Source organism: Sphingobium sp. CFD-2 (assembly GCF_024611135.1).
Classification (GTDB): Bacteria; Pseudomonadota; Alphaproteobacteria; order Sphingomonadales; family Sphingomonadaceae; genus Sphingobium; species Sphingobium fuliginis.
Genome location: NZ_CP084406.1, coordinates 1,010,001 through 1,125,343, shown reverse-complemented (window position 1 = coordinate 1,125,343; position 115,343 = coordinate 1,010,001). Strand labels below are relative to the sequence as shown.

At 65.6% G+C, this 115,343-nt stretch carries 85 protein-coding genes (2 of these 85 cut by a window edge); 43 read left to right on the top strand and 42 right to left on the bottom strand.

Annotated features, from left to right (window positions below; translation table 11 throughout):
• The 8 genes in view from LDB29_RS25230 to LDB29_RS25195 are tightly spaced (at most 30 nt apart) and all read right to left on the bottom strand, a layout consistent with a single transcriptional unit that may run on beyond the window.
• Positions 1–566 carry the 5' portion of a glycosyltransferase family A protein gene (locus tag LDB29_RS25230; RefSeq protein WP_025547680.1) on the bottom strand. The gene continues 490 nt to the left of window position 1, outside the view, so only the first 566 of its 1,056 coding nucleotides appear in the window; its start codon is at positions 564–566; the stop codon falls past the left edge of the window.
• On the bottom strand, positions 556–2,442 hold the full coding sequence (locus LDB29_RS25225) for a WecB/TagA/CpsF family glycosyltransferase (RefSeq protein ID WP_025547678.1): 1,887 nt from the start codon (positions 2,440–2,442) through the stop codon (positions 556–558). Before LDB29_RS25225 ends, LDB29_RS25230 begins: the two co-directional genes overlap by 11 nt.
• A gap of 22 nt (positions 2,443–2,464) precedes the next feature.
• On the bottom strand, positions 2,465–3,133 hold the full coding sequence (locus tag LDB29_RS25220; protein ID WP_037481691.1) for a tyrosine-protein kinase family protein: 669 nt from the start codon (positions 3,131–3,133) through the stop codon (positions 2,465–2,467).
• Positions 3,130–4,500 carry an exopolysaccharide biosynthesis protein gene (locus LDB29_RS25215; RefSeq protein ID WP_025547675.1) on the bottom strand — a complete coding sequence of 457 codons (1,371 nt, stop codon included), beginning with the start codon at positions 4,498–4,500 and terminating at the stop codon, positions 3,130–3,132. The genes LDB29_RS25220 and LDB29_RS25215 overlap by 4 nt, the downstream gene beginning before the upstream one ends.
• A gap of 30 nt (positions 4,501–4,530) precedes the next feature.
• Complete coding sequence (locus LDB29_RS25210; protein ID WP_065847244.1) at positions 4,531–5,811, bottom strand: ATP-binding protein; 1,281 nt, start codon at positions 5,809–5,811, stop codon at positions 4,531–4,533.
• A gap of 22 nt (positions 5,812–5,833) precedes the next feature.
• Positions 5,834–6,631, bottom strand: a complete 798-nt coding sequence (locus tag LDB29_RS25205; protein WP_065847242.1) for an SLBB domain-containing protein — start codon at positions 6,629–6,631, stop codon at positions 5,834–5,836.
• A gap of 10 nt (positions 6,632–6,641) precedes the next feature.
• A complete protein-coding gene (locus tag LDB29_RS25200) occupies positions 6,642–7,823 on the bottom strand; it encodes an outer membrane beta-barrel protein (protein ID WP_257557458.1) in 1,182 nt (393 codons plus the stop codon).
• A gap of 17 nt (positions 7,824–7,840) precedes the next feature.
• A complete protein-coding gene (locus LDB29_RS25195) occupies positions 7,841–8,866 on the bottom strand; it encodes a glycoside hydrolase family 5 protein (RefSeq protein ID WP_065847263.1) in 1,026 nt (341 codons plus the stop codon).
• Between the two features lie 71 nt (positions 8,867–8,937).
• On the opposite strand from LDB29_RS25195, the gene LDB29_RS25190 reads away from it, so the two are divergent.
• Positions 8,938–9,507: a hypothetical protein gene (locus LDB29_RS25190; RefSeq protein ID WP_237764072.1), complete on the top strand. Its 570-nt coding sequence runs from the start codon at positions 8,938–8,940 to the stop codon at positions 9,505–9,507.
• A gap of 5 nt (positions 9,508–9,512) precedes the next feature.
• Here LDB29_RS25190 and LDB29_RS25185 read toward each other — a convergent pair whose 3' ends face one another.
• From LDB29_RS25185 to LDB29_RS25175, 3 genes are read right to left on the bottom strand one after another with little or no spacing between them, the layout of a single operon-like run.
• A complete protein-coding gene (locus LDB29_RS25185) occupies positions 9,513–10,508 on the bottom strand; it encodes an NAD(P)-dependent oxidoreductase (RefSeq protein ID WP_025547668.1) in 996 nt (331 codons plus the stop codon).
• Positions 10,505–11,233, bottom strand: coding sequence for a methyltransferase domain-containing protein (locus LDB29_RS25180; protein WP_065847398.1), 729 nt, complete (start codon positions 11,231–11,233; stop codon positions 10,505–10,507). The genes LDB29_RS25185 and LDB29_RS25180 overlap by 4 nt, the downstream gene beginning before the upstream one ends.
• Complete coding sequence (locus tag LDB29_RS25175; protein ID WP_065847401.1) at positions 11,230–12,954, bottom strand: glycosyltransferase family 39 protein; 1,725 nt, start codon at positions 12,952–12,954, stop codon at positions 11,230–11,232. Before LDB29_RS25175 ends, LDB29_RS25180 begins: the two co-directional genes overlap by 4 nt.
• 243 nt (positions 12,955–13,197) lie before the next feature.
• Between LDB29_RS25175 and LDB29_RS25170 the strand changes: the two genes are divergently transcribed.
• The 13 genes from LDB29_RS25170 to LDB29_RS25110 all read left to right on the top strand — a co-directional run bounded on the left by LDB29_RS25170 (position 13,198) and on the right by LDB29_RS25110 (position 26,797).
• Positions 13,198–14,133: a glycosyltransferase family 2 protein gene (locus LDB29_RS25170; protein WP_025547665.1), complete on the top strand. Its 936-nt coding sequence runs from the start codon at positions 13,198–13,200 to the stop codon at positions 14,131–14,133.
• Positions 14,134–14,136: 3 nt separating this feature from the next.
• The gene (locus LDB29_RS25165) at positions 14,137–15,114 is read left to right on the top strand and encodes a glycosyltransferase (RefSeq protein WP_025547663.1); all 978 of its coding nucleotides are present in this window, start codon (positions 14,137–14,139) and stop codon (positions 15,112–15,114) included.
• Complete coding sequence (locus tag LDB29_RS25160; protein ID WP_065847412.1) at positions 15,107–16,270, top strand: FAD-dependent oxidoreductase; 1,164 nt, start codon at positions 15,107–15,109, stop codon at positions 16,268–16,270. The genes LDB29_RS25165 and LDB29_RS25160 overlap by 8 nt, the downstream gene beginning before the upstream one ends.
• Entirely contained in the window at positions 16,263–16,994 is a 732-nt protein-coding gene (locus tag LDB29_RS25155; RefSeq protein WP_025547660.1) for a hypothetical protein, read from the top strand. The genes LDB29_RS25160 and LDB29_RS25155 overlap by 8 nt, the downstream gene beginning before the upstream one ends.
• Positions 16,991–18,181, top strand: a complete 1,191-nt coding sequence (locus tag LDB29_RS25150; protein WP_065847405.1) for a glycosyltransferase family 4 protein — start codon at positions 16,991–16,993, stop codon at positions 18,179–18,181. Before LDB29_RS25155 ends, LDB29_RS25150 begins: the two co-directional genes overlap by 4 nt.
• Complete coding sequence (locus LDB29_RS25145) at positions 18,178–19,395, top strand: polysaccharide biosynthesis protein (protein WP_025547659.1); 1,218 nt, start codon at positions 18,178–18,180, stop codon at positions 19,393–19,395. The genes LDB29_RS25150 and LDB29_RS25145 overlap by 4 nt, the downstream gene beginning before the upstream one ends.
• Positions 19,396–19,398: 3 nt before the next feature.
• Positions 19,399–21,195, top strand: coding sequence for an HAD family hydrolase (locus LDB29_RS25140; protein WP_025547657.1), 1,797 nt, complete (start codon positions 19,399–19,401; stop codon positions 21,193–21,195).
• On the top strand, positions 21,195–21,425 hold the full coding sequence (locus LDB29_RS25135) for an acyl carrier protein (protein WP_025547655.1): 231 nt from the start codon (positions 21,195–21,197) through the stop codon (positions 21,423–21,425). The genes LDB29_RS25140 and LDB29_RS25135 overlap by 1 nt, the downstream gene beginning before the upstream one ends.
• A gap of 4 nt (positions 21,426–21,429) precedes the next feature.
• On the top strand, positions 21,430–21,960 hold the full coding sequence (locus LDB29_RS25130; protein ID WP_025547653.1) for a DapH/DapD/GlmU-related protein: 531 nt from the start codon (positions 21,430–21,432) through the stop codon (positions 21,958–21,960).
• Positions 21,957–22,514, top strand: coding sequence for a DapH/DapD/GlmU-related protein (locus LDB29_RS25125; RefSeq protein WP_048575521.1), 558 nt, complete (start codon positions 21,957–21,959; stop codon positions 22,512–22,514). Before LDB29_RS25130 ends, LDB29_RS25125 begins: the two co-directional genes overlap by 4 nt.
• Positions 22,515–22,524: 10 nt before the next feature.
• Positions 22,525–23,985 (top strand): lipopolysaccharide biosynthesis protein, encoded by a 1,461-nt coding sequence (locus tag LDB29_RS25120; RefSeq protein WP_025547649.1) that lies wholly within the window; start codon positions 22,525–22,527, stop codon positions 23,983–23,985.
• Positions 23,986–24,294: 309 nt separating this feature from the next.
• Positions 24,295–26,184 carry a PAS domain S-box protein gene (locus LDB29_RS25115; protein ID WP_235600857.1) on the top strand — a complete coding sequence of 630 codons (1,890 nt, stop codon included), beginning with the start codon at positions 24,295–24,297 and terminating at the stop codon, positions 26,182–26,184.
• Entirely contained in the window at positions 26,171–26,797 is a 627-nt protein-coding gene (locus tag LDB29_RS25110) for a response regulator transcription factor (protein ID WP_226869583.1), read from the top strand. The genes LDB29_RS25115 and LDB29_RS25110 overlap by 14 nt, the downstream gene beginning before the upstream one ends.
• A gap of 216 nt (positions 26,798–27,013) precedes the next feature.
• On the opposite strand, the gene LDB29_RS25105 is transcribed toward LDB29_RS25110, so the two are convergent.
• Positions 27,014–27,430, bottom strand: coding sequence for a hypothetical protein (locus LDB29_RS25105; protein ID WP_137708883.1), 417 nt, complete (start codon positions 27,428–27,430; stop codon positions 27,014–27,016).
• Between the two features lie 291 nt (positions 27,431–27,721).
• On the opposite strand from LDB29_RS25105, the gene LDB29_RS25100 reads away from it, so the two are divergent.
• Positions 27,722–29,113, top strand: coding sequence for a sugar transferase (locus LDB29_RS25100; RefSeq protein ID WP_044661119.1), 1,392 nt, complete (start codon positions 27,722–27,724; stop codon positions 29,111–29,113).
• Positions 29,114–29,252: 139 nt separating this feature from the next.
• The gene (locus LDB29_RS25095) at positions 29,253–31,040 is read left to right on the top strand and encodes an FAD-dependent oxidoreductase (RefSeq protein ID WP_253719171.1); all 1,788 of its coding nucleotides are present in this window, start codon (positions 29,253–29,255) and stop codon (positions 31,038–31,040) included.
• 52 nt (positions 31,041–31,092) lie between these two features.
• Here LDB29_RS25095 and LDB29_RS25090 read toward each other — a convergent pair whose 3' ends face one another.
• The 6 genes from LDB29_RS25090 to LDB29_RS25065 all read right to left on the bottom strand — a co-directional run bounded on the left by LDB29_RS25090 (position 31,093) and on the right by LDB29_RS25065 (position 42,147).
• Positions 31,093–32,064: an alpha/beta hydrolase gene (locus LDB29_RS25090; protein ID WP_103001549.1), complete on the bottom strand. Its 972-nt coding sequence runs from the start codon at positions 32,062–32,064 to the stop codon at positions 31,093–31,095.
• 21 nt (positions 32,065–32,085) lie between these two features.
• Positions 32,086–33,654, bottom strand: a complete 1,569-nt coding sequence (locus LDB29_RS25085) for an alpha-N-arabinofuranosidase (RefSeq protein WP_137708884.1) — start codon at positions 33,652–33,654, stop codon at positions 32,086–32,088.
• A 40-nt stretch (positions 33,655–33,694) separates the two neighbouring features.
• Positions 33,695–36,319: a glycoside hydrolase family 3 C-terminal domain-containing protein gene (locus LDB29_RS25080; protein WP_137708885.1), complete on the bottom strand. Its 2,625-nt coding sequence runs from the start codon at positions 36,317–36,319 to the stop codon at positions 33,695–33,697.
• A 100-nt stretch (positions 36,320–36,419) separates the two neighbouring features.
• Positions 36,420–37,550 carry a glycoside hydrolase family 43 protein gene (locus LDB29_RS25075; RefSeq protein WP_025772339.1) on the bottom strand — a complete coding sequence of 377 codons (1,131 nt, stop codon included), beginning with the start codon at positions 37,548–37,550 and terminating at the stop codon, positions 36,420–36,422.
• Positions 37,551–37,630: 80 nt separating this feature from the next.
• Positions 37,631–39,175 carry a tryptophan halogenase family protein gene (locus LDB29_RS25070; protein ID WP_099186496.1) on the bottom strand — a complete coding sequence of 515 codons (1,545 nt, stop codon included), beginning with the start codon at positions 39,173–39,175 and terminating at the stop codon, positions 37,631–37,633.
• A gap of 83 nt (positions 39,176–39,258) precedes the next feature.
• Positions 39,259–42,147 (bottom strand): TonB-dependent receptor, encoded by a 2,889-nt coding sequence (locus LDB29_RS25065; RefSeq protein WP_137709106.1) that lies wholly within the window; start codon positions 42,145–42,147, stop codon positions 39,259–39,261.
• Positions 42,148–42,381: 234 nt separating this feature from the next.
• Here LDB29_RS25065 and LDB29_RS25060 point away from each other — a divergent pair, with 234 nt between their 5' ends.
• From LDB29_RS25060 to LDB29_RS25045, 4 genes are all read left to right on the top strand, one after another.
• The gene (locus tag LDB29_RS25060) at positions 42,382–43,125 is read left to right on the top strand and encodes a SapC family protein (protein ID WP_229742661.1); all 744 of its coding nucleotides are present in this window, start codon (positions 42,382–42,384) and stop codon (positions 43,123–43,125) included.
• 2 nt (positions 43,126–43,127) lie between these two features.
• Positions 43,128–44,147, top strand: coding sequence for a cupin-like domain-containing protein (locus LDB29_RS25055; protein WP_137708886.1), 1,020 nt, complete (start codon positions 43,128–43,130; stop codon positions 44,145–44,147).
• A gap of 62 nt (positions 44,148–44,209) precedes the next feature.
• On the top strand, positions 44,210–45,271 hold the full coding sequence (locus LDB29_RS25050; RefSeq protein WP_253719225.1) for an alpha/beta hydrolase family protein: 1,062 nt from the start codon (positions 44,210–44,212) through the stop codon (positions 45,269–45,271).
• A 113-nt stretch (positions 45,272–45,384) separates the two neighbouring features.
• Positions 45,385–47,346: a sialate O-acetylesterase gene (locus tag LDB29_RS25045; protein WP_137708887.1), complete on the top strand. Its 1,962-nt coding sequence runs from the start codon at positions 45,385–45,387 to the stop codon at positions 47,344–47,346.
• A gap of 15 nt (positions 47,347–47,361) precedes the next feature.
• Here the strand turns inward: LDB29_RS25045 and LDB29_RS25040 are convergent, their stop codons facing one another.
• From LDB29_RS25040 to LDB29_RS25015, 6 genes are all read right to left on the bottom strand, one after another.
• Positions 47,362–49,269, bottom strand: coding sequence for an NPCBM/NEW2 domain-containing protein (locus LDB29_RS25040; RefSeq protein ID WP_257557434.1), 1,908 nt, complete (start codon positions 49,267–49,269; stop codon positions 47,362–47,364).
• Positions 49,266–51,599, bottom strand: coding sequence for a glycoside hydrolase N-terminal domain-containing protein (locus LDB29_RS25035; RefSeq protein WP_137708889.1), 2,334 nt, complete (start codon positions 51,597–51,599; stop codon positions 49,266–49,268). Before LDB29_RS25035 ends, LDB29_RS25040 begins: the two co-directional genes overlap by 4 nt.
• Positions 51,596–53,155 carry a glycoside hydrolase 43 family protein gene (locus LDB29_RS25030; protein WP_137709108.1) on the bottom strand — a complete coding sequence of 520 codons (1,560 nt, stop codon included), beginning with the start codon at positions 53,153–53,155 and terminating at the stop codon, positions 51,596–51,598. The genes LDB29_RS25035 and LDB29_RS25030 overlap by 4 nt, the downstream gene beginning before the upstream one ends.
• Before the next feature lie 11 nt (positions 53,156–53,166).
• Positions 53,167–54,786, bottom strand: a complete 1,620-nt coding sequence (locus LDB29_RS25025; RefSeq protein WP_065846436.1) for a glycoside hydrolase family 43 protein — start codon at positions 54,784–54,786, stop codon at positions 53,167–53,169.
• 147 nt (positions 54,787–54,933) lie between these two features.
• Entirely contained in the window at positions 54,934–55,926 is a 993-nt protein-coding gene (locus LDB29_RS25020) for a glycoside hydrolase family 43 protein (RefSeq protein WP_065846427.1), read from the bottom strand.
• A 22-nt stretch (positions 55,927–55,948) separates the two neighbouring features.
• Positions 55,949–57,613, bottom strand: coding sequence for a carboxylesterase/lipase family protein (locus LDB29_RS25015; RefSeq protein ID WP_099186489.1), 1,665 nt, complete (start codon positions 57,611–57,613; stop codon positions 55,949–55,951).
• A 250-nt stretch (positions 57,614–57,863) separates the two neighbouring features.
• Here LDB29_RS25015 and LDB29_RS25010 point away from each other — a divergent pair, with 250 nt between their 5' ends.
• Positions 57,864–58,907: a LacI family DNA-binding transcriptional regulator gene (locus tag LDB29_RS25010; protein WP_061935914.1), complete on the top strand. Its 1,044-nt coding sequence runs from the start codon at positions 57,864–57,866 to the stop codon at positions 58,905–58,907.
• Here the strand turns inward: LDB29_RS25010 and LDB29_RS25005 are convergent.
• Both LDB29_RS25005 and LDB29_RS25000 read right to left on the bottom strand, forming a co-directional pair.
• A complete protein-coding gene (locus LDB29_RS25005) occupies positions 58,871–60,502 on the bottom strand; it encodes a glycoside hydrolase family 43 protein (RefSeq protein WP_257557428.1) in 1,632 nt (543 codons plus the stop codon). The genes LDB29_RS25010 and LDB29_RS25005 overlap by 37 nt on opposite strands.
• A complete protein-coding gene (locus LDB29_RS25000) occupies positions 60,499–61,743 on the bottom strand; it encodes an MFS transporter (RefSeq protein ID WP_257557426.1) in 1,245 nt (414 codons plus the stop codon). Before LDB29_RS25000 ends, LDB29_RS25005 begins: the two co-directional genes overlap by 4 nt.
• Before the next feature lie 339 nt (positions 61,744–62,082).
• Here LDB29_RS25000 and LDB29_RS24995 point away from each other — a divergent pair, with 339 nt between their 5' ends.
• The gene (locus tag LDB29_RS24995) at positions 62,083–64,980 is read left to right on the top strand and encodes a TonB-dependent siderophore receptor (protein WP_257557425.1); all 2,898 of its coding nucleotides are present in this window, start codon (positions 62,083–62,085) and stop codon (positions 64,978–64,980) included.
• Positions 64,981–65,279: 299 nt separating this feature from the next.
• A complete protein-coding gene (locus LDB29_RS24990; protein ID WP_257557424.1) occupies positions 65,280–66,629 on the top strand; it encodes a cation:proton antiporter in 1,350 nt (449 codons plus the stop codon).
• 185 nt (positions 66,630–66,814) lie between these two features.
• Here LDB29_RS24990 and LDB29_RS24985 read toward each other — a convergent pair whose 3' ends face one another.
• The 3 genes from LDB29_RS24985 to LDB29_RS24975 all read right to left on the bottom strand — a co-directional run bounded on the left by LDB29_RS24985 (position 66,815) and on the right by LDB29_RS24975 (position 69,252).
• The gene (locus LDB29_RS24985; RefSeq protein WP_257557423.1) at positions 66,815–67,819 is read right to left on the bottom strand and encodes an SMP-30/gluconolactonase/LRE family protein; all 1,005 of its coding nucleotides are present in this window, start codon (positions 67,817–67,819) and stop codon (positions 66,815–66,817) included.
• Positions 67,816–68,871, bottom strand: coding sequence for a Gfo/Idh/MocA family protein (locus LDB29_RS24980; RefSeq protein WP_048575501.1), 1,056 nt, complete (start codon positions 68,869–68,871; stop codon positions 67,816–67,818). Before LDB29_RS24980 ends, LDB29_RS24985 begins: the two co-directional genes overlap by 4 nt.
• An 84-nt stretch (positions 68,872–68,955) precedes the next feature.
• Entirely contained in the window at positions 68,956–69,252 is a 297-nt protein-coding gene (locus tag LDB29_RS24975; protein ID WP_257557422.1) for a response regulator transcription factor, read from the bottom strand.
• Between the two features lie 356 nt (positions 69,253–69,608).
• On the opposite strand from LDB29_RS24975, the gene LDB29_RS24970 reads away from it, so the two are divergent.
• Together LDB29_RS24970 and LDB29_RS24965 are read left to right on the top strand one after the other, a co-directional pair.
• Complete coding sequence (locus LDB29_RS24970; RefSeq protein WP_061935903.1) at positions 69,609–70,955, top strand: gluconate:H+ symporter; 1,347 nt, start codon at positions 69,609–69,611, stop codon at positions 70,953–70,955.
• A 43-nt stretch (positions 70,956–70,998) separates the two neighbouring features.
• Entirely contained in the window at positions 70,999–71,676 is a 678-nt protein-coding gene (locus LDB29_RS24965; protein WP_044661134.1) for a FadR/GntR family transcriptional regulator, read from the top strand.
• Between the two features lie 6 nt (positions 71,677–71,682).
• On the opposite strand, the gene LDB29_RS24960 is transcribed toward LDB29_RS24965, so the two are convergent.
• The gene (locus LDB29_RS24960; RefSeq protein ID WP_140043450.1) at positions 71,683–72,213 is read right to left on the bottom strand and encodes a gluconokinase; all 531 of its coding nucleotides are present in this window, start codon (positions 72,211–72,213) and stop codon (positions 71,683–71,685) included.
• 172 nt (positions 72,214–72,385) lie between these two features.
• Here LDB29_RS24960 and LDB29_RS24955 point away from each other — a divergent pair, with 172 nt between their 5' ends.
• From LDB29_RS24955 to LDB29_RS24945, 3 genes are all read left to right on the top strand, one after another.
• Positions 72,386–75,430, top strand: a complete 3,045-nt coding sequence (locus LDB29_RS24955) for a glycosyl hydrolase family 28-related protein (protein WP_257557413.1) — start codon at positions 72,386–72,388, stop codon at positions 75,428–75,430.
• A 137-nt stretch (positions 75,431–75,567) separates the two neighbouring features.
• Positions 75,568–78,537, top strand: coding sequence for a TonB-dependent siderophore receptor (locus LDB29_RS24950; RefSeq protein ID WP_257557412.1), 2,970 nt, complete (start codon positions 75,568–75,570; stop codon positions 78,535–78,537).
• Positions 78,538–78,606: 69 nt separating this feature from the next.
• On the top strand, positions 78,607–81,657 hold the full coding sequence (locus tag LDB29_RS24945; RefSeq protein WP_257557411.1) for a glycosyl hydrolase family 28-related protein: 3,051 nt from the start codon (positions 78,607–78,609) through the stop codon (positions 81,655–81,657).
• On the opposite strand, the gene LDB29_RS24940 is transcribed toward LDB29_RS24945, so the two are convergent.
• Positions 81,605–82,570, bottom strand: coding sequence for an AraC family transcriptional regulator (locus LDB29_RS24940; RefSeq protein ID WP_257557410.1), 966 nt, complete (start codon positions 82,568–82,570; stop codon positions 81,605–81,607). The two genes, LDB29_RS24945 and LDB29_RS24940, sit on opposite strands and share 53 nt — an antisense overlap.
• Positions 82,571–82,667: 97 nt before the next feature.
• On the opposite strand from LDB29_RS24940, the gene LDB29_RS24935 reads away from it, so the two are divergent.
• Positions 82,668–83,417, top strand: a complete 750-nt coding sequence (locus LDB29_RS24935) for an SDR family oxidoreductase (protein ID WP_257557409.1) — start codon at positions 82,668–82,670, stop codon at positions 83,415–83,417.
• On the opposite strand, the gene LDB29_RS24930 is transcribed toward LDB29_RS24935, so the two are convergent.
• Positions 83,363–84,310 (bottom strand): DMT family transporter, encoded by a 948-nt coding sequence (locus LDB29_RS24930; RefSeq protein WP_257557408.1) that lies wholly within the window; start codon positions 84,308–84,310, stop codon positions 83,363–83,365. The two genes, LDB29_RS24935 and LDB29_RS24930, sit on opposite strands and share 55 nt — an antisense overlap.
• A 252-nt stretch (positions 84,311–84,562) precedes the next feature.
• Positions 84,563–85,162 carry a helix-turn-helix transcriptional regulator gene (locus tag LDB29_RS24925; RefSeq protein ID WP_257557407.1) on the bottom strand — a complete coding sequence of 200 codons (600 nt, stop codon included), beginning with the start codon at positions 85,160–85,162 and terminating at the stop codon, positions 84,563–84,565.
• A 419-nt stretch (positions 85,163–85,581) separates the two neighbouring features.
• Between LDB29_RS24925 and LDB29_RS24920 the strand changes: the two genes are divergently transcribed.
• The 5 genes from LDB29_RS24920 to LDB29_RS24900 all read left to right on the top strand — a co-directional run bounded on the left by LDB29_RS24920 (position 85,582) and on the right by LDB29_RS24900 (position 91,060).
• Positions 85,582–86,127: a spore coat protein U domain-containing protein gene (locus tag LDB29_RS24920; RefSeq protein ID WP_044661138.1), complete on the top strand. Its 546-nt coding sequence runs from the start codon at positions 85,582–85,584 to the stop codon at positions 86,125–86,127.
• An 87-nt stretch (positions 86,128–86,214) separates the two neighbouring features.
• Complete coding sequence (locus LDB29_RS24915; RefSeq protein ID WP_025549217.1) at positions 86,215–86,787, top strand: spore coat protein U domain-containing protein; 573 nt, start codon at positions 86,215–86,217, stop codon at positions 86,785–86,787.
• An 82-nt stretch (positions 86,788–86,869) separates the two neighbouring features.
• Positions 86,870–87,661 (top strand): molecular chaperone, encoded by a 792-nt coding sequence (locus tag LDB29_RS24910; protein ID WP_257557404.1) that lies wholly within the window; start codon positions 86,870–86,872, stop codon positions 87,659–87,661.
• A 28-nt stretch (positions 87,662–87,689) separates the two neighbouring features.
• Positions 87,690–90,179, top strand: coding sequence for a hypothetical protein (locus tag LDB29_RS24905; protein ID WP_257557403.1), 2,490 nt, complete (start codon positions 87,690–87,692; stop codon positions 90,177–90,179).
• A gap of 2 nt (positions 90,180–90,181) precedes the next feature.
• The gene (locus tag LDB29_RS24900) at positions 90,182–91,060 is read left to right on the top strand and encodes a hypothetical protein (protein WP_037482525.1); all 879 of its coding nucleotides are present in this window, start codon (positions 90,182–90,184) and stop codon (positions 91,058–91,060) included.
• 27 nt (positions 91,061–91,087) lie between these two features.
• On the opposite strand, the gene LDB29_RS24895 is transcribed toward LDB29_RS24900, so the two are convergent.
• From LDB29_RS24895 to LDB29_RS24885, 3 genes are all read right to left on the bottom strand, one after another.
• Entirely contained in the window at positions 91,088–91,510 is a 423-nt protein-coding gene (locus tag LDB29_RS24895) for a hypothetical protein (RefSeq protein WP_257557402.1), read from the bottom strand.
• A gap of 290 nt (positions 91,511–91,800) precedes the next feature.
• Positions 91,801–93,060 (bottom strand): MFS transporter, encoded by a 1,260-nt coding sequence (locus LDB29_RS24890; protein WP_257557401.1) that lies wholly within the window; start codon positions 93,058–93,060, stop codon positions 91,801–91,803.
• A gap of 22 nt (positions 93,061–93,082) precedes the next feature.
• A complete protein-coding gene (locus tag LDB29_RS24885; RefSeq protein WP_257557400.1) occupies positions 93,083–95,416 on the bottom strand; it encodes a TonB-dependent receptor in 2,334 nt (777 codons plus the stop codon).
• 159 nt (positions 95,417–95,575) lie between these two features.
• On the opposite strand from LDB29_RS24885, the gene LDB29_RS24880 reads away from it, so the two are divergent.
• The 3 genes from LDB29_RS24880 to LDB29_RS24870 all read left to right on the top strand — a co-directional run bounded on the left by LDB29_RS24880 (position 95,576) and on the right by LDB29_RS24870 (position 100,258).
• A complete protein-coding gene (locus tag LDB29_RS24880) occupies positions 95,576–96,211 on the top strand; it encodes a TetR/AcrR family transcriptional regulator (protein ID WP_257557399.1) in 636 nt (211 codons plus the stop codon).
• A 236-nt stretch (positions 96,212–96,447) separates the two neighbouring features.
• On the top strand, positions 96,448–99,546 hold the full coding sequence (locus tag LDB29_RS24875; RefSeq protein WP_257557398.1) for a TonB-dependent siderophore receptor: 3,099 nt from the start codon (positions 96,448–96,450) through the stop codon (positions 99,544–99,546).
• A gap of 148 nt (positions 99,547–99,694) precedes the next feature.
• Positions 99,695–100,258, top strand: a complete 564-nt coding sequence (locus tag LDB29_RS24870; RefSeq protein ID WP_161942146.1) for a hypothetical protein — start codon at positions 99,695–99,697, stop codon at positions 100,256–100,258.
• Positions 100,259–100,321: 63 nt separating this feature from the next.
• Here LDB29_RS24870 and LDB29_RS24865 read toward each other — a convergent pair whose 3' ends face one another.
• The 3 genes from LDB29_RS24865 to LDB29_RS24855 all read right to left on the bottom strand — a co-directional run bounded on the left by LDB29_RS24865 (position 100,322) and on the right by LDB29_RS24855 (position 103,026).
• The gene (locus LDB29_RS24865) at positions 100,322–100,672 is read right to left on the bottom strand and encodes a glycine zipper 2TM domain-containing protein (RefSeq protein ID WP_025551033.1); all 351 of its coding nucleotides are present in this window, start codon (positions 100,670–100,672) and stop codon (positions 100,322–100,324) included.
• 102 nt (positions 100,673–100,774) lie between these two features.
• Positions 100,775–101,791 carry a LacI family DNA-binding transcriptional regulator gene (locus tag LDB29_RS24860; protein WP_222887444.1) on the bottom strand — a complete coding sequence of 339 codons (1,017 nt, stop codon included), beginning with the start codon at positions 101,789–101,791 and terminating at the stop codon, positions 100,775–100,777.
• The gene (locus LDB29_RS24855) at positions 101,788–103,026 is read right to left on the bottom strand and encodes an MFS transporter (protein ID WP_257557396.1); all 1,239 of its coding nucleotides are present in this window, start codon (positions 103,024–103,026) and stop codon (positions 101,788–101,790) included. Before LDB29_RS24855 ends, LDB29_RS24860 begins: the two co-directional genes overlap by 4 nt.
• A 160-nt stretch (positions 103,027–103,186) precedes the next feature.
• Between LDB29_RS24855 and LDB29_RS24850 the strand changes: the two genes are divergently transcribed.
• From LDB29_RS24850 to LDB29_RS24830, 5 genes are all read left to right on the top strand, one after another.
• Positions 103,187–105,631: a TonB-dependent receptor gene (locus LDB29_RS24850; RefSeq protein WP_044661140.1), complete on the top strand. Its 2,445-nt coding sequence runs from the start codon at positions 103,187–103,189 to the stop codon at positions 105,629–105,631.
• A 23-nt stretch (positions 105,632–105,654) separates the two neighbouring features.
• Positions 105,655–107,208: a tryptophan halogenase family protein gene (locus tag LDB29_RS24845; protein ID WP_257557395.1), complete on the top strand. Its 1,554-nt coding sequence runs from the start codon at positions 105,655–105,657 to the stop codon at positions 107,206–107,208.
• Positions 107,208–109,475 carry a beta-glucosidase gene (locus tag LDB29_RS24840; protein WP_257557394.1) on the top strand — a complete coding sequence of 756 codons (2,268 nt, stop codon included), beginning with the start codon at positions 107,208–107,210 and terminating at the stop codon, positions 109,473–109,475. Before LDB29_RS24845 ends, LDB29_RS24840 begins: the two co-directional genes overlap by 1 nt.
• A 120-nt stretch (positions 109,476–109,595) precedes the next feature.
• Positions 109,596–112,067, top strand: a complete 2,472-nt coding sequence (locus tag LDB29_RS24835; protein ID WP_257557393.1) for a glycoside hydrolase family 3 N-terminal domain-containing protein — start codon at positions 109,596–109,598, stop codon at positions 112,065–112,067.
• A gap of 104 nt (positions 112,068–112,171) precedes the next feature.
• A complete protein-coding gene (locus LDB29_RS24830; RefSeq protein WP_257557392.1) occupies positions 112,172–112,369 on the top strand; it encodes a hypothetical protein in 198 nt (65 codons plus the stop codon).
• Between the two features lie 240 nt (positions 112,370–112,609).
• On the opposite strand, the gene LDB29_RS24825 is transcribed toward LDB29_RS24830, so the two are convergent.
• Positions 112,610–112,837, bottom strand: coding sequence for a hypothetical protein (locus LDB29_RS24825; protein ID WP_025551049.1), 228 nt, complete (start codon positions 112,835–112,837; stop codon positions 112,610–112,612).
• The gene (locus tag LDB29_RS24820) at positions 112,827–113,030 is read right to left on the bottom strand and encodes a hypothetical protein (protein ID WP_048575535.1); all 204 of its coding nucleotides are present in this window, start codon (positions 113,028–113,030) and stop codon (positions 112,827–112,829) included. The genes LDB29_RS24825 and LDB29_RS24820 overlap by 11 nt, the downstream gene beginning before the upstream one ends.
• Positions 113,031–113,230: 200 nt before the next feature.
• Between LDB29_RS24820 and LDB29_RS24815 the strand changes: the two genes are divergently transcribed.
• The gene (locus tag LDB29_RS24815) at positions 113,231–113,884 is read left to right on the top strand and encodes an alpha/beta hydrolase (RefSeq protein WP_257557390.1); all 654 of its coding nucleotides are present in this window, start codon (positions 113,231–113,233) and stop codon (positions 113,882–113,884) included.
• A 180-nt stretch (positions 113,885–114,064) separates the two neighbouring features.
• Here the strand turns inward: LDB29_RS24815 and LDB29_RS24810 are convergent, their stop codons facing one another.
• Positions 114,065–115,343 carry the 3' portion of a TonB-dependent receptor gene (locus LDB29_RS24810; protein WP_257557388.1) on the bottom strand. Its footprint extends 707 nt past the window's final position, so the window shows 1,279 of its 1,986 coding nt (coding positions 708–1,986); its start codon lies off the right edge, out of view; it ends in the stop codon at positions 114,065–114,067.

Here is a 115,343-nt window from a genome sequence, read left to right as displayed (position 1 = left end):
TGGCACAGATAGTCGCGCACCATCGACGATCCGCCGCTCGTCCCGACGAAGCGATAGGTGCCGCGCGTCCCGTCGAGCAGTTCGACCCCCTGCTGCGCGGGCAGCGCCTGGAAAAACGCCATGGCCGCGAACATGGTCGTCGGCGGCATGGCGCTGTCGCAGAAGTAGAAATCATGCGCCGTGCCCAAAGTGTCGATCCCCCAGGCCAGATGGTGCGTCGACCATTGATCGTCGGAATCCAGAAAGGCGATATAGCCGGAATCCGGCGATAGGGCGTCCAGGCCATGGTTGCGCGCCGCCGCCGGGCCGGCATTGGCCTGGCGAAGGATGCGCAGCCTGATCCAGTCGGGCAAGGCGAGATTATCGACATCCAGGTCGGCCGCGACCGGCGAACCGTCGTCGACGACGATCAGTTCGACTTCGGCGGGCCAGGGAAGATATTGGCAGGCGACCGACCGCACAGCTTCGCGCAGCAGCCCGCGCTTGCGCTGGAAGAACGGGATGACGACCGAAATGCGCTTCGGCATGGTCGTCCGGCGCCGGGCCATGCTGGGGTCAGGCCGCATCGGCCCCCCGCAGGGCTGTGGTCGGGGCTGGCGGGGGCGTATCCTCCCAATCCTGCCCGCGCCAGGCATCCTTCAGCGCATGGACGATGAAGCTCAGATTGCCGCGCAGATAGCGGTCCGCGAGCCGGGTCGGCTCCTGAAACAGCCGCCATGCCCATTCGAACCGCGCCCGCTGCACCCAGGCCGGGGCGCGCCGCACCCGTCCGGCGAGGAAGTCGAGCAAAGCGCCGCCGCACAGCACGGGCCGTCCGAACTCCGGCGCCCAGCGCGCCGCCCAGATCTCCTGCCGGGGATTGCCCATGCAGGCGAGCACCAGATCGGCCTTGCTCGCCCCTATGCGGTCGCTCAGGCCCGCTTCCTCCTGCGGGTCGAAGAAACCATGCTGCATTCCCACGATCGAGAGCCGCGGGCACAGGCGGCGCAGCGTCACCGCCGCGCGCTCCGCCACGCCCGGCGCCGCGCCGACCAGGAACAGCCGGAGCCCTTCGGGATGGTCCTTCAGCAGCGCGGGGATGAAGTCCGTGCCGTTGAGGTTGACGGGAAAGGAGCGGCCATAGCGCAACCGGCTCGCCAGATCGACGCCGATGCCGTCGTTCAGCACGAGCGCATTGCTCAGCGCCCCGGCCAGTCGGTCGTCCTTCCGCGCCAGATTGGCCATATGGGCGTTGCAGAAGGCGATGACCTTCGGCCTTTGCGCGCGGACATGGGACCGGATTTCCGCCAGCGCCTCCGTCTGGGAGAGAACGGCGACCTTCACCGGACCGATGGCCCGCTGGCGATGGCCCAATATCTGGTCGTAGATATGCACGATGCGCGCCGAGACCTCCGGCCAGCTATAGCCGCGCAGCGGTTCGGCCGCGTCCTTCAGGGCTCCCCTGACCCTGGCGGTGCGGAAATCCTTGAGCAGCCGCGCGGCCGACAGGAGATCGTCGAAATGCAGGAGCGTGCCGACGCCCAGCTTCTCGCAGGACCGGCGATGCGCCGGAATGTCGCTGGCGGCGGGATAGAGGCCGGCGGAAACCGCCTCGATCAACGATATGCCGAACCCTTCATAGGCGCTGGCGGACGCGAAGATGCTGCTGCGCCCGATCAGCGCGCGAAGCGCCTCGTCGCTGGGGCTGTCGTGGAATTCCACCTTTTGGGATATACCCTGTTCGACGGCGATCCGGCGCAGGTCGGACAGGGCGACGCCCATGGGCTTGCCCGCGACGATCAGCGACCAGGCCGGGTCCAGCGCATTCAACGCGGCGAACCAGCGGATCAGCCGATCGATCCGCTTGTTGGGGGCGATGCGGCCGAAATAGAGGATCGCCCGCGCATCCGGGTCGGCGGCGGCCGCGAACTTGTCGATGTCGACGCCATTTTCCACCAGCGTCAGCCTCTGGCGGCAGATGCGCGCGAAACTGTCCTGATCCGCCTCGCTACAGGCGATCGTCGCGTGGAAGCGGCTCAGCGACAGGCGGGATATGCTGTGGAAATAGACCTGCTTCAGCCGCTGCGCATAATCTGTGTGGAAGAAGCCGCCATGGGTGCTGAGCACCATCGGCTTCTGGTGCAGAAAGCGCGTGAGGGCCAGGAAATCGACGAAGAAATCCATGGCATGGACGTGGATCAGGTCGCAATCGCGCACATGGCGCAGCACCGCCGGCGCAATGGGATAGCGCCGTCCGCCGCGGAAGGGCAGGCGGACGACCTCCACCCCGCCGATCGTTTCTCGCGCGGGCAGTTCCGCGCCATCGCCGTCGAAGATGCGGTTCAGCGTGACCATGCGCACGTCATGGCCCGCCCGCGCCTGCTCCTCGCAGAGGTTGCGGGTGAAATTCTCCAGCCCCCCGATGCCCGGATGATATTGGCGGGAGATATGGACGATCTTCATGCCTGTTCCACGCTTCATGCCGTCACACGATCATGACCGTGCCGATCAACGGCATGCCCAGCATCGACAGCTTGTTGATCGTGGACTTGAGGTCCGCCGTGGTGGTGGCGTCGCGGCTGACGGCCAGTATCGCCACCTCCGCGCCGGCCGCTGCCAGGGCGAGGTCCTCGACATGGCTGGCGTCGACCAGGCACAGGTCGAAATCGGCCATCATATCGGCCAGGTCCCGGCTGTCGGATGCGGCCGCCAGCAGGGACAGTCTGGGGATCGAGGCAGGCCGGACGAAGGCGTGGAGGTCATCTTCCGGATCGGTGGGCGTGACCGGCGTCTGGCCGAGCAGCCGGTGCTGGACGAAGTCCGACTGCTTCATGTCGACGAGCAGCGTCCGCAAGCCGCTCAGCGCCGCCGACACCGCGACATTGGCGGTCAGGATCGCCGCCTCGTCGACCGCGCCGACCGTGAGGACGGCGATGGAGGAGGGCGCCCGCCCGTCCGCCAGGCGGAGCGCGGCCAGCGTCGACTGTATGTCGCGCGCCTGCACCGCCAGCCGGTCTTCCGGGTCGCTGATCGCCACGACCAGCGGATCGACCTGGATCGGCCCCACGGCATTCATCTCGGGCTTTTCGCCCGGGCCGGCGGCGATGAAGATCGCGCCGGGCTGCTCGCTTCTCTCTGTGGATCGGAGTCTCATGACCATTTGGCTCCTTCAAGGCGGAGTTGCTGTCCGATGTGACGGAGGTCGGCCTGTCCCAGCACGGGCACGCCGGTCAGATATGTCATCGCATCGCGGCTGCGGACGCGGGGTTGTAGCCATTCCAGCAGGACCGCCGTGCCGATGGCGAGCATCAGGCCCAATATCGTCATCATCAGCAGCCGCACGGGAATGTTCGGCGCGTTCGGCAGCAAGGGCGCCTCTGCGGCGTTCAGATGCAGCACGTTCAGCGAAGGGATGCTGCTCTTCGCGCGCAGTTCGGCCATTTGCTGCGTCTCGGTCTCATATTGCTTCTTGGCCGATTCCACATTGCTTTCCAGCACGTTGAGCTTGCCCCGGTCGCCCGCGAGCGACAGCATGCGGGCGCGGTGCTGGTTCAGCAGCGACTGCATGGCGCCCCGGTTGGCCGCGGCGGCGGAACTGGCCGCGGACAGGCTGCCCGAAGTCTTGGCCGTTTCCTGCGCCAGTGCCGCCCGCAACTGGGCAAGCTGGGAATTGGCCGCCCGCATCAACTCATGGCTCGGCCCCAGTTCGGCCGACATCTGGCGGATTTCGGCCGACTTGGTCGCGATCTGCGCACGCAATCCCTGGACCACCCCGCTCGACTGCACTTCGGGCATGCTCGCCCCCGCGGCGGCGCGGGCGCCTGCATCGGCGGCGGACGCTTCGGCGGTGGACAATTTGGACGACAATTCGCTCAGCCGCGTGCTTTCCGCATCGATCGCCCCGGTGGAGACAATGCCGTGCTCGCGCTGGAACTTCGCCAGTTCGCTCTGCGCGCTTTCCATCCGCGCCTCGGATTCGCTGAGGCGGGTCTTGAACCAGTCGGCGTAGCGCTTGGCGAAATCATTGCTCATCGACAGGCGGGTCTTGTTGAACGCATCGGCAAAGGCATTCGCCATCTCCGCCGATCTGGCCGCATCGGTGCTGCGATAGGCGATGTCGATGGTGCTGCCCGCCGGGCTGGGCGTGACCTCCAGCCCGCTCTGGACCCGCCGGTTCAACCAGCCCTGGAAGGTCTGGGTTCCGTTGGTCTGGTCGAACCACTGCCTGCGCAGTTCGGGTTCCTTGTCGAGGCCCAGCGCGCGGGTGACATGGCCGGTGATCGCCTCCCCGCGCAATATCTGCGCCTCGGTCGCCAGCATGGCGGCGGGTTCGCCGGCCGCGCGGGTCTCGCCCGGCAGCGGGTCGGGCGCGCGCGTGTCGAACAGCAGCGTGGCCGACGCCACATATTCGCGCGGCGTCATCAATATCCAGATCGCGGTCAGCAGCATGACGCTGCAGAATATCCCCGCCACCAGCCGCCAGCGCTGCAATATCGCGCGGAATATGTCCAATATCAGCATAGTCACTATCCTATTCGATGGCGATCCGGCCTATTCGGCGGCGATCGGGCGATGAAGATCGTTCATGCTGATGATGTTCTCATCGATCTTCTCGCTGTTCTGCGCGGCGAACAGCATGGCCAGCATGAATTGCGGCGCCAGACTGTCCTGGAAGGCGATGCGATCCTCTGCCGCATCGATGATCAGCGCGTCCCGCAACTGGGACAGGATGCGCTCGCCCCGTTCATCCGCCAGCGCGTGCCGGGTGATGAAGCCGTGGGCGGCGGCGGTGCGGGCGATGGTTTCGATCATGCTCCAGTGCGGGCTGTTCGTCGCGATCACCTTGCGGAACAGCGCGGCGTCCTCCGCATTGGTGAGCGCCCAGTCATTGACGGCCCGCGCCACCCCGGCCAGCGTCGCGGGCAGGTCGACCTTCCGCTCCTTCCGCTTGATCACCTCGAAACAGGCGAGGGCGCAGAACAGCCGGACATGATAGGGCGATCCGCAGGCGAGATGGGCGATGGTCTCCCGGCTGGCATCGGTAAAGCCCATGCCGATCGACCCCGCGCCCTTGGCGATGATGTCGAACACCGCCTGGGATTCGATCCGCGAAATCGGGATCACCGACATGTGCCGCCGCAGGGACGCATGGCCCGCGATCAGGGCATCGACCCCCGCCGCGATGCCCACCGCGACGATATGAACCGGCATGGCCGCGTCGGACAGCATCTTCATCAGCCTTGCGACGTCATGTTGCACGGCGCTGTCGGTGATGCGGTCGAATTCGTCCAGGATCAGGATGAAGCGGCGACGGGCGCGCGGCGCGATCTGCTCGACCACGTCCCGCGGATTGACCGGACGGTCCGCGGGCCAGTCGACCGGCGCCCCGGCCAGGGCATCGACATAGGGCCTGATGAGCGCCCCGAAATCCTGATCGGGTTCGCACGCCGAATAGAGCACGACGAAGCCCCGGTCGTCGGCCATATTGGCGAAGACCCGCGCCAGCGACGTCTTGCCGGACCCCCGCGCGCCGTAGATCAGGGCGTGATTTCCCCGATCCAGAACGCCCTCGACCAGCAGTTCCAACTGTTCCTGCCGGCCGTGAAGATGGCTGGAACTGGTGACGGGCTGGGTCGAGTTGAACCCCTTGCGGATGGCCGACCGCAACATGTCGGCCGTCGGGGGCGCCGGGGTGGCGGGCTCGGCGGCGGCGGCGGCGCGGATGGCCGCCATGCGGCGCGCCAGCTCCTTGCTCTGGGGCTTGGGCTTGGGCTTGGGCTGGGGCTGGGGCTTGGGCCTCAGCCACCGCGCTATCCAGGAAAACAGGGGCATTTCGGGTTCCTTCCCAGCCTGATCAGAAGATGCGTTCCTGGACGGTGAAGACGTCGCCCGGCTTCACCAGCATGTCCAGGTCGGCGCGCTTGATCCTCTGGTTGCCGCGGTTGAGGCTGATCTTCTTTTCGGACCCGCCCAATGTCGGCCCGCCCGCCTGCGCCAGCATCTGGCGCAGCGTCATGCCGCTTTCATAGGTGATCTTGCCCGGCTTGTTGACCTGGCCGTAGATGAAGACGTCCTCCGCCTTGGGCACGAACAGCGAATCCCCGGGGCGCAGCATCTGCCCGGTTCCCGTCGCGCTGTTCAGGTCTTCCAGCGGGATGCGGCGGTCTTCCTCGCCCTGGCGCTGCAATATGGCGTAATCCGCGGCATCGGTCCGCGCGCCGCCGGTGCGGGCCAGCATCATCGCGATCGTCTGCGGCCGGTCCAGCGGATAGACACCGGGATTCTGGAGATTGCCGAAGACGGTCACCGCCCGGCTGACATAGCTCACCACCTCCACATTGACGATCGGATTGACGAAATATCCGCCCGCCTTCAACTGATCGCGCACCTTGGTCGCCAGCGCATTGGCGGTCACGCCCTGCGCCACGACTTCCCCGACGCTGGGCAGGGTGACGCTGCCGTCCTCCTTGATCCGGGTTTTGACGTCGAACGGATAGGCGCCGAAGACGGAAACCCTTATCTCGTCATTGGCGCCCAATATGTAGCTGGACGCCAGCGCCGCGCCCGGCGCGGCATTGGCCGCCACCGCCGGAACGGCTGCGGAAAGGGACGCAAGGATCAGGACGGAAAGGGCAGGGAAGATCGGTTTCATGGCCAGTACCTCATAGATCCAGTCCGACGAACAGCAGTCCCGACGTACTTTTGTACCGGAACTGGTCGACGGCCGTTGTTCGCCACTCATGGCGTATCTCCGCCCCGGCATTGAGGCGGCTGCGCAACTGGTAACGATAGCCGGCAAAGACCGCGCGGGTGCGGTCCGACCGGCGCAGCAGCGGTGTGTCGAGCTGCAATTCGCCCTTGAACGATCGGCGGCTGTAGCTTCCGCCGGCCGACAGGCCGGACCGCGCCCCCAGCTTCAGATTGCCGCGCAGGGTGAAGTCGGTCTGCACGATATAGGTCGCGCCCGTATTGCTCTGATTGCGGGAGCTGCGGTCGACATCCAACAGGACCGACAGCCGGTTGGAAGGGGTATAGACCGCCTGCGCCTCCACCCCCAGGCCGGAGAAGTCCGCAATGCCGGGCGCGCGCGGCTTGGTCTTGAAATAATTGGCGCCCAATTGCCAGCTCAGGCGCGGCGCCACGGCCCGGCGGAAGAGGATGCCCGCGCGGTAATTTTCCGCGCCGTCGCGCAGGCCGGGTATCGCCCCGTCGGCATTGGGGCGGCGGAAACGCTCATATTGGAACGTCGCGCGGATTTCGCCCAGGCTTGCCTTGGAATAGCCGATGCCCGCCATCGCCGTGGACGTGTCGATGTCGAATATCCGCCGCGAAGATGCGCTGTTGCTGGTATTCAGATAGCCCACGGCGGCCACGGGGAAGAAACCATAGGGCTTCTCGCAGTCGACCGCGACCCTGTAATCCTGCGTCCGCTGCGTATTGCCGACGACCACGCCCTGATCGGAAAGGTTCGATTGTGCGAAATTCAGCCGCGCCCTGGGCTGCACATGGCAGTAACCTGATACGGACAGATCGGCATCGGCCTGAAGACTGATCCTCTCCCGATCGAGAAATTCGAAACGCTGGTGGAAATCATAGCCCGCCGACCCGATCACCGTCAGCCGGTGAAGACCGAATTGCCGGCGGTAGGTCACGTCGACGCTGGGCGTGATGCGCAGGTCGTCCTGCTCTCCGGCGACCAGGTCGTCATTCTGCCGCAGGATGTTGCTGTCGTAGAGCAGGCGCACGGTCGGCCGGACCCGCAATCCGTCGGGCGGAACCTCCACCTCGGTCTGGGACAGGGCCGCCTGCGGGATCATGAGGGCCGCCGTGGCGGCTGCGCTCATGACGGAAAACTGCTTCATCATGGCTCCCTTGCAACGATATATTTGCTGAGCACCGCGGCCTGCGGACGGGGGCCGCCGGTCGGCTGAACGCTCATCGGATAGCGGGTGCCCCACCAGGCGCCGCCCGCCCAATAGGTCCATCCCATCCAGACGTCGCCATTGGCGCGCAAATGGGCGAGCAGAACCTCCAGCCCGCGCAGGCAATTGTCGTCCGGCGGCGCACCGAATTCGCCCAGGAAGCCGCGATGGCCATTGGTCCGCAGCCATGTCGTCGCACCCGCCAGCCGCGCGTCGATCAGGTCCGGACTGACGCAGCTCGTCGCCGTGCCGGAACTGTCGGCATCCAGATATTGGTGCATCTCGAACGCATAATTGCCGCCGGGATCGCGAAAATCGGCGAAGGCGAGCGCGTTGGAGTTCGATCCGCCCGTGGTCCAGCTATGCGCGCCGCTATATTTGGAACCCGGCACGAGGATGAGATTGGCCGCCCCCGTCCGCCGGATCGCCGCGACGCTGCCGTCCGCCAGCGACCGCCAGGCGGCGGGCGTCATGCCATAGGGCTCGTTCATCAGGCCGAAGGCGACGGCGCCATTGCCCTTGTAATGCTCCGCCAGCCGCTGCCACAGATCGGCCAGCATCGCCGACCCATTGGAAATCTGGTCCAGCCGCTGGCCGCCGTACCGGCCGTAATTATGCACGTCCAGCACGATGGTCCGGAACGGCGCCAGACTGGCGAACGACTTGTCGATCAGGGCCATCTCTGTCGTGGAAAGCGGCTTCAGCGGCTCCGGCTGCACCCGTTCCCAGAGGATCGGCACGCGGACGATCTGCATCCCCATGTCGATGAAGGGCTGGGCCGTCCTTGCGTCGGGATAGACATAATCTTTGCCGAAGACGCCGGGCTTGCGCGCGGAATTGAATTCCCCGCCTGCTATGTTGACGCCCGACAGGGGCGGTTGCCCGGCGGCGGGCTGCTCGGCGGTCAGCGGCAGGGCCAGCAGCATCAGCAGCGGCGCCATGGCGAGGCGAGTCGCCACACTCATCGGATGAAGCCCCTTTGTCGCCATGGCGATGCGCCTGCTTCCCCGCTAGGTGCTGAAGGGAAGGAGACATGATGAGCGCGAAAGGCGACCTGCTCGCAAAGGCCCCAGCCGGCGACGCCCCCGACAGGACGGCGGCGGACGCCCTGCCCTGGTTTCAGGGCGCCGACAGCGTGCCGACCCATTTCGGCATGGTGGGACTGCTCCAGGAAAAGGGGATGGTCGTGGATCTCGGCGCGCCCCAGCCGGGCGGCACGCGGCCGATCCATTACCGGCGGTCTTCCGGCGCGCTGCTGTCGATTTCCGTCCCGCTTTCCATGGCGATCGCGGCGGGCGATTTCCTGCTCGTGAAGTCGCTGACCTGCCCCGACGGCGCGGTGCGGCCGGTCGCGGTGCGCCCGCCGGCCAGCCCGGACTGGATCGCCATAGCCGATCTGGAGGGCATATTGCGACACTATGGCGCGGGCGCATCCCGCTTCGTCCGATGGAGCGCCGGGGCGGGCGCGGCCTGCGGCATTGCCGCGCTGTGCGGGGTCGCGGCGCCCGTCACGGCGCTGGCGGGCATGGTCGCGGGCGTCGCGGCGCTTGGCCTCCATCGCCGGGACCGGCGCGACCGGGGCCGCGTCAGGCGCCTGATCGGCTGAAGCGCTCATACCAGCAGCCCTTCATTGCGATACCAGGCGACGGTGCGGCGGAAGCCCTCCTCCAGCCCCACGGCGGGCCGGAAGCCCAGCGCCTGTTCCGCCCGCGCGATGGAAAAGGCGCGGTTATGCTTGAAGAAGGTCAGGCGGCGGCGGTGCAATGGCGGCTGCACCCCCAGCGGCGCGCAGAGCAGTTCGCAGCCATGGGCGGCCAGGTTGACCAGCCCATAGGGCACGGTGCGCCGGGGCGCGGGCACGTTCAGCACATTGGCGGCGGTCGCGACATAGTCGCGCAACGGCAGATAAGTCTTGCCGCCGATGATGAAGGTGCCGCCCGGCGCCGCGTCGCTCGTCATCGCCAGCAGGAATCCGTCGACCAGATCGTCGATATAGACCGGGTGGAAATTCGGCCGCCGCGATCCGATGAACAGGAAACGGCCCTGCTGCACCATGCGGAACATCTTCAGCATGCGCGTGTCGCCCGGCCCGTAAATGGCGCAGGGGCGGATGATGACGACGTCCATGCCCGGCTGCATCATCGCGTCGCGGCACAGGTCCTCCGCCAGCAGCTTGCTTTCCTGATAGGGGTCGCGCGGGTCGAAGGGCGCGTTTTCGTCCGCCGGCGTCTCCGCCACATCGCCATGCACGCCGATGGACGAGCAATAGACGAAGCGCGCCACCCCTGCCCTGCGCGATTCCGCCAGCAGCGCTGCCGTGCTGTCGCGATTGGCGCTCAGGAACTCCTCCCGCGCGCCTTCCGACCGGTACATGGCGGCGATGTGGAAACAGGCCGTCGCACCCTCCACCAACCGGGCGAAGGCATCGGTGTCGGTCAGCGATCCGCCGATCCATTCGATGCCGCTCTCCCTTTCGGCGGCGCTGGGCGGACGGCGGGTCATGGACCGGACATGATAGCCCATGCCGATCAGCCGCCGCGCCAGCGCGCCGCCGGTGAAGCCGGTCGCGCCGGTGACGGCGACGATGGGGCGTCCGTCCGCGCTCATGCCTTCCTCTCCCGGTCGAAGCGCTGGAGCACCGGATTGCCGATCAGGCTGGTGACGCCGATGCGGCGCAATCCTTCCTCCACCATGCGCACCGGCTTCCCCGCCAGGCGGTGGAGGCCCATGGGCGCGCTGAACTGCTTGAAGCGGCGTCGGGGCGCGAAGCCGTTGCGGCGGAAGGCCTGCTCGATCCGGGCCGGCCAGAAGCTGCGATAGGTGCGCGTGTCCTTCTCGATCAGCCGCTTGATCGGGAAGGTCGCCGCCGACAGCGCATTGGCGCCCATCAATGTCGGATAATCGACGATGACGCTGTAGCGGGCGACGCGACAAAGTTCGTCGATCAGCCTGTCCGGATCGTCGATATGCGCCAGCAGCCTGATGCTGGTGACAAGGTCGAAACGGCCGTCCGGGAAGGGCAGGGCCAGCAGGTCGCCGGTCACATAATCCACCCGGCCGGCATCGGCGCCCTGCAACAATTGTTCGGCGCAATCGGCCGTCGAGCCCAGCACCGTCGTCTGAATTCCCATGTCCAGCAGTCCGCCGACAAGCTGCCCATGGCCGCCGCCGACATCCAGCGCGCTCTGGTGGAGGGGCGGCCCATCGTCGACCAGATCGCGCAGGCCGCGTTCCTGGATGTCGAGCAGATAGGCGCCGGAAGGCCCCGCAAACCGGCGGGCATATTGGACCGACCCCGTTTCCAGATCGGGGGGAGGAAGCAAACCAGTCATGCCGCACCCGCGGTTGCTGCAATGCCAAAGAACGCAGGCGGACATGACTGGCCTGACGGCACGCACCGCCCGCGGGGCGGCAGGGGCCTGACCACGGACGCACCTTTCGTGCCGGGAAGGGCCTGCTTCCCGACATGGGGGCAGGCACGCCGCACGGTTGGGTGCCGCCAGCTGTAGACGTGGAAGCTGCTGTGCGTGGGGACGGGGGTCAGGCGCCGCTCGATCTCACGGGCGATTTCGGGGCGCACGCCCATGGGATTGCGCCACTGATAATCGGACACGATGACGACGCCGTTATCGGTGCAGTCGATGACTTCGGACAGGGCCGCCGGGCTGTCGATCAGCGGACGGCCGGTGCGGAAATCGCTGTTGAAGTCGGTCGGCGGCTTGAGCTCGCCCAGCCGGCTGTGGCTGATGAACAGGTTGAACGGCCCGATATGCGCCAGGGTGCGCAGGTCGTCGCCGGTGACGAGCAGGCTGCTGCCTTGCGCGATCCGCCGCAATTCGGGCGCCGCCCTGTCCCATTCGCCGTCGGGCACCGGCGCGGCAAGGGCGGCGGGCCCTTGCGCAAGGGTCGACGCCATCAGCCGGGCGGAATGGCGGTAGGCGACGTCGCCGCCCATCAGCAGCAGCATCGCCGCGCCCGCCAGCAGGGCTGGACGCAGCGTTCCCCCGCCGCCGAACCGTTCGACCAGCGCGCCGATGGCCAGGCCATAGGCCATGCAGATGAAGGGAAAGACGTAATAGCTGTAGCGCCACGCCTTCATCCCCGCGAAACTGTGGAGCGTCAGGCACAGCATCGCCATGATCGCGCACAGGCTGGCCAGCGAGGGATTGCGCCGCCACGCCGCCGCCAGCGCAACGGGCCAGAGCAGCAGCATGGCGGGCATCTGCGCCCGGAATTCGCGCAGATAATAGAAGGCGTCGTCCTGCGATCCGGTCGCCCAGCGCTCGGCATGGCGATAGCTTTCCAGCGCTGGCCCGGCCTGCGACAGGGCGATGGTTGCGCAGGCCAGCGCGATTGCGCCCAGCACGATCAGGTGCAGCGGGCGCATCGCCGCTATCGTCGCGCGCTGGTCGAACAGCAGCCAGCAGCCCATGGCCAGCGCGGCAATCGCCGTCACCGGTTGCAGATGGGCCGCTATGGCCAGGCAGAGCGCCGTGGCGGCCAGCCAGCCGGGCCTGAACCGGCCCGCAGGCCGCGTGGCGAGGAAAAGGCTTCCCGCCGCGGCCAGTATCATCAGCGCGTGCAGGGCGTAGAAGCGGGCGAAATGCGCGATGTCGAGCGTGTAGCCGGCAAGGCCGAACAGCGCGGCGCCGGCCACTGCGCTCCATATGCCGCCGCTCTGCCGCAGCCACTGGAAGACCAGTCCGACGCTGATGCCCGAAAAGAGCAGCGAGGGAATGCGCGCCACCCAGAGGTCGGATCGCCCGAACAGATCGAAACTGCCGCCGACGATGGCGGTGAACAGCCGCGCCCGTTCGTAACGGCCGTCCAGGATCGCGAAGCTGCCGTCCGCGGCCCAGCTGCGCCCCGCCAGCAGATGGTAGAATTCGTCGATATGGGCGGGGCGCGTCTGAATGGTCAGCCCATAGACCAGGCAGGCCAGCAACCCCGCGGCCAGGGCAGGGGCCGCTCCCGGCAGGGCCATGGACGCGCGCCGGCCATCCTGCGACGGCAGGGCGGCGTGCGATCCCAGATGCTCCGATGTGGTGGCCATGAATATGATCTCATATCCGGCAAAAGCCGACAGGATGTTCGATGGCGCAAGAATTCGATCTAACCGAATTTAAGTCAATATAGGGGAGAACGCCTAGCCGTAGGTATGACTACATAATGGTATGTTTCTGAAATTTATGTGAATGTGTTTCCAAGGTCGCTGAATCGATTGGCGTTGAACCCGATTGTGGAAATCATAAGGGGCATCGCCGGCAATATTATATAATATTGTAGGAATGGACGCATGGTCGATGTTTCGATTGTCGTTCCTCTTTATAATGAAGAGGACAATGTACGGCTTTTGCATGAAGCGATCAGCAATGCATTGACCGACTTCCGGCCCAGCTATGAAGTCGTGCTGGTCGATGACGGCAGCAGGGACGCGACCTTTATCCGCGCGGCGGAAGTCGCTGAGCGGGACGGGCGCGTGCGCATCGTCAAGTTCCGCGGCAATTACGGCCAGACCGCCGCGATGGCGGCCGGCATCCAGAATGCCCGCGGCGACATCATCGTCACCATGGACGGCGATCTGCAGAACGATCCGCTGGACATACCCCGCATGGTCGAACTGATCGACGCCGGGCACGACATCGTCGTCGGCTGGCGCAGGAAGCGGCAGGATGGCGGGCTGCGCGTCTTCGTGTCGAAATGCGCCAACCGCATCATGGCCCGGCTGATGGGCGTGGCGGTGCGGGACAGCGGCTGTTCGCTGAAGGCCTTCCGCAGCATCCTCATCAAGCAATTGCCCATGTATGGAGAAATGCACCGCTTCATTCCGGCCCTCTCCCGCCTGGCCGGGGCGCGTCTGGCGCAGATCGAGGTGCGGCACCATCCGCGCCAGTTCGGCGTCTCCAAATATGGCTTCTCGCGCATCTACAAGGTGATGCTGGACATCGTGTCGATCCGCATCCTGCTCAGCTTCGTGCGGCGGCCCATGGCTTGGCCGCGCCATATGATCGTCGGCATCACCCTGCTTGGCCTGCTGTCCGTCGCGGCGGCGGTCTGGGGCGGGGGGCTGGCGCTGCCGATGCTGGCCATCGGCGTGCTCTGGCTGTCGCTGGCGCTGTTCCTGCTGGGATGGGCGGTGATTGGGCAGATGCTCGCCAGCCTGACCGGCAATGTTTCGGGTTTCGCGTCGCTGGGCGCGAAACTGTCGGCCCAAATCAAATTGGGGGATTGAACAATGGTTGCCACGGCAAAGCTGGACCTGGTCGAAGTCATGGACATTTCCGTCATCGTCCCGGTCCTCAAGCGTTTCGACGATGTCGCCCGCGTCTATGCCGAATATCGGGACAGGGTTGCATCCTCGGGGAAAAGTTACGAGTTCATCTTCGTCATCGACGGACAGCCGGACTATCCGGTCGCCACGCTGGAACAACTGCAACGCGACGGCGAACCCATAGAGATCATCCGCTTCGGCCGGGAGTTCGGGGAATCCGCCTGCCTGCGCGAAGGCATCCGCCAGTCGAGCGGGCGGCACCTGCTGTTCCTGCCCGCTTATTTCCAGATCGGCGGCGCGGCGATCTCCGAACTTCTGGATCATCTGGACGAAGCCGACGTCGTCGCCGCCCGCCGCGACAGGCGGGCGGACGCCATGTTCAACCGGCTGCGCGGCTGGGGCTTCCAGAAGATGGCGCGCTTCGCCGGAGCCAAATATGACGATCCCGGATGCCTCGTCCGCGCCGTCCACCGCAGCGTCTTCGACGAAATCCCGATCCAGGATGAGAAGCAGCGCTTCCTGCCCCTGCTGGCGGAGGTGCATGGCTTCAAGGTCGTCCAGCTCACCCTGCCGCAGGCCGAAAGCGACGCTGGCCGGCCGCAGCACAAGCCGGGCGTCTATTTCGACGTGATGATGGACCTGATGGCGGTCGGCTTCCTCGTCCGCTTCATGCAGCGCCCCTTCCGCTTCTTCGGCACGGTGGGCGCGGCGTCGATCCTGAGCAGCCTGGTCCTGATGGCTTTCCTGCTGTTCCAGCGGGAGGTCAGCAATATCCCGCTGGGCGACCGCCCGCTGCTGGTGCTGGTCGTGCTGCTGCTGGTGCTGGGCATCCAGATCGCGGCGATCGGCCTGATCGCGGAGATCGTCATCTTCACCCGCGGCGACGGCAAGCAGCATTATCGGATCGAGAAGATCGTGGAGCATGTGTCCGCCGATGCCTGAAACCGTCATCATAGGGGCGGGCATCCAGGGCGCCACGCTGGCGCTCGCCGCGCTCGAACGGGGCGTGTGCCCGATCCTCGTCGATCGGGACGACCAGCCCTCCGGCGCGTCCGTCAACAGCTATGGCATCGTCCATGGCGGGCTGCGCTACCTCCAGTCGATGAACATCCCCCGCTGGGTGCGCAGCCGCCGCGCGCAGAACTGGTATATCGACCGCTACCCCCATCAGGTGCGGCCGCTGCGCTGCGTGATGCCGCTTTATGCCGGCGCCCCCCGCTCGCCCCGGCTGTTCGCCCTTGCGCGAGGCTTCGACCGGCTGCTGCGAACGGCGCTTGGCCAGCATGTGCCGCTTCCCGAAGATGGCGCCTGTTCGCGGCAGGAGGTCTTGCAGGCCTATGACGTCGCATCCCATGGCCTGCTGGGCGGCGCGGTCTGGTACGATGCGCAGTTGCTGAACCCGCCCGCGCTGTTGAGGGAAATGCTGGCCGAAGTGGAGCAGCGCGGCGGCGTCGTGTTGCGCTCCACCGAAGTCACCGGCCTGATCGAGCAGGGCGGCCGCCTCCAGGCCGTCCTGTTGCGCAACGCAAGCGACGGGCGCGAACAGAGGATCGCCGCCGACCGGCTGTTCGATTGCGGCGGCGCGCAGGCGGGACGCTGCATGGGGCCGGCGCGCCGGGTGCCGAGCGCGGCGGTCCTCGCCTTCAACCTGCTGATGGACATTCCCGCGCCCCCCGCCAGCGACGCCTACGCCCTGTCGCCCACGCCGGGGCGCGGACGCAGCTTCTTCTTTCGCCGTTATGGCGCCGCGACGCTCGTCGGCACTTTCTACCGTCCCGCGCCCGGCATCCTTTCGCCCGAACCCACGGCGGAGGATGTCCGGTCCGCCCTCTCATCCATCCGCCAGTGCCTGCCCAATGTCGAACTGGACGAAGGATCGGTGCTGGCCACCTATGCCGGCCTGCTGCCGGACCGCGACGGCAGCGGCCGGGCGCTTCATCCGGGCGACCGGCATCTGCGTCCGGGGCCGGAGGGCTATCATATGCTGGTCAGCGGCAAGCTGACCACCGCGCCGCTGCTGAGCGAACAGGTGGCGCGCCGCCTGTGGCCTGCCGCGCCCTTGCCGCGAACCGGCGGATGGCGGCCGCGCCATGCCTGAGCTGATGATCGACGCGCACGTCCATCTGCATCCCGGCGACGATCCGCGGGACCGGCTGATGCAGGCGCATGGGCGCATGATGGCGGCCGCCGGGAAGGACTGCCTGCCCGTCTTCATGCTGGCGGAGCAGCAGGGCTGCAACGCGTTCGGAATGCTGAAGGCATCGGGCCGGTCGACCGCGGAACCGGAAAGCCTGTGGCTGGAAACCGGTTCCGCCGACATATTGGTGCTGGCCGGCCGGCAGGTCGTCAGCGCCGAACGGCTGGAGATACTGGCGCTGGCCACCGCCGCCGGTTTCGCCGACGGCGCGCCGGCCGAACAATTGGTCGCTGCGATGGGCGCGGCGGACGCGCTGACCATCCTTCCCTGGGGCGTCGGCAAATGGGCCGGCGCGCGAGGACGGCTGGTCGACAGGCTGCTGGCCGGCGATCCGGAAGGCCGGTTGCTGTTGGGCGACAATGGCGGGCGCCCCGCCTTCTGGCCGGAACGCCGCTTCCGCCACCGGACGGTGCTGCGCGGATCGGACCCCCTGCCATTGCGCGGCGATGCGCGGCGGATCGGGACTTTCGGAACCATCCTGCATGGCGGGCTTTCGGCCGACCGGCCCGGACGCGACCTGCGCGCGCTCATCCGTTCGGCCGGGCGGCAGGCGCGGCATTATGGCGCTCTTGCAAGCCCGCTGCATTTCCTCGGCAACCAGCTTCGCCTGAGGATGGCCTCATGAAGATATTGATGCTGGCGCCCCAGCCCTTTTACGAGGAACGCGGCACGCCCATTGCCGTGCGCATGGCGGCCGAAGCTCTGGCGGCGCAGGGGCATGAGGTCGCGCTGCTGAGCTTCCATGAAGGGCGCGACGTGCCGATGCCCGGCGTGCGGCATCACCGCATCGCCGCCCCGCCGGGCGTCCGCAATGTCCCCATCGGTTTTTCGCTCGGGAAGCTGGTCTGCGACCTCTGGATGCTCTTTGCCGCGGTCGGCCTGCTTCGGCGTTATCGCCCTGACGTCATCCATGCCGTCGAGGAAGCGGCCTTCTTCGCGCTGCCCTTGTCCCGGCTGTTCGGAACGCGCCTCGTCTATGACGCGGACTCGATCCTGAGCGAGCAGATCGTCGAAAAATGGCCGCGGGCCCGCGCCATCGCCTGGATCGTCGAACGGTGCGAGCAATTCGCCTTCCGCCGCAGCGACCTGGTGATCGCCGTCTGCCCCGCCATCCAGCAGAGCGCCAGCCGCTCCGCAGCCGCCGATCGCATCCACCTGCTGCCCGACGTGGCGATGGAAGGGCCCGCCACCGCGGCGCCGGTCGAAGACCTGCGCCCGAACGCAAAGGATCGCCCGCTCGCGCTTTATGTCGGCAACCTCGAATCCTATCAGGGCGTCCACCTGCTGATCCAGGCGATGGCGGCGCTTGCGCCTGCCGAGCGTCCCGCGCTGGTCGTGATCGGCGGCAAGGCGGATCATGTCGCGCAGCATCGGCAACTCGCCCTGCAATGCGGGCTGGAAGGCGATGTGCGCCTGCTTGGCCCGCGCCCGCTCGATGGCCTCGGCCGCTATCTGGCGCAGGCCGACATCCTCTGTTCGCCGCGGCTGAAGGGCCGGAACACGCCGATGAAGATCTTCTCCTACATGGCGTCGGGCAAGGCGCTGCTGGCGACCAACATCGAAAGCCATTCCCAGGTTCTGGACGCGCGTTGCGCCATGTTGACGCCCGCGACGGCGCAGGACCTGGCGCAAGGGTTGCGGCGGCTCTGCGCCGACGACGCGCTGAGGGCGAGGCTGGGGGAGGCCGCCGCCGCAAGGGCGCGGCTCGACTATGGCCATGCCGCCTTCGTCGACCGGCTGCGGCGCGCCTATGCCGTGCTTTCGCCGGATGCGGGCACGCCCCCTCCGCCCACCGCGCTGGAGGCCGCATGACGGCGGTCGGCGCCAACGCGCGGGCGACCAACAAGGCCGCCTCCAGCCTGTTCGCCGCGCTGGGCTTCGGCCTGTCGGGCGCGGCCTTCACCCTGGGCATGCTGCTGCTGGCGCGGGAACTGCCGGTGGAGGCTTATGGCCGCTTCACCCTGGCCGTCGCCCTGTTCAATATCTTCGGCCTGCTGACGCCGCTGGGCGTCGACCAGCTGTTCCTGCGCGGACCGATGCGCGCGGGCAAAGGATTGCTGGCTTTCCTGATCTTCTCCGGCCTTGTGGTGGGCGGACTGGTGGGCATGGCGGCAGGCCTGCTGGGCGGACTGCATCCGGCGGAGGCATGGCTGACCGCGCTGGCGATTGCCGGCGGCGGGCTGGTCGCGGCGACCAGCACCGGCCTTCGCGCGCGGGCCGTGCCCGGCGCCTCCATGCTGCTTGCGATTTCGGCCAGTTTCGTCCTGTTGCTGGCCGGGACCGCGGCCGTCGTCTTCGGCCTGAAGGACGGGACGGCGCCTCTTGCCATATTCGCCGCCGGAAACATCGTCTTCGGCGCGATCGGCTGGGGCCTTCTGCGCCGCAGGGCGAAGGACGGCGATGCCGTCCACCCCGCCCGCCGCTGGCGCGAGGCGGGATCGATGCTGGGCCTCGTCGCCCTCGGCACGGTGTCGCTTCAGGTCGAACGGATCATCATCCCGATCCCGCTGGACCTGAAGGAACTGGCGCTGTTCGGCGTGCTGGCGTCGGTCGCGATCTTTCCCTTCCGCCTGCTCGCGTCCGGCGTCGGCTTCACCCTCGCCCCGCGCCTGATCGGTGCGCAGCGGGCGCGCCGGCAGGCCGTCGTGCTGGCGGAGGCCAGGCCGCTGCTGGCGGTGATCGTCGTGGCGACGGCGGGCCTTGTCGCCTGCGGCCCGTGGATCGCCGCCATAGTGACAGGCGGCCTCTATGCCATCGGCCCGGCCCTGATCCTCGCCGCCTGTGCGAACGGCGTGGGGAAGGTCGCCATGGCCTTCCCCCGGGCGATGCTCACGGCGGCGGGATCGCCCGCCGATCTGGTGCTGCTCAACGGATGGGGGGTGGTGGGTCTGGCGCTGACGGTCTGCGGCGCGCTGGCCGGGGCCGCCTGCGGAATCACCGGGCTGCTATGGGGGGCGACGCTGGGCGGCGCGATCCCGACGCTGTTCACGCTGCACCTCGCCTGGCGTCGGCTTGGAAAGGATTGAGAAATGACCACCCAGATGGGCTTTGCTGAGATGATGCAGTCGCTGCACGCCGGATCGGCGGCGCTCGACTACCGCAAGACCGGCCGGCTGCTGCGCGAGATGGAGGCGCAGGCGGGCGTGCACGTGGCGTTGATGGGCAATGTCACGCTGGACCTTCTCACCCCCTTCCTGCGCGTGGAGGCGGCGAAGGTCGGCCAGATGTCCGCATTCCATGTCAGCCCCTTCGGCCAATATATGCAGGACCTGCATGGCGAGGCGCTCCAGCGCTTCGACCCCCATGTCATCGTCCTGCTGCTGTCGGCGCAGGCGATGCGGCCCGACGCCTTCGAACGGTTCCACCAGCTCTCCGTCGAGGACCGTCATCGCCTGCGCGACGACATGATGGCGGAGGTGGAGGGCTGGATCGACAGCGCGGTCATGCGCACCGCGGCGACGCTGATCGTCGCCAATTTCCCCTGTCCTTCCAGTGCGCTGGGCGTCGCGGACCTCAGCAGCGATTATGGCGAGCGCGAATTCTTCCTGGACCTGAACCTGGCGCTGCTCCGCGCCGTGCGGGCGCGCCCCAGGGCGATGATGCTCGACGTGGTCGAGGCGATGGGCCGGGTCGGCACGCGCCAGGCGGTGGACCGGCGGATGCACTATATCGCCGGATTGGGCTGGACGGACGCGATGATGCGGGAATTCGGCGCGGTCTTCGCCCATGCGCTGGTCGGCGCGCTCGGCGCCGCGCGCAAATGCCTGGTGCTGGACCTCGACAACAGCCTGTGGGGCGGGGTGGTGGGCGAGGACGGCCCCCATGGCATCCGCGTCGGCCGCGGCGACATGGTGGGGGAGGCGTTCCGCGCCTTCCAGCTCAGGATCAAGGCGCTGAAGGAACGCGGCATCCTGCTCGCATTGTGCAGCAAGAACAATCCGGAAGATGTCGAGGAAGTGTTTCGCCTGCGTGACGACATGCCGCTGCAATTGTCGGATATGGCGGCGACGGCGATAGGCTGGGACAGCAAATATACGGGGATCGGGAAGATTGCGAGGCAGCTCAACATCGGTCTGGACGCGCTGGTGTTCCTCGACGACAACGCGGCGGAGATTGCGGCCGTGCGGCAATATTGCCCGGATGTCCATGCCGTGCTGCTGCCGCCCGATCCATCCGACTATGTCGACATATTGGACGCGCTGCCCTGGTTCGAGAAAAGCCGCCTGACGGCGGAGGACAGGGCCAGGACCGAACATTATGCGCTGGCCGCCGGGCGGGATGCGCTGTGCGCGTCCTGCGACCCGATGGACTATCTGCGCGGGCTCGACATGCGCGCGGCGATCCGCGACGCCGGGCCGGCCGACCTGTTGAGGGTGCATCAGCTCTTCAACAAGACCAACCAGTTTAACCTGACCACGGGCCGCCCCACCATGGGGGAGGTGGAGGCGATGATGACCGACCCGGCATGGCAGCTCATCGTGGCGGATCTGCGCGACCGCTTCGGGCAATTGGGCACAGTGGCGATCTGCGCCCTGAGGCGGGAGGGCGCGGCGCTCCATATCCGGCATTTCCTGATGAGCTGCCGCGCCATGGGCCGGGGCCTGGAACATGCCGTGATGAACGATGTCAAGCGCCGCTTTCTGGAAAGCGACGCCGCATCCCTGCACGGCAGCCATGTTCCGACGGCCAAGAACGGCCCGGTGCGCGGCTTTTTCGACGATCAGGGCTTTGCCGCCGCCGATGGCGGCGACCGCACCGACTATGCGCTTTGCCGGGCGGATGTCGCGTTCAGGGATTGCGACTGGATCATGCTGGAGACGAAATAATGGCTGTGAACATGGACGACCTGCTGAACCTTGTCGGCGACATCATCGAAGTCGATCCGTCCCGGATCGACCTGCGTCTCGACCGGGACGATGTGCCCGGCTGGGATTCGCTGGCCCATCTGCGGATCATCACCGCGTTCGAGGCGCAATATGGCGTGCGCCTCAGCATGGACCAGATCGCCGAGATCCGCACGGTGGAACAATTGTCGCGGACATTGGGCGAGGCGTGACGCCATGCGCATGGGTGTCGCCATACGCCGCTTCGCCATTCCGGGCTTCGTGCACAGCCTCTACCATCTGTTCGCCGGGCGCGCGATCGTCAGCCCGCGCGCGGAACTGGAATGGAGCAGGCTGCTGAAGATCGGCCGCAGGTCCCAGATCAGCTCCTTCGTGAAGATCAAGGCGAGCGAAGGGCCCGTGCGGATCGGGGAGCGGACCGACATAGGCTGCGGCGTGTTCATCGCCGGGCACAGCCATGGCATCGTCATCGGCGACGACTGCCTGATCAGCCCGAACGTCTCCATCATCGGCGTCAATTACCGCTATGACCGCGCCGACCGGCTGATCCGCGAACAGGGGTTGCAGTCGGGCGGCCCGACCAGCATCGGCAACAATGTCTGGATCGGCGCGGGCGCGGTGATCCTGGACAACAGCCAGATAGAGGATGGCGCGATCATCGCGCCCAATGCAGTGGTGTCGGGCCGGGTGCCGGCCATGTCGGTCATGTCGGGCAATCCCGCCAAACTGGTGTTCACGCGCCGATGAGACTGTTCGTCACCGCCCGGCTCGACGACCTCTATGCGCGATGGACCCGCTGGCGCCTGCGGGCGGCGGGCGGCAAGGCGGGCCGGGCCTTGCGGGTGCGCGGCGGCGTCCCCTATCTCGCCGGGCAGCTTATCCTGGGGGAGGCTGTGCGCCTGCGCAACGAGCCTGCCCGCATCAGGCTGAAGACCGCCGGAAACGGCCGGATCGTCCTGGGCGATCAGGTATCGCTCAACAGCGGCGTCACCATCTTCAGCGCCGCCAGTGTGGAGATCGGCGCCTTCAGCCGGATCGGGGATCATGCCAGCCTGTTCGACACCAGCTTCCATGCCGTGCATGAAGGGCATGCCGCCCGGCCCCGGCCGATCCGCATAGGCCGCAATGTCTGGATCGGGCGCAACGCCACGATCCTGCCGGGCGTGTCGATCGGGGATCACAGCGTCATCGCCGCGGGCGCCGTGGTGTTCCAGGATGTTCCCCCCCGCCAGCTCTGGCGCGGCAATCCGGCCAGTTTCGTCAAGCATGTCCGCGCGGGCGACGACTTCATAAGACAATAAGGGAAGCATCATGTCCGCAACCACGGGCGGCATAGCCGGGAAAATCCGATCGGGCATGGCCTGGTCGCTGGTCGAAAGCTGGAGCGTGCAGGCGCTTCAGTTCCTCGCCTTCATGATCGTCGCCCGCTATGTCGACGCCGCGGCGCTGGGCGTGGTCGCCATGGCGCTGCTGGCGGGGCAGTTCTTCCAGATGACGGTGCTGTCGGGCATCAGCGCCCCGATGGTCAGCGCCGGGCGCGACGATCCCGACCTGGACGATACCGCCTTCTGGATCGCCTTCGCCCTGGGCGCGCTGATGCTGCTGCTCACCCTGGCCTGCGCCGGCGTCGCGGAACGGGCGTTGGACCAGCCGGGCCTGGCATGGGTGCTGCGCTGGCTCAGCATCGCCAATTTCCTTTCCGCGCTGAACGTCGTGCCGCAGGCCTGGCTGACGCGGGCGCTGATGATGCGGCCGCTGGCGGTGCGATCCACCCTGTCGACCATGGCGGGCGCGCTGGTCGGCATTCCCATGGCGATGGCTGGCTATGGGCTGACGGCGCTGGTGATGCAGAATCTGGCGACCGCCCTGATCGGCGCCGCGATCCTCTGGGCGGCGTGCCCCCGGCGGCCGCGCTTCCGCTTCGCGCGGCAGAAGGGACGGGAAATCTTCTTCTACAGCCGTCATGTGACGCTGACGGGCATCGCCAATTTCTTCAATTCCAACTCCGACGTGCTGATCGTGGGCGTCGTGCTGGGCGCGGCGGCGGCGGGCGTCTATACGGTCGGCAAGCGCGCGCTGCTGGCCGCCAACTTGCTGCTGGCGCGGGCCCTCTCCCGCGTGGCCTTCCCGGCCTTCTCCCAGCTCAAGCACGATCCGCCGCGACTGACGGCGGCCTTCCTCAAGCTCGTATCCGCGACATCGCTGATCACCACCCCGGCCTTTGTCGGCATGGCGCTGGTGGCCGATCCCTTCATCCATCTCGTCTTCGGACCGCGCTGGGCGGGGGCGGTGCCTGTGATGCAATATCTCAGCCTCTTCGGCGCGCTCCAGGCGGTCGGCATCTATAACCAGTCGCTCATGCTCGCCCTTGGCAAGCCGCAATGGCAGACATGGCTCGCCGCCCTCTATGCCGTGGTGAACTGCACCCTCTTCTTCGCGACGGCGGATCAGGGGCCGGGCGCGATCGCCGCCGCCTTCACCCTGCGCGCCTGGCTGCTCTACCCGCTCTCCGTCCTGGGCGTGGTCCTGCTGCTGCCGATCGGCTGGGCAGATTACTGGCGCGCCGTTCGGCTGGGGCTGTTCGCTTCCGCGGCCATGGCGGGATGCGTTCTGGGCGCGCGGCCCTTTCTGGTCCAGATGGCCCCGGCCGAAGCGCTGACCGTCACCATCCTCACCGGAGCGCTGGCCTATGGCGTTGCGCTCCTGTTGCTCGGGCGAAACGCGCTGGTTCAGCTCCTGATGTTCGCCAGGGGCCGCTACGGCACGGCATAACCTATGTTAATATATTGCTCTTGCGCGATTTTATTGCCGTAAAGATGTAAAATTCCGTAGCAATACCTACTAGGCAATCCGTGACCATGCTGTTACCACTATTGCAACGCAGCAATTCCCCTTAAGCTATTTCCCTTAGGAAGGGCTGGCTTATGGGGATGACGCATGAGCGGAGTCGGGCCGATCCCGGCCTGCTCCAATAAAAACCAAGGTCGCAAGAAATAGTTCTGGGCTATAAGCGCGGAGTCAAAGACTATGCTTGCAACCGGTGCCGGGGAGCGCCTTCAGCGGCGTTTCTCGCTGGCATTCATGCGTAATGCGTCGCGACGGTTCGTCCCCGCCGCGTGGGCCGCGTGGATTGCCGAAGTGCGCTGGAGCGGCCTCGGCAAATATATCGCGTCGCTGGTCATCGTCTTCCTCGCGTCCTCGTGGATTTTCCGCAACGGCGTCGCGTCGCTGACCGCCGGGGACTATGCCGTCCTCACCCTGATCGTGATTTCCGTCGCCACCCTGATGGGGATCGGCCCGGGCGCGGTCACCACCGCCGGCCTGCTGACGGTCATCTACGCCATTGTCGACGTGAAGATCAGGGGCGGAACCGGCGAGGACGGCCTGGCCTTCCTGCTGGTCATGGTGGCGGCCAATGGGGTGGCGCTGAAATCCACCTTCTGGCGTGCGCGGGCGGAACGGCAGGGCGCCTATGTCAACCGCCTGACAGAGCAATTGAAGCTGCTGACCGACGGATCGGTCAACTACGCCCTCTACATGACCGATGTGGAGGGGCGGGTCGTCCACTGGAACCGGGGCGCCGAACGCTTCACCGGCTGGGACAGCCGCGACATCGTGAACCGCCCGGTATCGCTGCTCTATTCCCATCATCCCGGCATGGAAGACAATATGGCCGAAGCCTTCGCCCTGGCCAAGGAGCATGGCAGTTGCGAATTCGACTGCCATTTCATCAGGAACGACCGCAGCAGCTTCATGCAGAACTGCGTGGTGACGGCGCTGCGCGACAACAAGGGACGGCTTCAGGGCTTCGCCAAGCTGGTGCGCGACGTGACGGCGGAACGGGCGCAGGAAGTCGCCCTTCAGGAACGCGAAGCGGAATTGCGGTCCATCCTGGAAACCGCGCCCGACGCAGTGTTCGTCGTCGATATTTCAGGGCGGATCGACTATATGAACAGCACCGCCTGCCGCATGTTCGGCTATAATCTGTGCGAGCTGGAAGGCGCGGAATTCGATCATCTGCTGACCGGAGCGCAGCCGCCGCGAGAGGTCCGCGACGAGCCTCTCCATGTGGAGAGCGACGGGCCGCTATCCTATCCGCGCAGGCTGATCGGGCGCCGCCGCAACGGCTCCAACTTTCCCATCGAGATGAGCTTCGTGAAGATGGAGGGCGCGCATGAGACGCACTATACCGCCTTCATCCGCGACCTCACCGAACAGGATGCGACCAAGGCGCGGCTGGAACTGCTCCAGACGGAGATGCTGCACGGCACCCGCTACAGCGCGATGGGCGCGATGGCCTCCATGCTGGCGCATGAACTGAACCAGCCGCTGACCGCGCTCGCCGCCTATATGGAGGGCAGTTCGATCCTGCTGATGCGCGGGCAGGAGGCGGACCGGCCGAAGCTGAACCGCATCTTCCGCTCCGCCGCGCAGGAAGCGGTGCGCGCCGGCGCGATCATGCGCCGCCTGCGCGATTTCGCCAGCGACGGAGAGGCGCTGCTGGAAATCCACGACGCGCAGGATGTGGCGCGCAGCAGCCTGGCGCTGATCGCCGCCATGGCGGAGGCGGCGGACGTCACCGTCGAAATGGACGTCGCGCCGGGCACCGGATCGATCTTTGCCGATCCGATCCAGATCCAGCAGGTGATCGGCAATCTCTGCCGCAATGCCATCGACGCCATGCGCGAGGAGCCGGAACGGCGGCTGACCGTGCGGGTCGCGGCGGCGGACGAACTCACCACGCATTTTCTGGTTTCCGATACCGGCTCGGGCATTCCGCCCGCGATCAAGGACCGGATTTTCGATGCCTTTGTCAGCAGCAAGGAAGAGGGGACCGGCGTCGGCCTGTCCATCTGCCGCACCATTGTCGAAGCCCATGGCGGACGGATCTGGCTGGAGCCGAGCGTCACGGGAAGCTGCTTCGGTTTCAGTCTCAGACGCAAGAAGGGAAACGCCATTGGAACCCACTAAGCTGATCCACATCGTGGATGACGAGGATTCGGTCCGCGCCGCGACCGCCTTCCTGCTGGAGCTGGAGGGCTATACGGTCCGCACCTGGCAGCGCGGCACGCATTTTCTGGCGGCCGCCGCGAACGAGCCGCTGGGGTGCGTGATCATGGACCTGCGCATGCCGGAAATGGACGGGATAGAGGTGCAGCGGCGACTGAACGAGGCGGAACTCTATTTCCCCATCATCATGCTGACCGGCCATGGCGACATCGCCTCCACCGTGACGGCGATGAAGATGGGCGCGGTCGATTTCCTGGTGAAGCCCTTCGAGCGGGAGACGCTGCTGCGCGCGGTCGAAAATTGCTGGACGCTGTTCCAGGATACCGGCGCGCGCCGTCAGCGGGCGGTGCGCGCAGGGGCCATGGTGGAGAAGCTCACCCCCAGGGAGCGCGACGTGCTGTCGGGGCTGACCATGGGCCTGCCGAACAAGCATATCGCGCTGCAATTGGGCATCAGCCCGCGCACCGTGGAAATCCACCGCGCCAATCTGATGTCCAAGCTGGAGACGCGCAGCCTGTCCGATGCCTTGCGCGTGGCGTTCGCCGCCGGGATCGGCAGGCAACTGGATTGCTGAGGAACACGGGCCGGCGATCGGCGGGCCGTTGTTTCCGGCCCGGATCGGGCCATCTCCCGAAATGGACCGCCCTCCGCCGCATTTCGCGGCCGGATGAGCGATAGGAGCGGTTCGACCGGCCATAATCCGATCGAACCGCTCCACCGCGCCCGGATGCGGAGCCTTCGTCCTCCGATCCCCGGCGCGTCGCTGCCTTCTCCTCTCTCTCCTGAAACTTCAGCGCCGCCGTCCTGCCGGCGATCTGATCGTGAACAGGGCATCGTCGGGCGCCGCCCTGCTCTTGACGACCTGCAATGGCGATCCGCCATAGGGGGGGTGCGGCAGGCTCGATTGCCTGTCCTGGCCCTCCACCCGGGCGGATGATTTCACCAGCCGCAGCGATGCCCGTTTCGCGCCCTGCGCCGACCGGCGCCATGTGCGTCCTCTCCGCTTCCGCCTGATAAGGTCCCAGGTGAGATAGGGCAGTGAAATGACCAGAAGATAAAGCGATGCCGGCAACCACAGCAGCGCGAAGAGCCGATCCCGCCACCCAATCCTTACAATGTTCCGCGACTTGTTCTGCAATCGCCAGAGATTACAGGACCCAAGCATCCATATCCCGGAGACGACCGCCATCGCGATAATCATTGCCATCCTGTTCCATCATCCAATCGCAGCTCTTTCGGCTGCTTCGCGAAGCTGTCCTGTATGAACTATAGATGAAAGGCGTCATCTGTCATCTACGCAGGAATACGCACCGGCTGATATTTCGGACCGTCGATCAACCCTCTGTATTCTCCCGGATTGCACCTGAAGCGACATTATGTCTGATTTAGCGCTGATAAGGATCAGGTCGCCGGAACAGATATTCTGCATCAACTGCGTTTCGATCGAATGCGTGCCACGGGCACGGAGAATCCTCCAGGCGCGCAAAATGAGGTGTGCATGTCGAGAATTGACCTGGCGATGGCGACTCGTCCTGCCGGCGGACGGGGCCCTGCCGCGGCGCATCGCGCCTTGCGAATCTGGCTTTGCCTTGCCCTGGCGCTGTGGGACATGGTGGCGTTGACATGCGGGCTGAGCGTCGGACTGGCGCTCGCGCCCGTGGCCGGGGGGCTTCGCGACAGCGGCGCCTCCGTCGCGGCGCTGCTCATGGCCTATCTCATCATCGCCTTTCACAATCAGGCCTATGATCCCCGCGGCCTGACCAATGCGACGACCAGTTGCCGCAATGCCGCGCGGGCCTTTGCCGGCACGGTGCTGATCTTCTTCCTCGTGCTGTTCGCGGTGAAATCGACCTCGACCTTCTCCCGCGCCGCCGTGCTGGCGGGGCTGGGCTGCGCCGGCGGGCTGCTGCTGGCGCAACGGCTGCTGTTGAGCCGCCTTCTCGAACGCCATTTCGGGGACCGGCTGTTTGCCGAACTGCTGATCGTGGACGACTGCCCGATTCCGGAAAATCCGGGCCAGATGGCCCTGGTGGACGCGCAGGCCATCGGCCTTCGCGCCGATCTGGACGACCCCTATATGCTGCACCGGCTGGGCATGTTGCTGCGCGATCACGACAGGGTGGTCGTCGCATGCCCCGCCGACCGCCGCGTGACCTGGGCGCAGATGCTGAAGGGCGGCAATATATTGGGCGAGATCGTCTCTCCCGAAGTCGAATCCATGGCGCCGCTGACGGTCGGGCGCTGGCAGGACATGGCCACGCTGGTGGTGGCGCGAGGGCCGCTGAACCTGGCGAACCGGGCGACGAAGCGGCTTCTGGACCTGTTCGTCACCGTGCCCCTGCTGATCGGGCTGATGCCGCTGATGATCGCCGTCGCCGTTGCGATCAAGCTGGATTCGCCCGGCCCCGTCTTCTTCCGTCAGCAACGGATCGGGCGGGGCAACACCCTGTTCAGCATCCTCAAATTCCGCAGCATGAAGGTGGAGCGATGCGATATGGACGGCGTCCGCTCGGCCAGCCGGACGGACGACAGGATCACGCGCGTCGGCCGCTTCATCCGCCGGACCAGCATCGATGAATTGCCGCAGCTCATCAATGTCCTTCTGGGGGAGATGAGCCTTGTCGGACCAAGACCTCATGCCATCGGGTCGACGGCGGAGGACATATTGTTCTGGCGCGTCGACCGCCAATATTGGAAAAGGCATGCGCTGAAACCCGGAATAACCGGTCTTGCGCAGATTCGCGGGTTCAGGGGCGCCACCGAAACCAGGGCGGATATTTTGCAGCGGGTGGAAGCCGATCTTGAATATATGAATGGCTGGAGCCTGATGCGCGACATCGTGATCCTGTTCGGCACCGTTCAGATTCTGGTGCACAGAAACGCCTTCTGATCCCTGGCAAGACTGCATTTCCGATCGATACCCTCCCCGGAACGACCGAATGCGCATTTCCCCGCAATGGGTAAGTGATCACACCGAATGGATCATCGCCGCCGCGCATGAAATAAATCTTCCATTATTGGGGAGCATCATGGATCGACGGACTTTCCTCGCCGGCGGGCTGGCCGGCACGGCATTGGCGGCCTGTCAGCGCGACAATGAACCGCGCATCGTCCAATCCTCGCGCAGGCCGATGGTCGGGCGCCGGACCTTGCGCGCCGATGTCGTCGTCTATGGCGCGACGCCGGCGGGCATCGTCGCCGCCGTCAGCGCCGCGCAGATGGGCGCGTCCGCGATCATCGTCGGCGGATGGCGGGAACGGCAGCCGGGCGGCATGCTGTCCGGCGGGTTGAGCTGGACCGATTATCGCGACATTGACGCCTTTGGCGGCCTGGCCCGTGCCGTGATCGAACGGCTCGCGGCGGCGGGCGGCATGCCGCGTAACCGCTATGCCTTCGATCCCGCCCTTGCCGTGCCCCTGTTCGAGCGCATGACGACCAGTGCGGGCGTGCCGATGGTCTGGTCCGACGGTGTGGAGGACGTCAAGCTCGTCGATCGCCGCATAAGCGAATTCTTCCTGCAATCGGGCAGGATCGTGCGCGGCCGCATGTTCATCGACGCCAGCTATGAAGGCGATCTCATGGCGCGTGCCGGCGTCGCGTTCAAGGTGGGGCGGGAGGCGGCCGACGCCGCCAATCCGCTCAACGGCTATCGCGGCGCGAAAAACGGCCATCTGGTGCGCGGCGGCCGTCCCGATGAGGATAGCATCGCGCCGATCAGCCCTTTCTGGAATGGCGAGGGCGGCGCGCTGCTGCCGCATGTCGCGGCGGCGCCCGATCTTCCCCTGGGCGCGGCGGACAAGGCGGTGCAGGCCTATTGTTTCCGCCTGACCATGACCAACCGTCCCGACCTGCGGCAGGACCTGCCCGCCCGCGCGCCGGATGGCTATGACGAATCCCGCTACGAACTGCTGTTCCGCGACCTGGACGCCCGCCGGCGCAAGGGGCAGATATATGGACGCGACTGGACCTTTGCCCGCGATCTGGTGAAGGCGGATGAGGTCGCGCCGGGCATTTACGACGTCAACAACCGCGCGCTGATGTCCATCGATGCCGTGGGCCTCAGCCACGACTATCCCCAGGCCGACTATGCGACGCGGGAGAAGATCTGGAAGGCGCATGAAGCCTATCTGCGGGGCTGGTTCCACGCCATGGCCTATGGCCGCGACCCGCGCATTCCGCCGGGCCTGCAACGCGAGGTGCGCGAATGGGGCCTGGTTCGGGGCCGGCACATCCATCCGCATCCCAACGACCTGCCGGGCTGGTCGCCGCAACTCTATGTCCGCGAAGCGCGTCGGCTCGACAATGGGCTGAACTGGTCGGGCAGGGACCTGTCGGACGTGGACGGCGCGGAGCCGCGCCGCAAGGGCATCGTCGCCATGGGCTCTTATTGGCAGGACAGCCATTCCACCCGGCGCATCGCGGTGCAGGACGGGGCGGGGCGATGGGGCATCTGCAATGAAGGCTCGATCATGTTGCGGACCGGCGGGAAATATGAACGCTCGCCGCTGCCGATGGACCTGATGCTGCCGCACCGGGACCAGTGCACCAACCTCATCGTTCCCTTCTGCGTGGCGGCGACGCATCAGGCCTTTGCCACGATCCGCATGGAACTGACGTCCATGGCGCTGGGCGAAGCGGCGGGCAGGGCGGCCGCCATGGCGCTGGGCGAAGATAATGTGCGCGATGTGCAGGACGTGCCGATGCCGGAACTCCAGGCCGCGCTGGTCGCCAATAAGGGCGTCATCCACGGCGTTTCCGCCTTCGAGGATTATCGGCGGCGGCTGAAGTTCCGGCTGAACCGGATGCTGGGAGGCTAAGGACAGAGGGGCCGATCCGACGGCATGGGATCAACCCCTCCCTTCCACCATGTTACCGCGCCCGCTTGAGCATGCCGTGCATGTCGATCCACCGCACGAAGGCGTCGAACCAGCCGGTGCTGGTGGTCGCCTTCGGATACATGCCGAAGCCGTGGCCGCCCTGCTCGTAAAGGTGGAATTCCACCGGGCGATGCGCCGCGCGCCAGTCGTCGATCAGCTTGAAGTCGCGATTGCCGAACAGCGGATCGTCGGCGGCGATGGCGGCGAACATCGGCGGCGCGTCCTGCGGCACGGTCATGCTGCCCAGCGGACCGTAGATATTGCCGATGAAGGCCGGCTTCGCTTCCGTGGCCGACAGCGTCGTCGCCATGGTCAGCATCGCCCCGGCGGAAAAGCCGATCATGCCGATCCGGTCCGGGTCGACATGCCATTGCGCCGCCCGTGCGCGGATCAGGCGGAAGGCGGCGGTTGAATCCGCCAGTTGCGGAGCAAGGTCGGTCGCTGCCGAGGCGGGAGCGGGCAGCGGCGTCCTGGCCACGCCGGAGAACATCTCCTGCATCGACCGTTCGAAACCCGCCATGTCGGCTGGCGTCTGGCGCAGCCGATATTTCAGCACGAAGGCGGCAACCCCCTTCGCCGCCAGCGCCCGCGCGACGTCATAGCCCTCATTGTCCATGGAAAGCGTGCGGAAACCGCCGCCCGGCGCGACGACGACCGCCGCGCCGGAAGCCTTGGCCGGATCGGGCAGGAAGGGCGTCAGCGTCGCAACGGTGACGTTGCGGGCAAAGCGGCTGCCATATTGGCGGTGCCAGCTTTCCTTCGCCGTGGCGCCGGGAAGTGCGCCGGTGCCCAGTTCGATCGCGTCGGGCTGGGCCGGGGCGGCAATGGGCGTCATCCTGTCGTCCTGCGCCTGACCCAGCGCCGGAGCAGCCAAGGCGCAGGCGGCGATGCCGATGGCGAAAGCGCGGGCGGCCGGGAAGCGGAAGGGGCGCCGCAATGCCTTCCGGGCAGATAGATGCTTCATCTCATCCTCCTGTGATTATCGTTATTGCAGGTCGAGCACGACCACGGACCGGGGCGGCAGCGCCACCGTCAGCGTGCCGCCGCTCACCTGCGCGCCGGTGAAGGCGGCGGGCTTCACCACCTCCGGCGCGTCGAAGCTGTTGTGCGAATTGATCGCCGGGGCGGTCAGGATGCGGCCCGACACATTGGCGGCGTTCAGCCCGTCCAGCTTCACCGTCACCATATTGGTCTGGTTGGGATCGAGGTTCGACAGCCCGACATGGACCTTGCCGTCCCTGGCCCGCACCGCCGATCCGCTGACCGCCGGCATGACGAACCTATCCTTGTTGTACCAGGGCGTGTCGATGTCGATCGGCAGCACCGTCGCGTCCTGCCAGGGCTTGTACATTTCGAAGACATGATAGGTGGGGGTGAGCACCATCTTCCTGCCTTCGGTCAGGATCATCGCCTGCAACACATTCACCATCTGCGCGATGGCGCTCATGCGCACCCGGTCGGCATGTTTGGCGAAGATGTCGAGGTTGACGGAGGCGACCAGCGCGTCGCGCAGCGTATTTTGCTGCCGCAGGAAGCCGGGATTGGTGCCGGGGTCGGGCGCATACCATGTGCCCCATTCGTCTACCGCCAGGAATATCCGCTTCTGCGGATCATATTTGTCCATCACCTTGCTATGGCCGGTGATAAGCTCGTCCATCTTCCATGTGGCGGCCAGCGTGTCGGCCCAGGCGGTCTCGTCGAAATTGACCGGATCGGCCTTGGGCGGCCAGCCGCCCTGGGGCAGGGTGTAATAATGGAGCGACAGCGCATCCAGTTGCTTGGCCGCGTCGCGCATCATCACTTCGGTCCAGTTATAGTCGCCGCCGTTCGCGCCCGACGCGATCCGCACCAGCGTCTTGCCGGCGGGAACCTTCAGGAAGGTCGAATAGCGCTTCGTCACGTCGGCGGCATATTCGGCGCGCATATTGCCGCCGCAGCCCCACAGCTCATTGCCGATGCCGAAGGCGGGCAGCGCCCAGGGTTCCTTGTGCCCGTTCTTCGCGCGCTCATCGGCCAGGCTGCCGGCGGGCGCGGTGATATATTCGACCCATTCCGCCATTTCCTGCGGCGTGCCGTTGCCGACATTGCCGGAAATATAGGCTTCTGCGCCGACCTGCCGCAGCAGTTCGAAATATTCATGCGTGCCGACGCTGTTGGGTTCGGTCACGCCGCCCCAATTGGTGTTGACCTTGATCGGGCGCTTGCCCTTCGGGCCGACGCCCTCCCGCCAGTGATATTCGTCCGCGAAGCAGCCGCCCGGCCAGCGGATCACCGGGACGGAGAGGTTGCGCAGCGCCGCCACCACATCGTTGCGGAAACCATTGGTGTTGGGGATCGACCGATCATTGCCGACCCACAGGCCGCCATAGATGCCATGGCCCAGATGTTCGGCGAATTGCGTGAAGATGCGGCGGTCATAGACCGGGCCGGGCCGGTCGGCATGGATGGTGGCGGTGGTCGGCTTGCCGGCGGTGTCGGCGCTGGCGGTCGTCGCCGCCAATGCGCTGGCGCAGAGAAGCAAGGCGGCGGTCGTGCGGCGCAGGGTCTTGATCATGGTCGTCCTCTTCGGAAAATGGCGGCGGAATGGGCGAAACCTATTTGGGCAGCGGGATCATCCGGGCGATGCTGTAGCGGGCCTGCTGGACCTGCACGCCGTCGCCCGGCTGGCCGCTGCCGACGCTCAGGCCATAATCGCCCGGTATCAGCCCGCGCTCCCCCGCCATGGTGACGAAGCTGAGGTCGCGGGGGCTCAAGGTGAATTCCACATTCCGGGTCTCGCCGGGCTTCAGCGTCACCCGCTGGAAGCCGCGCAGGGCAAGGCGGGGCGCGCCCTCGAACCGTGGCGGCGTGATGTAGAGCTGCGCGACATCGTCGCCCGCCCTTGCACCCGTGTTCGTGATGGCGGTGCGCACCTTCAGGCCATTCTCGACCGAACCGTTCACCGGCTCGACCGTCAGCGGGGCGTAGCGGAAGCTGGTGTAGCTGAGGCCGTGGCCGAAGGGATAGACGGGCTTGCCCCTGAAATAGCGATAGGTGCGCCCCTCCATCCCATAGTCGGTAAAGGGCGGCAGGTCAGTGACGCTCCTGTAGAAGGTGACGGGCAGTCGGCCGCCCGGATCGGCCTTGCCCGAAAGGACATTGCCGACCGCCAGCCCGCCGGATTGGCCCGGATACCAGGCTTCGACGATGGCGGCGGCATTCTCCTTCGCCCAGGACAGGTCGATGGCGCTGCCATTCATGGCGACGACGACCAGCGGCTTGCCCAGCGCCCTGGCCTTTTCCAGGAAGGCGCGCTGGTCGGCGGGCAGGTCCAGCGTCGTCTTGTCGCCGCCGTCGAAACCCTCCACCTTGACGGGCATCTCCTCGCCCTCCAGGTCGGAGGTCAGGCCGACCACGGCGACGACGACATCGGCATCCTTCGCGCCCGCTGTCAGATCACGGTCGAGATCGTCGGTAACGCGCTTCCAGAAGATCGCCGGGCTGGCGGCGACGCCGCTCTCGCCCTGCAGGCGGATGGCGTAGCGCTCGCCCCTGGTCATGCGCACCTCGACCAGCTTCAGCGGTTCCGCCCAGCGCGAATATTCGCTGGCGGAGACGACGGGCTTGCCGTTCAGCGAGACCTCGCCCTTCACTCCGGTCAGCGCCAGCCGATAGAGGCCGGTTTCCGGTGCGACCAGATAGCCGCTCCAGCACACCCGATGCTGGTCCGACACCTGTTTGAACTCGGCCGCCCGCGATACGATGCTGGTTTCGGTCCGCGTCAGCACCGGCCGGGTTGCAAACTGGTCCTTGCCCGTGGCGTTGAAATATTCGGCCTTGATTCCCGGCTTGCCGTCCGGCGTCAGCAGCGCGGTGCCGGGGACGAGGTCGCCGTCCGTGATCGACGGACTGAAGGGGATCACCGTCACGCTGTCCGCGCCCATGACCTGTTTCAGGCCCTCCGCGACCGAAATGGGCGGAGCGCTCTTGGCCGAGGAATAATTGCCGCGCAGTACGCGGGTCGCATCCGCCAAAGGCCCAGCCAGCGCGATTCTCGTCCCGGGCTTCAGCGGCAGGACGCCGTCATTCTTGAGCAGCACGAGGCTCTTTTCCGCGGTGCTCAGCGCCAGCGCCTGATGATCCGGCGTACCGATCGCGCTCGGGGGGATCGCGTTGGGCTTGCGGGAGGACAGGCCCGGCAGGTCGCCATTGCGGTATCGCGCGGAAAAGAGCCGGACGAGCGCGGTGTCGATGTCGCCCATGCCGATAAGGCCCCGCGCCAGCGATTCCTTGTATCGATCGCCAAGGTCGGTGCGTCCGCCCAGCGTCGCATTGTTGCATTCGCTGTCGACCCCGTAGCGCAGCGCGACGGCAACGCCGGTGGCGGCGTCGGGCGCATATTTGTGATGCTCGTAAATGTCGACCACGGCGTCGCAGTCGGACACGACATAGCCCTTGAAGCCCCATGCGCCGCGTAGATAGTCCTGCAACAGCATATGACTGCCGCAGGCCGGTTGCCCGTCGACGCGGTTATAGGCGCACATGATCGACCCGGCCTTGCCCTCGACAATGGCGGCGCGGAAGGCGGGGAGGTAGGTGTCCTCCAGATCGTGCGGCGTGGCGAAGATATTGTCGGTGTGACGGCTGGGTTCGGGGCCGCTATGGACCGCGAAATGCTTGGGCGTGGCGACGACCAGAGGCAGGTCCGGATCGTCCCCCTGCATGCCCTGGACGAAGGCGACGCCGATCCGTGCCGTCAGATAGGGGTCTTCGCCATAGGTTTCCTGCCCCCGGCCCCAGCGCGGATCGCGGAAGATGTTGATGTTGGGCGACCATGTGTCGAGGCCCGTGCCGATCCGGCCGAGATGCCCGGTCTGCCGTCCCAGCCTATGCAGCGCCCGGACCTCCGTGCCGATGGTGGCGGCGACCTGCCTGATCAACGGCGCGTCGAATGTGGCGGCAAGGCCGATAGGTTCGGGAAAATTGGTCGTGGGCACCGCCCCGATCGCGCCATGAAGGGATTCGGTCCACCAGTTATAGGCCGGGATGCCGAGGCGCGGGATCGCGGGAGCGACGTTCAGAAGCTGTCCGACCTTCTCGTCCAGCGTCAGCCTGTCGACGATCTCCCGCGCCTTGCCGTCGGCCTCCGCCCATATGTCCGTGGCCTGCGCATGGACAGTTGCCGGGGTCGCGAGGCACAATATCGCGCCGGCCGCGCGCAAGGCGAAAGCGGTCTTCATGATTATCTCCCCAAGAAGCGCGCTGTTTTCAGCGTCACTCGATATGTCTCGTCCGGTCGGTGGGGCGCGGGGGATGGCACTTCCCCCGCGCCCGGCGCGCTCAATGGGCCGCGCCGTCCTTCGTCCCCTTGGCGACGAAGGGATTGATGGTCCGGATCGTGCCGTCGGGATTATAATGCAGTTCGGTCACCTTCACGTTGCGCAGGCGGGTCTGGCCCGACAACTGGCTGTCGGCGTAGAACAGCCACCATTTCCCGTTCCATTCGACGATGGAATGATGGGTCGTCCATCCTTCCACAGGCTCCAGGATGCGGCCCTTGTAGGTGAAGGGGCCATAGGGTGAATCGCCGATGGCATAGACCAGATAATGGGTGTCCCCGGTCGAATAGCTGAAATAATATTTGCCCTTATATTTGTGCATCCACGACGCCTCGAAGAAACGGCGGTCATGGTCGCCGCCCAGCAGCGGCTTGCCCTTGTCGTCCAGGATCTGGATCGCGCGGGGCGCTTCGCTGAATTCCAGCATGTCGCCGGTCAGCTTCGCGACGCGCGGCGCCAGCGCGGGCTTGTCGTCCTGTCCCAGATCGGTCTTCGACCCATCGGGATCATATTTGCCGTCGACATTGCGCTGAAGCTGTCCGCCCCAGATGCCGCCGAAATACATATAGCTCGATCCGTCATCATCGGTGAAGACGGCGGGATCGATCGAATAGCTGCCCTTGATCGGCTGCGGCTGCGCCTTGAACGGACCCATCGGGTCCTTCGACGTGGCGACGCCGATGCGAAAGGCGCCCGCCTTGTCCTTGGCCGGGAAGTAGAGATAATAGGTGCCGTTCCTGTACGCAGCGTCCGGCGCCCACATCTGCTTGTCGGCCCAAGGCACGTCCTTCACATCCAGCGCCACCGGGCCGACCGTCACGGGGCCGCCGATCCTGTCCATCGACAGGATGCGATAGTCCCGCATCTCGAAATGGCTGCCCAGATCGTCCTCCGGCGTCGGCCCGTCGATGTCGTGGCTGGGATAGACGTAGATCTTCCCGTTCCACACATGGGCGGACGGGTCGGCGGTGTAGATGTCCGTGACCAGCGGCTGCGACAGATATTCGGATGCGTCGCGCTTCGCTTCGGCCTTCGGCTGGGCTTCGTTCGCCGGCTGCGACTGCTGGCATCCGGCGGCGAGCAACAGGGCGGCGAGCGGCAGGGCTTCCAATGCGCGCAACTTCATGGGCATGCTGATCCTCTCTGGTTATTCCCGCAACGATAGCGCTACCATTTTGCGAAGGCAATCTTGTACGACAAATTATATGGCCGTCAGACCGGTTGCAGTCCATGGGCCACGATCTTGTCGATCAGATCGCGATGGCGCGGCAGGCCGGCGCGCAGCTTCGCCGTCATGGCGGTATTTTCCCGCCGGGCGCGGTCCGCCAGATGGGCGTCGCGCGCCAGGGCGGGCCGGTCGACCTCTGTCCGGAATCCCATGCCGTAAAGCACATATTGGTAGCTCGCCGCCGGGAAGACCTCCTCCACCCGGTCGAACTCGTCGAGGAACCAGGGCGATTGGTAACGCCAGAGCAGCATCAGTTCCTTCAGACGATCGGGAATGGTCTCCTCCCGAACATTGTCGCGCCAGAAATCGCTGTCGGTGCGCTTCGTCAGCACATAATGCAGCTTCAGGAAATCGATGATCCGCCCCCAGCGATAATGGGTCGTGGCGTTGAAGCGCGAAGCGATGATGTCCATCACCTCGCGGCAGGCGGGCATCTGCTCGGCGATGATCTTGGCCGACAGTTCGATGAGGACGATGGCCGACGCCTCCAGCGGTTCGAGGAAGCCCGCAGCCAGGCCCACGGCGACGCAATTGCCCTTCCAGAAGGTTTCGCGATGGCCCGACCGGATTGCGATTTTCCGCGCGCCCAGCCCCTCGGCCAGCGGACCGATATAGGCGCGCAGTTCCCGTTCCGCCTCTTCGTCGGAAATATGGTTGCTGGAATAGACATGGCCGATGCCGCGCCGGGTCGGCAGGCCGATGTCCCAGATCCAGCCCGCGCTCTGCGCGGTGGAGATGGTGTGCGACGCCATCGGGCTGTCGGGCCGCTCATAGGGCACCTGCATGGCGAGCGCGGTGTCGCAGAACAGCACGTCGTTGCAGTCCCTGAACGGCACCTTCATCGCGCCTTCGATCAGCAGCGCCTTGAATCCGGTGCAGTCGACGAACAGGTCGCCCTCGATCTCGCCGGCCTGGGTGGTGCGGATGGCGCGGATGTCGCCATCCTCCTTCATCAGCACCTGCTCCACATCGGCCAGAACATGACGGACGCCCAGCTTTTCGCAGCAATGGCGTTGCAGGAAGGGCGCGAACTTGCCCGCGTCCAGATGATAGGCATAGTTGGCCAGCGCGTCATATTCGGCGGTCGCGATGGTCTTGGGCGCCAGGCCGTCGTCGCAGATGCGGCCCTGCGAACAGACGCTGTCGCAGAAACTTTCATCCCCCTCGCCCGCCAGCCAATGGGGGGCAAGGTTCACCTGCCCGAAATTCTGGGGCAGCATCAGGGGGTGGTAATAGCCGTCGTCAGGCGTTCCCGTCGTCCAGCGGGCGAAGCGCGCCCCTTGCTTGAAGGCGGCGTCGCATTCGCGGAACAGGTCGGTTTCGGAAATGCCCATGCGCGACAGGGTGGTGCGCAGCGTCGGCCATGTCCCTTCGCCCACGCCGATGATCGGCGTGTTGGGGGATTCGACCAGCGTCACGGTGAAGCCGTTGCCGATGCGGCTGCGATGGCGGGCGGCGATCACGCCGGCGGTCAGCCATCCGGCGGTCCCGCCGCCGACGATCACGATGTTGCGGACGGGATGAACCATGGCGACAGCCTTGATAGGGAAAGCGGGAAGGAACGCCAAAAAGGGAGGGGATGTCAACCGACATCCCCCCAGGGCGAGACAGGTTAGAAGCGGTAACGAACGCCTGCGGTGTACCGCCGGCCATAGGCATAGACGTCAAGCAACTGGTTGCTGAACCGGCCATGGGTGCTGACCGTTTCGTTGGTGAGGTTCAGCGCCTCGCCGAAGATGGTCAGTTGCTTCGTGATGTCGAAGCTGGTGCTGAGGTCGACCTGCAACGCCTCGTTCACGAAGGTCGGTTCGGCGCCGAAGGCCGAATTGTTCTGTGCCTGGCCGAAGGCCTGCAGATATTTGTCGCGCCAGTTGACGGCAGCACGGATCTGGAAGCCGTTCTTGTCGTAGAAGCCGACGAAGTTCGCGCTGTTGGCAAGGCCGGTCACCGCGAAACCGCTCTGCGACAGGTCGGTCCTGTCATAGGGCTTGTTCGTATCGACGAAGGTGGCGTTGGCATTGAAGCCGAAGCCGCTGTCGCCGAAGACATGCTGCCATGCCAGTTCCACGCCCTTGATCGTGGCGGACGGGCCGTTGACCCGCTGCGACACGGTGAAGACGGCCGGCTGGCCCGTCGTCGGATCGACCACGCCGTTGATGGTCTGGCGCTGCGTGCCGGCAACGATGAAGTTCGACACGTCCTTGATGAAGAAGTTCACCGCCGCATAGGAGTTGCGCTGATAATACCATTCCGCCGCGAAGTCGAAATTGTCCGCGAGGAAAGGCTGCAATCTTGGATTGCCCCCGGTCGCGGTCAGCGCGCCGACGCGCTGGCCCACACCGACGTTCAGAACGGGCGTCAGGGTGTTGAGCGAAGGACGGGTCAATGTCCGCGATGCGTCGAAGCGGAGGTGGAAATTGTCCGTGACCTCCAGCTTCATATCCAGACTGGGAAGCAGATAGGAATAGCTGCTCTTCGTCGAGATCGGCTGACTTTCGGAGAAGGTGACGTTGAGGAGCGTCGGGTCGGCGGCGCTGCCCGTAAGGGCAATGGGCAGGCGACCGACGCCGCTGGACGTCAGGTTGGTGATCTCCTCGCGAACCCCCGCATTGAAGCGGAAGGGCATCCCCGCAATCTCATGTTCGAAATTCACGCTGACATAGGCGGACCAGGTTCGTTCCCTGATGTCCTGGACGCTGCCGGGATCGAGCGCGAGGTCGAAGGCTCCCGTGAAATTCGGCCCGACCGTGGGATCGGCATAGTTGAAGCCCGGGATGTTCGTCGTCTGCGGATTGCCCAACCCTTCCAGATATTCCTGATAGGCGCGCGGGTCATAGGCCAGCAGTTCCGGCGGCAGATTGCCGGAGAAGCCCGGAATCCAGTTGTTCAGGCTGATCGGACGGCCATAAAGGCTGGTCGGGATCGGCACGCCCGTATTCCGGCCCGAAGGTGTGCCGTAGCCCGCATAGGCCTGCCAGAAATTATTGGCGAAGGTGTTGCGGTTCTCCAGCCGGAAGCGGTCCTCCATATAGCGGCCGCCGAACTTCACGCGGAAGCTGTCGTCCTCCCAGGTGCCGCCGAGACGGAATTGCTTGATCTCATCGGAGTTCTTCTGGACTGACCGAACGGTGACGTGCGAACCGATGATGGTGGGATCGCTCCAGCGCGACTGATCGCCGGCCGGGCCATAGGTCGTCAGTTCGGGGAAGCTGTTCTTGCTGTCGCCGGTCACGCGGACGCCCAGCGCCGTGCCGAGCAGGCCGCCATAGCCGATGTCGCCATTCTCGCTGCCGATCCGGTTTCCGGGGTTCTGCCGGCTCTTGGCGTAGGAGGCGTCCGCTTCGAACTTCAGATTGTCGGTCGCATCCCATTTCAGGTTGACGCCGACCTGATTGGTTTCCAGCAGACGGCTGTCGCGGCCGGCCGTGAAGTCGGTCGGCGTGCCCGCCTGGATGAAATTGATCGTCGTGCCGTTCTCGTCCTGCTCCACATTGCGCAGGTCGCCCTGGTTGAACCACATGCCGAAACCGGAAATGTCGGTCACGATCTTCTGGCGCGAATAATTGTCGTCGATGGTCAGCATCACGTCGTCCGAAGGCTGCCACTGGAAGGCGATGCGGCCGTCGATGCGTTCATCCTTGGTATAGCGCTGGTCGGCGCCATATTGCTGCTGATACCAGCCGACGACATTCTGCCGGTTGGTCGGGGTCGCCCAGGCGGCGGATTCAGTATCCGACGTCGGGGAACAGCTTGCGGCGGTGCTGCCTGCAAGCTGGCACGGCGCGAACCGGCCGCCCTGCCAACCCGAAACATAGACGCGGTTCACCTGGGTATCGCGACGGGTATAGACCGCGTCGACAAGGATGCCCATTGTGTCGTCGGCAAAGGTGGTGCTGAACAGGCCGCCGATCGTCGGCACGATCTTGCCGGCATCGTCCTGGACCGATCCGGCCGCGCTCATCGCGACGCGGGTGCCGGGGTGATCGAAGGGCTTGGGGTAGGAGATATTGACGGTTGCGCCGATCGAACTGCTCGACAAGGAAACGTCGGGCGTCTTGAGGACTGCCAGCTGGCCCACGAAGTCCGATCCGACAGTGGTGAAGTCGACCGATCGTCCACCGGTCGCCGTCGAAATCCTGCGACCGTCGATCAGCGTTTCGTTGAAGTCTCCGGCGAAACCGCGAACGGTGATGCCGTCCGGCTCGCCACGCGAACCGGCGCGATTGATCGATACGCCCGGCAGGCGCTGGAGCGACGCCGCGACGTTCGAATCCGGGAACTTGCCGATGTCTTCCGCAGAAATGACGTCGACGACGCCGGAAGAATCGCGCTTGATGTCGAGATTGCGCTGCAATGAGCCGCGAATACCGGTGACGATGATGTCGGCATCGCTGGCCGGCGCGGCGTCCTGGGCCGTGGCCGGAACGGCGATGGCCAGGACCAGCAGGCTTGCCGTCGCCGCAAGCGCGGCACGGCCGCGCGCCGGTTCGGCCTTGGTCATTCTATACGTCATGATCCTCCCCTTGTTCAGACAATATCTCGCCCGAACGCCGCGGCACTATTGCTGCGGCGATCATGTTTTCTTGATCAGGGTGATTTGTCCCGCTTTTCTAAGCGGATTTGATCATCCTCACCCAGGCCTTCTTTTTTTCTGCTGAAAATGGTAGCGCTATCTAAACGCGCGATCAAGCGGAATTGTAGGCGTAATCATTATCCGCCAGGATGCAGCCTCCGCATGGGGAAAAAGCCGGCCGAAGCGGCAAGCCGAGCGGCCGTCAACAAGGTGGGAGAGGATATGGAAGAGGTGGAACTGCTGAACAGCGAACTGCACGCAACCTTGCGGATGCGGCCCGCGAACGAGGGACGCGATCCCTTCGTCCGCATCGTGGTCGGCGAATTTGCGGCTGCGGCCGCTGCCTGTCCCCTGTTGTTTTCCAAACATGCGGAAACCGGCGCTTTCTATGCCGGGGCGCTGATGGGCTTCAAAAGAGGGGAATGTCTGATCGATTCGCCCGACGGCCGACCGGCATTCCGGCCGCTGGAGGCGGATCGCGAGGGCTTCTTCGCTCTGGGGGAGAGCATCGCCTTCGATCCCGCCCATGACCGTTTTGCCGGGCGGGAGGGCGAATCGCTGTTCGATGCGCAGGGCGCGCCCACGGCATCGCTGAAGGCCGTGCAGAATGCCTTGGGCCGCCTGATGGCAGGGGCCGCGGATACCGACGCCTTCATCGCGGAGATGCTGGCCCATCGCCTGATCGAGCCGATCGACATCTCTCTCAACTTCGATGATGGGGAAAGGCTGCGACTCGACGGGCTCTACACGATCAGCCTGGATGCGCTTGGCGATCTGGACGATGCGACGGTGCTCAAGCTGTTCCGGGCGGGGCATATGCAAAGCGCCTATGCCATGATCGGCTCGCTCCGGCACATCGCGCTGATGGCGCGCCGCCGCAATGAACGGCTGGCGGTGCCGGCCTGAACATGGGCGACGCCAGCCCCGTGATCGAGGCGTTCGCGGCGGCCGATATGACGGCGGCTGACGATCTGCGCGCATTCGCCGCCCTGTGCCGACCCGCGGCGATCCGCGGGCGGTTCAACAACTGGCCGGCAGTGGCGGCCGGCGGGCAGGGCGGGACGGCGGCGCTGCACTATGTCGCCCGATTCGCCGCCAGTTCGAGCGCCGAATATTTTACCGCGGGCGCCGAGCTTGGCGGACGTTATCATTATGGCGACGGCCCCGGCGGCTTCAACTTCACGCGGGAAACGGCCAGTATCGGCGATGCGCTGGGCCGGATCGCCGCCAATGCCGAAAGCGGGAGCGAAACCGCCTATCTGGGATCGCTGCCCGCCGATTCCCATTTTCCCGGTTTCGCCGAGGAGAATCCCTGCAATTTGGTGGGCGCTGGCGTTCATCCGCGCCTCTGGATCGGCAACCGGTCGACGGTCGCCTGTCATTATGACAGTTACGACAATCTCGCCTGCGTGGTGGCGGGACGGCGGCGCTTCACCCTTTATCCGCCGGACGCCATCGGGGATCTTTATGTCGGACCGGTGGACCATACGCTGTCCGGCCAGCCCGTTTCCATGGCGGCGGGCGCACCCGATGGAGCGGCGACCTATCCCCGTTTCGCGGCCGCGCGGGCAAGGGCCCTCGTCGTCGATCTCGCTCCGGGCGACGCGCTCTATCTGCCCAAGCTCTGGTGGCATCAGGTAGAGGCGCTCGACGACGTCAACATCCTCGTGAATTATTGGTGGGACGGGTTCGCGGCGGGCCCCGATTCGCCCTATGCGGCGATGCTGCTGGCGATGATCGCCCTGGCCGAGCGGCCCGAGCGTGAGCGCGCCGCGTGGCGCGCCTATTTCGATCATTACGTCTTCCGGCCGAACGGCCATCCGCTGGCGCATCTGCCGGAGGAGCGGCATGGCGTCCTGGGGCCGCTGGCGAAGGGCAATTATGGCCGTATCCGGACATTGGTCATGCGGATGCTGCGGGGCGCCTGAGCCTGGAAGACAGGAGCTTGAAGACAAATGACATGCGATGGAAAGGGGATGATGTGAAGAAGATGATCATGGCCGCGATGGTCGGATCGGCATTGGCGATGAGCGCCGCGCCCGGCGGGACGCAGGTGGCGACGGGCGGACCGCCGGCGGTGGCAGGCGCGAAAGCCGTGACCGTGGAGCGGATCAAGGTGCATGCGCCGTCCATCGAAGGCAATCTGGAGGGGGAGGCGGCCGACCGCGACGTCCTGGTCCTGTTGCCGCCCAGCTATGGCCGCGAACCGGGCCGGCGCTATCCCGTCATCTATGCGCTGCACGGTTATTCCATCGGGGTGGAACAATGGACGAAGGAAATCCATGTCCCGACGACTGTGCAGAATGCCTTTGCGAAGGGCTCGCGGGAGATGATCCTGGTGTTGCCCGATTCGAAGACTGTCCATAATGGGTCGATGTATTCGGGATCGATGACGACGGGAGACTTCGAAACCTTCATAGCGCGTGATCTGGTCCATTATATCGACACCCATTACCGCACCATCCCCCGCCGCGAAAGTCGCGGCCTGGCGGGGCACAGCATGGGCGGTTACGGCACCAGCCGCATCGGCATGAAGCATGCCGACATGTTCGGCGCCCTTTACATGATGAGCCCCTGTTGCCTGTCCCCGCGCAGCGCCGGGCAGATGGACGCGGCAGCGTTGAAGGCGCTGGAGGCGGTGAAGACTCCTGCCGATTCGGCTGCCTTGCCTTTCTTCCTCAGGGCGCAGCTTGCGACCGCCGCGGCCTGGTCCCCCAATCCCGGGAACCCGCCGCTCTATCTGGACCTGCCGGTCAAGGACGGCCAGGTGCAGCCGCAGGTTCTCGCCCGCTGGGCGGCCAATGCGCCCCTGGCCTTCGTCGACCAATATATCGGCAATCTGCGCCGCTACAGGGCGATTGCCATCGATGTGGGCGACAAGGACGGGCTGAAGGACGACGCACGGGCGCTTCACGAAGCACTCGACCGCTATGGCATCGCCAACAGCTTCGAAATCTACGACGGCGATCATACGAACCGGGTCGCATGGCGTTTTCAGGACAAGCTGATCCCGTTCTTCGCCAGCCATCTCGATTTCGGAACGGCGAAATAGGCGCCTTTCGGTGGTAGCGATAACAAATCCGGTTGCCGCCGGAGGAAAATGGATTATCCCTGCGCGTGACGGCCCGGGACAGGGCCGACAGGACAGGGAGGAGCGAACGGCCTATGTTTTCCCGCAACATCATCTGGCACTTGGGTTCGACCGTCAGTCTGGTCGCGCTGAGCGCGGCTCCGGCGTTGGCCGCGCCGCGCTTCGACCCCATGTTCGGCGATCATGCCGTCATCCAGCGCGATCATCCGGTGACGGTGACGGGCAGGGCCGATCCCGGCGAAGCCGTCTCGGTCACGCTGGCGGGTGAGGTCCGGCAGGTCCGCGCCGACGGCGAAGGCCGTTTCGCGGCGCAGTTCGGCCCGCTCGCCACCGCAGGACCGGTGACGCTGGAGGCCCGCGCTCCGTCGGGCAGCGCGGTCGCGCAGGATGTGGCGGTGGGCGACGTCTTCCTCTGTTCGGGCCAGTCGAACATGGAGCTGGAGGTCCGCAATGCGCAGGATGCGGTGGGCCAGATCCGCGCTTCGGCCGATGACCGATTGCGCCTGATGCTGGTGCCGCGCGCTGTGGCGGACGATCCGTTGCGCGACTTCCGGCAGGCGCCGTCCTGGCGCCCGGCCGGACCGGACAGCGTGGCCGATTTCTCAGCCGCCTGCTATTATATGGCGCGGGAATTGCGGAAGACGGCCGGCGTGCCGATCGGCGCCATCGCCAGCAGTTGGGGCGGATCGCGGATCAGCCCGTGGATGGGCGCGCGGGCGCAGGCGGCGGTCGGACAGGCGGCGCAATCGGCGCTCGTATCGCTGCATGGGCGCGATCCCTTTGCGGCGGAGCGGGCGGCCAGCGCCGAATGGGAAAAATGGTGGCGCAAGGAAACCGGGGATGCCGCCGGCAAGGAACCCTGGCAGCCGGACAGCAGCATCGCATGGCAGGACGTGCCCAGCATAGGCCCTTGGGAACAATGGGGCGTTCCCGCGCTGGCCGACTATAATGGCATGGTCTGGTTCCGCAGGGAGATCGAACTGACGGCGGCGCAGGCGAAGCAGGCGGCCACCCTCTCCCTCGGACTGCTGGACGATGTCGGCCGGGTGTGGATCAATGGCAAGCCGGTGGCGATGAGCGCCCGAAGCTGGCAGCCGAGCATGTTCGACCTGCCCCCCGGCGTGCTGAAGCCGGGACGCAATGTGCTGATCGTCAATGTGCAGGACAACTATGCCAATGGCGGCTTGTCCGGCCCGGCGGACGTCATGAAACTGGGGCTTGGGCAGGGGCAGGGCGGGGACCTGCCGCTGGGCGACGGCTGGCGCTATGCGGTGCCGGCCAGGTCGCCGGCGGGCGCGCCGCGCGTGCCGTGGGGCGACACGACCGGTTCGGGCACGCTCTACAACGGCATGATCGCGCCGCTGGGGTCGATAGGGTTGAAAGGCGTCGCCTGGTATCAGGGCGAATCGGACGTCGACCTGCCCGGCTATGCCGACCGCATGAAGGCGATGATGGAGGATTGGCGGCGGCAGTTCGGTTCGCCCGACCTCGCTTTCGTCGCGGTCCAGCTTGCCGCTTACGGCGCGCCGGTGACGCAGCCGGGGGAAAGCGGCTGGGCGGCGATGCGCCAGGTGCAATATCAGGCGATGGCGCGGGATGCGCATGGCGGCCTCGCCACGGCCATCGACCTGGGCGACCCGTTCGACATCCATCCGGGCGAAAAGCAGGAGGTCGGCCGCCGCTTGGCACGGGCGATGCGCGCCGTCGCCTATGGCGATCCGGTGTCGCGCACCGGCCCGCAAGCGGCGCGGGCGGTGGCGACGACGGACGGCGGCGCGGCGGTCGAGTTCACCGGGCTGACCGGCGGGCTGCATATGCGCAGCGCGAGTCAGGCCATCGGCTTCGAACTGTGCGGAGCAGCGGCCGGAAGCTGCCGTTTCGTACCCGGCCGGGTGGAAGGCACGCGCATCGTGCTGGCGGGCGACGGCCTGCCGGCGACGCGCGTGCGCTATGCCTGGGCGGAATCGCCGGTCGTCAACCTCTATGACGAAGCGCCGCTGCCGGTCGGATCGTTCGAGCTGCCGATCACGCGGTAACGGGTGGAGGGGGGATCAGCGCAGCAACGCTGCGTCCCCCCAGCTCACCGGAACGGCATTGCCCTTCGCGCCGTCAGCGCGGGCGACCAGTTCCAGCAGCTTGATCCCCTTCACATCCGCGGCGATCGCCTGGGCCGGCGCGCCCCGGCGCATCGGCGGCGTGCTGGCGAGCGGCTTGCCGTCGCCATAGAGGAAGAAGCGCACCGCCTGATCCCCGTCGAGCGCGCTGTCGTCCACGCCGACCTGCGCCGCAAAGCGGGCGAAGCCGGCGTTGCGCACTTCAAGCCGGCTGTTGGCCAAAATGCCTATGCCCGAGCCATAGGTTCTGCCCGCGATGACGAGCGGCTGGTTATAGGGGGTGAAGTCCGCCATCGCGCCGCCCCAGCCGGCATACATCGGCCGCTCCCCGATCCCGCGCGTGCCGCGCCAGTTGGGGATCGAGCGATAGATGGTGGGATCGGGTTCGGGCTGCACCACGCCGTCCGCCGCCGGATTCACCATGCCGGGCTGTTCGGACAGGTAGAGGCCGCCGGCCAGCGTCCGGTCGCCCCTTGCGCGGAACACGACCGTTTCGCGGGGAGCGACGCGCAGCTTCATGTCATGCGTGAAGCTGCTCTTCTCCCCCGTCCAGAGATTGGCGAGCGCGATCGGGTGGTCGGCGCGGAACTTCAGGTGATCGGCGGTCAGGATCGCGTCCACCGGCGCAAGGCCGCGATTGAAGAGGGCGACCGCCTTGTCCCCGTTGGCCAGCGTCTTGACGAGAATCTGGAAGCCGTCCGCGTCGAAAGCCATGACCGCCTGATTGCCGGCCGGGTCCTGGTTGAGCGCGATGATGTCGGCATTGCCGAAAATGTCGATCAGCGGCTGCGGCGTGACGCGCAGGTCCGCGCCGATCAGCAGCGGCGCGTTCATCATCGCCCATAGGGAGAAATGCGACTTCGCCTCGATCAGGTGGTTCGCATCGAAATCACCCTTGCCGATGAAGAGCATGTCGGGATCGTTCCAGCTTCCCGGATGCGCGTATAGGGCACGGCGGGCGGCGCTGTCGTAATTGGTGAGCATTCGTCCCCAATCCGGCGAAATGTCGTCGCTGGTGCGCGAGATGTTACCGACATCCTTGCCCCAGCTCCGGACATTGGCGCTGCCCCAGATGCAGAGCGAGAGCATATAGTCGCCATCGGCATTATATCGGGCAAGCGACTGGTTGATGTCGGCGAACAGCGCCTTGACCGCCGGGATGTTCGATCGGCTGATGCTGTGCTGGTCGATCAGCGGCGCCAAGGCGCGATATTGCCCACTCTTCACCCGCTCGGCGTCGGCGGCGTAGGCGCGGATGCCGCAGCCGTCGACCTTGATCGCGTCGAAGCCCCAGTCGGCGAAGAAGAGGCGGATATCCTGGTCGGTATGGCCGTAAAGGCCGACTTCGCGTTCTGCGACGCTGCCCTCGGGAAGCTGCTCGCTGCCATCGGCATAGGCTTGCGAGCAGATATTGCGGCCGAGGTCGGAATAGATGCCGGCCTTGAACCCCATGGCGTGCAGCCTGTCGGTTAGCGGGCGGAAGCTGGGATCACCCTTGACCCGCGCGGAGGGGAATTTGTCGGTGCGGATCATCAGCTTGCCGTCGCTCACCCGGCGCCTGATCCACCAGCCATCGTCGATGTTGATGTAACGATAGCCCTTCTGCGCGAGGCCGGTGTCGCGGATACGTTCAGCCGAGCCCATCAGCTTTTCCTCGTCCACATGGGTGAAGAAGGCGTTCCAGCTGTTCCAACCCATGGGCGGCACTTGCGCGCTGCCCGCCCGATAGGCGGACCAGCGGCCGGTGGGGGCGAGCGGGTCAGCGGTCTGCACCGGCGACTGCGCGGAAAGCGCGGTGCCGGCGCACAGCGCCACGGTCGGCAGGAGGAAATGGCGCAGGGTCATGCAAAATCCTTGAGCGTCAATGTGACCGGCAGGCCGGCCTTGAAGGTGAGGGGGCGGCTCTTCGTCCCGAGGCGGATGGTGCGGCGCCCGCTGAGTTCGGGGCGCATGATGGCCCGGTCCAGCCGCCCATCGCGCCAGTGGAGATCGATGCCGCAGCGGCCCCGCGCCCGCAGGCCGGTGACGCCGCCGGTGGGCCAGGCCGCGGGCAGCGCGGGCAGCAGGTCGATGACGTCGCCATGGCTGTCCATCAGCATTTCGACGATCCCAGCCGCGCCGCCGAAATTGCCATCGATCTGGAATGGCGGGTGGGCGTCGAACATATTGGGATAGGTGCGCTCCGACCCCAGCAGGAAGCGCAATATCTCATGCGCATGATCGCCCTCGCGCAGGCGCGCCCAGAGGTTGATGCGCCAGGCGGTCGCCCAGCCGGTCGCGCGGTCGCCGCGGATTTCCAGCGTGCGGCGCGCGGCGGCGGCGAGCGCGGGGGTGCCGTCCGGCGTGATCTGGCGCGAGGGGTGCAGGCCGTAAAGATGAGAGACGTGGCGGTGATTCTGTTCGGGCGCGTCGGCGTCCCAATCCTGCTGCCACTCCTGGAGCTGGCCCCGCCGCCCGATCCTGTAGGGGGCGAGCCCGTCGTGCGCGGCCTGCATTTCGCTGACAAGGGCGGCGTCCTGGCCGAGGATCTTCGCGGCCTCCATCGTCCGGGAGAAGAGGTCGCGCAGGATCGCCATGTCCATCGTCGGCCCGGCGCAGACGGTGCCGCCGTGGCCGTGCGGGTTTTCGGGGCTCATCGACGGATTGGTGACGAGGAAGCCGGTCGCCGGATCGCGCTGGAGCGTGTCGAGGAAGAAGCGCGCCGCGCCCGTCAGCAACGGGTAGATGGACGCAAGATAGGCGCGATCGCGGCCATAGTCATAATGATCCCACAAATGGACGCAGAGCCACGCCCCGCCGGTCGGCCACAGGCCGAACTGCGCACCGTCGATCGGCGCGGTGGCGCGCCAGAGGTCCGTATTGTGATGCGCCACCCAGCCGCGCGCGCCATACATGGTCCGGGCGGTGCGCGCGCCCGTGACGGCGAGTTCGCGCACCATCTCCACCAGCGGCTCGACACATTCGCCGAGCGCGACCGGCTCGGCTGGCCAGTAATTCATCTCGGTATTGATGTTGATCGTATATTTGGAGCCCCAGGGAGGATTGAGGCTGTCGTTCCAGAGCCCCTGCAGGTTTGCGGGCTGACCGCCGGGGCGCGACGAACAGATCAGCAGGTAGCGGGCATAGTGGAAATAGAGCGCGGCGAGCGCGGGATCGTCGCTGGTCTGCGATGCGGCGATGCGCTGGTCGGTCGGAAGCTGGGCGGCCGGCGACGTGCCAAGGTCCAGGCTGACGCGGCGGAACAGCCGCCGGTGCGCGGCGGCGGCATCCGCGGCGATGGTCGCGAAGGGGCGGTCTTGCGCACGGCCAAGCGTCGCGGCGGTGCCGGCGACGGGATCGCCGCCGACATCGTCGAACCGCCTGAAGCTGGTCGCCATGGCGAGGAACAGAGTGACCGACTTCGCGCCCCGGATGCTGAGGCGGCCGTCTGCGCCGTGGGTGGCGCTGCCGTCCTCCACGCGGGCGGTCAGGCGGGCGGCGAAGCGGAGCTTGCCCTCCATCCCCTTGGACGCGCCGTTGCGGCCGGTGAGCAGCAGGCCGGCGGCGCCGTCCGCAGCGACCTGAACGCCGCTCTGGGAGGAGCGGAGGGAAATATCGATGTCGAGCCTGCCGGTCGAGGAGAGGCGGACGGCAATCAGATTGTCGGCGGGGGAGGCGACCACCTGACGGACATGGGCGGCGCCGCCGGCGGTGAAGCGGGTGGTTGCCATCGCGCTGTCCAGATCGAGTTCGCGGTGATAGGCGGCCGCCTGCCCGACGTCCGGAAAATCGAGGATCAGGTCGCCCAGCGTCTGATAGGGCATTTGCGCCAGCGGCTTTGCCATCAGCGTCTTGTTGGCCAGCGCTTCGGCCTCCGCGATCCTGCCCGCGAAAATGAGTTCGCGCACCTGGGGCAGGTTCGCCTTCGCCTCCGGATTGACCGGATCATAGGGCTGGCCGGCCCAGAGCGTGCCTTCGTTGAGTTGCAGCCTTTCCCGCGCCACCCCGCCGAACACCATCGCGCCAAGGCGTCCGTTCCCGATCGGGAGCGCTTCCGTCCACGTCGCGGCGGGCTGCCGATACCAGAGCGTCAGCGGATGCTGCGCTCCAGGTGCGGCGTCTGCCGGCCGGGCGGCGGCGAGCGCGGCGGTGCCCGCGGCCATCGCCATCATGGTTTCACGGCGGCTGAGGCTCATGGACGCACGCCCTGCGGAAGCGGCATGAGGGTGAAGCTGTCGACATCGAGATAGCCGCCGGCCGGCGCGGGATTGTAGCAGGAAAGCGCGATCTGCTGCCCCTGGAAGGTGCCGGTGCGCCAGTCGAAGGCGAGCGGGAAGCTGCCGCCCACCTCCGCCCATTTCCGGTTGTCGAGGCTGTAGGCGACACGGCCCAGCTTCGCGTCGAAATCCATGTCGGTGCGCAGCCAGAGCGTGCGGCCGGCGATGGACAGGGACGGGACGCGCACCTCTGTCTTCGGCCCGTCCATGGTGCTTTCGGTCAGCATCATGCGCAGCGCCTTCGCACCCCCTGCGCCGCCGACGACCGAGAGTTGGGCGCTATATTTGCCGAAGCTGCCAAGGCCGCAAATGTCGCCCGGCCTGATGCCCGTCGTGTCGAGCTTCGTCACGGCGCGCATCCTTGGCCCCTGCGCCTTCTGCGTCAGCGTGTTGCGCGCGGTCCAGATGCCGTCGGCCTGCGTGGCGTGGAGGCGGAGGAAGCCGGGGCGCTGCGTCAGCGACCATTTGCTGTCGTCAGGATTATGATTCCACTGCCATTGCAGCCCGAGCTTCGATGCGGAGAAATCGTCCGAGGCGGGCGGTTCGGCAAAGGCATGGCCCTTGATCGGCTTGGGCGATCGTTCGGGAACGTGATCGGGCCTGTCGGGCGTGCCCCACCAGGGCCAGTCGTCCTTCCAGAAGATCGGGCTGATGTTGGTCATGCGCCCGATCGCGCCGGCATCCACCATGACGAAGCCGTACCATCTCCCGTCGGGCATATCCACGATCGCGCCCTGATGACCGCCGGTCCTGTCGTCGATCGATGGTTTGGTTTCCCACGGTCCCCACAGGCTGCGCGAGCGGGAGACGGTCATCGCCAGCTTGCCGGGAATGGCATTGAACAGATAGTACCAGCCATTGTGGCGGATGATCTTCGATCCTTCTGCGCCCTTATTGTAATAGGTGACCTTCGCGGCGGTGACGGCGCTCAAATCCTTGTTGAGCGTCAACAGCGTCACCGTGCCGTCGCTGCCGATCGAGGTGCCGAGATAGGCCGTTCCGTCGGCATCGATGAACAGCGCGGGGTCGAAGGCTTCCCGGTCGATCTCCCGATACGTCCACGGACCTTCGATCGTCGACGATCGATAGATGCGCGTCCTGTGACCGACCGGCGTGACCGCCAGATAGAACATGCCATTGTGGCGGCGCAGGCTGGCGGCATAGAAACCATGGCGATAGTCGCCGCCGTCCTTCAGGTCATAGCGCGGGTCGCCATCGAGCCGGTCAACCACATGGCTGACGATCCGCCAGTTCACCAGATCCTTCGAGTGAAGGATGGTGACGCCGGGGGAGTTTGCGAAGGTCGTGGAGACGAAATAGAAATCCTCGCCAACGCGGATGATGTCGGGATCGGGATAGTCGGCGAAGAGGACGGGATTGCGATATGTGCCGTCGCCCTGATCGGCGCGCCAGACCTGCGCGGGCGCGGCAAGGGAGAGGCTGGCGGTCAGCGCGACGGCGACCGGGCGGAGCATGGCGCGCTTCCTCATGGGGCGGGTGTGTAGTGATAGGGGCCGACGACCGTGCCCACGAAGCCCCCGGCCTTCCGGGTGCTGAGCAGCGTGGCGTCCACCCCCTGCTTCAGCGTCCGGGTCTTGCCGCCGGCGCCATAGTCGAACGCCACCGTCCCGCCGGTCACGCGCATGGTCAGGGTCACGGGTCCGTTCGTGGCGACGGGGGCATAGGCGACCAGCGTGTCGGCGTCCGCCGCATCGCGGGTGTAGAGCGCGACGACGGGCTGGCCGGCGATGCGGGTCAGGCCGAAGAAGAGGTTGCTGCGGTCGCTCTGCACGGCGGCCAGCCCGGCGCGGTCGCCGTCCTTGACCGGCGTGTAGCGCAGCGTGGTGGAGAAGGTGGCATTGGCATGCTGCTGCCGCCGCCCGATGAAGGCAGGGACGCCGTTCAGGTCCCCGATGGCCGCCCCGCTCTCCAGTTCCAGCGCGCCGTCCCTGATCCGGTAGAAGGGCTTGTGCGGGGTGCGAATGCCGATCCACTGCATGGGCAGGCGCGTGCCGTTGAAATCCTCGACATAGGAAAAGTCGCCGCTCGTCGGGATCGCCGGCCTGGGCTGCGGCGGAAGGTCGGGGCGCTTCGCCGCATGGGGGATCGCCTGACCGCGCGGCAGGATGATCGGCCAGCCGTCCTTCCATGTTACCGGCAGCAGGAAGGTTTCGCGGCCGATATTGTAATGGTCGTCGCCATCATAGGGACGCACGGCCAGGAAGGTCGCCCACCAGTCGCCCCTCTGCGTCTCCACCAGTTGGGCGTGACCGGCCGATCCGATGAAGTTCGACCGCGCGGGGTCAAGATCGCGCTGGGTGAGGATCGGGTTCCCCTCATAGGGCGTGTAGGGGCCGCGCAGATCCTTCGAACGGAACACGACCTGCGAATGGTTGACGCTGGTGCCGCCTTCGGCCGCGGTCAGATAATAATAGCCGTCCTTCCTGAAGATATGCGGCCCTTCGATCCAGACCGGCTTTTTGCTGATGTCGACGCCGCCGTTGATGAGTTGCGTGCTTTCCCCGACCATCTTGCCGGCGCGCCAGTCATATTCCTGAATCCAGATGGCGCGGTGCCCGTCATAGCGGGGCGGTTCGTTGGGCGCGCGGTTGTTGACGATATAGGCCTTGTCCCCCTCCCAGTAGATGGAGGGGTCGATCCCTTCGAACGGCAGCCATATGGGGTTTGACCAGGGGCCGGCAGGGTCTTTCGCCGTGATGATGAAATTGCCCCTGCATTCGACGCAGGTGTTGACGATGTAGAAAGTGCCCTCGTGCCAGCTGATGGCCGGCGCGAATACGGCCTGCGAAATGCGGCGGCCGTTGAAGTCGAGCTGTTCCGGCCGGTCGATCGCATTGCCGATCTGCGTCCAGTTGACGAGGTCTTTCGACCTGAAGATCGGCAGGCCCGGATAATGGGCGAAGGAGGAGTTGACGAGATAATAGTCGTCCCCCACGCGCATGACCGATGGATCGGGATAATAGCCGGTCAGGATCGGATTGCGATATTCACCCGGCTTGACCGCGATCTTCTCGATCGACTTTCCTTCATAGGCAAAGCGATCGAACCGGGCGGGCGCCGCCTCGGCGGTGGCGGCGCCCAGCATGAGCAGGGAAAAGGACAGCAGCGCAGAAGGAAGGGGTAAAAGGCCTAAGGTCCGGTGCGTCACGATCAATCTCTCCTGGAAGTGCCGACCATCCCGTGCGGCTCGCTTAGTGATAGCGCTACCAATCATATGTGTCGAGCGGGATGCTCAGTTCCGCGCAGGGCGCGCCGTTACTCCGGCCTCGGTCTGCACCACCGGTTTCAGGGTGCCGTCAGGATTATATTCCAGCCGCTCGACGGTGACGGCCCGCCGGCCGATAGCGCCGTTCAGATCGCCGATCGCAAGCGTGGCGTTGTGCAGGAAAATATACCAGTTGCCCTTAAATTCGGCGATGCCCGGATGGATGGTGAAGCTGTACTTGCCAGAGCCGGTGAGTTCGCCGCGATAGGTCCAGGGGCCGTCGAGGGACGTTGCGGTCGCATAGGATATGCGCTCGTCCCGATGCGTCGCCCTGTCGAGGGAGGCGTAGGTCAGATAATAGAATCTGCCGCGCTTGTGCAGCCAGGGGCCTTCCTCGAAAAGGGGCGGAGTGATCTCCCTGATGGGTCCGTCCAGCTCGATCATGTTGGACTTCAACTTCGCGATATAGGCCTGACGATTGCCCCAGGCGATCCAGCTCGTGCCATCGTCGTCCGTGAAGACTGTGGGATCGATGTCTTCCCAACTATGGGTGCCCTTTGGCGTCATCTGGTTGGTGATCAGCGCCGAGCCCTTCGCATCGACGAACGGGCCGGTCGGCCTGTCCGAAACGGCGACGGCGATCGCCTTGCCCGGATGCGTGTTGTCATGCTCGACCGCGGCGTAGAACCAGTAGCGGCCGTTCTTTCGGATGGTCTGCGACGCCCATGCATCCTTCTTCGCCCATTTGAAGTCGGACACCTTCATGATCGGGCCATGATCGGTCCAGTGCCGCATGTCCGTGGTGGAATAGACCAGCCATTCCTTCATGTTGAACATCTCGTCCCGCTGCGCCTCGTCATGGCCGACATAGAGGTAGAGGCGGTCGCCATCGACCATCGGCGCGGGATCGGCGGTGAACTTGTCGCGGATGATGGGATTGGACCCCGGCGCCGCGTCTTGCGACAGGGCAGGCGCGGCAATGGCGGCAAGGGTGAGGAAGGGAAGCAGCGACCGGCGCATGGATGGACAGTCCTTTTGATGTTCAGCTCAGGATAATGCGGCGCGCCGCGCCCTGCGGATCGTCGACCATGCGGCATTGATTGTCGAAGACCATGGTCGCGCACCGCGTCGCGTCGGTCGGCGTCCAGTTCAGGCCCGGCTGGCTGGGATTGCCGGTGCGGGCGAAATTGGCCCAGGCCGTCGCCATGGTGCGGGCCAGCTTCCGCGCTTCGGGCGTATTGCCGGTGCCCTGATCGCACAGCGCTGTATTGTCGAACACGAAGGCGAGGTCGGCGGTGTGCCATGCGCCAGCGACTCCGTCCAGCTGGGGCGACTGCCACTGGAAGAGATATTGGTACATCGGCGCGGCGCCCGGCTGCTTGTCGCGCAGGCCAACCATGGTCTGGATGCGATTGCGGTAGCCCAGGGAGTCCACGCCGTAGGAGAGGGTGCGGATCGCCTTTTCGGGGTGGTCCCGCTTCATCTGGGCGATAAGCGCGTCCGCCTTCCGTGCGCCATAGCGTTGGCTGAGGTCGGCGCGCCATTCCGCCTCGCCGGGATTCTGGCCGAACCGCATTCCCTCTTCGCTGGTGTTGCCGATCAGCATCGGCACGTCGCGGGAAACATCGGGCGCCACGTCGAAGAAGGACCGCACCGTGATGACCCGGCCGTCCATTGTCGGATTCCAGCCCACGCGCGGAGTGGTGGAGGGGCCGCCCACCCCGCGCGGGCCGTTGACCTGCTCGGCCACCTTGTTGCCCGCGGCGAAAAGCGTCGCCCAGTCCATCCTTTGCAGCGCGCCGATGTCCCGCGCGCCGATACCCAGTTCCTTGACGACCCGGCGCGAGAAATCGCGCGATTGCTCCAGCGTCGGAATATTGCCGCCGCCGCCCGATTGCGCCGCCGCGCGATGGATGAGACCCTTGCCCGACGGCATGCCCATCAGCGTCGTCACCTTGGATGCGCCGCCCGACTGGCCATAGATCATGATCCGGTCCGGATTGCCGCCGAAGGCCGCGATATTTTCCTGCACCCAGCGTAGCGCCGCGATGCAGTCGGTCATGCTGACATTGACCGATTCCTCATAGGGCGCGCCGCCCACCTCGGTCAGGTCCAGAAAGCCCAGCACGTTGAGGCGGTGGTTGATCGACACCTGCACCACGTCATGATGCCGCGCCATCTGCGCGCCGTCGTGAGAGGCGAGTTCGTAGGAGGAGCCGAAGGCGAAGCCGCCGCCGTGGAAATAGACCATGACAGGGCGATTGCCCGATAGCGAGGGCGTCCATATGTTGAGCTTCAGCATGTCCTCGCCAAGGAAGCCGTCGGTCCATTGCTGGAGGAAGGTGTGTTCCTTCGCGCGAAAACTGTGCAGCGTCTGCGGGCAGTTCGCCCCATAGGCGAGCGCGGGATAGGGATCGGCCCAGGGCTTGGGGGGCCTGGCGGGAAGCCAGCGGTTCTCTCCCCCCGTATCGTCGCCATAGGGTATGCCCTTGAAGGTGAAGACGTCCCCGGCGACATAGCCGCGCACCGGGCCATAGCGCGTCCTCGCAATGGCGTTGCGCGGCGTGGTGCAGGTTCCCGCACCGCCCGAAATGGCGGTCGAGCGCGGAGCGGCCGCTGCTTCGCCACCCAGCAGCGCCGCCGCACTGCCCAGGGACGACGCCAACAGCGCCTGACGTCGATCGAAAAGCATGGCCCGCTCGGTCATCCAGCATCCCCTTGTCGATTATGATGCCGGCGTCCAGGATCGACCGGCGCTAAAATCCTATACGATCCAGAGGGCTGGTCAATAACTCACACAAATATTTTATGCGCCGTCGCCCGCCGGGGGATGACCCGGCGAACGCCTCTCGCCGGGCTCCGGCATCTCCGCCGATCCATGTCCTCTTTGCCCCTTTGCCGCAGGCGATCCTTGGCTTAGATCACCGTTTTGGGTTTGTCGAAGACATGGGGTGGGCATGGCGAAACCGGAGCGTCCGGCGCGCGGGGCGACGATCGTCGATGTGGCGGCGCGGGCGGGCGTGTCGTCCATGACGGTGTCGCGCGTCATCAATGGGCGCGCGGGCGTGAGCGCACAGGCGCGCGCGGTGGTGGAGGAGGCGATCAAGGCGTTGGCTTACACGCCGAACGTCGCGGCCCGCAGCCTGGTGACGTCCAGCGAACTGCGCATCGGCGTGATCTATTCCAATCCCAGCGCCGCGTTCATGAGCGAATTTCTGACAGGGGTGTTCGAGGAAGCGTCCGCCTGCAGCGCGCGGCTCGTGCTGCTGAAGGGGGAAGGGGGGCGCGCTCCGTCCGCCGCCGCGCTGGAAGACTGGATCGAATCGGGGATCAGCGGCGTGCTGCTCGCTCCGCCGCTGGGCGAAGCGCCGGATGTGCTTCGCGTCCTGCGGGCCAGGGGCTGCGTCATGGCGGCGGTGGGCGCATATCAGTCCCCCGATACGATTTGCGTGCGCATCGACGATCGGGCCGCGGCCTATCAGATGACCGGGTTGCTGCTGGACATGGGGCATCGCCGACTGGGGTTCATCCTTGGCAATCCCGATCAGGCGGCAAGCGCCGAACGCATGGCTGGCTTCTACGCCGCTGTCCGGGAACGGGGCGGGGTGGAGGTGCAGGTCGCGCAGGGCGATTTCACCTATATGTCCGGCCTCGCCGCTGCCGAGCAGTTGCTGGGCGCGGCCAGTCCGCCCACGGCGATCTTCGCGAGCAATGACGACATGGCGGCGGCCGTCGTGTCCGTGGCGCACCGGCGCCATCTGGACGTTCCGGCGGAACTGACCGTCGTGGGGTTTGACGATACCACAGCCGCCCAGACGCTGTGGCCGCCGCTGACGACCGTGCACCAGCCGGTGCGGGATCTGGCGGCGGAGGCCCTTAACCTGCTGGTGGCTCAGATCGCGGCGGGCGCCCGCCGTTCCCGCGTTCCCCGCGAGAGGATTCTGGAGCATCGGATCGTGCAGCGTCAGTCCACCGGAGCGCCGAACTCTTCCTCCACATAGACGAAGCTGGCGAAATCCGCCGGATGGGCCTGGCCCGACAGGTCCTGGCAGGCCATGCCGATGAAGGCGCCGGTGAAGTTGGGCAGGCCGGGGTGGGTGACTTCGTCCGACAGGATGCTGGCGTCGTGGACATCCGGAAGGATGTGCCAGTCTTCCCCATCGGCTCGCCAGGCGAAGCGCAGCCGGTCGCCATCCACGGCGGCGCGCAGATCGATCGCGCCGTCGGGCAGCCGGTCGGCGACGATGTCGAATCTGTTGCCCTCCGGATTTTCGGGCGAAGCGGAGAGGATCTGGAGCTGCCGCCGGCCTTCCTCGGCGCTGACGCATAGATAATAGAATTTGGTGCTGTTATAATAATAGATGAGGCCCGCCGCCTGCTGGAAGCTGCGGGGCTCGAAGGAGAGCGAGGTCGTCGCGGTGAAGCGGAAGGCGGTCTGCCGCCGCGCCACCAGCGCCTGCTCGAACAGGCTGCCGACCGTTTCACGCCCGTAAAGACGCAGGAAGCCGGGCCGGGCCGTCAGGCTGAACAGCCGTTCCGGGGCGGGGCTGCGCAGCCATTGCAGGTCCCGCGGCAGTTGGGGAAGGTCGAAGCGGCCGTCCCAGCGTTCGATGTCCCAAGGGGCGGGCGGCAGGTCCGGCGCAGGCGGCGTCCCGTCGGGCCGCGCGTCCCCGTTGACGGTGCGCAGCCAGCCATCCTCGCCCCACAGCATCGGTTGTATCGCGGTTTCGCGGCCCATGATGCAGCGTTCGCGCCCCGGCAGCGGACGGCCGCACAGATAGGCCAGCCAGGTGCTGCCATCCGCCAGTTCCACCAGATCGCCGTGGCCGGCGCGGGCGATGGGCAGGTCCTTGCGGCCCGCGCTGGTCAATATGGCTCCATCCGGATGCACTTCATAGGGGCCGAGCAGGTCGGGCGCGCGCGCCATGACGACGGCATGATCCCAGCCCGTGCCCCCTTCGGCGACCAGCAGATGATAGAAGCCGCCATGCTTGTAGAGATGCGGCCCTTCGGTAAAGCCGCGCTCCGTGCCCCTGAAGATCAGCGTCGGTTCGCCGACCAGCTTCAGCGTCGCGCGGTCCAGTTCCTGCGCTTGTATGCCGGCGAACCGGCCATGGCCGGGCCGGTGGTCCCACAGCATGTTGAGCATCCAGCTGCGCCCGTCATCGTCATGGAATAGCGCCGGGTCGAAACCGCTGCTGTTGAGGTGCACCGCGTCCGACCATATGCCGTCGACCGTTTCGCAGGTGACGACATAATTGGGGAAGTCGCGCAACGACATGCCCTTCGCCCCCTGGACGGTGGTGGCGCCGTAACGCTTGACGTCCGTGAAGACCAGCCAGAAGCGGCCGTCCGCATGGCTGAGGTCCGGGGCCCATACGCCGCAGCCGTCGGGATCGCCGCGCATGTCGAGCTGCCCCGCGCGGTCGAGCGGGCGGGCGACGAGCCGCCAGTTCACCAGGTCGCGGCTGTGGTGGATCTGCACGCCCGGATACCATTCGAAGGTGGATGTCGCGATGTAGAAATCGTCGCCCACGCGCACGATCGACGGATCAGGATTGAAGCCCCGCAAAATGGGGTTGGAAATGTTTGTCATCGAGGCTTGCGCACCAGCGTCCACAAAATGACGGCGCCGACCAGGTCGAGCACGCCGAGCAGGATGAAAAAGGGCTCATAGCCGACCTGGTCGACCATCTGCCCAAGGGAAAGGGAAAAGACCAGCACCCCCAGATTCCCGGCCAGGCCCGCCATGCCGGCGGCGGTCGCCACCTCATTCCTGGCGAACAGGTCGGACGCCAGGGTGATGACCGTCACCGACAGGGTCTGATGGGCGAAGCCGCCGAGGCAGAGCAGGGCGATCGCCGCATAGGGATTGGTGGCAAAGCCGACAAAGGCCATGCCGGTCATCAACAGGGCGCCAAGCGTGAAGGCCCAGCGCCGCGCATCGACAAGGTCGATCCCCCTGCGCTGGAGGAAGGCGACGACGGCCGGGCCGAACAGGCATCCAAGGTCGGCGGCCAGGAAGGGCAGCCAGGCGAACAGCGCGATTTGCCCAAGATCGAAGCCGCGCACGCGCGCGAGGTAGAGCGGCATCCAGAAGGACAGCATGCCCCAGACCGGATCGGCCAGCAGGCGGGGAAGCGCTATGCCCCAAAGGTCGCGCCGCCGCGCAAGGGCGAGCACAGCGGGTTTTTCGGCGCGAGCGGCCAGGCGCTGTTCCTGGTTGTTCAGGATATAGTCGCGCTCCGCTTGACTCAGCCGCCGGTGCCGCATCGGGCTGTTGTAATGGAGGAACCAGAGGACCGACCAGATGAGGCCTATGCCCCCCGCCACGACGAAGGCCAGCCGCCAGCTATGCACCATGACGGCCCAGGCGACGAGCGGCGGGGCGAAGACCGCGCCGAAGGAAGCGCCGATATTGTAGATGCCGCCCGCGATGCCGCGTTCCCTGGAGGGGAACCATTCCGCCACCAGCTTCTGGCCGGCGGGCTGGGCCGATCCTTCCGCCAGGCCGAGCAGCCCGCGCAGCGCGGCGAATCCGAACCAGCCATTCACAAGGCCATGCGCCATGGTGACCAGCGACCAGACCGCGACGCATATGGCGAAGCCAATGCGCAGCCCTACGCTGTCGAGGAAATAGCCGGCCGCCGGCTGGAGCATCACGCCCAGTTGGAAGGCGCCGGTTATCCAGCCATATTCGACGTTGCTGATCTTCTGTTCGGCAAGGATCACGGGCGCGGCAACGCCCAGCACGGAACGCGACAGATAATTGATGACCATCGCGCCCACAAACAGGCCGATGATCGTCCAGCGGAACTTGCCGACCAGCGTCAACATGGCGGCCTGCCCCAGCGCGAGCCGCGAAATCGCCTGGGTTTTCGGGCGATGGGAGCCGGGCCGCCGTCCTCCACGGACTTGGCATGGCGGCGGCATTTGTGGTTCGAAAGCAACATCCCCTCCCGATAATCTTGTATGAGTATTGACAATAATCCTCCTCCAATCAATAGGCATTGTTAGCGCTAACTAAAAATCAGTCGATTCCTTGTTATCGTTTGACGGTGAAGGCGCGCGGCCGGGGCGACAGCCCCGCATTCAGATGCAAAGCATCATTTTATTGGGGAGAGCAGGATGTCGGATTTCCAGTTTCAACGCCGTTTGATGCGCGCGGGTTGCGCCATGGCAAGCATGGCCGCGCTCGGCATCGGCCTTGTCCATGCGCCCGCTTTCGCACAGGCGGCGAGCCAGGCTTCGGCGCCCCAGAATGGCGAAGAGCGCGCCAGCACTTCGGACATCGTGGTCACCGGATCGCGCATCAAGGCCAGCGGCTATACTGCGCCGACGCCCACGACCGTGATCGATGAAACGTCGATCCAGGCCAATGCGCAGCCCAACATCTTCACCACCATTGCCCAGTTGCCGTCGCTTCAGGGCTCAAGCGGCACCACGGTCAACACCTTCAGCACCTCAAGCGGCCAGCAGGGCCTCAGTTCCTTCTCGCTGCGCGGCGTGGGCGCGATCCGTACCCTGACGCTGATCGATGGCCAGCGGGTTGTCGGCGCGAACGTGACCGGCGTTCCCGACGTCAGCCTGTTCCCGCAATTGCTGATCCAGCGCGTCGACGTGGTGAATGGCGGTGCGTCGGCCTCCTACGGATCGGACGCCGTGGGCGGCGTCGTCAACTTCATCACCGACACCCGCTTCAAGGGGCTGAAGGGCAATATCCAGGGCGGCATCAGCAAATATGACGACAATGAACAGGTGCTCGTCCAGCTTGCGGCCGGCACCAGCTTCCTGGACGATCGCGCGCATCTGGTCGTCAGCGGCGAATATGCCAATGAAGACGGCGTGGGCGGTGGCGACTGGGGCATCGGCCTGGCCGGCGGCCGCGACTGGTTCAAACAGACCAGCCTGATCGACCGTGGCGTCATCAATGACGGATCGCCGCGCTATGTGCTGCGCGATTATGCGCAGGCCTATAACTACACCAAATATGGCCTCATCACCTCCGGCCCGCTGCAGGGCACGGCGTTCGACCAGAACGGCAACCCGTTCCAGTTCAACTATGGATCGAACGGCGTCCCCGCGCGTGACGGCACGACCAATGTGCGCGGCTGCTTCCCCGGCTTCTGCCTTGGCGGAGACCTGTCGGGCAATGTCGATGCGGGCCGTTCGCTCCAGTCGTCCATCGAACGCATCAACACTTATGCACGCCTCGGCTTCGACTTTGCCGATAATGACGAACTCTACTTCACCTTCAACTTCGGCCAGGTGAAGACGCAGAACCAGCCGGTGGGCGGCATGAACAAGCCGGGCCTGACGATCCAGTGCGCCAATCCGTTCGTGCCGGCGTCGATCAAGGCGGCCTGCGCGACGGCGGGCATCACCAGCTTCGGCTATGGCACCAGCAACGCCGCGCTGGGCAACACGCAGGTCAACACCGACCGCCGCCAGTATCGCGCGGTGATCGGCGCCAAGGGTCAGTTCGACTTCCTGGGCACCGAATGGTCGTACGACAATTATTATGAGCGCGGCACGAACTATACCGACATCGATGTGTCGAACATCCTGCTCACCAACCGCTTCAACGACGCGATCAACGCAACCACGCTGAACGGCGCGGTGGTGTGCGCCAGCGCCGCGGCGCGGGCGAACGGATGCCAGCCGCTCAACATCTTCGGCGGCAACCCGTCGGCGGCTGCGCTCGCCTATATCATGCCGGAGAACGGACCCCGCCAGCGGACCCGCCAGACGCAGGACGTGATCAGCATCAACATCTCCGGTTCGCCGGTGGAACTGTGGGCCGGACCGCTGTCGATCGCCTTCGGCGGCGAATATCGCCACGAATTCTATCGCGTGAAGGCCGATCCCTATGGCGTCGGCACCAATTTCCAGCCGAGCGAACCCGATTATCCGTTCGATCCCACGCTGCTGCCCGGCGGCAACAACTGGTACGCCGGCAATTACAAGAGCGGCGGCGGCGCCTATGGCGTGAAGGAAGCCTTTTTCGAGGCCGATCTGCCGGTCCTCAACAGCGACGCGCTCGGTCGCGCCAACATCAACGGCGCGGTGCGCGTGACCGACTACAGCACGTCCGGCACCATCTGGGCATGGAAGGTCGGCGGCACATGGAACCTCCCGATCGAAGGATTCCGCCTGCGCGGCGTAACGTCCAAGGACGTCCGCGCGCCCAACCTGTCGGAACTGTTCGCCGCGCCGGTCACCACGACATTGCCCAATTTCTTCGACCCGTTCCGGGGCGTCAATGTGCTCGCGATCCAGAACAGCATCGGCAACCCGAACCTGCGTCCGGAAACGGCGCGCAACACGACGGCGGGCATCGCCTTTTCTGGCGCGTCCTGGCTGCCGGGCCTCAGCGTTTCGTTCGATTATTACAAGATCAAGATCAAGGACGTCATCTCCAGCCTGGGCGCGGGCGACATCGTCAACCTTTGCTTCCAGAATGTCCGTCCCGAAACCTGCAGCGCGTTCAACCTGAACAACCAGCAGGGGCCGAACTTCATCAATGTGCAGGCGTTCAACCTGGCGTCGATCGATACCAGCGGGTTCGACATAGAGGCGAGCTACCAGTGGCGGCAGCCTCTGGGCCTGCCGGGCACCCTGACCCTGCGCGGCCTTGCGACGCATGTCAGCAAGTTCGTGACGGACTCCGGCCTGATCGGCACGATCCCGGTCGACAGCGCGGGCGTCAATACCGGCAACACGCCCGACTGGAAGTTCCTGGCGATCCAGAGCTACGAGAATGAGAAATTCTCGTTCATGATCCAGGAGCGCTGGTTCAGCGACGGCGTGCTGGGCCACCAATATGTGGTTTGCCAGCCGGGCACCTGCCCTGCGTCCACCAACAATCATCCGACCATCGACCAGAATTTCATGCCCGGCGCCCTCTACATGGACATTGGCGGCACCTATAATGTCACGCCGCAGGTGACCGCCTATTTCAAGGTCGACAACCTGTTCGATCGCGATCCGGCCAAGTCGCCATTCTTCGTCAATCCTGCGCTCTACGATGTCGTCGGGCGCATGTATCGGGCAGGCGTTCGTTTCCGTTTCTAGGACATGGTGCGGGAAATCGGGGAACCGGTCTTCCGCTCATGACCGTCTGAATGAAGACCATGCTGTCGGGGTCGAAGCGACACCGGCAGCATGGCGATGAACTGGGGAGAGGTTTGCGTCCAGAGCTTTGCCTGGGCCAGGGCAGCGGCGGTTTTCCCCTTCCCCCGCCTTGCCCCATGCCTCTCCTCCCTCTTTTCCCGCGGCATCGGGCCGCTTGCGCCGGGCCGTCAAGCGCGCAATCCCTTCCTTCCACCGGGATTATGTGGTAGCGCTCCCAAGATAAGAGGCGAGAGGGTGGGATGGCAGGGGATATTTTTCCGGCGCTGACGAACATATTGGCGCCCCACGGGCCGCCGGTCAGCGCGAAGCTGCTGAGTTTCGCTCCCGGCGACTACAGCATCCATTTCTTCCTGCAACTCGCGCTCATCGTCCTCGCCTGCCGGGGTGTGGGCTGGTTCTGCCGCAAATTCCTGGCGCAGCCCCAGGTGGTAGGGGAAATGATCGCCGGCGTGATCCTGGGGCCCTCGCTGTTCGGCGTCGTCGCGCCCGACCTGCAGGCGATGATCTTTCCCAGGGAAACCAACAATGTGCTTTACGCCGGCGCGCAGTTCGGCGTGGCGCTTTACATGTTCCTCGTCGGCCTGACGCTGCGCCTGGATCATTTCCAGTCGAAGGCCCGGAACGCGGCGATGGTGTCGGGCGCGGGGCTGTTCGCGCCTTTCGTCATCGCGATCCTGATCACGCCCTGGCTTGTCACCGTTCCCGGCCTTTTCGCGGAGGGCATAGGTCAGGGCAGCGCGACGCTCTTCATGGGCGCTTGCATTGCCCTGACCGCCTTTCCGATGCTGGCGCGGATCATCAACGAACGCGGCCTTGCCGACAGCCCGCTCGGAACCCTTTCGCTGACGGCCGGGGCGTTCGACGACGCCGCATCCTGGTGCGTGCTGGCCGTGGTGCTCGCCCTGTTCGGCGGCGGCAGCGGCGTCGCCGTTCTGGCGATCGTCGGCGCCTTCCTCTATGTCGGTTTCCTGCTGCTGTTCGGTCGGCGCCTGCTTGCGCCGCTGGGGCGCGCGGTAGAGGCGCAGGGCGAAATGAGCATGACCGTGCTGGCGATCACGCTGGCGCTGTTCTGCCTGTCCGCCTTCATCATGGACGCGATCGGCATTCACGGCATATTCGGCGGCTTCATCCTGGGCGTATTCATGCCGCGCGGTTTGTTCGCGGAGGAACTGAGGAAGAAGGTCGAACCGCTGGCCGTCGTCATCTTGCTGCCGATGTTCTTCACCTATTCCGGGTTGAACACGCGCCTCGACATGGTGAATTCGCTTTCCTTCCTGCTCATTGCGCTCGGCATATTGGTCGCCTCCATCCTTGCCAAGTTCGGCGCCTGCTATGCGGCGGCGCGCCTGTCGGGCGAGGATAATCGAACCGCGCTGGGAATCGGCGCGCTGATGAACTCGCGCGGACTGATGGAACTCATCATCATCAATATCGGCATTCAGAAGGGCATTATCGAACCCGCCCTGTTCTCGATGCTGGTGCTGATGGCGATCGTCACCACCATGATGGCGGGGCCGCTGTTCGAGATAGTCTATGGAAGGCGCGCGCGGGCGGAGGGGGAATTGGGTCGGCTGGGGGCCGCGGCCTGATCTCCCTGTCGTGAGCCGCCCCTAGAGCCAATCGACATTCAGAAGATGACGAGCCGAGCCGAAGGCCACCGAAGGTAAAATGGTGGTTTTCCGTGACCCGGAGCGCAGCCTACTCAAAGTAGGTGAGCACCGGAAGCACGGAAAAGCGTCATTCGCAGGCCGTCAGGGCTGAATGCCGATTGGCTCTAGGCCGGCCGAACCGGCACGACCGCCAGCATATCGGAGGATGTGAGGAAAAGGCGTCGCCCGGCGGCGTCCAGCGCGCAGTTCGCCACCGACTGGCCCGTCCCGACCAGCCCCAGCGCCCTGCCGTCCGGGGCGAGTATGTGGACGCCCCCCGGACCTGTGGCGAAGACATGCCCATTGCGTGAAACCTTGATGCCGTCCGGCAGGCCGGGCAGGCCCTTCTCCTGTTCCGCGCGCATGTCGTGGAACAGGCGCTGACCCGTCGGAAAGCCGCGTTCATCGAGCGAATAGGCCAGAACCTCCGGCCGCTGCTCATCGGACAGTGCAAGATAGAGCGTCCTGCCGTCCGGCGATACCGCAACGCCATTGGGGCGGCGGTGACTGCCGTCCAGCAGCGACAGCGCTCCGTCCGGACCCAGCGCATAGAGGCCGCAATGCTCCAGTTCCCGCAGCGCAGACATATCGCCATCCGTCAGCCCATAGGGCGGGTCGGTGAAATAGATCATGCCCGACGGCGCGACGCATAGATCATTGGGGCTGTTGAACCGCTTGCCCTGGAATCGGTCGGCCAAAATGGTCCGGGCGCGCGTGCGCAGGTCGATTCGCACGATGGCCCGCGTGCCGCTGTCCGCGGCGATCAGGGCGCCGGAGGAATCGATCGCCAGACCGTTGAGGCCCGGCTCCCTGATGCCGGGCGGCACGGGGCCTTGCAGGCCCGAAGGCGACAGGAATGGACGCGCCCCATCCTTCGGCCGCCAGCGATACAGGATATTGGACGGCGGATCGTTGAACAGCAAGCAATTGTCCCGCGGCGCCCAGACGGGACCCTCGGCCCATTTATAGCCCCTGGCGAGGACGGTCACGGCGGCGGATGGCGCGACGATCCGGTCCAGTTCGGGGTCGAGCCGCCGGATCGAGCCGATGGGGGCGGCCACCGCCGCGCCCAGCCGCGCGCCGACCGGCAGGCTCGCCAGACCGGCCAGGAACATCCGGCGCGACGTCATGCCCTTATGGCGACCTCTCGCCGCTCGGCCGCCGAACGGTAGATCGCTTCGATCACGCGCATGTCGGCAAGGCCTTCCTCGCCCGGCACGATGGGGGTCGTGCCGTTGACGATGCATTCGGCCATATGATCGAGCTGCCCCGCAAACTGGTTCTTGGCCGCGGGCGGGAGCGTGCGCGGGGTCGTGACGCCATCCTTGCGGATCGACATGCTCTGCCCCTGATAGGGGGTCGCCGGTTCCATGTCGATCCAGCCCTGCGTGCCGATGACGCGATAGCCATTATGCGAGGAACTATAGCTGGAGATGCAGTTGGCGACGATGCCGGATGGAAAGCGCAGCAGGAAGCTGATGCGGTCCTCCACCGTCTTGAAGCGGGGATCGGATTTGTCCGTGGTCTCGACGGCGCTGACCGAAACCGGCTCTTCCCCGGTCAGGTAACGGGCTGCGTTCAGGCTGTAGATGCCGATGTCCATCATCGATCCGCCGCCCGACAACGGCCGGTCGAGCCGCCACTGGTCCGGCCGGGCCGGGAAGCCATGTTCGGCGGTGATGAGGCGGGTGGGGCCGACATGGCCGCCGCGCGCCAGTTCGATGGCAAGCCGGTTATAGGGTTCGAACCGCGAACGATAGCCGATCATCAGCTTCGTCCCCGCCTTGCGGCAGGCGGCGATCATCGCCTCGCACTCCGCGACGGACACGGCCATGGGCTTTTCACACATCACATGCTTGCCCGCCTGCGCCGCGCGGATGCTATATTCGGCATGCATGCTGTTGGGCAGCACCACATAGACGACGTCGATGTCCGGATTGTCCCGGATGCGATCGAAATCGGCATAGCTGTAGCGGTGGGTCGCCGCTATGCCATATTGCGCGCCATATTGGTCCAGCTTGGCCGGCGTGCCGCTGACGAGGGCGACCAGTCTCGCATGCTCGCAACCCGCGAAGTTCGGCATGATCTGGCGCGTGGCGTAGGAACCCAGCCCGACAATGGCATAGCCGATCTTGCGCGCCGGCGCCGCGCCGGCGCGCGTTGCCATGCCGGCCAGAACCATTCCGGCGCCAAGGCCGCCCAGGATTTCACGACGGGAAGTGGTCGCCACGCGAAGCTCCCTTTTTTCTGGAGGATGAATGAGGGGTCAGTCGGCGGCGCGGCCAAGCGCGGGGCGCAGCCAGCCCAGATTGCGCGCGACGATGGCCGCCTGGGTGCGGTTGCGGACGTTCAGCTTCCGCATCAGCGCCGTCATGTGAACCTTCACCGTGGCTTCGGCCATGCCCAGTTCATAGGCGATCTGCTTGTTCAGCAGGCCCGAATGAACGCAGCGCAGAACCTTCATCTGGGTGGGGGTGAGCTGGGGCGGTTCGGCCGTCCTGATGCCCTGGGGCCTCTGATCCTGATGACCGAGGCTGTTATGCAGATCCAGCGCGATGTGCATCCTCTCTCTCCCTGTTTTGCCGGGCGCTGTCCTGCCCGGCGCTATTCTACCCGGCCTATTCCGCCAGGCTTGCCGCGGCAGCGCGGTTCGCGCACTGCCATGTCGGATTCGATAACGCTAACATATCGGAATCGGTCAGACAGCTTCAAGCGAAAAATGCGATATACGACCCCATATCTGTGGTTTTGCGCTGAAATCATGGCTATGACCTGTCTAACAGGTTTAAGCAGCGGCTGATCTCCGCATGGCCCGATCACCATATAGAAGAGAGGGGAGAGGATGGCGTTAACATCAGTTATGGCGGCGGTGGCTCCTCATCCGCCGGTCGCCCGCGTCGGTGCAGGAGCAGGCGCCGCATGAGCCCGGCGGACTATCGGCTGATCTTCTCGGCCATTGCCGGCATCGCGCTCTCCATCACGCTCATCATCCGGGGGCGGCTGCATCCGTTCGTAGGCCTGCTCTGCGGCGCCTTCACCGTGGGGCTGCTGGCGGGCCTGCCGATGGAGGAAACCGCAAAGGCGGTGGAGAAGGGCGCGGGCGCCATCCTGGGCGGCACGGGCCTTGTCGTCGCGCTTGGCCTCGGCCTTGGCGCGATGCTCCAACTGTCGGACGGCGCGGGCGGACTCGCGCGCGCTGCGCTGCGCATTTCAGGCATTGGGGGCGCGCCCTGGGCCAGCCTTTTCACCGCGATCGTGATCGGTCTGCCCCTCTTCTTCGAAACGGGGCTGGTGCTGCTGCTGCCGATCGTCGCTTCGGCGGCGGCGGCCTTGCCCAATGGGCAGAACAACGACACGGCCAAGCTCCGCCTGATGCTGCCCGCCCTGTCGGGCCTGTCGGTGGTCCATGCGCTGGTGCCGCCGCATCCCGGCCCGTTGCTGGCGGTGAACGCGCTGGGCGCCAATCTGGGCCTGACGCTGGTCTATGGCCTGATCGTCGGCATCCCCACCGCCATCATCGCCGGCCCGCTGCTGGCCCGCTTCACCGCGCCCGGCGTGAAGCTCAGTCCGCCGCTGCTCGATCCCGTGCGCGTCGATGTCGCGACTCCTTCCGTCGGCCGCGCACTGGCGGCCGTGCTGCTGCCGGTCGTGCTGATCGCGGCGGGGCAGGCGGTCGCGCTGATGCCGCCGGACATGGCGGCGCTGTTCCACTGGCTGAGCTGGATCAGCGATCCGGTCGTCGCGCTGCTCGTGGCGGTGCTTGCCGCATTGCCGCTGCTGTTCGGGCGACGCATCGCCGACCGCAGCATCCAGAACGCCATCTGGACGGAGGCGATGACGCCCGCCGGGGGCATCATCCTGGCCATCGGCGCGGGCGGCGCGCTGAAGCAGGTGCTGGTGACGGCGGGGCTTTCCGACATGCTGGTGCGGCTGGCGCAGGGCGGCGCGATCTCCCCGATCCTGCTTGCCTGGGGCGTGTCCGTCTGCATTCGCCTGGCGACCGGCTCGGCCACGGTGGCGACGATCACCACGGCAGGCGTCATGGAGGGGCTGGTCGCCGCATCCGGCGTGCAACCCGAATGGATGGTCCTCGCCATCGGCGCGGGTTCGCTGTTCTTCTCGCACGTCAACGATCCCGGTTTCTGGCTCGTGAAAAGCTATCTTGGCACCGACATGCCCGGCACTTTCAAGACCTGGTCGATCATGGAGACAGTCGTCGCCGTCGTCGGCCTGCTGCTGGTGCTGGCGGCGAGCAGTATCTTCTAGCAAGGGGGGCAGCCATGACTTCGACAGACAGGCAGGTGTCCCGATGACACAGGCGCGGCTTTCCGACCATGCCTATGCCGGCATTGTCGAGATCATCAAGGCGGAAGGTCTGGAGGTCGGTGAACGCCTGCCCTCCGAATCGCGGCTGGCGGAGATGTTCGGCGTCTCCCGCGCCATCGTGCGGGAAGCTTTGGTGCGGCTGGCGTCGGACGGCATAACGGAGGCGCGGCGGGGCGCCGGCTCCTTCGTCAAGAGCCGCCCGTCGGAACGGCTGACGGCCTTCATGCCGCTCAGCGAACTGCCGACGACGCTCGGCAGCTATGAGGTGCGCTTCGTGCTGGAGGCGGAGGCCGCGCGCCTCGCCGCCACCCGGCGGACGGGGCATGAAATGGCGCATATCGAAGAAGGGCTGGCGCTGTTGAGCCAGGCCCTGCTGTCCAGCGAGCCCGCCCATGCCGAGGATATGGAACTGCACCGCCGCATTGCGGAAGCGACCGGCAATCCGGCCTTCGTCATCACCTTCGATGCGCTATATGGCGATGTAGAGAAGATCATGCGGGCGGGCGTCGACATCTCCCGCTCCCGCCCGCCGGAGGTGATCGCGACCATGTTGCGCGAGCATGAGCTGATCGTCGACGCGATCCGCGCCCAGGACCCGGAGGGCGCCGCGCTCGCGATGCGCTGGCATTTGTGGGAAGGACGCCGCCGCCTGATGCCGTGAAGCCAATCAGCGCAGCCAGTCCAGCGTCAGATCGCGCAGCGCGCCGGGCGGCGTGTCGGTGGTCAGGATCATCGCGCCCTCGTCCGGCTGCGGCCGTTCCAGCGTCGCCAACTGGCTGTCCAGCAGGCTGGCGGGCATATAATGGCCGGGGCGGTTGCAAAGGCGCGCCAGCAACTGGTCCCGGCTGTTTTCCAGCAGGACAAAACGCACAGGCGCGCCGATCGCCGCGCGCAGCCGGTCGCGATAGCTTCTGCGCAGCGCCGAGCAGGCAAGGACCGCCGCGCCTTTCGCCGCTATCGCATCCGCCGCCGCTTGCCCCAGACGGTCGAGCCAGGGCCAGCGATCCTCGTCGGTCAGCGCCCGCCCGCCGCGCATCTTCTCCACCGCATCGGTCGAGTGGAAACTGTCGCCCTCCAGAAAGGGACAGGCCAGCGCTTCGGCCAGCAGGGCGCCCAGCGTCGACTTGCCGCAGCCGCTGACGCCCATGACGATGACGGCGAGCGGCAAGGAGGGGGCAGGATCGGCGGATGATGGCAAAATGGCGTCCCTGGCAGGCGGGCGATGGCGCCCTGATGACGCACCGCCCCGATGTCCCTTCGCTATAGCTTTGCCGGCAGAGGCATGAAAACTACGACCTTTGTCGCAAGTGCCAAGCGCCGGCCCCGGCCTTAGCCATGGGTCGAGGCGACAACTATCTCGGGAGACGGTGATGATCGGACGCGCCATGATGGCGGCTCTGCTGGCGGCGACGGCCCTGGCGGGGGCCGAACGGGCACAGGCGGAGCAGGCATCCTCCGCGGGCCGCTCGGTCTTCCCCCTTGCCCCCGACGAACCCGATGCCGTCACCGTCAGGGCGAAGGGCGACGGCCGCGTGGACGACAGCGCGGCGATCCAGCAGGCGCTCGACAAGGCGCGGGACAGGACCGGCCATGGCATCGTCTTCCTGCCGTCCGGCACCTATCGCATCACGCGCACGCTGGTGATCCCGGCGGGCGTGCGCGTCTATGGCGTGGGGCCGACGCGCCCCGTGATCCTGCTGGGCGCCAATACGCCCGGGTTCCAGCAGGGCGTGTCGACCATGATCGTCTTCGGCGGCGGCGACCAGTATAATGTCGGCCAGGTGCCCGTGCCGGTGCCGACCGTCGTCCCGCGCGAAAAGGTGGTGCGCGACGCCAATTCAGGCACCTTCTATTCCTCGATGAGCAATGTCGACATAGAGATCGCGCCGGGCAATCCGGCGGCGGCGGGCGTGCGCTTCCGCATGGCCCAGCATGCCTTCCTCAGCCATATGGAATTCCGCCTCGGCACCGCCTTTGCGGGCGTCTATCAGGCGGGCAACGTCATCGAAAATGTCCATTTCCAGGGCGGCCGCTATGGCATCGTGACGGAAAAGACCTCGCCCGCCTGGCAGTTCACCCTGCTCGATTCCACCTTCGACGGCCAGCGCGACGCCGCCATCCGGGAACATGAGGTGGACCTGACGCTGGTCAATGTCGCGATCCGCAACACGCCCGTGGGGATCGAGATCGACCGGGGCTATGGCGACAGCCTGTGGGGCAAGGATGTCCGATTCGAAAATGTGTCGAAGGCGGGCGTCATCATCTCCAATGAGAAGAATGTCTTCACCCAGGTCGGCTTCGAAAATGCGCTGGCGGTGAACAGCCCGGTCTTCGCGCGCTTCCGCGACAGCGGGCAGGCGGTGAACGGCAAGGGCAGGGCCTATAGGGTGGCGTCCTTCTCCTACGGCCTCGCCGTGCCCACGCTCGGACGGACGGGCGAGTACAGGACGGAAGCGGAGGTGGAGGCGCTGCCCGCCATGCCCGCGCCCCGGGCGCCCGCCATCCGCGACCTTCCGGATATGGCGCAATGGGTCAACGTCCGCACGCTGGGCGCGATGGGCGACGGCAGGGCGGACGACACCGCCGCGATCCAGAAGGCGATCGACAGCCACCGCATCCTCTATTTCCCGACCGGCTTCTACAAGGTCACCGACCGGTTGAAACTGCGCCCGGACAGCGTGCTGATCGGCCTGCACCCGGCGATCACGCAGCTTTATATTCCGGACAACAATCCCGGACATGCCGGCCTCGGCACGGTGCTCCCCATATTGGAAAGCCCCAGGGGCGGCGACAATATCCTGTCCGGCCTCGGCCTCTTCACCGGCCGCGTGAACCCACGCGCCTCCGCGCTGCTGTGGCGCTCGGGCGAGAACAGCCTGGTGGACGACGTCAAGATCATGGGCGGCGGCGGCACCCCCACCGCAGACGGCACGATGCTCGGCAGCCTGCGGGTCCACACCGGCGATCCCGTCACGGACGACCGGCTGGACGCGCAATATCCCAGCATCTGGGTCACGGACGGGGGCGGGGGCACCTTCGTCGATGTGTGGAGCCCCAACAGCTTCGCGCAGGCGGGTTTCTATGTCACGGACACCCGCACGCCGGGCCATGTCTATGAAATGTCGGTCGAACATCATGCCCGCAATGAATTCGTGCTCGACAATGTGCATAATTGGGAGTTCCTGGCGCCCCAGACCGAACAGGAAGTGGGCGACGGGCCCGACGCCATCTCGCTCGACATCCGCAATTCCAGCAACCTGCTGTTCGCCAATTATCATGGCTATCGCGTCACGCGCACCTATGCGCCGGAGGAAAGCGCGGTGAAGCTCGCCAATTCGGGCGACATCCGCTTCCGCAACGTCCACATCAACGCCGAAAGCGGCTATGCCACCTGCGACGACGAAGGCTGCGGCACCTTCCTGCGGGCGAGCAAATATCCGTTCGACAATGCGATAGAGGATGTGACGCGCAAGCTGTTCGTGCGGGAAAGGGAGTTTGCGAAGCTCGACATCGGACCGGCGGGCAGCACCATCCCCGCCCCGCCGCCCGGCGGCACGAAGGTCGATAAGCTGGAGGACGGCTTCTGGTCGATCTCCGGCGCGGCGGTGGACCCGCAGGGCGCGCTCTATTTCATCGACCGCCGGTTCCAGCGCATCCACCGCTGGAGCGAGGACAAGGGGCTGGAGATCGTGCGCGACCATGCGCTCGACCCGGTGAACCTTGCCATCGACGCATCGGGCCATGTGATGGTGCTGTCCTCCCTGGGGCCGAAGGCGGGCGTCTATTCCTTCGATCCGGCGGGGCCGAAGGATGCGATGACGCCGATCCGGCCCACTCCGGTCCGCAACGGCGGCGCCGCCCGGACATTGCTGCCGGTCAACTGGTGGAACAATGGCGAGTTTCGCGACCAGCTCGACTTCGGGACCTATCGGTTCACCACATTGGCGGAGATGTTCGCACGCGACGCGGGAACGCCCAAGGCGCAGGAATATCTGTCCCCCGACGGCAGCCTGTCGCTGCCCGCCTTCCGCACCTGGCAGCAGGGGCCGGTCGACCACAGCGGCTGGCGCTGGTCCGACAGCCTCAACGCTTATGGTTTCGTGTCGGGCAAGCCGGGCGAGCGCCTGTTCGTCACCAATGCGTCGGAAAATGTCACCTATAGCGGCACGGTGGGCGCGGGCGGCGCGCTGACCGATCTTCGCCGCTTCGCCAATCGCGGCGGGGAAAGCGTGGCCGTGGACGGCCGGGGCCGCGTCTATGTCGCGAACGGGCAGATCTTCGTCTATGGGCCGGACGGCAGGGAAAGCGGCCGGATCGACGTGCCCGATCGTCCGTTGCAGATCCTGTTCGGGGGCCCGGACAGGCGCACGCTGTTCATCCTGACGCACCACGCCCTCTACGCGGCGAAGCCGTAGGAAAACGCCGCCACGGCGCGCCTACGACCTATGTCGTAAGTGCGGCGCGGCGGGCCGGGGGCTAATCTTTGCGGCATCGCCGGGCATGGGCGCAGCCGGCCGGCAACGGGCGGCCAGATATAAAAGGGGAAGGATCAATGAAAGTGACGATCGCAATCCATCGACATCTGGCCGGCGTCAGCCTCGCGGCGGTGGCGAGCATGGCTCTGGCCGGCGCGGCCCGGGCCCAGGACGCGGCCACGCCGCCGACGGCCGCGCCCCAGGCGCAGACGGAGGATGCGGGCGCGGCGCGCAATGCCGACATCGTCGTCACCGGGTCGCGCATCACGACCAGCGGCTTCAACGCGCCCACGCCGACCACGGTGATCGGTGAGGAGCAGATCGCCAACAATGCGCAGCCCAATATCTTCAACACCGTCGCCCAATTGCCTTCGTTGCAGGGATCGACCGGCGCGTCGACCGGCACCTTCAGCACGTCGAGCGGCCAGCAGGGCCTCAGCTCCTTCTCCCTGCGCGGCCTGGGCCCGATCCGCACCCTGACCCTGCTCGACGGCCAGCGCGTCGTCGGCGCGAACGTCACCGGCGTTCCCGACATCAGCATGTTCCCGCAGCTTCTGGTGAAGCGCGTCGACGTGGTGACGGGGGGCGCGTCGGCCTCCTACGGCTCCGATGCGGTCGGCGGCGTCGTCAACTTCATCACCGACACCCGTTTCGAAGGGTTCAAGGGCAATATCCTTGGCAGCATCACCAAATATGGCGACGATGAAACCGCGCTGGTGCAGGCGGCCTGGGGCAAGTCCTTCCTCGACGATCGCCTGCATGTCGTGCTGAGCGGCGAATATGACCATGAAGGCGGCGTGGGCGCCGGCGACTTCGGCACGGACCTCGCCGGCAGCCGCGACTGGTACCGCGCGACGACGCTGATGAACACCGGCCAGCTCAACAACGGCCTGCCGCAGTTCAACTATCGCGACTATGCACAGCCCTATCAATATGCGCGCTACGGCCTCATCAACAACGGCCCGTTGCAGGGCATCGCCTTCGACCGGAACGGCACGCCCTATAATTTCAACTATGGTTCGGGCGGCCAGCCGCTCGGCAACGGCCAGGTCAGCAACTGCTTCCGCGGCAACAGCTTCTGCCAGGGCGGCGACCTGTCGGGCGCGCCGGGTTCGGGCGCCTCTCTGAAATCGGCGCTGGAGCGCATCAACGGCTACACCCGGATCGGCTACGACTTCGCCGACGACAATGAAGCCTATGTGACGGTCAATGTCGCGCAGGTGAAGACCAGCAACCAGCCCAGCCCCGGCTATAACCGGCCCAGCCTGACCGTCCAGTGCGCCAACCCGTTCCTGCCGCAACTGGTGCGCGACCGCTGCGCCACGGCGGGCATCACGGAATTCAGCTTCGGCAGCAGCAACGGCGCCTTCCCCGATCCCCAGGTGCATACCGACCGCAAGCAATATCGCTTCGTCGGCGGGCTGAAGGGCAAGATCGGCGTCGGCGGAACGGACTGGAACTATGACGCCTATTATGAACATGGCATCACCATTTCCGACATCAGGGTGCGGGACATCGTCCTCCAGAACCGCTATGTCGCCGCAACCAATGCGATCACGCTCAACGGCGCAGTCGTCTGCGCCGATCCGGCGGCGCGGGCGGCGGGTTGCCAGCCGATCAACATCTTCGGCGGCTTCACCCCTTCGGATGCGGCGCTGGCCTATGTCGCGCCGCATGAGAACGGACCGTTCCAGCATACGAAGCTGACGCAGGACGTCGCCAGCCTCAACTTCTCGGGCAATCCGTTCGAACTGTGGGCCGGGCCGGTCTCGGTCGCGTTCGGCGGCGAATATCGCCGCGAATTCTATCGCGTGAACGCCGATCCCTATGGCGCGGGCGTTTCGCCGCTCAGCCCCAACAGTCCCGACTATCCGGCCGATCCGCTGCTCAATTCGACGCTGGGCAGCAACTGGGCGGCCGGCAACTACAAGAACGGGCGCGGCAAATATGAAGTGTGGGAAGGCTATCTCGAAGTCGACCTGCCGCTGATCGACAGCGACGCCATGGGCCGCGCGAACCTCAACGGCGCGGCGCGCGTCACCAACTACAGCACGTCGGGCACGGTCTGGACGTGGAAGGTCGGCGGCACCTGGGACACGCCGCTCGACGGCATCCGCCTGCGCGCCGTGACCTCGCGCGACGTGCGCGCGCCGAACCTGTCGGAACTTTTCGCGGCGCCCACGGTGACGACGCTGCCCAACTTCAACGATCCCTTCCGCAACCAGGCGGTGCAGGTGTTCCAGAACACCATCGGCAATACCAATCTGAAGCCGGAAGTGGCCCGCAACACCGAACTCGGCATCGTGCTGGCGCGGCCGTCATGGCTTCCCGGCCTCAGCCTCTCCTTCGACTATTACAACATCAAGCTCAGCGGCGTGGTCTCCACCCTGTCGGCGGACCAGATCGTCCGCTTCTGCTTCGAGGGCAACCAGGCCTTCTGCGGCGGCTTCCAGCTCGACGGGCCGCAGGGCACCAATTTCGTCAATGTCCAGCCCTTCAACCTCGCCTCCTGGAAGACCAGCGGCTTCGACATAGAGGCAAGCTATCAGTGGCAGCAGCCGCTGGGCCTGCCGGGCAGCTTCACCGTCCGGGCGCTGGGCACGCATATCCGCAAGTTCATCGTCAATGCGGGCATTGCGGGCGTCGACCCGGTCGATCAGGCGGGCGCCAACAACGGCAATACGCCGGACTGGAAATGGCTGGCGGTGCAGACCTACGACAGCGGCCGGTTCAGCTTCACGGTGCAGGAACGCTGGATCAGCGACGGCACCTTCGGCAATCAATATGTCGTCTGCCAGTCGTCCTGCCCGGCCTCGACCACGAACCACCCGACCATCGACTATAACCGGATGAAGGGCGCCTTCTACGTCGACATCGGCGCGACCTTCAAGTTCGGCGAAAACCTGTCGATCTACGGCAAGGTGGACAATCTGTTCGACAAGGACCCGGTCGCCGCGCCGCAGACCAACACCGGCCTGGACATCAACCCGGCGCTCTACGACACGCTGGGCCGCATCTACCGCGCGGGGGTTCGCTTCAACTTCTGATCTGCCACTCTCTCCCCCACCTCGTCCCGGCCTTCACCGGCCGGGACTTCTTGTAACTGGAGTATGTCGATGGTTCGTGGATTGAGCGGGGCTTGCGCGTCGGTGCTGCTGTTGCTGGCGGCGGCTGAACCCGCTCACGCTTCTCCATCCGTCTATACCGTTGCGCCCGACGAGCCGCGCGCCGTCAACGTCAAGGGCGCGGGCGACGGCCGGGCGGACGACAGCGCGGCGATCCAGCGCGCCATCGACGCGGCGGCGGAAAAGGGCGGCGGCGGCATCGTCTTCCTGCCGGCCGGCACCTATCGCATCAGCCGGACGATCTTCCTCTGGCCGGGCGTCCGCATCTTCGGCATCGGGGAAAGGCGCCCGGTCATCCTGCTCGGCCGGAACACGCCGGGCTTCCAGCGCGGCGTCGCCCATATGCTGATGTTCACCGGCAGCAAGCGCCAGACCGACCGGGACACGCCGCCCGCCGCCTTCCCCCCGGCGGGCAGCGTGCCGTTCGACAGGACCATCGCGGACGCCAATCCCGGCACCTTCTATTCCGCGCTCGGCAATATCGACTTCCGCATCATGGACGGCAATCCGGCGGCCACCGCGATCCGCTTCCACTCCGCCCAGCACAGCTTCGTCAGCCATGCCGATTTCGACATCGGCTCGGGCCTCGCCGGCCTCTACCATGTCGCGAATGAAGCGGAAGATCTGCATTTCCGGGGCGGGCGCTACGGCATCCTCGCGGAAAAGCCGTCCCCCGCCTGGGGCTTCGCGCTGGTCGACGCGACGTTCGAGGGACAGCGCGACGCCGCCATCCGCGAGCATGAGGCCGGCCTGACGATGGTCAACGTCGCCTTCCGCAACGTGCCGGTCGGGATAGAGATCGACCGGGGCTATGGCGACTGGCTCTGGGGCCAGGACATCCGGTTCGAGAATGTGGCCAAGGCGGGCGTCGTCATCTCGAACGAGAAGAATGTCTATACCCAGATCGGCTTCCAGAATGTGCTGGCGGCCAACACCCCCACCTTTGCCCGTTTCCGCGAAAGCGGCCGCACCGTCGCCGGCAGGGGGCAGAACTACAGGATCGCCTCCTTCACCCACGGCCTGACGCTGCCGGGCGTCGGCCGCATGGGCGAGTACCGGACGGACATGCAGGCGGAAGCCATGGGCGCGCTGCCGGCCCCGTCCGTTCCCGCCATCCGCCCCTTGCCGCCCGTCCCGGAATGGGTGAACGCCCGCACGCTCGGCGCCAAGGGCGACGACAGGACCGACGACACCGCCGCCATCCAGAAGGCGATCGACAGCCACCGCGTCGTCTATCTGCCCGCCGGCTTCTATCATGTCAGCGACACGCTGCGCCTGCGTCCCGATACGGTGCTGCTGGGCCTGCACCCCAGCCTGACGCAGATCGTGCTGCCCGACGGCGCGCCCGGCTGGGCTGGGGTGGGCGCGCCCAGGGCGCTGGTGGAAAGCGCGCAGGGCGGCGATGCGATCGTCGCGGGCCTCGGCCTCAACACCAACGGCGCCAATCCGCGCGCCACGGCGCTGCTGTGGAAGGCCGGCGCCCACTCCATGGTCAACGACGTCAAGTTTCAGGGCGGCCACGGCACCGACCGCTTCGACGGCAGCCGGGTCAATCCCTACAACAACAATGCCACCGGCGATCCCGATTCCGCCCGACGCTGGGCCGGCCAATATGCCAGCCTCTGGGTGACGCAGGGCGGCGGCGGCACCTTCGCCAATATCTGGAGCCCCAGCACCTTCGGCCATCCCGGCATCCTGATCTCCGACACGGAAACGCCCGGCCGCCTCATCCAGGCGTCGGTCGAGCATCATGTCCGCACGGAAATCGGCCTGAACCGCGTCGCCAACTGGGAACTGCTCGCCCCCCAGACGGAGGGTGAAGCGGGAGAGAGCGGCGACGCCGTGGCGCTGGAAATCAGGGATTCACGCAACATATTGGTCGCCAATTTCCACGGCTATCGCGTCACCCGCACCCGGGAGCCCGCACCCGCCGCCATTACCCTCTATAATTCCCATGACATCCGTTTCCGCAACGTCCATGTGAATGGCGAAAGCGGCCTTGGCACCTGCGACGAAAATGGCTGCGCGACCTTCCTGCGGCTCACCAAATTCCCGTTCGAAAACGCCATTCGCGACGTCACCCATGGGCTGGACGTTCGCGAACGGGAGTTCGCCGTGCTGGACGTGCCCGCCCGGCCGGAGCCGGTGAAGCCCGCCAGCTTCCTGGGCAGCAGGGTGGAGAAACTGGCCGACGGCTTCCATTCGGCGGGCGGCGGCGCGGTGGATGCGCAGGGCCGGCTCTATTTCATCGACCGCCGCTTCCAGCGCATCTGGCGCTGGTCTGACGAAGGCCGGCTGGAGATGGTGCGCGACGCCTCGCTCGATCCGGTCAACCTCAGCATCGACCGTTCCGGCAATCTGCTCGTCCTCTCCTCCCAGGGGCGCAACGGCACTGTCTACAGCGTCAGGCCCGGCGCGCCCGACGGCGAGATCAGCGTCATTCCGGCAACGCCCGTCGCGCCCCACGCGGGCAGGGCCACGGTGCTGCCGGTCAACTGGTGGAACAATGGCGAGTTCAGGGACCAGATCGATCCCAGGACCTACGAATTCACGACGCTTGCCCAGATGTTCGCCCGCGACATGGCGGCGCCCAAGGCGCAGGAATATGTCTCGCCCGACGGCAGCATCGCCCTGCCTGCCTTCCGCACCTTCGCGCAGGGTCCGGCCGACCATCGCGGCCTGCGCTTCTCCGATTCGCTCGACAGCTATGGTTTCATCCAGGGGGAGCCGGGCAGGCGCGTCTTCCTCACCAATGGTTCGGAAAACCGCACCTATAGCGGCCTGGTGGGCGCGGGCGGCGCGATCACAGACCTCAGGCCGTTCGCGGATCGCGGTGGGGAGGGGGTCGCGGTGGACCCGCAGGGCCGGGTCTATGTCGCGAATGGGCAGGTCTTCGTCTATGCGCCCGACGGCAGGGAGGTCGGCCGCATCGACGTGCCGGAACGGCCCTTGCAACTGCTCTTCGGCGGGGAAGGCGGCCGAACCCTCTTCATCCTGTCGCACCACGGCCTCTATGCGGTGAAGCCGGGGCGCGGGGGCTAAGCTCCGGACCGCCGCCACCGTGGAGCCGCGCGAAGCTGCCGGGCGGACAGCCCAGCCGCTTGCGGAACGCGGTGCTGAAGGCGCTGGCGGAATCATAGCCGATTTCCTCCGCGATCCGGCCCAGGGACCTGTCGCCCCGCAGCAAGGCGTGTTTGGCGATCGCCATGCGCCAGCGCGCAAGATATTCGATCGGGCCGCAACCCAGCGCCTCACCGAAGCGCGCGGCGAAGGCCGAACGCGACATGCCCGCCACGCTTGCAAGCTGCGCGACGGTCCAGGGCGCGCGCACATCCTCATGCATGGCCCGCAGCGCGCGGGCCAGCGCGGGATCGCGCATCGCGCCCAGCAGGCCCCGATGGTCCGCTTCCCCACCGCCCGGCCGCCAGCGAAGCGCCTCCACCAGCAGCATCTCCAGCAGGCGCCGGGTGATCAGTTCCTTGCCCGGATGGCTGGACAGGCATTCGTCGGCCAGCATGTCGATCAACTGGCCGAAGCGCGTGGCGCGGCCCTGCGCTGCCGGGATATGGATCAGATCGGGAAGCAATGACAGCAGAAGGGGGGCGTTGGCCCGCTCGAACGCGAAGCTGCCGCCCAATGCGATGAAGTCCGGATCGCCTGGCTGATCCCCGTGCCGCACCGCTTCGCCGCGGGGTTCCACCCAGGTGCAGGGAAGACCCGCTTCGCTGCTCAAGGAAAAGGGCGGGGTGGTCGGCATCAGCAGGAAGTCGCCCTGCGCCAGCCGAAGCGGTGCGCCCCCTTCGAAGGCGACCCAGGCTTCCCCCGCAAGGATGATCGTGAAGCCGGGCGCGTCATGCGCGCGATAGCGCACGCCCCACCGCCCGCGCCCCGTTATCGGCTTGGCGATGGCGGCGCTGGGTCCAAGCAAGGCGATGATGTCGCTAAGGGGATCCATGTTATGGACGATCCGTAATCATATATGGATCATCGATTATAGATCGTCCGAAACGGTCCGTCTATCGGTCATGCATCGACATCGAGCGAGGCAGACGATGAGCAAGACGATCCTGATCACCGGCACTTCTTCGGGCTATGGCAAGGCCACGGCGCTTCATTTCCTCTCGCAGGGATGGAATGTCGTCGCGACCATGCGACGGCCCGACCCGGCCCTGTTCGGCGGCCATTCCGAACGCCTGCGCCTGCTGCCGCTGGACGTCACCAGCGAGGACAGCATAGCCGCGCTGGTCGAGGCCGCCGGCCGGGTCGACATAGTGGTCAACAATGCGGGGATAGGCGGCGTGGGCGCCTTCGAAGCCATGCCGATGAGTCTGGTCCGCCAGCTCTTCGAAACCAACAGCATCGGCACCATGGCGATGTGCCGCGCATTCATACCGCAGATGCGCGAGCGTGGATCGGGCATGATCGTCAACGTGACGTCCACCGTGGCGCTGGGCGCCTTTCCGCTGGCGGCGGCCTATAGCGCGACCAAGCATGCGATCGAGGGATTCACGGCTTCCCTCGCGCATGAACTCGCCTATTTCGGCGTTCAGGTGAAACTGGTCGAGCCGGGCTATGCGCCCACCACCCGCTTCGGCGCGAACGCCATCATCCCCGTGACCGACCTGCTGCCCGGCCGATATGCGGATTTCGCGCAACCGATCCTTGCGGCCTTCGTGTCGCCCGCCCTGACGACAAGAGAGAGCGACGTCGCGCAAGCCGTCTGGACCGCCGTTCATGACGGGACGGGTCAGCTCCGCTTTCCGGCCGGCGCCGACGCGGTGGCGCTGGCGGAGGGACGCTGATCCTGTTCCGGCGAACCCACGCCCCAGCTCAGCAACACCCCGCCCAAGATCATGGCCATGCCGGCAAGATGGTATCCGAACAGCGGCTCCCCAAGGATCAGGGCGGCCAGCACGGCCCCGAACAGCGGCAGCAGGCTGATCGTCTGTCCGGCGGCGCTGGCGCCCACATGGCTGACCGCGGCGTTGAACGACATATAGGCGATGATCGAGGGAAAGATCGCGACATAGGCGATGGCGGCCATCACGCTTCCGTTCCAGTGCATCCGCGCGATCGCCTGCGTCTCGCTCAGCGCGCCGATGCCCATCGCCAGCGCGCCGATGGCGAAGGTCACGAACAGAAAGACCAGCGGGGCGATGGGCGGGCGCAGGCGCAGGCAGGCGGTATAGACCGCCCATGCGCCACAGCCGCACAGCACCAGCAGGTCTCCGATGCCCAGGCGCAGCCGCAGGATTTCGGACAGATCACCCCTGAACACGATGAATGTCACGCCCAGCGTCGACAGCGCAATGCCAGCGACCCGGCGGAGGGGCGCTTTGTCGCCAAAGGCGATGCGGCTCACGATGACGACGAATGTCGGGATCAATCCCTGCAACAACAGGCTGTTGGCCGCCGTCGTGTGGCGAAGGCCCGAATAGAGGAAGCCGTTGAACGCAGCGACGCCGGCCAGCCCCAGGAACAGGATCGTGCGCCAATGGCGGCGGATCAGCGCGCGCTGGGCCATGACGGGACGCCACGCAAAGGGGGCCAGGATCAGCAGCGCCAGCATCCAGCGGCCGAAGGCCAGCGTCAGCGGCGGAATTTCGCCACGTACCGCGCGGCCGACTATCGCATTGCCCGCCCAGAACGCCATGGTCATGCCCAACATGGCATAGGCCCGCACCTGCAAGTTCAAATCCTGCCGCCCTTTCCTTTGGAGTACGCCGCGTCAAATCGGACGCAGGTCGTGCGCTCCAGTTTTCCGTTGTCGCATCCTTTCAGGCCGAAAACCGGTTCTCACCCTTCGACAGGTTCAGGACAGGCTTTTCTGCACGACGCACGCTAACTTCGGTTAGCCGTTCCTTAGGCGGGCAGGGGCCGAGAGGCCAGCCTGCTTTCGCTGCTGTTTTTCGCGACCGTCTGCTTCGGCTGGCGGCGGGGCAGCGGGCTATGCCAATATCTTGAACGGCTGCAACTGGGCGAACAATGCCTCGCGGCTCCTCACGCCGGTCTTGGAATAGATGCGGCGGATATGGGTTCTGACCGTTTCCAGGGATATTTCGAGATTTCCCGAAATCTGTTCGGCGTTCATCCCGCTCATCATGGCGCTCAATATCTTATACTCGCCATTGGTGAGCCGATAAATGTCCTTGACGTCGCCCGACACGATCGACTGGTCGATGAAATGTTTGGCGGAAAAGAACATGATGCCGATCTGCTCGCCCTGTTCTCCCCGCCCGCTTGCCCCGATCGGCCTTCCGCGAAGGATGAGATAATCGTCCGCAACGGGTAGAATGACCATGGAGGAAGATGCGTCGGACCCGGCATGGGCGGCGAACAGCTTGAGCCGTGCGTGGTTTGCCGGTTGCAGGGCGAAGAGGCGGCCGTCCTGTTCCTGCAATTCGGACGAATGCTGCAGCAGGGCTGTGGCGGCCCGATTCTGCCAATGCAGCCGCAAGGAGCGATCGATTATCGCGTGCGGAATGGGATCGGCGTCGACCCAGCTCGCAAAAATCGATTCCCCATCCGCGATGGAGCCTTCAGCCACACATACCCCCCGGCAGCAGCCTCTCAATCTTGATCTATATCGGTCGAATCGACAGCTATTACGTTGGATATAGAGAAATTGGATAAATTGTCCTTAACAAATTAACAGCCCTTTGTCCCGATCTCGTACATGATCGAGGCGATCTGGGTCGATCTGGCGGAAACTATGCCTTTCATCCGCCTGAATCCGCGACTTTGATGATCGAAGGGCGAGATGCGCTTGTTCCCTGTTAACCATTAAAGCGGCGTCATACCCAATATTGAGTATTAACTTTCGTTAGATATATATTAATACTTTCGACCAGCTCCAGGGGTGGGGAAAGAGAGTCGCGCGTCCTCCCTGAAGTTACGGTCCGGAGCAAACCCATTGGAGACGGGGGCGGTTCTGGCCGATTTTCGTAACAGATGGGGAAGTATTCCATGAAGAAGATGATCCTTGCCTCCGCGGCAGCAATGCTTGTCGCGAGTCCGGCCCTTGCGGCCAACTCGGCCACCGACCAGTTCCAGATCAATGCGCAGATCCCCGAAACCTGCACGATGCAGAACGTCAATGACGTGAACCTCGGCGCGCTGAACATTTCCACGACGGCCGGCAATGGCGCCCTGCTGCTCAGCAGCGATGCGACGCAGAACACCAACCAGTTCTGGGTGAGCTGCAACAAGCAGAACCAGATGACCCTGTCTGGTCCCGCGACCCTCCAGGGTTCGCGCGCCTTCCAGGCGGGCGTTGACGACGCCGGCTTCACCGACAAGCTGAACTACCGTGTCGAGGCTCTGAACTATTTCACGAGCGGTGCGCAGCCCAGCTTCTCCAGCGCGCAGGGTGCCCAGAACCAGACCAGCCGTGGTCCCGTTCACCGCCAGGTGCGGCTGGCTGCGAAGGTGCTGTCGTCCGAAAACACGCTGCGCCCGCTGGCCGGCAATTATACTGGCACCGTTACCGTCACCGTCCAGACTGCGCTCTGAGGCATGGCTTGGGTCGGGATTCGCAGACGTTCCTGATCCCGTCGCCGCTCTGACGCGCAATCCATTTCAAGATTCAAGGAAATCCTTATGAAGAAGCTCCTTATGGCCGCCACGGCCGCAGCAGTCCTGATGGCCGGCACGCCCGCTTTCGCTGCCAACACCGACAGCGACACCTTCGACATCAACGCATCGGTCGCCAAGACCTGCACGATGGAGAATATCGGTGACATTCAGCTTGGCACCGTCAACGTCAACACCAACGCCGGCAGCACCGCGCTTTTCATCAACGACGTCGCCAGTAGCTCGACGAACTCCTTCTACGTGTCGTGCAACGACACGAACAGCATGACCATCTCGTCGGCCAATGCCGGTCGTCTGACCACCAGCACCCCGCTGACCGGCGCGGATGCGGGCTTCAAGAACACGATCAACTACTCGCTCGCCGCCGACAATTACCGTAATGGCGGCCTGCTGCAGCAGCCCGGTTTCCGCCGTTCGGCGCTGTTCGGCCTGGTCCAGCTCAACAACGGCGCCTCGCGCGGCGCGCTGCATCGCCAGGTCAAGTTCGACGCATTGGTCGATCCGCTGAACAACCTGGATGCTCGCCCCGTGGCTGGCACCTACACCGACACCGTGACGGTCACCGTCACCGCGAGCTGATCGCAGCATATCACGGGAATTGGGGGAGTCGTTCATGGCTTCCCCGATTTCCGCCGTTCATGATCGAGGGGGGAAGAGGACGATGTTCCTCAAATGGGTGAAATTCGTTCTGCCGCTGCTTCTGCTGACGGGCATGGCGACCGGCGCTCAGGCTGCGCGGGTCACGCCGATGTCGGTGGATCTGGAGCCGCAAGGTACGCGGTCCACGGCGCGGATCGAGGTCGCCAATAATGAAGACCGCCAGTTGCCGATGGAAGTGCGCATGTATCGCGGCGTCATCGGGGAACGCGGCGAACTGACGCTGGAGCCCGCCGACGACCGGTTCATGGTCTTCCCGCCCCAGACGCTGATCGCGCCCAACAGCAAGCAGGTCTTCCGCATCCAATATCTGCCGGACGGCCCGCTGACGCAGTCGGAGGTCTATTATGCCGCCGTCAGCCAGATCCCGGTCCAGCTTCCCGCCGAACAGTCGCGCATCCAGGTCGTGATGCGCTTCAACGTGCTCGTCAACGTCGTGCCCGACGGGACGACGCCCGATCCGGTGGTCGCCCAGATCGCACCGGTTTCCCGGGAGGTCGAACTTGGTCCGGACGAAAAGGCGCCGGAGGACAAGGATGTTCGGAAGACCAGGACCGAAAACGGTCTGGAAGTGCGCATCGAGAACAAGGGCAATCGCTATTTCCCGGCCGGCCGGTCCGGTTGGACCATCAGCGGCGTCGATGGCGCGGGGAAGCCCTATAGCGCGGAATACAACGCCGCTCAGATGAGCGAAATGATCGGAATGGGAATCGTCGCCCCGGGTCGCGCCCGCGTCTTCTTCATCCCGACTCCGGAAAAGATGGCGGCTGGGGCGACGGTGACGCTGAAGCGCTGATCCATTGAACATGCCCGAGGGGGGCAGGGTGAAACATCTACTCTTCAGCGTCGCCACAGGCGCATTGGTCGCATCGTCGACTGTCGCGCTGGCGCAGGCGGCCGGGCAGCCAAGCGCAGGCGCGCAGCCCCCGGCTGCACCCGCACCGCTGGGTTCCGCGCCGCGCCCTGCGGACAAGGGCCTTCAGATGACCCTGCCCCTTTTGCGGCAGGGCAATGTCTATGGTGACGTCTCTGCGACGGTCTATATGGACGGCACAGTTCTTTTCGACCGCCAGTCCCTGATCGAGCATATCGCACCCCTGCTGTCGGAAAGCGGACGGATCAAATTCGCCGCCGTCTTGCCCGGCACGCCTTCCGTGTCGGTCGTGGACGCGGAAAGAGCGGGCGTCACCCTCATCTACGATTCGTCCGAATTGCAGGTGCGCGTGGATCGCATCGACGGGACCATGGTCGCTGCCCAGGCCTTGGGGGAGGCCGTGCGTTTCTCGCTCCCCGCGACGACGCTGGAGCCGGAGACGTTCAGCGCCTATCTGAACATGATCGGGGACATGCGGGTCACGGATTTCCGCGACTTCGAAAAGCCCGCGATGATCCTGCAGGGCGCCATGCGCTATCGCGGCGTCGTTCTGGAGTTCGACGGCGGTTACGACCAGGCGCTGACGGGCGGAGGCGGCTTCTACCGGCGTCAGGCGCGGCTGGTCTATGACGAATATCAGAAGCAGCGGCGCTGGACGGCGGGCGACCTTCAACTCAACGGCCTATCGATCACCTCCGGCACGCTGCTGGGCGGCATCGCCGTCGAAAAGGGCAGGCGGACCTTCACCGGCAGCACGCCGCTCGTCCAGCTTGGCGGACAACAGGTTCTGCTGGACCGCGATTCGACCGTCGATGTGATCGTCGACGGCCAGCAGGTGGAGCGGTTCCAGCTCAATTCGGGCACTTACGACCTCTCCCGGCTCCAGGCCCAATATGGCGGCCGCAATGCCCAGCTCTATGTCACCGATGTCAGCGGGCGGCGGCAGATCACATCCTTCGACTCCTATTTCAACCCGTCCGATCTGGTGGCGGGCGAAACCGAATATGGCGCCGCGCTCGGCTTCGTGCCGACCGACTTCCGCGCTCAGCCGATCTATGGTCATTCTCCCGCGCTGTCGGCCTATTATCGCCGGGGCATCAGCAACCGGCTGCTGCTCGGCGGCGCGGTGCAGGCGGGGGATGATGTGCAATTGGGCGCAATCGAGATAATTTCCACGCCGCGCACCATCCCCGGCCGCTTCGAATTCTCCAGCGCCATCAGCACGGGGCGGGGCACCGGCTATTCGCTGCGCGGCGCCTATTCGCTGCAATTCGGCTATGGCATCCAGGGCAAGCAATTGTCGGTCAGCGCCGATTATCGCAGCAGGAATTTCTCGACCCTGTCCGACGCCATCGGTTTCGGGCGCTTCCGGACCTTCACGCTGACCGCCAATTACGGCCAGCAACTCAGCGAGCGCACCAGCCTGGTCGTCGGCGGCAACTGGTTCGAGCGGGAGGGGTTGAGGGGAACCAAGCTCGCCTTCGTCGATGTCATGCACCGGGCGTCTCGCTTCCGGCTGACCGGTGGCGTGGAATATGGCAAGGACGTGTTCGGACGCAGTTTCGGCGCGCGCATCGCGCTGGTCGTGCCCTTCGGCCAGAAGACGCGGGCGGAGGCAGGTTATAACAGCCGCCGGGACGATGCGCGTCTCACCCTGACGCGCAGCTATGACGATACGGTCGGGTCCTTCGGGTACGACATCGCGGCGCGCAATTCGGACGGCATGGCTTCGGTCGACGGGTCGGCGACCTATATCGGCAACCGCTTCTATTCGCGCTTCACCACCATCTCTTCGGGCAATGGTTTCTCGCGCATCGACGACCGGCAGGACAGCCGGCTTCAGATCGGCACCTCGATCGCCATGGCGGGGAACAGCATCGCCGTCGGGCGGCCGGTTTCCGACAGCTTCCTTGTCGCGAAGGCGCATGAGGCGCTCAAGGACAAGCAGGTCGTGGTGGGACAGTCGGTGGACGACGGCAAGGTGGAGGCGCAAAGCGGCACCTGGGGTCCGGCCATGGACGGGCGGCTCAACAGCTATAACCGTCAGAGCATTCAATATGACCTGAAGAACGGGACGGAGGGCTATGACATCGGCACGGGCGTGCACACCGTCAATCCGCCCTATAAGAGCGGTTACAAGCTTGTCGTCGGCAGCGACGCCAACATCAGCGCCTACGGCTTCCTCTATTATCAGGGGGAGAAGGTCAGCCTGCTGGGCGGCACCATTTCGGCGGTGGACGATCCGGACTTCGAACCGCAACCCTTCTTCACCAATTCGGCCGGCCGTTTCGCCACGCAGGGCCTTCGTCCCGGCAAGAGCTATCGCGTGGAACTGCGCAATCCGGACATGATGTTCACGATTCATGTCCCCGCCGACACGAAATCCTTGCTACAACTGGGCGATGTGACGGCCCGCCCCGCCACCGGGACACAGGAGTGAATATGATGCGCCGATTTTGCCGCTGCCTGGGTTTCGCATCGCTCGTCATGCCGGCCCATGCCTGGGCGGAATGCCAGCCCTCCTTCATCGAGGGGCCTCGCGAGGTCCGCCTTGCCGCCGGCGACGGCATGGACCAGCGGCAGTTGACCGAACCTTTCCGCATCATGATACGCAATGACGGCGACAGTGAATGCCGCCTGCGGCTTCGGGTGACGCGGGATCTGGGCGCATCCGACGCCTCTTTCCCCAACTACACACTGAACGGCCCGGGCGGAAACATCGCCGTGACCTCCGCCTCGCCTGCGGATGTATCCAGCGGTGGCGGCGTCGTCATTCTGCAGCCGCATGCGCGCAGCCCGGTCGGCTATACCGTCAACGTGCCGGTGAACTGGGGCATGCGAAGCGGCGATTATCGCCAGCAGCTGATCTTTGCCCTGTCGGAAGACATCGGCAACACGCCGCTGGATACGGCGCAGGTTCGGTTGAAGCTGGAAATTCCGGCGACGGCGCGTATTCGCTTCGCCGGCGTCGGCGGGGAAGGGGGAGCAGCCCGGATCGACCTGGGCGAACTGTCCACCACCATGCCTACGGTGTCGCAGCCCTTTGCGGTGCGCGTGCTCAGCACATCCGGCTATCAGCTACGCTTCGCATCGCAATATGGCGGAATGCTTCGGCGGACCGATGGGCCGGACGTCATTCCCTACCGGCTGTTCGTGGATGGCCGCGCCTTCAACATGGCGACCGGCGATCAGATCAATGTCGGTGAGCATACCGGGTCACAGGGCGACGTGCATGCGGTTTCCATCACCGTCGATCCGGACCCGACCTGGCATGCCGGCAAATATACCGACCGGGTGACCGTCGCCGTCACGCCGATCTGATTGCGGGGTTGCCCGGTCCCGGCCGGATCAGAAATAAGTGATGGTGAGATTGATCGCCAACGGCGATTGAAGCGCACTATATTGCACGCCGATCGGGCGCATGCCGAATTTGGCGCCGACACGGTTGGCAACCGGCGTCCAGCCCGATGCATTGAGCTGACGCGAAAGCCCGGCATAGCTGAACCGCACCTGCTCGTTCGGCGCCAGTTCGCGATAGGAGGCGACGACCTGAAAGCCGTCCGCACTGTTGCAAAGCTCCATCACGCTTCCCGACTGAAAGCCCGCACCCTCGCTTAGCTGAACGGGATCGCTGTCGATCTCGCAATAGGCCGGAACCACGGCCCTGACAGCGAAGGACCCCTTCGCGGTCTCGGCCGCGGCGGCGGGGTTGGCCAGCAGCAATGCCGACGAAAAGATGGTGGACGCAGCGCATAGTCGAACGAATGTCATATCCGGCCCTTTCGGTTGCCGTTCGTCTAACATCCGCGAATTAAGGAATGCTTGATGCATTATCCTTAACGAACCGTCTCCGACGGGCCGAAATATGGCCGAAATCGGCTGAACGAAGAGGGGAAGGGTTTGGAGACGTTCCCGCTCTCGCGTTCAGCCGAGCGAAAAGCGGGGAAGTATCCGGATTTCGCCAACGCAGTGTATCACTTCGGTTCCGGCAGTTCATCAGTCAAAAACGTAAACCATCCGTTACGGACTTTCGACCTTTTGGGTGATGCCCGATGGAGGGGCTATGCGCTGATCCAGTCCCTGCGCAGCGCCTTGCCCGCGAGCGCCATGAACAGTCCGGCCAGCAGGTAAAAGCCCAGCGCCGCGACGATCGCATAGCGCAGGGCTTCGTGGCCGAATTGCGGGGTCAGCGCATCCGACAGCGCGCCGACGCTCCAGCTGCCAAGGCCCAGGCCCACCAGATTGTTGATCAGCAGGAAGGTTGCCGATGCGCTCGCCCGCATATGGGCGGGCACCAGATGCTGGACGGCGGTCAGCACCGGGCCCAGCCAGACATAGACCAGCGCCTGCGGGATCAGGAACAGGCAGAAGGCGAAGGCCACGCTGTCCGACAGCACGCCGATGACGAACAGCGGCATGCCGACGACATAGCTGGCGGCGGGAACCCAGGCATAGGCGGCCCTGTCGCGTCCGCCGAGCCGATCCCCCAGCCAGCCGCCCAGCAATACGCCCGCGACGCCGCCGACCAGCAGCAGTGCGCCGAGAAACTGTCCCGCACCCATGAGATCGAGGCCGAAGCTGCGCATCAATAGGCTGGGGAGCCAGAAGGCGACGCCATAACCGCAAAGCGACGAGCAGGCCGCGCCCAGGGCGAGCAGCCAGAAGCTGCGCTTGGCCGCCAATATGCCGAAGACGGCGGAAACCGGTATAGCATCGGTCTGCATGTCGGGGCGAGCCGGCTCCCGGACGGTGAGGCGGAAGATGGGCGCGATGATCAGGCCGGCCAGGCCGACGACGATGAAGGCCGTGCGCCATTCGACCGTCTGCGCGATATAGCCGCCCAGCAGCACGCCGCCCGCCGAGCCGAGCGGAATGCCGAGCGAGTAGATGGAAAGGGCGCGGGCGCGCTGGCCTTGCGGGAAATAGTCGGAGATGACGGCATAGGATGGCGCGACGCCGCCTGCTTCCCCCACGCCGACCCCGATGCGGAACAGGAACATCTGCGCGAAGCTGCCCGCCATGCCGCACAGCGCGGTGAAGCCGCTCCAGACCGCAAGGCTGGCGGTGATGACCCATATGCGGCTGGTGCGGTCCGCCAGCAGCGCCAGCGGGATCGCCAGCGTCGAATAGAGCAGGGCGAAGGCGATGCCGCCCAGCGCGCCGAGCTGCGCGTCGCTAAGGCCCAATTCCGCCTTGATCGGCCCGGCGAGGATGCCAAGGATCTGCCGGTCGAGGAAGTTGAAGGTATAGACCAGCAGCAGCATGGCGAGGACGATCGCGCGATAGCCTTTGCCTGCCGTTTCCTGCGCGCGTCCGGTCATGCTGCCGCTGGTCCCTTGCAAATTAGAAGCGGAAGCCCGCCGTGACCGTCCAGGTGCGTGGGTCGCCATAATAGACTGTCTGGATGTTGCCCACGCTGGAAAATTCCTGCCCGTCGGTCTTGTACAATTCCTTGAAGGCATTCTTCACCGCGCCGCGCAGATAATATTTGCCCTCCGCGAAATCGGCCTGAACATAGGCGTTGGCGATGGTATAGCCGTCTTCCTGAAGGCCGGGGCGGTTGTCCACCGACAGCCACTGCTTGTCCACGAAGCGCATGTCCCCGCCCAAGGTCAGCGACGCGCTGCCCAAGGGAATGCTGTAGTCCGCCGCCAGCCGCATCGTCATGGGCGGCGCGAAGGGGGGCTTGCAGGTGATGGCGTTGCCGGTCGGGTTGCAGGAGAAGGCGGGCGCGCGGCGGCCGTCGTTGAACTCCCTGTAATCGGCGTTGAGATAGCCTACAGAAGCCGCGACGTTCAGGTTGCGCATGGGTTTCACCGAAGCCTCGAACTCGACGCCCCAGATGCGCAGCTTGCCTGCGTTCACGACGGGGAAGGAGCCGCCCGCGATGCCGGTGGTGCCGCCGCCGACACGGGCCTGGAAGTCCTTGTAGTCGGAGTAGAAGGCCGCCGCGGACAGATTGACCCGCCCGCCCAGGAAGCTGCCCTTGGCGCCAGTCTCATAGCTCCAGACCGTCTCCGGCTTGAAATAGGGGATGATGGTGGTGACGCCGTCCACCACCTGCGTCACGTCGCCCAGCCCGTTGACGCGGCCGTTGAAGCCGCCCGACTTGAAGCCCTTGGAAACGGTCGCGTAGAGCAGCGTGTCGCGCGTCGGCTTGTAGGACAGGGTCGCCATCGGCGTCCAGGCGTCGAAATCGACATGGTCTAGGTCATTATAGGGCGCCGGCAGGCTGCCGGGGAAGAGGAAGGGCGCTGTCTGCGCGCCGGCGAGCACCGTATAGGTGGACCGGTTATACTCCTTGCGTTCCTTCGTGTAGCGCAGGCCCGCCGTGATCGAGAGCTTCCGGGTCAGATCATAGGTCATCTGGCCGAAGGCGGCGTAGCTCTTCACATTCTGGTGATCGTCGATGAAGCGGGTGAAGGTCAGCGGCAGGATAAGGCCGGGAGCGGCCTGAAGCTGGAGATAATTGTCGTCATAGCTTTCCTGATGGGACCGGATCGTCTCATTCAGATAATAGAGCCCGAACACGCCCGACAGCGGGCCGCTGTCATATTTGAGCTGCAGTTCCTGGCTGAACTGCTTCTGATGCACGCCGACGAAGGCGTCCGCCACTTCCAGTTCGGTGGCGTCGAAATCGATGTAATAATCCGGGCGCAGCTTGCGATAGCCGGTGATGGAGGTCAGCGTCACCGCGTCGTTCAGTTCGACATTGGCGGTGAATGACAGGCCCCAATGGTCGAGCCGCTGGCCCTGGCCCGGCGCCAGGCTGGTCGACGCCTTGTAATCATATTTGCCATAGGGATAGGCGGGCTTCACCACCGGCACGCCGATCACCTGGAAGGCGGAATTGTAGAGCACGTTGGTGAGCGGCGCGGTGGCATAGCCCAGTGTCGGCGCCGTCCGCTGGCGGGTATAGTCGCCCGACAGGATCAGTTCCACCCGGTCGCTGGGTGTGGCGCGCAAAATGGCGCGGCCCGCCTTGGTGTCGCGATCATTATATTTGCGGCCGGTCAGAGGATCGGTGACAGTGCCGTCGCGCTTGTCATAGACGCCCGCGATGCTGAGGGCGAGCTTGTCCTGCACCAGCGGCGCGGAGACATAGCCGTTCGCCAGCCAGGTGTCGTAACTGCCATAGGTCAGGCTGCCCATTGCCTTGAAGTCGGTGGTGCTGGGCTTGCGGCTGACGATGTTGACCGCGCCGCCAATGGTGTTCTTGCCATAGAGCGTGCCCTGCGGGCCGCGCAGCACCTCCACCCGCTCGACGTCGAACAGGTTCACCAGCGCGCCCTGGATGCGGCTGAAATAAACGCCGTCGACATAGGTGCCGACCGCCGGATCGAAGGTCTGGAGCGCGTCGGGCTGGCCGATGCCGCGGATGAAGAAGTTGGAATTGGAGGTGGAGCCGCGTCCCTGCACCAGATTGACGTTCGGCACCGCCCCCTGAATGCCCGACATGTCGTTCGCCTGGAGCCGGGCGATGCTTTCCGACGAGATGGCGGTGACGGACACCGGCACGTCGAGGATATTCTCCTCCCGCCGGCGAGCGGTGACGATGATCTCGCTGCCGCTGTCGAATGCGGGCGTTTCATTTTGCGCGATGGCTGGAAGCGAAACGGCGCCGCCCCATGCTGCGGAGGCGAGCGCGGCGATACGCAGGGAATGGCGAGCCTTCATGGACGGTTCCTCTCCTGAAATGACGCCCGGAAATCCGGGTCGCGGGACTGGTCCTTCGATTCGATAATGAAAGTTGAACCGACTTTCAACTTGAAATAAGGACGCATGACGGGAACAGGCCGGATGCGGCAAAAAGATCACGGATGGGGAGGATGACGGATGACGGATTCGCTGGGCGAAAAGGACAAGACGCCGCGCACCGCCCGCGGGGAAAGAACCCGCCGGGCGCTGTTGTCGGCGGCGGCCGAGGAGTTCGGGGAAAAGGGCTTCCACGAAGGGTCGATCAGCGGCATCACCCGGCGGGCAGGCTGCGCGCTGGGCAGCTTCTACACTTATTTCGACAGCAAGGACGACATCTTCCGCGCGCTGGTCGCGGATATGTCCGGACAGGTGCGGGACTATGTCGGGCCGCGCATCGCGCAGGCCCGCGACGGGATCGATGCCGAACGGCTGGGGCTGCTGAGCTTTCTGGAGTTCGCGCGGAGCCACAAGGAAATCTACCGCATCATCGATGAGGCGGAGTTCGTCGACCAGGCGGCCTATCGCACCCATTATGAGAGCACGGCGTCCCGGATATTGGTCCGGTTGCGCGAGGCGGCGGCGCGCGGGGAAGTCTCCGGCGAGCCGGATGAAATCCATGCCTGGGCGATCATGGGCATGAACGTGTTCCTGGGCCTGCGCTTTGGCGTTTGGGACGACAGCCGCCCCGTTCAGGAGGTGGCCGCGATCGCCAACGCGCTGATCGAGCGCGGAATCGGAAGCGGCGGCAGGGATGGAAATCCTGACACCGCCTGACAGCCAATCTCCATGAGTCCTGGACGCATTCCATCCATGATCTCATCCGAATTTGCGCGAGATCATCCGGAATAGCCTTAAATTGTAGCAATTGAGCAACTGTCTTCTTCCTACCGAAGTCGATCCTAATCCAGGTTGCATTCCAGCCAGCGTCCCTCACCCCCGATCGCGCGTTCAGCGGCAGCGCCGATCTTATTGCGGTTCGGCGCGACTTCTTCCTGTGAGGGGATCGAGCAATGCGAACCAATTCGGCTATCATCCACCGCGCCCTCTGCAATAGCTCTGCACTGACGGTCTGTCTGGCGAGCCTCAGCCTGATCGCCCCGGCGGCGGCGCAAAGCAGCACTGCGCAGCAGTCCGACACGCAGAGCGCGCCCGGGCAGGCCCCGGCCCCCACGACCAACTCCGCCGAACCGAGCGAGGGCGACACGATCGTCGTGACCGGGTCCATCCTGCGCACGACGACCGCGGCGACGCCTTCGCCCATCACCGTCGTCAATGCCGAGACGCTGGAACAGCGCGGCATCAACACCACGCAGGAGGCGGTGCAGCGGCTGGCGTCGAACAACGGCCCCGCGCTCACCAACTCCTTTTCCGCCAATGGGGCCTTTGCGGCCGGCGCATCGGCGGTGTCGCTCCGTGGCCTCAGCACCAACTCGACGCTGGTCCTGTTCGACGGCCTGCGCGCGGCCTATTATCCGCTGGCGGACGATGCGACGCGCAATTTCGTCGACCTCAACACCATTCCCGACGACATCGTCGACCGGATCGAAGTGCTGCGCGACGGCGCGTCCTCCACCTATGGCGCGGACGCGATCGCGGGTGTCGTGAACGTCATCACGAAGAAGCAGATCACCGGCATATCCGGCCGGGCGGAAGCGGGCATCAGCCAGCGGGGCGACGGCGCCAATCACCGGCTCAGCCTGACGGCGGGCTGGGGCGATCTCGATGATCAGGGATTCAACGTCTATATCAGCGGTTTCTACTTCGATCAGGCGGCGCTCTATAACCGCGACCGACGCTATCCCTATAATTCGCAGAACCAGTCGAGCATCTGCCGCGACGGCGTGTGCGGACCGTCCATCGGGCCGAATGGGGGATCGATCAATCCTTCGACAGGCGGCTATTCCGGTTTTTCGACCACCACCGACGCCAGCCTGTTCGCCACCACCTTCTTCGTGGCGCCGGCCGGTCCGGACAATGCCGCCGAAACCGGCCGCTACCAGTTCCTCAACCCCGCCGCCGGCTGCATTGCCGGGGAGACGCCTTATGCGCTGACCCCACAGGAATTCGCGGCGGACGCGCGTGCGCCCGGAACCGTATGCCAGGGCGATCTCGTCAATCAATATGGCGTCATCTCTCCCAATATCGAAAGATGGGGCGGTTCCTTCCGGGCGACGGGACGGATCACCGACGACATAGAGGCCTATTTCCAGGCGAATTTCCTTCAGAGCAATGTGAGCTTCACCGGCCTGCCCGCCAGCATCCGCCGCAACGGCCCGGCCGGCATCAACTTTCCCCGCTTCAGCACGGCGGCGTCCGCTGGCGGCGCCAATTCCGTCGGTTCGCTTGTCCTTGCCCTGCCGGTCTATGTCTGCCCGCTGATCAATAACCTGCCCGATCCCAATTGCACCGCCGCCAATCCGGCTGCCCGGCTCAATCCGAACAATCCTTTCGCGGCGCAGGGGCAGGTGGCGCGCCTATTGGGGCGCATACCCAATATCCAGGAATATAATGAGACCCGCAGCCGCACCTATCGCGCCGCTCTGGGCGTTACGGGCAAGTTGTGGGACGACTGGGACTTCGCGGTGAATGGCGTCGCGATGCGCACCGATCTGCGGCGGACGCAGAATGGCTATATCTATATCCAGAATCTTCTGAACGTGATTGCCGACGGCAGCTATGATTTCGTCAACCCTTATGCCAATAGTCAGGCGACGCTCGATTATCTGTCGCCGGACAATGTGACGGATGCCAATTCCCAGCTTTATGCCGTGGAGGCGACGCTCAGCGGCAATCTGTTCGACCTGCCAGGGGGGCCGATGCAGATCGGCGGCGGGCTTTCGCTGCGCTATGAATCCATCGATGCGCCAAGCGCCAATTCGGACGTCAACGGGCCGACGCAGCGCTATTTCGTCCTCAACGCCTTCGGCACCAAGGGCCACCGGACGGTCCGTTCGGCCTTTGTCGAGCTGAATGCGCCGGTGCTGGAGTCGCTCGAGATCAACGCTTCGGGCCGCTATGACGATTATTCGAGCGGACAGCACGCCTTCTCTCCGAAGGTCGGGGCGAAGTTCACGCCGATCCGCCAGGTCGCGCTTCGCGGCACCTGGTCACGCGGCTTCCGCATCCCCAGCTTCGCGGAGGCCAACGCCATTCCGACGACCGGCTTCGTTACGGCCGCCCAATCGCTGTACAACGACGCCTTCCTGTCGCAATATGGCTGTTCCCTGGCGACCTTCAACAGCTGTCCGGCCTATATCAGCAGCGCCAGCTATGGCCAGACCACGCTGGCCAGCCCCGACCTGAAACCGGAACGGTCGACCAGCTTCACCGCCGGCATCGTCGTGGAGCCGATCCGGAACATTTCCCTCAGCATCGACTATTTCAACATCAAGAAGACCGGCGCGATCACCACGCCCAGCAACCGCCCGGCGCTACTCGCTTATTATGCGGGCCAGGTGGTGCCATCCGGCTATAATATCATCGCGGATGCGCCCGCGCCCGACTTTCCCGGCGCGACGCCGCGCGTGGCCTTCGTGCAGTCGCAGCTCATCAACGCCAACACCATCCGTTCGGAAGGACTGGACTTCGCCGCGAGGGCGCAGATCGACCTTGGCCCGGACATTCGCTTCACCTCGGCGCTGGAGGCGAGCTATATCATCAATCTCAGCACGACATTTCCGGACGGCACGACGGAATCCTATGAAGGAACGGCCGGCAACTTCAACCTGACCGCCGGATCGGGCACGCCGGAATGGCACGGCAACTGGCAGAATACGCTGGAATGGGGGAAATGGACGGTCAGCGCGACAGCCGAATATTTTGGCGGCTATAATCTTTCCGCCGCCGACCAGGGGACGGAGCCGGGCGATTGCGGCCTGCTTTCCGCGCCTTTCGTGAAGTGCGACGTGCCTGCCTATATCACGGTCGACCTGACGACCAGCTTCAAGGCGTCGGATCGCTTCACCTTCTACATCAATATACTCAACCTGTTCGACGATCTGCCGCCGATCGACCCCGTCACCTACGGCGCGAACAATTATAATCCGGTCCAGGGTGGACTGGGAATATTCGGGCGCTCCTTCCGGGCCGGCGCGCGGTTCACCTTCTGAGAGTTTGGGAGGACCGGAGGAGGAATTCTCCGGTCCGGGCCCGGCATCTCCATATCCGTCCCTGCGATCGTCCAGCTTCGCCCAGCCTGCGGCACCGCAATCCATGGTTGCGCGTTGATCCGGTACGAAGAAAAGCAGCGAGGATGCCATGATGAAAATCGGAAAGAAATGGATGCTTGCAACGGGCCTCATGCTTGCGCTTGGCGCCTGCACGACGGCAACCCCCTATCAGCCCGCCGGGCAGAGCCGCGCTGCCCCCGGCGGTTATGCCGACGAGCAGATCGAGGCGAATCGCTTTCGCGTGACCTTTTCCGGCAACAGCATGACATCGCGGGAGACGGTGGAGCGCTATCTGCTCTATCGCGCCGCGGAACTGACGCGCCAGCGCGGCTATGACTGGTTCGTCATGGCCGACCGCAATACCGAGAGGCGCAGCCGGACCTATGTCGACCGGCCGTTCGCGCCGGGCGCCTTCGGCTATTGGGGCCCATCCTGGCGCTATTATGGGCGCGGCTTCGGCTGGCGGAGCTGGGATCCCTATTGGGGCGATCCCTTCTGGGACAGCCGGATCGATGTGCGCACCGTGGACCGCTATGAGGCCAGTGCAGAAATCGTGATGGGCAGGGGCCGCAAGCCCGCGGATAATGTCCGCGCCTTCAGCGCCGAAGAAGTGATGACGAACCTGGGGCCCAATATCGTCCGGCCCAACTGACCGCAGGCGGAATAAAAAGGGGGCGGCAGCGCCATGGCGCTGCCGCCCCTTCTGCGATCCGGCTTAGCAGCTGGAGTTGCGATCGATGGCGCGGCCCGCAAGTGCGCCGGCGCCCGCGCCGATGATCGTGCCGGGAGCCCGGTCGCCGCGGGTGTCGACCGCGCGGCCCAGCAGCGCGCCGGCGACGCCGCCCAGCAGCAGGCCGGTCGTGCCGCCCGACTTGCGGCAGCGATAGCCGCGGTCGTCGCGATAGGAACGGTAGTCGCGATAGTCGCGGCGGTCGGAATAGCGAACCCGCTCGTGGCGATCATGGCGGTGCCAGCCGCCGTCGCGGGCGAAGGAAGTGGCCGGAACCGCCGCGGAAAGGGTCGCGGCAGCGGCAGCGATGGCGAGCATGGTCTTGCGAATGGTCATGACTGGTCTCCTCTTACCTCGTCGTTGACCGCCTTATTCCATGCGGCACATGCGCCAATCCTGAACCGGCTTGTTATCAATGGTTAAGCTGCCGGCCTGACGCTATGCGGCCCCGGTGCTGCCGCGCACGACAAGGGCGTGGGGCAACATCAGGCGGGATTGCGGCCCGGCGCTTTTCTTTCGGAAGGATGGGTCGACCAATATGTCGACGGCGGCGGCCGCCATTTCCGCCTTGGGCTGGCGGATGGTCGTGATCTGCGGCCAGGCCGCGCGCGAGGAGGCCGAATCGTCGAAGCCCGCGACGGACAGCGACTGGGGCACGGCTATACCGAGCTTCATCGCGGTGATGAGGACGCCAAGCGCCATGTCGTCATTGCAGGCGAAGACGGCGCTTGGGCGGTCCGTCCGGTCCAGCAGCGCTTCCCCCCGTTCCAGGCCGGAGCGAAAACTGAAGTCGCCGCGCAGCACCGCATCTTCATCGACCGCAATGCCGGCCTCCGCCATGGCCGCGCGGAAACCTTCCTCCCGCCGGGCGGACGCGCTGTGGCTGAGCGGCCCCTGGACCAGGCCGATATGGCGATGGCCAAGCCCGATCAGATAGGCGGTCATCTCCCGCGCCGCGCCGCGATCGTCCATGCGCACCGCGCCAGAATCGGGCGATTCGCCGGATGGGGCGATCAGCACATGGGGCACGCCGGATTCGCGGAACAGGTCGATCAGCTCAGCCGCATCGCAAATGGGCGGGGCGATGATCGCGCCATCCAATCGGAGGCTCGCTATGCTGGCGCGAACATGATCCTTCCAGTCCGGCCGGTTCAGCTCGACCGGCTCCACCACCAGATGATAGCTGCGTTCCCGGCATCGCAGCAGCGCCCCATGCTGCACATCTGCGGCATAGCCCGAAACGGGATCGTCGATGAACAGGCCAAGCAGATAGGAGCGGGAACTGGACAGGCTGCGGGCAAAGGCGTTGGGCCGGTAATTGAGTTCCGCCACCACGCGCTGCACCGCTTCCCTGATCTCGGGGCGGACATGGTCCTCCCCATTGATGACGCGCGAGACGGTCTTGGGGGAAACGCCGGCGCGGGCCGCGACGTCCTTGATCGTGACGGTACTCATGGGCGGGTCTCCTGCGGCCGCGCGCACAGGGCCGCGAACTGGGCGATGAAGGCATAGCAGGCGGCGGGCAGGATCAGCGCGGGCAGCAATGCCGTCGCATCCGCCAGCGCGCCGGTCAGCAGTGGAACGATGGCCCCGCCGACCACCGCCATGCACAGCCACATGGATGCGACCGGCGCCTGCCGTTCGTCTTCCGGCAGGGCGAGCGCGTAGATCGTCGGGTACATGATGGCGTTGCAAAGGCCCACGGCCAGCAGGGCGCTGGCGCCGGTGACGCCCGGCAGGATGATGGCGGCGGTCGTCAGGACGGCCGCCCCGAAGGACACGGCCATCAGCAGCCGCGCCTCCGCGATCCGCTGCATCGCCCATGCGCCCAGGAAACGCCCCACCATCGCGCCGCCCCAGTAGAGGCTGACCAGTTGGCCGGCGAGAACAGGCGCCGCGTCCAGCCGGTCCGGCCGCATCAGGACGGTGGGCAGCAACGCGCCTATCGCCACCTCCGCGCCGACATAGACGAAGATCGACGCCGCGCCCCAGCGCAACCGGCGGGAGCGCATTACCCGGAACATCTGCCCGATGGAGGCGAATCGGCGCGATTCATCCTGCTCCAGCAAGGCGCGATTGCGGAAATAGGCGAAGGCCAGCAGTCCCGTGACCAGCGCCGTCCCCGTAAAGGGCAGGGCCGCGCCGACATGCCGCGCCGCCTGTGGGTCCAGCTCGCCAAGCAGCAGCGGCGCGCTGAGCAGCGGACCCAGGACGGTGCCGAACGAATTGAAGCCCTGAAGCAGCGTCAGCCGGCGCGCCGCGCCCCGCGAAGGTCCGATCACGGCCACGACGGTGTTGGACGCGATCTGGAGGAAGGTCTGCCCAGCCGAAACGAGCAGCAGCGCCCCCAGCACCATGGCGAAGGACAGGGCGTTCTGGGCCAGGGTCAGGGCCAGGCATCCCGCAGTGATCACCGCCAGGCCGGCGACGATGGCCCGCATGTAGCCAGCGCGCACGATCGACCAGGTGATCGGCAGCGCGAAGAGCATGTAGCTGGAATGAAAGGCAAGCTGGACCAGCAGCGCGCCCTTGTAGTCCAGGTCCAGCATCAGCTTGAGCTGCGGCACCAGCAGGCTGACGGACGATGTCAGGAAGCCCCCGGTGAAGAACACGCCGATGGACAGCCGGAAAAGCCGGCTGGCCACCTGCTCATGATCGGAAAGGGGCGGGGATGACGTGACGGCCACCATGGAAAGAGGCTTTGGCTGAACCTTGGAGAATATAGTGAAACCGCAAAGCCGTTCCGGCGCAATATGGCAATATATGACAGCGATGTCAAAAATCATGTTGACATCGTTGTCAGGCTTGGGTCAATAGGCGCCCACAGACCATGTGGGTCCAGGGAGAGAGATGATGAAAAGCTTTGCGCTGGCCGCGAGCACCGCGCTTGCATCCGCAACCTTGTGGATGACCCCCGCCTTCGCACAGGATGCAGCGCCCCAGACGGCGCAGCCCGATTATGGCAGCGACATCATCGTGACGGCCACCCGTCGCGAAACCACGCTGCAATCCACCCCCATCGCCGTATCCGCCTTCGGCCAGGCGCAGCTCGACCGGCAGCAGGTGAAGGACGTCACCGACCTCGCTCGCTTCGTCCCGTCGCTCCAGTTCAACCAGCAGGGCGACCAGTCGGCGGTGCTGCTGACGCTGCGCGGCATCGGCAACGACAGCGCCTATACCGAAGTGGCCGACCCCGAAGTCGCCATCTATGTCGACGGCATCTACTCGCCGCGCGCGCAGGGGGCGTCGGTGCTGATGTACGACATGGAGCGCGTCGAGGTGCTGCGCGGTCCGCAGGGCACCCTGTTCGGCCGCAACGCGACGGTCGGTGCATTGAGCCTCATCTCCGCCAAGCCGAAGCTGGGCGAGTTCGGCGGCAATGTGGAGGTCGTCGCGGGCAATTACGACCGTCTGGGCGTGCGCGGCGCGATCAACATCCCGGTCACCGACACGCTGGCCTTCCGCGTCGCCTTCGTCACCGACCGGCATGACGGCTATGCCGATTTCCAGCCCGCGCCGGACGTGCCCGGCATCAACCGCTCGGCCTTCATCACCACCGGCAAGAAATATTATGCCGCCGACCAGCAGTCGGGCCGCGTCTCCATGCTCTGGCAGCCGAGCGAACGCTTTAGCTGGAACCTGTCGGCGGAAGGTTTCCTCGACAATGGCGCGCCGGTCATCGGCCTGCTCCAGACGCCGCGCCCCGGTACGAAGCGCTGGTCGACGCTCAGCGACACCGCGCCCGACACCGATCGCTATTCCGTCGCGGTGCGCAGCACCATGAACTACGACGTCACCGACGGCATCCAATTGAGCTATATCGCGGGCTGGTCGCGCATCGGCGGCTCGACGCAGACCGATGCGGACGCAGGCGCTCTGCCGCCGACGGGGCAGGTCGACGCGGACGGCAACGACCTGCCGCTCGGCGCCTTCGGGGAGAACCGGACGCTCTCCTCGCGCTACGATTTCCAGAGCCATGAGGTCCAGCTCAAGTCGACCGGCGAACAGGCGATCGACTGGATTTTGGGCGCCTATTACAGCCATGAGAAGAACCGCATCCGCTTCGACATCGACCAGCGGAACGGCTATCGCGACGGCACCTTCAGCTGGGCGGGCAGCTTCATCCAGGCGAATCGCCAGATCGACAGCCGCGCCGTCTTCGGCCAGGCGGTCTGGCATGTCAGCGACGCGCTGCGCGTCACGGGCGGCCTGCGCTACACCTCCGACAAGAAGGAGGATATCGGCGGGCGCAACGTGACCTTCTCCGGCTGCCCCGCGACCCTGCCCGCCGACGCGTGCCAGGGCGGCATCTTCGGCGCCTATCCGAACGCCACGGCGGATGAACTGGCCGCGCTGCTGCCCGGTTTCTCCATTTCAAGCAACGATGTGAAGGGCAAGTGGGACAAGCTCACCTATCTCGCCCGCGTCGATGCCGACCTGGCGGAGGATGTGCTGGGCTATGCCAGCATCAGCACCGGCTTCAAGTCGGGCAATATCCAGGACAATGCCGGCCTGACCGATCCGGAAACGCTCACCAACTATGAAGTCGGCCTGAAGTCGCGCTTCCTCGACCGGCGCGTCACGCTGAACCTCGCGGCCTACTATAGCGACTTCAAGGGCTATCAGGTGAACCAGGCCGTCACCTTCCGCGACGATGCGGGCAATGTCGTGCGCAGCCAGATGATCACCCAGAATGCGAAGGGCGCCAAGGCCTATGGTCTGGAGGCCGAAATGGTGGCGAACCTGACCGACAGCGACCGGCTGCAATTCTCCGGCACGCTCCAGAAGACCAAGCTGGAGGAACTGGAGAGTGTCGACGGGCGCCTCTACGACGGCGGCAAGCTGTCCTCCATCGCGCAGCTCAAGGGCAATGAACTGGCGCATGCGCCGCGCTTCTCCGCCACGCTCAGCTATGAGCATGATTTCGAACTGGCGAGCGGCGCGAAGATCACGCCCCGTTTCACCACCCATTATGAGACCAAGAGCTGGCTGAGCTACTTCAACGGCGACGCCAATCCCTTCGTCAATCCCAACGATCCGGCCGATAACATGCCGAACCGCGGCACCAACGGCACCGATTGGGACCGTCAGAAGGCCTATTTCCGTTCCGACGCGTCGATCCGCTTCGTGTCGCCGGACCAGAAATATTCGGTCGAAGCCTTCGTCCAGAATATCGAGAATGGGAAGATCCGCACGGGCGCCGGTTCCTTCGGCGCGCCGCGCTACGACCCGGTATTTCTGTCCAACCTCCAGCCGCCGCGGACCTGGGGCGTGCGCGCCCGGGCGAACTTCTGACCGGCTGACGAGGAGAAGTTGAGATGACGGCCGACATTCCCTCCCCCGGTCGGATCGTCATCGTCGGCGGCGGAACGGCCGGATGGCTGTCCGCCGCCACCTTCTCCCGCACTATGGGGATGCGCGATGTGACGCTGGTGGAATCCAGCGAGATCGGCATCATCGGCGTGGGCGAAGGGACATTTCCCACCATCCGCTCGACCCTGGCGGGACTGGGCGTTGGGGAGGGGGAATTCCTACGCTCTGCCGATGCGACCTTCAAGCAGGGCGTGCTGTTCGACGGCTGGGCCACGGGCGCGGACAGCTATTTCCACCCGTTCAACATGCCCATCGGCGGCGAGGATGAGGCGCTGCTGCCCCATTGGCTGGCGATGGAGGGACAGCGCGCTTCCTGGGCCGACAGCGTCACCGTGCAGGAACGGGTGATCCGCGCCGGGCGAGCGCCCAAGCGGGTGCAGGATCCGGATTTTTCCGGTCCGATGAACTATGCCTATCATTTCGACGCGGCGCGTTTCGCGGACTATCTGCGGACGATCTCGCTCGCCGCCGGTGTCCGGCGGATCGAAGGCATGGTGGCGCATGTCGAACAGCGGGAGGATGGCGACATCGCCGCCCTGACCCTCAGCGACGGGCGGCGGGTCGAGGGGGACATCTTCATCGACTGTTCCGGTTTCCGCGCCCTGCTGATCGGGCAGACGCTGGGCAGCGGCTTCGTCGGCTGCGGCGACACGCTGTTCAACGACCGCGCGCTGGCGATGCAGGTGCCCCATGACCGCCCGGACGCGCCGATCCGTCCCTATACGCTGGCGACCGCGCATGAGGCGGGCTGGACCTGGGACATCGGCCTCCCCGAACGGCGGGGCATCGGCTATGTCTATTCCAGCCGCCATTGCTCCGACGATGAGGCGGAAGCCGTGCTGCGCCGCTATGTCGGGCCGGGCGGGGAGGCGCTGACCCCGCGCCAGCTTCGCTTCGCGACCGGTTATCGCGAGCGGCAGTGGATCGGCAACTGCATCGCCATCGGCCTGTCGGCGGGTTTTTTCGAGCCGCTGGAATCGACCGGCGTCATGCTGATCGAGGCGGCGCTGCGCATGGTGGGGGATTTCCTCCTGCCTGCCGGAAGCGCCAGCGACACCGCCGCCCGCAATGCCGCGGCGCGCCGCTTCAACAGGCTGATGACGGCGCGGTTCGAACGGATCGTTCGCTTTCTGAAGCTGCATTATTGCATTACCCGCCGCACCGACACGGCCTATTGGCGCGACAATGCCGATCCGGCCTCCATCCCGGCGGATCTGCTGGATCTGCTCGCCCAATGGCGGCACCGCCCGCCCTCGCGCTTCGATTTCACGGTCGATCTCGAAACCTTCCTGCCGCCCAGCTATCATTATATCCTCTACGGCATGGGTTTCGAAACCCGGCTGGCGGGCGGCATCGGCCGCTATCCCGGCGGGCAGGAGGCGCGGGCCGCCTTCGCCAGGGTGGCCGGGGCCTCCGGCGCCGCCGTCTCCCATCTTCCCGACCATCGTGCGCTGCTCGACCATCTGCGTGGGCGGCAACCCTCTGCAAGAGTATCCTGATGACGCGCAAACCGCTGATCGCTTTCCTGCTTCTTGGCGTCGCCGGCCTGGCCCATGCGCAGCCTTCCCCGCCGGTCCCCGCCGCCAGTGCCGGCAGCAACCGCGCCCTGTCGCCGGAAGCACGCGCCAGGGCGCTGGTCGCCGCCATGACCCTTGAGGAGAAGCTGGCGATCATCCACGGCTATTTCCCGCCGCTCGCCCGGCCTTCCCAACCGATCGCCATGATCCCGTCCGCAGGGCACATCCCGGGCGTCCCGCGCCTCGGCATCCCGACCCTGCGGGAGAGCGACGCGAGTCTGGGCGTCGCCAACCAGATCGAGCAGCGCAAGGGCGATACGGCGACGGCCCTGCCGGCCAGCCTCGCCACGGCGGCCACCTTCAACCCGGCGCTTGCCTATGCGGGCGGCGCGATGATCGGCGCGGAGGCGCGGGCCAAGACCTTCAACATCCTGCTCGCGGGCGGCGTCAACCTGACCCGCGATCCCTGGAACGGGCGGAATTTCGAATATCTGGGCGAAGATCCGCTGCTGGCCGGGGTGATGGCGGGCGAGCATATCAGGGGCGTGCAGAGTGCCCATATCGTCTCAACCATCAAGCATTTCGCGTTGAATTCGCAGGAAACCGGCCGCACCGTGCTGGACGCCCGGATCGACAGGGCGGCGCTGCGCGAAAGCGACCTGCTGGCCTTCCAGATCGCGACGGAGATCGGCGATCCCGCCTCCGTCATGTGCGCGTATAACAAGGTGAATGGCGATTATGCCTGCGAAAATGACTGGCTGCTCAACCAGGTCCTGAAGAAGGACTGGGGTTATAGGGGCTGGGTCATGTCCGACTGGGGCGCGGTCCATTCCACCGGGAAGGCGGCGCTGGGCGGGCTCGATCAGGAATCGGGGCAGGAACTGGACGATGCGATCCATTTCGGCAAGCCGTTCGAGGAGGCTGTGAAGGCCGGCCGGATTCCCGCGGCGCGGCTGGACGATATGGTGGAGCGCATCCTCCATGGCGTGATCGCCAGCGGCCTGATGGACGATCCTGTCCCGGAAAGCCCGCGCCAGATCGACTATGCCGCCCATGCCGACATCGCCCAGCGCGCGGCGGAGGAGGGCATCGTCCTGCTGAAGAATGAGGGCGATCTGCTGCCGCTCGCGAAAAGCGCGCGGCGGATCCTCCTGATCGGCGGCCATGCCGATGTCGGGGTGCTGTCGGGCGGCGGATCGTCGCAGGTCCGCTCCGTCGGCGGGGCTCCGGTCGAAATTCCGCTGACAAAGGGGGCCGCCGCCTCCTTCGCGCGGATGACCTGGCATGCTTCCTCGCCGCTGAAGGCGATCCGCGCACTCGTGCCGCAGGCGGAGGTCAGCTATATCGACGGCGGCGACCCAAGGGCGGCGGCCGAAGCGGCGCGTCGGGCGGACCTCGCCATCGTCTTCGGCTGGCAATGGCAGACGGAGGCGCAGGACCCTGACAATATGCGCCTGCCGGACAATCAGGATGCGCTGATCGACGCGGTCGCCACTGCCAACCGGAAGACCATCGTCGTGCTGGAGACGGGCGGCCCTGTGGAAATGCCCTGGATCGCGAAGGTGCCGGCGCTGGTGCAGGCCTGGTATCCCGGCCAGCGCGGCGGCGAAGCCATGGCGAATATCCTCTTCGGGGACGTCGCGCCTTCGGGCCGCCTGCCCATCACCTTCCCGGTGCGCGCCGGTCAGGCGCCGCGTCCGGAACCGGCGGGCCTAGCCGAACTGCACGCGGCCGAGGCCCGCCGGGACGCCGGGGACAAGACCAATTACGGCATGACCGGCGGCGTGGCGCCCTTTGCGGTCGATTATCCCGAAGGTGCGGAGGTCGGCTATCGCTGGTATGCGATGAAGGGCGTGAAACCGCTTTTCCCCTTCGGCCATGGCCTGACCTATACCAGCTTCACCTATGCCAATCTGGCGGTGCAGGACGGCGCGGCGCTGACCGTCAGCTTCGACGTGACCAATGCGGGCAGCCGTGCGGGCGCGGACGTGCCGCAACTTTATGTGCAGGCGAAGGGGAGCGCAGGCATCGCCGCCTGGCGGCTTGCCGGCTTCGACAAGCTCAGCCTGTCGCCCGGCGAGACCCGGCGCGTCACCATGACCGTCGACCCACGCCTGATCGCGCGCTTCGAGGAAGGGAGGGGCTGGCGGCTCGACGGCGGCAACTATGCGCTGGCGGTGGGGCATCATGCGGGCGACGCCGCGCTGAAGGGCGTGGCGAGGCTTAATGCCAAGAGCCTGAAGCCCTGATGGGGGCGGTTGGCCCAAGTGCAGAATGTGCTCCTGCCTCCGCGGGAACGCATTGATGCCCGGACAGAAAAAATTCCGCTATTTCGCCAGCATGAAGGCGACCTTATTCCAGGAGACGACATGACCATCGGCCTTTCGCCCGTTTCCCTGACCGCCCTGACGGTCCTGCTCGCGGCATCCGCAGCGGCGCAGCAGCCCGCGGCTTCGGTTGCGCATCCCGAACTCTGGCCCAGGGTCGATGCCCAGCCCAAGCGCGACCCGGCCGTGGAAAGGCGCGTCGACGCATTGCTGAAGGCCATGTCGGTCGAGGACAAGGTCGGCCAGCTCATCCAGGTCGACATCGGCTCCATCACCCCCGCCGACGTGCGGACATACAAGGTCGGATCGGTCTTGAACGGCGGCAATAGCGGCCCTTATGGCGACGAATATGCTTCGCCCACCAAATGGTTGAAACTGGCGGACGAATTCCATGAAGCCTCCATGTCCCGGAGCGACAGGGGCCCGAAAATCCCGATCATCTGGGGAACCGATTCCGTCCACGGCAACAACAACATCGTCGGCGCGACGCTCTTCCCGCACAATATCGGCCTGGGCGCGGCGCGCGACCGCGATCTCATCCGGGAGATCGGGCGCGTGACGGCGCTGGAGACGGCGGCGGCGGGGCTCGACTGGACCTTCGCGCCGACGCTGGCGGTGGTGCAGGACGACCGCTGGGGCCGCACCTATGAAAGCTATTCGGAGGAGCCGCAGATCGCCGCCGACTATGCCGGCGCGATGATCGAGGGCGTGCAGGGCAAGGCCGGCACCAGGGATTTCCTCGCGCCCGACCATCTGATCGCCACCACCAAGCATTTCCTGGGCGATGGCGGCACCGGCGGACGCGACCAGGGCGATACGCGCGTGTCGGAGGAGGTGCTGCGCGACGTGCATCTGGGCGGCTATCCCGCGGCGATCGAGGCGGGCACGCAATCGGTCATGGCCAGCTTCTCAAGCTGGAACGGCGCCAAGATGAGCGGCAACAAGTCGCTGCTGACCGGCGTGCTGAAGGATCGCATGGGTTTCGACGGCTTCGTCGTGGGGGACTGGAACAGCCATGGGCAGGTGCCGGGCTGCTCCAATGAGGATTGCCCGCAGGCGATCAATGCCGGGCTCGACATGTTCATGTATTCGGGGCCGGGCTGGAAACAGCTTTACGACAACACGCTGCGGGAGGTGAGGGCGGGGACGATCCCGATGGCGCGGCTGGACGACGCCGTGCGGCGCATCCTGCGGGTGAAGATCCGCGCGGGGACGTTCGAGCGGGGGCGCCCCTCCACCCGCGCCTTTGCCGGCAAGTTCGACGCCATCGGCTCCGCCGCCCATCGCGCCGTCGCCCGGCGCGCCGTGCGGGAATCGCTGGTGCTGCTGAAGAATGAAGGCGTCCTGCCGCTCAAGGCCAATGCCGACATCCTCGTCGCGGGCGAGGCGGCCGACAGCATCAGCCAGCAGGCAGGCGGCTGGTCGATCACCTGGCAGGGGATCGACGTGCCCAATTCGGCCTTTCCCAACGCCCAGTCGGTCTGGAAGGGGATAGAAGAGATGGTGAAGGCCGGCGGCGGCACGGCGCGCTACGCCCCCGACGGCCGCTTCACGCAAAAGCCGGACGCCGCCATCGTCGTCTTCGGGGAAAAGCCCTATGCGGAGTTCAAGGGCGACGTTCCCAATCTGGAATACAGCCCCGGCGACAAGCGCGATCTGGAGATGCTGCGCCGCTTCAAGGCGGCGGGCGTGCCGGTGGTGGCGGTTTTCCTTTCCGGTCGGCCGCTTTGGGTGAATGCGGAACTCAACGCATCGGACGCCTTCGTCGCGGCCTTCCTGCCGGGGAGCGAGGGCGGCGGCGTGGCCGATATGCTGTTCGCCGGCGCGGACGGGAAGCCGCGCCATGATTTCCGCGGAAAGCTGAGCTTTTCCTGGCCGAAACGCCCCGACCAATATGTGCTGAACCGCCGCGATCCGGGCTACGATCCGCTTTTCCCCTTCGGCTATGGCCTGAGCTACGCCCGGCCCGGCAAGGTGGGGACGCTGGACGAGAGCCGCCCCGCCGGCATGGCGGCGGCGACGCCCGGCACCTTCTACGGACGCGGCCAGACGCCGCCCGGCTGGGCCATAGAGGCGGAGGGCGTCACCCAAAGCGGCGTCGACCGCCGCGCGCAGGAGGACAGCCGTCGCTTCGTCTGGAAGGGGGCAGGGCAGGTCGCCTTCGTCGCCCCCCGCGCCTTCGACCTCTCGCGCGAGAGCAACGGAGAGATCAGCTTGGTCGTCGAATATCGGGTGGACGCAAAGCCGGCGGGGAAGATGACCGTCGGCCTGCAAAGCGGGCAGAGCACGGTCGAACTGCCGATCGGCGGCGCATTGTCCTCCGCAAAGCCCGGGGAATGGTCTCGGCTCGTCGTTCCGCTGCAATGCTTCGCCAAGCGCGGCGCGGACATGCAGGCGGTCACCGCGCCGCTCGTGCTGCGATCCAGCGGCGCTGCCGACATCAGCATTTCGGACGTGAAGCTGGACTATGTCAGCGTGCCGATGGACGCCTGTGGCGACGCGGCCCCGCGCTGAGGGGAAGGAGCGATAAAGCAGGTTAAGCCCTATTCGGTTGTCGCCCTGTGGTGAGGATACCGTCCCGACATGGCACGTTGAGACCCTCGAAGCAGGAGATCGACATGCAGAATGACGGACAGCGCGGCGAATCGACCCAGGACCCGGCGGAGGGCCGCAATGACGTGCCGCCGCCGGAAAAGGGCTCGCCCGGCGGCGATGCGGGCCAGGCCGACGATGAAGCGGCGGAGCGCGTGGAGAAAGCCGAGGACAACGATCCCAATCCATTGGCGCCGCCCGTCAATACGGAAGCGGGAAGCTAGAGGATTTTCCAGGCAGATGGAATCATCTGCTGGTTCGGAAAACACGACAAAACAAAAACCTAGAGCAGTCGGGCCCATGCAATCGGATCGGAATCTGCTTTGGACATGGTGCGGAACGGCCCGTGCTGAGCCTGTCGAAGGGCGGGACCGGTTTTCCGCCTGAAGGGGTGCGATAACGGAAATTCGGATGCGCGTGCCCTGCCTCCGGCCTGACGCAGCACGCTCCAGCCAATGCTTCGGTCAACCGGAGAGCAGCGGGTAACGCATGCGCCAGTCGTCCAGCAGCGCCTCGATCGCGGCGATTTCCTGAAAGCTTCCGGTCGGCGCGGCCGCCCAGTTGCAATGCGGATGCGTCGCGCGGCTATAGAGCCGGATCGGCCCCACCAGCCTGCGCCAATGATGCTTGCTGCGTCCATGATCGCGCACCAGACGGGCGACGATCAGTTCGACGAGTTTGTCAGCCGTCATTCTCTTTTCCCTCGGCGCAAGGCCATTGTCCCGGCAGTTCCAGATAAGCCTCCAGCTCCCGCCAGTGCCGGTCCCATCCGGGTCCGCGCCGTTCTTCCGGCACATGGGCCTCCACCATGCGCCTGGCCCGCGCCACGACATTGCCCGCGGGTGCGCGCAAACGGTCGAGAATGTCCCTGATGCCGTCTGTCATGAAGATCGCCGCCGCATCCATCGCTGATAGGAGCAGGCGTGCCGGCTTTCAACTTTCCCGAACCGGCTGGCCCGCCTGACCTCAGGCACAGGGAGCGCGCCTTTCGGTTCGTCGCGCAGCGGCAACAGCAGTCCGCAAAACATCCATCCACTATTGTCAATCATAATGATAGAGAATATGTCATGGGCAGGAGGTTTCCCATGCGCCCATATGCCCCTGAACTGACCGCTTCCGCGACGATCCTGACCGTGCCTGGCCTGATGAACAGCGGGCCGGGGCATTGGCAGACGATCTGGGAAACCGAACTGCCCAATTGCCACCGCGCCGAACTGGGCAGCTGGGACGCCCCGCAGCGCAATAGCTGGATCGGCAATCTCAACCATGCGATCGATCGCATCGATGGTCCGGTCATTCTGGCCGCCCATAGCCTGGGCTGCCACGCCGTGACCTGGTGGGCCGCGTTCGAATGCCGCGAATGGAGCGAAAAGATCGTCGGAGCCCTGCTGGTGGCGCCGCCTGAACTCGAATCGGGTGCCGTCGACCCCCGCCTGCGCGGCTTCGCGCCGACGCCCAAGGCGCTGCTGCCTTTCCCCTCGATCCTCGTAGCCAGCCGCAACGATCCCTATATCTCCTTCAGCCGGGCGAGGCTGCTCGCGCAATTCTGGGGCAGCCGTTTTGCCGACGCGGGAGAGGCGGGGCACATCAACGCCGATTCCGCGCTGGGCGATTGGACGTTCGGACGGTTCCTGCTGTCCCGGCTCGGTCAGCCTTTCGAAGATCAGGGAATGGATGGCCAGCGCATCGCCGGCGAGCGGGAACGCAGCGCGGAGGCGACGCTGCTTTACGGCGTCTGACCATCGCCTTCCTGTTGTTGAATGGCCGCTGGACGGAGGCGAAGCGGCGCGGTTGAGCCCTCAACCGGCCTTCGCCTGTTCCTCCTCCCCACGCTTCGCGCGGGGAGGATGTCCGTTTGAAACGATGCGGCGACAGAAATTTGGAGCGCGCGACCAGCGTCCGCTTCAACGCGGCGCGCCCTAAAACTTGACCTTCATCCCCAGGCGCACGGTCCGGGGCTCCACGACCCGGCTCAACCGTCCTTCCTGCGGACCCGTCATGTCGAAAGCGGGAATATAGGACTCGTAAAAATAAGCGATGTCCTTGTCCCGGCTGTCGAAGATATTCAGCAGCTCCCCATAAAGTTCGATCCGCTTGCCCTTCCACGCGCCGCGGGCGTTCACCACCGTGCTCCCCTTGTCCCGCACGCTATTGTCCTCGATCAGCGGATAAGGCCCCAGATGCCGCACCCGCAGGCTCGTCTCCCAGCGCCCCAGCACGACAGCCACGCCCGCCGAAGCGGCATTTTCGAAGGCATTGGGAATCCGGTCCCCATTGTCGTAGCGCGAATGGCTGGCGGTATAATTGCCGTCCAGCGCCAGCCAGGGCAGCGGCCGCCAGAAGGCGACGATCTCATAGCCTTGCCGCTTGCTGGCGCCGGTCGGCTCGACCGCGTTGCTATCCCCGACGAAGCGCAATTCGCTGCCCACATTCAGCCACCAATAGGTCGCCGTCAGGCTGGCCGAACCGATCTGGACCCGCCCGCCCAGCTCCTTGCCGGTGCCGCGCACCAGCACCGGGACAGGCGTGTCGACATTCACCGCCCCCCGCACATCGTTGCTGTGGAAGCCACGGCCCCAATTGGCGTAGAGTTCCAGCGCGGGCGCGACCCGATAGGCGAGCGACGCCTTGGGCGACAACAGGCTGTCCGACCCCTTGCCTTCGCCCAGAGCGGCGGCGGCGGCATCCCTTGCCCGCACCGCATAGCGATAATGATCGCCGCGCAGCCCGCCCGTCACGCGCAGGCCGGGCAGCGGCCGCCACGTCACGTCGCCGTAAAGCGCCAGCGACAGTTCCTCGACATGATAGCGCCCCAGCGAGGAGAGGAAGGCCCGGTCGGCGGTGCGCGACACGCCGACATTGCCGATATGATCATAGCGATCCTCCGTCCCGACGCCGAAATCCAGCGTGGACCCCAGCGACCAGCGCTTCTCCGCCGTCGCGCCGATAATCCAGCGGCGGTCATATTGGCGGATCTGCGCGCTGCTGCCGTCCGGATCGGCATAGGTCGGGTTGGAATACATCGACCAGTCATAATATTGCGCATAGCCATTGGCGCGCCAGTCCGCCTGCGTCACCGCGACATTGCCGACGAGGCGCGTCGTCGCCCCCCGCGCCGAGGGATCAGGCGAGCAGAACACATCCGCGCAAGTCCCCGATCCGACGATCCGTTCCGGAATCTGCTCGGTCGGCCGCCAT

Coding starts and splice junctions, on each gene's coding strand:
- LDB29_RS25220 (WP_037481691.1), bottom strand. CDS start 3,133: ATGAGACTCCGATCCACAGAGAGAAGCGAGCAGCCCGGCGCGATCTTC.
- LDB29_RS24980 (WP_048575501.1), bottom strand. CDS start 68,871: ATGGTTCTGGCCGGCATGGCAACGCGCGCCGGCGCGGCGCCGGCGCGC.
- LDB29_RS25065 (WP_137709106.1), bottom strand. CDS start 42,147: ATGACCAAGGCCGAACCGGCGCGCGGCCGTGCCGCGCTTGCGGCGACG.
- LDB29_RS24910 (WP_257557404.1), top strand. CDS start 86,870: ATGTTCCTCAAATGGGTGAAATTCGTTCTGCCGCTGCTTCTGCTGACG.
- LDB29_RS24970 (WP_061935903.1), top strand. CDS start 69,609: ATGAGCCCGGCGGACTATCGGCTGATCTTCTCGGCCATTGCCGGCATC.
- LDB29_RS25210 (WP_065847244.1), bottom strand. CDS start 5,811: ATGCCCCTGTTTTCCTGGATAGCGCGGTGGCTGAGGCCCAAGCCCCAG.
- LDB29_RS25140 (WP_025547657.1), top strand. CDS start 19,399: ATGACCACCCAGATGGGCTTTGCTGAGATGATGCAGTCGCTGCACGCC.
- LDB29_RS25190 (WP_237764072.1), top strand. CDS start 8,938: ATGAGCGCGAAAGGCGACCTGCTCGCAAAGGCCCCAGCCGGCGACGCC.
- LDB29_RS25145 (WP_025547659.1), top strand. CDS start 18,178: ATGACGGCGGTCGGCGCCAACGCGCGGGCGACCAACAAGGCCGCCTCC.
- LDB29_RS24945 (WP_257557411.1), top strand. CDS start 78,607: ATGGTTCGTGGATTGAGCGGGGCTTGCGCGTCGGTGCTGCTGTTGCTG.
- LDB29_RS25050 (WP_253719225.1), top strand. CDS start 44,210: ATGATCATGGCCGCGATGGTCGGATCGGCATTGGCGATGAGCGCCGCG.
- LDB29_RS25100 (WP_044661119.1), top strand. CDS start 27,722: ATGTCGAGAATTGACCTGGCGATGGCGACTCGTCCTGCCGGCGGACGG.
- LDB29_RS25175 (WP_065847401.1), bottom strand. CDS start 12,954: ATGGCCACCACATCGGAGCATCTGGGATCGCACGCCGCCCTGCCGTCG.
- LDB29_RS25120 (WP_025547649.1), top strand. CDS start 22,525: ATGTCCGCAACCACGGGCGGCATAGCCGGGAAAATCCGATCGGGCATG.
- LDB29_RS25015 (WP_099186489.1), bottom strand. CDS start 57,613: ATGACCGAGCGGGCCATGCTTTTCGATCGACGTCAGGCGCTGTTGGCG.
- LDB29_RS25045 (WP_137708887.1), top strand. CDS start 45,385: ATGTTTTCCCGCAACATCATCTGGCACTTGGGTTCGACCGTCAGTCTG.
- LDB29_RS24870 (WP_161942146.1), top strand. CDS start 99,695: ATGATGAAAATCGGAAAGAAATGGATGCTTGCAACGGGCCTCATGCTT.
- LDB29_RS24915 (WP_025549217.1), top strand. CDS start 86,215: ATGAAGAAGCTCCTTATGGCCGCCACGGCCGCAGCAGTCCTGATGGCC.
- LDB29_RS25160 (WP_065847412.1), top strand. CDS start 15,107: ATGCCTGAAACCGTCATCATAGGGGCGGGCATCCAGGGCGCCACGCTG.
- LDB29_RS24955 (WP_257557413.1), top strand. CDS start 72,386: ATGATCGGACGCGCCATGATGGCGGCTCTGCTGGCGGCGACGGCCCTG.
- LDB29_RS24940 (WP_257557410.1), bottom strand. CDS start 82,570: ATGGATCCCCTTAGCGACATCATCGCCTTGCTTGGACCCAGCGCCGCC.
- LDB29_RS25075 (WP_025772339.1), bottom strand. CDS start 37,550: ATGCCCATGAAGTTGCGCGCATTGGAAGCCCTGCCGCTCGCCGCCCTG.
- LDB29_RS25115 (WP_235600857.1), top strand. CDS start 24,295: ATGCGTAATGCGTCGCGACGGTTCGTCCCCGCCGCGTGGGCCGCGTGG.
- LDB29_RS25095 (WP_253719171.1), top strand. CDS start 29,253: ATGGATCGACGGACTTTCCTCGCCGGCGGGCTGGCCGGCACGGCATTG.
- LDB29_RS25040 (WP_257557434.1), bottom strand. CDS start 49,269: ATGACCCTGCGCCATTTCCTCCTGCCGACCGTGGCGCTGTGCGCCGGC.
- LDB29_RS25085 (WP_137708884.1), bottom strand. CDS start 33,654: ATGATCAAGACCCTGCGCCGCACGACCGCCGCCTTGCTTCTCTGCGCC.
- LDB29_RS24815 (WP_257557390.1), top strand. CDS start 113,231: ATGCGCCCATATGCCCCTGAACTGACCGCTTCCGCGACGATCCTGACC.
- LDB29_RS25125 (WP_048575521.1), top strand. CDS start 21,957: ATGAGACTGTTCGTCACCGCCCGGCTCGACGACCTCTATGCGCGATGG.
- LDB29_RS24985 (WP_257557423.1), bottom strand. CDS start 67,819: ATGACGTCGCGCCGGATGTTCCTGGCCGGTCTGGCGAGCCTGCCGGTC.
- LDB29_RS24995 (WP_257557425.1), top strand. CDS start 62,083: ATGGCAAGCATGGCCGCGCTCGGCATCGGCCTTGTCCATGCGCCCGCT.
- LDB29_RS25150 (WP_065847405.1), top strand. CDS start 16,991: ATGAAGATATTGATGCTGGCGCCCCAGCCCTTTTACGAGGAACGCGGC.
- LDB29_RS25070 (WP_099186496.1), bottom strand. CDS start 39,175: ATGGTTCATCCCGTCCGCAACATCGTGATCGTCGGCGGCGGGACCGCC.
- LDB29_RS24845 (WP_257557395.1), top strand. CDS start 105,655: ATGACGGCCGACATTCCCTCCCCCGGTCGGATCGTCATCGTCGGCGGC.
- LDB29_RS25215 (WP_025547675.1), bottom strand. CDS start 4,500: ATGCTGATATTGGACATATTCCGCGCGATATTGCAGCGCTGGCGGCTG.
- LDB29_RS24965 (WP_044661134.1), top strand. CDS start 70,999: ATGACACAGGCGCGGCTTTCCGACCATGCCTATGCCGGCATTGTCGAG.
- LDB29_RS25155 (WP_025547660.1), top strand. CDS start 16,263: ATGCCTGAGCTGATGATCGACGCGCACGTCCATCTGCATCCCGGCGAC.
- LDB29_RS25035 (WP_137708889.1), bottom strand. CDS start 51,599: ATGAGCCTCAGCCGCCGTGAAACCATGATGGCGATGGCCGCGGGCACC.
- LDB29_RS25205 (WP_065847242.1), bottom strand. CDS start 6,631: ATGAAACCGATCTTCCCTGCCCTTTCCGTCCTGATCCTTGCGTCCCTT.
- LDB29_RS24880 (WP_257557399.1), top strand. CDS start 95,576: ATGACGGATTCGCTGGGCGAAAAGGACAAGACGCCGCGCACCGCCCGC.
- LDB29_RS25005 (WP_257557428.1), bottom strand. CDS start 60,502: ATGACAAACATTTCCAACCCCATTTTGCGGGGCTTCAATCCTGATCCG.
- LDB29_RS24920 (WP_044661138.1), top strand. CDS start 85,582: ATGAAGAAGATGATCCTTGCCTCCGCGGCAGCAATGCTTGTCGCGAGT.
- LDB29_RS25200 (WP_257557458.1), bottom strand. CDS start 7,823: ATGAGCGCAGCCGCCACGGCGGCCCTCATGATCCCGCAGGCGGCCCTG.
- LDB29_RS24900 (WP_037482525.1), top strand. CDS start 90,182: ATGATGCGCCGATTTTGCCGCTGCCTGGGTTTCGCATCGCTCGTCATG.
- LDB29_RS24885 (WP_257557400.1), bottom strand. CDS start 95,416: ATGAAGGCTCGCCATTCCCTGCGTATCGCCGCGCTCGCCTCCGCAGCA.
- LDB29_RS25055 (WP_137708886.1), top strand. CDS start 43,128: ATGGGCGACGCCAGCCCCGTGATCGAGGCGTTCGCGGCGGCCGATATG.
- LDB29_RS24840 (WP_257557394.1), top strand. CDS start 107,208: ATGACGCGCAAACCGCTGATCGCTTTCCTGCTTCTTGGCGTCGCCGGC.
- LDB29_RS25030 (WP_137709108.1), bottom strand. CDS start 53,155: ATGCTCCGCCCGGTCGCCGTCGCGCTGACCGCCAGCCTCTCCCTTGCC.
- LDB29_RS25000 (WP_257557426.1), bottom strand. CDS start 61,743: ATGTTGACGCTGGTCGGCAAGTTCCGCTGGACGATCATCGGCCTGTTT.
- LDB29_RS24825 (WP_025551049.1), bottom strand. CDS start 112,837: ATGACGGCTGACAAACTCGTCGAACTGATCGTCGCCCGTCTGGTGCGC.
- LDB29_RS25225 (WP_025547678.1), bottom strand. CDS start 2,442: ATGAAGATCGTCCATATCTCCCGCCAATATCATCCGGGCATCGGGGGG.
- LDB29_RS24820 (WP_048575535.1), bottom strand. CDS start 113,030: ATGACAGACGGCATCAGGGACATTCTCGACCGTTTGCGCGCACCCGCG.
- LDB29_RS25020 (WP_065846427.1), bottom strand. CDS start 55,926: ATGCGCCGGTCGCTGCTTCCCTTCCTCACCCTTGCCGCCATTGCCGCG.
- LDB29_RS24935 (WP_257557409.1), top strand. CDS start 82,668: ATGAGCAAGACGATCCTGATCACCGGCACTTCTTCGGGCTATGGCAAG.
- LDB29_RS24950 (WP_257557412.1), top strand. CDS start 75,568: ATGAAAGTGACGATCGCAATCCATCGACATCTGGCCGGCGTCAGCCTC.
- LDB29_RS24895 (WP_257557402.1), bottom strand. CDS start 91,510: ATGACATTCGTTCGACTATGCGCTGCGTCCACCATCTTTTCGTCGGCA.
- LDB29_RS24850 (WP_044661140.1), top strand. CDS start 103,187: ATGATGAAAAGCTTTGCGCTGGCCGCGAGCACCGCGCTTGCATCCGCA.
- LDB29_RS24990 (WP_257557424.1), top strand. CDS start 65,280: ATGGCAGGGGATATTTTTCCGGCGCTGACGAACATATTGGCGCCCCAC.
- LDB29_RS24865 (WP_025551033.1), bottom strand. CDS start 100,672: ATGACCATTCGCAAGACCATGCTCGCCATCGCTGCCGCTGCCGCGACC.
- LDB29_RS24835 (WP_257557393.1), top strand. CDS start 109,596: ATGACCATCGGCCTTTCGCCCGTTTCCCTGACCGCCCTGACGGTCCTG.
- LDB29_RS24830 (WP_257557392.1), top strand. CDS start 112,172: ATGCAGAATGACGGACAGCGCGGCGAATCGACCCAGGACCCGGCGGAG.
- LDB29_RS25130 (WP_025547653.1), top strand. CDS start 21,430: ATGCGCATGGGTGTCGCCATACGCCGCTTCGCCATTCCGGGCTTCGTG.
- LDB29_RS25170 (WP_025547665.1), top strand. CDS start 13,198: ATGGTCGATGTTTCGATTGTCGTTCCTCTTTATAATGAAGAGGACAAT.
- LDB29_RS24860 (WP_222887444.1), bottom strand. CDS start 101,791: ATGAGTACCGTCACGATCAAGGACGTCGCGGCCCGCGCCGGCGTTTCC.
- LDB29_RS24855 (WP_257557396.1), bottom strand. CDS start 103,026: ATGGTGGCCGTCACGTCATCCCCGCCCCTTTCCGATCATGAGCAGGTG.
- LDB29_RS25025 (WP_065846436.1), bottom strand. CDS start 54,786: ATGCTGGGCGCCGCCACCGCCGAGGCGGCGCCCGCCCGGTTCGATCGC.
- LDB29_RS24875 (WP_257557398.1), top strand. CDS start 96,448: ATGCGAACCAATTCGGCTATCATCCACCGCGCCCTCTGCAATAGCTCT.
- LDB29_RS25010 (WP_061935914.1), top strand. CDS start 57,864: ATGGCGAAACCGGAGCGTCCGGCGCGCGGGGCGACGATCGTCGATGTG.
- LDB29_RS25195 (WP_065847263.1), bottom strand. CDS start 8,866: ATGAGTGTGGCGACTCGCCTCGCCATGGCGCCGCTGCTGATGCTGCTG.
- LDB29_RS25165 (WP_025547663.1), top strand. CDS start 14,137: ATGGTTGCCACGGCAAAGCTGGACCTGGTCGAAGTCATGGACATTTCC.
- LDB29_RS24975 (WP_257557422.1), bottom strand. CDS start 69,252: ATGCACATCGCGCTGGATCTGCATAACAGCCTCGGTCATCAGGATCAG.
- LDB29_RS25185 (WP_025547668.1), bottom strand. CDS start 10,508: ATGAGCGCGGACGGACGCCCCATCGTCGCCGTCACCGGCGCGACCGGC.
- LDB29_RS25080 (WP_137708885.1), bottom strand. CDS start 36,319: ATGAAGACCGCTTTCGCCTTGCGCGCGGCCGGCGCGATATTGTGCCTC.
- LDB29_RS25060 (WP_229742661.1), top strand. CDS start 42,382: ATGGGGAAAAAGCCGGCCGAAGCGGCAAGCCGAGCGGCCGTCAACAAG.
- LDB29_RS25135 (WP_025547655.1), top strand. CDS start 21,195: ATGGCTGTGAACATGGACGACCTGCTGAACCTTGTCGGCGACATCATC.
- LDB29_RS25105 (WP_137708883.1), bottom strand. CDS start 27,430: ATGGCAATGATTATCGCGATGGCGGTCGTCTCCGGGATATGGATGCTT.
- LDB29_RS24890 (WP_257557401.1), bottom strand. CDS start 93,060: ATGACCGGACGCGCGCAGGAAACGGCAGGCAAAGGCTATCGCGCGATC.
- LDB29_RS25090 (WP_103001549.1), bottom strand. CDS start 32,064: ATGAAGCATCTATCTGCCCGGAAGGCATTGCGGCGCCCCTTCCGCTTC.
- LDB29_RS25180 (WP_065847398.1), bottom strand. CDS start 11,233: ATGACTGGTTTGCTTCCTCCCCCCGATCTGGAAACGGGGTCGGTCCAA.